Below are 110,937 nucleotides of genomic sequence, written 5' to 3'. Positions count from 1 at the left end.
GGTCGCGGTGGTCATGGCGTGTTCGGTCCTTCCTATGGTCAATGAGCAATGGCGAGTGGGGTTGAAGCGATAGCGAGCGCGGCGAGGCGCCCGGCGCCGCGATGGCGCAATTGCGCCAGCCGACGAGCGGCGAAGAGGTTTGCGCCGCCGCGGCGTGTCAGCCGTTCGCCGAGGATCCGAGCGGCCCGGTCATGCTGGCCCGAACGGATCAGGCTTTCGGCATAGGCCTGCTCGAACAGGTCGCGCTGGGCATGGCTGCCGCCGATCGCGAGCAGGCCGCTGCGAGCCGCGCCGAGCAGGCGGGCCGCTTCGTCATGATCGCCTTCGTGGAAAGCGATCAGCCCGAAGGCCGCAAGCGCCCCGTTGCGGGCAGCGTCCCGCCTTTCGCTGCTGGAATGCAGCTCGGCATCCTCGATCAGGCTGCGCGCGATGGCCTCTGCCCCATCGGTCTGACCGGCGCCGAGCAGCGACAGGGCATAATGCAGGTCGGCGAAGACGAGGCGCCCGTCGTGGATGCGGCCCTCGGCCTTGGCGGCGAGCTCTTCCCAGCGATCGCCGACATCGACGCCGGCATAGCCGAGCCGGGCGAGCAGCGAGGCGCCGTTGGCGATGTCGCGGTAATCGTCTGTCGCATCGGCCCGGATTTCCTCGTCATAGAGCCGCAGCACCTCGCCGGTCTCGCCGCGCTCCAGCCGGAACAGCGCGAGATGCCAGAAGATGTGGAAGCGCAGGTTGTTGGCATGGGCGATCTCACGCCCGTCGCCGAGCCAGGCGATGCCCTCGTCGACCCGTCCGGTCATCTCCAGCACATGGGCGACGGCATGGCGACCCCAGGCGTCCCGCGGGCTCAGGGCCACGGCGCGGCGTCCGGCATGCTCGGCCTGCGCATAGAACCCGCGCTCCTCCAGGGCGAAGGCATGGCAGCCATGGACGAAGCCTGCGAGCGGGTGGCTCTCGCCGAAGCCCGGCGCGAAGCGGTTCAGGGTCGCAAGCATCTGCGCTTGGTCGCCGAGCATGAACCGCAGGCCATGCGAGAGCTTGAGCGCCAGCACGTCGAAGGGATGGGCGAGCAGGATCGCCTCCAGCCGCTCGGCCGCCCGGCGCGGGGCGTCGTCGAGCCAGAGCGCCAGCGCCTCGATCACCATCGCCTCGCGCCGCGTCACCGGCCGCCGGGCAGCGGCGGCCCGCGCCTTACCGAGGCAGTCACGTGCCGCGGCGACGAGCTCGGCCCGCGCCAGCGAGAGCAGCATCAGCCCCTTGGCGGCATGAGCGAGCGCGAAATCCGGGTCGGCAGCGAGCGCCCGGGCGAGATGCTCGGGCGTCGCGGCGGCATGGGCCATCAGCGCCTCCAGCATGTCGTTCCAGGCAAGCCGGGCCGCATCGTTCGCGACGGTGATGCGATCGCCGGAGAGATCGTGATGCATGGCACAAGACATGGGCTGCTCCATTGCCGCGCCGCGAAGGGGCGCTTGTGAGGGAGTTCGCAACGGCGCGATCAACCGGCGTTCAACTCGCTTCACGGACCCGTGTAGTCAGTGCGGGGCCTGCGGATGCGCCCTGACGCTCCGGAGCGGGCTTCTGCGCGTGGCCGGCCCAGGGCGCGCTCTTGAACCAGCCGGCCACGAGCGCGGTGGCGAGGATCAGCGCGAAACCGATGAGGTTGAGCAGCCCGACCAGAAGCTCGCCCCGCCCGGCCATGTCGGCGATTGTGCCGAGCAAACGCGCCAGCACGACGCTCGCCAGGAAACAGGCGAGCGACTGCCGTCCGATCAGGATGAGGAGATGGCCCGCGCCGCGGTCGAGCCGGTCCCGCCATGGCTCCATCAGGCTGAGCACGAGATAGGCGAGCGCGAGGAAATGCAGCACGCGCAGGATGTGCAGGTCGGTCTTCTCGCTGGCCGGGATCAGCAGGTCGCGCACCGTCTGCGCAAAGGGCCAATGCTCAAGGATGCCCCAGAAGGACAGCGGCACCGACAGCAGCAGGAAGACCCCGGTAACGAGCATCAGCCGGGGATCGCCGAGCCGGGGCACCGTCAGCCATCCCATGCCGATGAAGAAGCCGATGAAGAAGATCAATTGCCAGGCAAACGGGTTGAGGAACCAGCCGGCCCCGTTCCAGGGATTGCCGGAGAGATTGAAGCCGGTGGCCCAGACCATCGCGTAAAGCGCCACCGCAATCAGGAAAGGCAAGGCGGCATGGACGCGCCGCGCCAGCATCATCACGGGCACCAGCGCCAGGATGACGAGATATATCGGCAGGATGTCGAGATAGTCCGGCTGCCAGGTCAGCGTGACCAGGCCGAGCAGCGCCTGCTCCGGATCGGACAGCAGGGGTGCGAATTGCCGCGCGATCTCTGCCAGGCCGAAGATGCGATCGAGCGCAGCCGCAAGCGCGATCAGGCCGAGCACGAGCCCGACCTGCGCCCAATAGACCTGCCAGATCCGGTAGGCGATGCGCGCCGTGCCCATGGCGAGCCCGCGCCGGACGAAGACACCGCCGAAGGCGAGCGCGCTGGCGATGCCGGAGCAGAAGACGAAGAGTTCGGCACCGGACGAGAAGCCGAAACGCGCGGGAATCCAGGCATTCCAGCTGTTCTCCGGCAAATGCGCGACGAAGATGATCAACATGGTCAGACCTCGGAAGAGGTCGAGCCGCTCGTCGCGCGGGCGCCTTGCCGGAGCGGAGGCAAGCGCGGCCATCAGAACGCCCCCTCGTAGCTTGCGGCATCGATGCGGCAGGCCAGCAAGGTGAAGCCGTCGCGCCGAAAGGCGGCCTCGGCTTCGCGCGCAAGCGTCTCGCGATCCTGAACCGTCACGCCATGGCCGCCCATGGCGCGCGCGACCGCCGCGAAATCGGTACCGCCGAAATCGACGCCGGCCCGTGCCAGCCCCATCTGCCGCTGCTTCAGCGCGATCAGCCCAAGGCTCTCGTCGACGAGGGTGACGATGACGACGGGCAGCCCGAGATCGCGCAGAGGCGCGAGTTCGCCCAGCACCATCTCCAGCCCGGCATCGCCAACGAAGCAGAGCACCGGCCGGCCCGATCCGAGTGCGGCGCCGGTCGCCAGCGGCAGCGCGCAGCCCATGGTGCAGAGCCCGGTCGATTGCAGCAGCTGCTGCGGCCCATCGCAATTCCACATCTGGCTGAGCAGGATGCGATGCGCGCCGGAATCGGCTGTCGCGACTGTGCCGGCCGGAGCCACCGTGCGCAGGGTCTCGAACACGGCATGCGGCCCCCAGGCGGCCGGCGCGGCGAAAGCCTCGCGGAGGGCCGCCCGGATCACCGCGGGCTCGCCACCCGGCCAGACGGAGGACCGATCCGGCAGGGCGTCGGCGAGCCGCGTCAGGATTTCGCCGACATCGCCTTCGAGCAGGAGCGTCGCGGAATGCATGCCGTGGGGCATCGCCTCGGCGACGATATCGATGACCGGCTTGTCTTCTGGCCAAGGATGGCGCCAGCCCTGACGCATCTCGATCGGGTCGTAGCCGGCGAGCACGATCAGGTCGGCAGCTTCGATCAAGGGCTTTACGAGCGCATCGGCCTTCGGCGAGAGGCCGATGCCGCCGATGACGCGCGGATCGGTTTCAGGCAGCAGTCCCTTGGCCTTGTAGGTGGTCAGGAGCGGCGCGCCGGTGCGGGCAACGAAGCGCTCCAGCGCGGCGCTGCCTCCCTGGTTCACGAGGTCGAGCCCGGCGATGACGAGCGGCCGACGCGCCGCTGCAAGCAGTTTGGCAGCGGGGTCGCGATCAGCCGGTACTGCCGGCACGGGAAGCAGAGGCTGGCCGGTTGATGCCTGCCGCTCTGCCTGCGCCTCGGCCACCGAGATCGGCAGGTCGATATGGACCGGCCCGGGCCGGCCGCGCCGGGCGAGCGCGACCGCCTTGGCGATGACGAGCGCCTCCGTGCCGGGCGACGCCCGAAAGCTCGCCTTCACCAATGGCCGCAGCACGGCCTGATGATCGAAGACCTGATGGGTGTAGCTCTCGGCCACGGCCTGATCGACGCAGCCGGTGATGAACAGCAGCGGCACGCGGTCCTGGCTGGCATGGGCGACGACAGTGACCGCATTGGCGACGCCGGGACCGAGCGTCGCCACCAGAACGGGCTGGGCGCCCGTCATGTGCCACAGCCCCTCGGCCATGAAGCCGGCGGCGTTCTCGTGCTTGGCGAGCAGGAAGCGGATGCCCGCCCGCTCCAGCCCATCGACCAGTGCCAGCACCTCGCCGCCGGGGATGCCGAAGGCATGGGTCGCGCCCGCCGCCATCAGGCCCTCGGCGATGATGTCCGCGCCGGTGAGACGCTGCGCTGGCGCCGCGTTCAAGGGAACGGAATCGGATATCGTCTCGTGGCGCATCAGATCTCTCCGGCAATCCGCGCGGGCGGGTTTGCCGGAGAGATCGCAGCGGAGATGCCGTCGGTTACAGGCTCACGGAGACGTGAGCGCGATGCCGGCCGGAAGCCCCTTCACGCGGCCCCGCGCTTGTGAGGCGAAAGCCGCTATGCGAGGGGATAAGGCGACCCAGACCGATCCGGGATGCGCTCAGGCCTTGTCGCTCGAAGACCTCGAAACACAGCTCAGGCCCGTTTTCCTCGCCGCGCTCGACGGCGATTCCGCAGCCTATCGGCGCTTCCTCGACGCAATCGGCGGGCGGCTGCGCGGCTATCTCCGGCAGATGCTGGCCCGCTCCGGGCGCCACGAGCCGAGCGAGGCCGAGGACGTGCTGCAGGAGGTGCTGCTCGCCCTGCATCTCTCCCGGCACACCTATGATCCCGCAAGCCCGGTCACCGCCTGGGCCCATGCGATCGCGCGCTACAAGCTCGTCGACCATCTGCGCCGCACCGGGCGCCATGCCGGCGGCCTGCCGCTCGACGATGAGGCTTTCGACCTTGCGGAGCCTCCGGCCGCGGCGGCGACCGAGGCCCGGCTCGATCTCGACCGGGCGATGGCGAGCCTGCCCGAGCGCACGCGCGGCCTGATCGACCGGGTCAGGCTGCAAGGCGCCAGCATTGCCGAAGCCGCGAACGATGCCGGCATGACCGAGACCGCCGCCAAGGTCGCGATCCATCGCGGCCTGCAGGCCATGGCGAAATTCCTCTCCCGGCGCGGGGGAAGGCCGCCATGATCCCGTCTCGCTTCAGTTGACCCGTAACCTTTCGCGGCCACGCCACGAATTCCCGTTCAGACACGGCCAGCAAAGATTTCCAATGCAGACCGACGACCTGATCTCCCTGATGACCGCGAGCCACCAGCCGGTGGATACCGGCCGGCTGCGCCGCGCCACCTGGCTCTGCGCCCTCTGCGCGCTCGCGGCGACGGCCGGGCTCGTATTGCTCACGCTCGGGCCCCGGCACGATATCGGCAGCGCCTGGCTGACCATACCGGTCCTTGCCAAGGTCCTGCTCGGCGCCGGCGTCGCCAGCATCGCGCTGCCGCTGTTTCAGCTCAGTCTGAGGCCGGGCCGGAAGCCTGCCCGGCACCTGCCCTGGGTGCTGGGGCCGCTCGTGCTGGTCGCGGGCTGGGCCGCGCTGGCGCTGATCCAGGCCCCTTCCGGGGAATGGAACACGCTGATCTTCGGCCGCTACTGGCAGGCCTGCGTCGTCGCCGTGCCGCTTTATGCGCTGTGCCCGCTCATCGGGTTGCTGCTGCTCGCGCGCCGGGGAGCTGCGGTCGCTGGGCCATTGACCGGCGCCTGCGCCGGCCTCGCCTCGGCAGGGCTGGCGACGGTCGCCTATGCGCTGCACTGCCCCGACGATGCCGCGCCCTTCCTGGCGACCTGGTACACGCTCGCGATCGCCACGGTCACCGCCTTCGGCGCCCTGGTCTTTCCGCGATTCCTGCGCTGGTGATTCAGCCCACGTCCATACCGGTCCCGCGCTTCGGCAAGGCCAGCCTGTTCTCTATCAGTTGATGAGCTGCTTCGATGCGGGGGCTTCCTCCGCAAGGCTGGCTGTGAAGAGCGCGTAGCCCAGAGCCGCGAAGGCAAACAATCCGACCACTGACAGAAACATGAGAACCGCCTCTTCTGATGACGAGGCATTTTTCCGCGAATCTGTGAATCTTGGGTCCGCAGATTGGTTCAAATTGTTCGGATCGCTGCCGTCGAGCAGACGGCGAGTGCAGCGTACGGAACGATCGCAGCCCGAGATCGACGACAGCTACCTTACAGCGGAGGCTCTCGAGGCCCTTGAGGCCGCCTTTCGCCATTCAGCGCTCTGACAGCGGGAGCCGGTCGAACCGGCCTTCGAATCCTTCGAGGGATGACCTGTCTGGCAGAATCGATCTCGTGGCGTCAGGAAGTGGCGGACAGGGAGGGATTTGAACCCCCGATACCCTTGCAGGTATGCCGCATTTCGAGTGCGGTGCATTCAACCACTCTGCCACCTGTCCGCGGTCGCCTTCGGTCGAAGCGAGGCGGTTACTACACAAGCAGCGCCCGGGGGGCAAGCCTCTCCCGCATGAGAATTCCACTCTTCACAGCCGCTTTCGCTTGACCTCTCCCGGCCTTGCGACTATCGAGCACCGTCCGGCGTGGGGAAACCCGCGCCTGATCTCTTTTGGCATGTGCGCTGCGTCGCATGCCGGTAAGAGCAAGCCAGACCACGCAATCGACTGCCAAAAAGCCGTCCCACGGGCCTCCATCCGGAAGCCACGACAGGACGGGGCCGAACATGGAGGACAAAATGTTCGCAGTCATCAAGACCGGCGGGAAGCAGTTCCGCGTTACCGCCAACGACAAGATCACCGCTGCCAAGATCGAGGGCAACGCCGGCGACACCGTCGCGTTCGATTCGGTGCTGATGCTCACCGAGGGCGAGAAGACCACGCTCGACGCCAAGGCCCTTTCCGAGATCACCGTCGTCGGTGAGATCGTCGAGCAGGCCCGTGGCGAGAAGGTCATCGCCTTCAAGAAGCGCCGCCGCCAGAACTCCAAGCGCAAGCGCGGCTTCCGCGCCGAGCTGACCGTCATCCGCATCACCGACATCCTCACCGGCGGCAAGAAGCCGGAGATGAAGAAGGCCGATGCCGCCGCTGCTCCGGTCGCCGCCAAGGCGAAGGCTGCGCCGAAGGCCGCCAAGGCCGAGGCTGGCGAGGAGGCTGAGAAGCCGAAGAAGGCCGCGGCCAAGAAGGCCCCTGCCAAGAAGGCCAAGGACGAGGCGTCCGAGGCCTGAGACCGGGTTTCCCGGCGCAGATAATCCGCGCCGGATCACCATCGCCGAGGCTCATCGTCCCGGTCTGTCGCTCCTGACAGAATGGTGCTCCGGCATTTCGTATCCGAGACGGGTGGCTTTCGCCGCCGATTCGGGTTAGAGAGACACGACAGTTTTTGAGGTAGGGCGTTATGGCTCACAAAAAGGCAGGCGGCTCGTCGCGTAACGGCCGTGATTCTGAAAGCAAGCGCCTCGGCGTGAAGAAGTTCGGCGACCAGGCGGTCGTTTCCGGCAACATCATTATTCGTCAGCGCGGCACCAAGTGGCATGCCGGCGCCAATGTCGGCATGGGCAAAGACCATACCCTCTTTGCGACGACGAATGGCCGAGTCCGATTCACGACGAAACTCGGCCGAGCTTTCGTGAACGTAGTCCCGGCCCAAGAGGCCGCAGAGTAAAAGGCGGATAGGGAATTCTCTCGATCCGCCGGTTCCATCGAACCGAACGGATCAAGGGTTAAAAGGCCCGAATAGGGTCTCCCGAAGGTCAGCGAAGGGGAGATGGGACCAAAGTCCCAGCTCCCTTTTTTCGTTTGCGCCGACGGAGAGACGACATGTTCCCCGAACTGACCCGCGACGATGTCTTCCGGCTCGAGACCCGCCGTCTCTGGCTGCGTTGGCCCCGTATGGCCGATGCCAATGCCATCCTGCGCCTTGCCGGTGAAAAGGCGGTGGCGGAGATGACGGCATCGATTCCCCATCCCTACCCGTCCCAGGCGGTCGAGCCCTTCGTCTTCGGCGCCCGCAAGGGCAATGCCCTGGGCGAGCACCTCGTGCTGGCGATCACGCCCCGTTCGAAGCCGAACGAGCTGATCGGCATGATCGGCGCGCACAAGCAGGCCTCGGGCGTGCCCTTCATCGGCTACTGGCTCGGCACCCCTCACTGGGGCAAGGGCTACGCGACCGAGGCGGTGCAGGGCCTGATCGACAGCCTGTTCTCGCTGATCGACCTGGCCGCGATCGAGGCGGATACCCGCGTCATCAACCCGGCCTCCCGGCGGGTGCTGGAGAAGTCCGGCTTCCGTTCCGAGGGCTCCTTCCTGAAGTCGCTGCCGGCGCGGGGCGGGCTGTTCCCCTGCGAGCAGTTCCGGCTCGACCGCTCGACCTGGGCGGCGCTGAAGAGCTGGAGCGCCAGCGGCTGGGCCCATGCGCCCGAGCAGGAGGCGGGCGAGGAGCCAGCGCGCGGCCAGCCGGCGCTCGGCATCCCCTCGCGTCGCCAGCAGGAACAGGCGGAGGCCTGTTCGGCTTGAGCGGCTCGAATCGTCACGCTTGAAGCACCCGAAGGGTGGCGGCCATGGGCTGCCACCCTTTTCGCTGTGGGCAGGCCCTTGCCCGCTAAAATGCGAGCGAAGCTGGTCACCTTTGTTGAAAGGCCCCGCTGTTAGCCGTTGCGCACTCTGACCGAACCGGAGTGTGCCTTGTGAAATCTAAAACGACGCAGATTCGAGAATTTCTCGGTTCTTCCTTGCTGGCTCAGGCTTTCGCCGGCTGTTTTGTTGCTACTCACGTCCCGATCATTTCCATCGCGGCCTATGTCGCGTCTGGCGCCACGATCAGCGCCCAGGCCATTCTGGTCATCATCCTTCTAGCGACGATCGTCGGGACCGCCTTTGCCTTCATCGTGATGCGGCACCTACTGCTGCCCGTCAGCGAGCTCGCGCGCGGGCTGAAGAGCTATCGGCTCGAAGGCCGCATCCCGCGCCTCGCCAAGCAACGCGACGACGATGTCGGCCGCCTGACCGACGAGGTTCGCGCTCTCATCAACACGCTGGAGGAGAAGCTGAACCGCCTGAAACGACAGGCCTTCTCAGACACGCTCACCGGTCTTGGCAATCGCCGCTGGCTCGCCGAGGTCGTCAGCTCCGAGATTGCGCGCTCACGCCGCGAGCAGAAGCCGCTCTCGGTCATCGTGCTCGATATCGACCACTTCAAGAGCATCAACGACGCCTTCGGCCACGACGCCGGCGACGAGGTTCTCGTCGCCATTGCCGAGATCGCGAAACGCGTGCTGCGCCCCTATGATTTGGTAGCGCGCCTGGGCGGCGAGGAGTTCTGCGCCTTCCTTCCCGGGACGAATCTCAAGGAAGCCGTGCAGATCGCCGAGCGCTTGCGGGAAGCCATCGCGGAGCTGCAAATCGGGACGCTTCGGGGGCGACGCATCACCGCGAGCTTCGGCGTGCATGAAGCGAATATCGGGCGCGAGCAGTTCAGGGACATGCTGCGCATTGCCGATGAATATCTCTATCAGGCCAAGGGCGACGGCCGGAACCGGGTTCAGGCCATCGAGGCGCGCCCGGCGGTGATCCAGACCGCGCCCGCGCCGAGCAACCATCCCGAAACCTGAAGGCCGAGAGGCGTCCCATCTGAAAAGGGCGGCCTCACCGGCCGCCCTTTTTGTTATCTTACTTCACAAACGTGCCGTGCAACTCGTCATCGATATGCACGCGGATGATCTCCTCGAAATTCGCCTCCGCCTTGAAGCCGAGCGCCAGCGCCCGCTGCGGATTGAAGTTGCGCGGCCAGCCGGCGACGATCTTGTCGATCACCGGATCGGTCTCGCGGCGAATACGCTTCACCACGTTCTCGCCCGCGACCTTGCGCAGGGTCTCGATCTGCTCGGCGACGGTGCAGGAATAGCCCGGCATGGTCAGCGCCCGGCGCGGGCCGATCGCGGCCGTATCCATCGTCGCGGCATGGACGAGGAATCCGACGGCCGAGCGCGGGCTCGCATGCCAGTGGCGCACCTGATCCGAGACCGGCAGCACCGCTTCCTCGCCGTTCAGCGGCTCGCGGATGATGTTGGAGAAGAAGCCCGAGGCCGCCTTGTTCGGCTTGCCCGGCCGCACGCAGATCGTCGGCAGGCGGATGCCGACGCCGTCGAAGAAGCCGCGCCGAGAATAGTCGCTGAGCAGAAGCTCGCCGATCGCCTTCTGCGTGCCGTAGCTGGTCAGAGGCGTGGTGAAGAATTCGTCCTCGATCTTGTCGTGGAACGGCGCGCCGAACACCGCGACAGAAGAGGTGAAAACCACGCGCGGCGTATAGCCTTCCGCATGGCGGATCGCCTCGAAGAGATAGCGCGTGCCGTCGAGATTGATCCGGTAGCCCTTGTCGAAATCGGCCTCGGCCTCGCCCGAGACCACCGCCGCGAGATGGATGATCACCTCCGGCCGCGTCGCGACCAGCTTCTCGGATTCGCCGTGGATCGAGAGATCGGAAACTACCGCCTCAAAATCGAAGGGCGCAGCCGGCGGCGGCGAAGCGACGACGACATCCTGCGCCGTCACGCGGGTCACCGGCTTGCCGCCGAGCTGGCCGTCGCGCGCCAGCCGCTCGATGAACTTGCGCCCGACCATGCCGGCGCCGCCGAGAACGAGAATATGCATCGGTTCTGTCCTGAAGGTTTGCTCTGAAGTTTCGTCAGTTCGGGAAGCGGCCGCCGAGATCGTCTTCGATATGGACGCGGATGATCTCGTCGAAATCGCGCTCGGCCGCGAAGCCAAGCGCCAGCGCGCGCTTGGCGTCGAAACGGGTCGGCCAGCCCGCGACGATCGCCGCGGAAGCCGGATCGGGCGCGCGCCGGATCAGCTTCACCGCCCTGTCGCCGGCAATGCGCCGGAGCGCTTCGATCTGCTCGCCGACGGTGACGCAGACGCCCGGCATGGTCAGGTTGACGCGCGGGCCGAGCTGCTCGCGAGACAGGCCTGCGGCATGGATCAGGAAACCAACGGCCGAGCGCGGGCTGGCATGGGTGAAGAGCACCTCGTCGCTGACCGGCAAGAGCGCTTCCACGCCCTGCAACGGCTCGCGGATGATGCCGGAGAAGAAGCCGCCGGCCGAGGCATTGGGCTTGCCCGGCCTGACCACGATCGAGGGGAAGCGGATGCCGACGCCCTCGACGAAGCCGCGCCGGGAATAGTCCGCCAGCAGCAATTCGCCGATCGCCTTCTGCGTGCCATAGCTGGTCAGGGGCGTGACGTGGAACTCGTCGGAGATCGACGGCGGGAACGGCGCGCCGAAAATGCCGCTGGAGCTGGTGAAGACGAGCTTTGGAACGTAACCCGCGCCGCCCTCGTGCCGGATCGCCTCCAGCAGGTTCAGCATGCCGTCGAGATTGACGCGGTAGCCCTTGTCAAAATCGCGCTCGGCCTCGCCCGAGATGATCGCGGCGAGATGGAAGATCAGGTCCGGCCGCAACGCCGCGAGTTCCTTTGCCACGGCCGCATCGCCTGCATCCTCGACGCGGATCGTCGCGCGCCCGGCAAGCTCGGCTGGCAGTGAGGCGGGAACCACATCGGTCAGCGTCAGCCTGTCGATCGCCTTGCCGGCGCATTGGCCTTCGCGGGCCAGACGCTCCGCCAGCCTGCGGCCGACCATGCCGGCCGCGCCCGTGATCAGGACATGCATGACCTCTCCCTGTCCGGTTCGCGTCTCGGGTCGCTCTTGATGGCAACCGCGTCAGGAGAATGGAGAGCGATGGGCGCCCTCCATCCGGAAGTCAGGCTTCAGAGCGCGAAGCCGCCATCCGCCAGATGGATCTGGCCAGTGGTGTAGCTCGACTCGTCCGCCGCGAGGTAGACGGCGAGCGCGGCGATCTCCTCGGCCGTGCCGAGCCGGCCCATCGGCTGGCGGTCGATGAAGGCCTGCCGGGCGGCGGCCTCGGTCGTCTTGGTCGCCTGGGCGAGGTCCTTGATGCGCTGGTCGAGCGAGGGCGACTGGATCGTGCCAGGGCAGATCGCGTTCGCGCGCACGCCCTTCTTGATGTAGTCGGCCGCGACCGCCTTGGTCAGGCCGATCACCGCTGCCTTGGTCGCGCCATAGGCGTAGCGGTTCGGAATGCCACGCACCGAGCCGGCGCCCGAGGCGATGTTGACGATCGAGCCGGAGCCCTTTGCCAGCATGCCGGGCAGGAAGGCCTGGATCGTGCGGTGCATCGACTTGACGTTGAGGTCGAAGGAGAAATCCCAGGCCTTGTCATCGGTGTCGAGCACCGTGCCGTGATGGACGAAGCCGGCGGCGTTCACGAGGATGTCGACGGGGCCGACCTTCTCGGCGAAGGCATTGACCGCCTTGCTGGAGAGCACGTCGAGCTTGCGCTTCTTCGCCTTCGGAATGCCGTCCAGCAGGGCGACGTCCTTGTCGGTCGCCCAGACGGTGGCACCTTCGGCGACGAAGGCCTCGGCGATGGCCCGGCCGATCCCCTGCCCTGCGGCGGTGACGACCGCGACCTTGCCCTTCAAACGTCCTGCCATGCCCGTTTCCTTTTTCAGCCGGCTTTTGCGAAGGTCTTGCGCATATGGGTCAGCCGCCGGTCGGCCATGTCCTCATGATGCGTGATGGAAAAGCCCAGCCGCTCGTACCAGCCGATGCGCTGGGTCAGCTTGGCATGGGTGTAGAGATGCACCGAAGCATAGCCGAGCGCCTGCGCCCGCTCCTCGGCGAAGGCCATCAGCGCCGCTCCGAGCCTGCGTCCGCCGGCCTCCGGTGCGACGGCGACGCTCCAGACGGTGAAGTCTTCCGGCTCGATATCGAGCACCAGCGCGGCTTCCAGCTGGCCATCCTCGCCTTCCGCGAGCCAGACCTCGTGCTCGGCGACGACCTGCGTGTAATCGGCGATGCGGGGCAGCGAGGGCACGCCGATGATGCTCTCGTTGGGCGTATAGGCGGCGTTCTTGAGGGCGAGGATCGCCGGGATATCGGCAAGCCCGGCCCGGCGCAGCGCGACCGCCCCAACATGGCCGCCGGTCTGGTTGAAGGCGCCGAGCGAAAGCTTCTGCTGGCCCTGCTTGTCGAAATTCGACGGCGCAAGCCAACGCCGGAAGGCCTGGGCCCGCACCGGCCATTCGCCATCGAGGATCGAGAACCAGGCGGTGTCGCGATTGGCGCCCTTCACCACCATGTGCTGGCGGAACAGCCCCTCATACAGGAAGCCGAAGCGCAGGGCGGCGCGCTTGGAGGGCTCGTTCCGGTTGTTGCACTTCCACTCGTAGCGGCGATAGCCGAGCGAGAAGCCGTAATCGCCGACGAGATAGATCGCCTCGGTCGCCGCGCGCGTGCGCTGCAGGGCCGGCGAATAGGTGATCCAGCCGACCTCGAACACGCCGTGTTCGGGCCGGATCTCCATGATCCAGAGATGGCCCTTGGCCTTGCCGTCGGCCTTGTCGATCACGGCAAGCGGCACGATCCCGGCCTTGGCCACCATCGTATCGAGCAGCGCGCGATACTCGTCCTTGCTCTTCGGCGGCGCGGCCGGGAGCCAGTCCCAGACATCGTCACGCGCGACATCGCAGGCCCAGATATCGTCGATATGCCCGCTGACATCGAGCGGCTCCAGCCGGCAATACTGGCCTTCCAGAACCTTGGCCGGCGGGAAGGGCGGCGCCTTCCAGCCTCCCGAAAGCGTCGACTGAGCGGGCGGTGCGATCATCGGCATCATGGCTTCGTCATCTCCTGCCAGCCATTGAGATCGGCGGTGACGGTCCAGCTGGCGCCCAGCTCGTCGCGGATCGCCTCGACGATGGCCGCACCCTCCGCTTCCCAGGCCAGTTGCTCGACGGCGTCGGGAAAGCGCGAGCGCGCCTCGTCATCCTCTTCATAGATCGCGTCGAACGCATCCATCCAGGCTTCCAGCCGATCCGCGAGATCGTCCGAAAGTCCGGCATCATCGGCATCGATCGCCTTGCGCCGGCCTTTCGCGTCGATCGTCCAAAGACCGCTATTCCCAAGCCAGGCCGGGGCGATCAGGAGCGTACCGCTCATGAGCGCTCCGCGAGGTCTTTGGTGAAGAACGGGTTCAGCGGCGCCGACGGGCCGTTGCCGGCGAAGCCCTTGAAGCTGCCCTCCTCCGCGATCAGGCGCGTCGCCTCGATGAAGGCAGCCCAGGCCGCCCGCGCCAGCGCGCCGCCGATCGAGATGCGCCGCGTGCCGGTCGCCGCGATATCCGCAACCGACAGTCCGAAATCGCCATAGATCAGCGTGTTGACCGGCTTGCCGCCGGCCGCGGCGACGATGGCTCCAATATCGGCCGGGGTCTTCGGGCCGGGCGCATAGAGCACATCGGCACCCGCAGCCGCATAGGCCTCGATCCGCCGCACCGATTCCTTCAACGCCTCGGGATGACCGGTCAGGAAGCATTCCGCGCGGGCCGTCAGCACGACGCCGGAACCGGTCTCGTCGATCGCCTTGCGCGCCGCCTTGATCCGCTCGACCGCGAGCTCGAACGGATAGAGCGGCTCGTCCTGTCGGCCGGTCGCGTCCTCGATCGAGAGCCCGGCCACGCCGGTCGCGACGCAGAGCTTGACGTTGGCGGCGACGCCATCGGGCGTATCGGCATAGCCGTTCTCGAAATCGGCATTGACCGGAAGATCCGGCACCGCCTTCACGATATCGGCGAGATGGGCAAGCATCATGTCGCGCGGCACGTCCTGGTCGGCGCGCCCCTGCGTGAAGGCATAGCCGGCGCTCGTCGTCGCCAGCGCCTTGAAACCCTGTCCGCGCAGCCAGCGGGCCGAGCCGAAATCCCAAGGATTGGGCATCACGAAGCAGCCTGCCTCGTGGAGCTTGCGGAAGGCTTCGACCTGGGGGCTCTGTGCCATGATTTAAATCGTTTCAAATGGAAGCGGATCGAACAGCTGCCATAGTGTCGAGGGTCGTATCGTTTGTCAGCCCCGTTGAACGCGCGTCGCGCAGCGAACGCCGATGCGCGGGCGGAATGGCGTGGGATGGCGCGGAACAACAGCGCGGGCGAAAGCGCGCCGATGAAGTCTGTCATCCCGCACGCGCCGCGGCGCGAAGTGCCGCTGCGCAGATGCGGGATCGTACGAAGCAAAGGCGCCCATCGCCGCACGCGGAAAGGCGCCCTTTCCGGGTAACGGTCCCGTGTCTGCGCCGCGGCATTGCATGCCGCAGCGCGCACGGGAAGACACCCCCACTCAAAGCCCCTTCGAACGCGGCAACCCCTCAGTGGTTGTCGCGCGGAATGCCGAACTTCTTGTGGATCTTCTGGTACTTGACCGCCGGCTTGAGGACCATGCCCTCGGAGAGCTCGTCGACGATCTTGCGCTGAATCTCCTGCCAGGGCGTCTGGCTCTTCGGGTATTTGTAACCGCCCGACGCCTTGAATGCCGCCTTGCGCTCGGCCAGCTCCGCATCCGAGATCAGAATGTTCGCAGTGCGCTTCTTCAGGTCGATGCGAACCTTGTCGCCCATCTTGAGCAGCGCGAGCCCACCGCCAGTCGCGGCTTCCGGCGAGGCGTTGAGGATCGATGGCGAGCCCGAGGTGCCGGACTGGCGCCCGTCGCCGACGCAGGCGAGCGCCGTGATGCCCTTTTTGATCAGGTAATCCGGCGGCCGCATGTTCACGACCTCGGCCGCGCCCGGATACCCGATCGGACCGACGCCGCGGATGAACAGGATGCAGTGCTCGTCGATGGCGAGCGCGGGATCGTCGATGCGGTGGTGGTAATCCTCCGGCCCGTCGAAGACGATGGCGCGGCCCTCGAAGGCCATCGGGTCTTTCGGGTTTTCCAGATAGCGCTTGCGGAATTCCGGCGTGATCACGCTGGTCTTCATGATCGCGGAATCGAACAGGTTGCCGGAGAGGTTGAGGAAGCCCGACTGCGCCTTCATCGGCTGGTCGTAGCTCTTGATCACCTCGCGCGCGATCGAGAAGGCGCCCTTGCAGTTCTCTTCGAGCGTCCGGCCATTGGCGGTGATCGCGGGCTTGAGCTTGCCCTTCTCGATCAGCTCCGCGATCACGGCGGGCAGGCCGCCGGCGCGGTAATAATCCTCGCCGAGATATTCGCCGGCCGGCTGCAGGTTGACCAGCAGCGGGATCTCGTAGCCGATCTTGGTCCAGTCCTCGTTGTCGAGCTTGACGCCGATATGCTTGGCGATGGCGTTGACATGGACCGGCGCATTGGTCGAGCCGCCGATCGCCGAATTGATGACGATGGTGTTCTCGAACGCCTCGCGCGTCAGGATCTTCGAGGGGATCAGGTTCTCCCAGACCATCTCGACGATGCGCTTGCCGGTGAGATAGGCCATCTCGTAGCGGTCGCGATAGGGCGCGGGGATCGCGGCGGCGCCGGGCAGCGTCATACCCATGGCCTCGGCCAACGAGTTCATCGTCGAAGCGGTGCCCATCGTGTTGCAGTGGCCGGCCGACGGCGCCGACGAAGCGACCAAGTCGACGAAGCCCTTATAGTCGATCTCGCCGGCCGCCATCATCTGGCGGGCCTTCCAGACGATCGTGCCGGAGCCGGTGCGCTCGCCACGGAAGGAGCCGTTCAGCATCGGCCCGCCCGGCAGCGCGATGGCGGGGATGTCGACCGTCGCGGCGGCCATGATCTGCGCCGGCGTGGTCTTGTCGCAGCCCGTCGTCAGCACGACGCCGTCGAGTGGATAGCCGTAGAGAATCTCGACCAGCGAGAGATATTGCAGGTTGCGGTCGAGCGCCGCTGTCGGTCGCTTGCAGGTTTCCTGAATCGGATGGATCGGGAACTCGAAGGGCACGCCGCCCATCTCGCGGATGCCGTCGCGGACGCGCGAGGCCAGCTCGATATGGTGACGGTTGCACGGCGCGATGTCGGAGCCGGTCTGGGCGATGCCGATGATCGGCCGGCCCGACTGAAGCTCTTCGCGCGACAGGCCGAAATTCATGGTGCGCTCGATATAGAGCGCGGTCATGTCGGCATTATCGGGATTGTCGAACCAGGCCTTCGAGCGCAGTTGCTCGGGCTTGATGCGCCGAACCGGCTTCTTGCCGGGGGTCTTGCCGGGTGCCTTGGCCATCCTCGTTTCCTCTCGTTCGGCGCGGCGCTGGCGGCCGCTTGCCGATCTCACATTCAAACGATTTGAGACTAGCCATCATGCCCATCGCCTGCGGCTCGGCAAGGCCCAATCTGGCTGATAGTCATACTATTTAATCATGCTGTATGCAGCATGCAACAATCCTGCGATGCGCCGCCCACGCTTGCCAGCCGTGCCGGTTTGGCGCCAAGAACGCAGGAAGGCTGGTCGGGCCCGGCCCTCGCCAGCGAAGCCTGAGGAAACGCGCCATGACCCTTCACGTCGTCCCCTCCTTCTCCCGCATCGGCGAGGAGAACGCCTTCGCCGTGCTGGCCCGCGCCACCGAATTGCAGCGCCAGGGCAGGGACATCATCAATCTCGGCATCGGCCAGCCGGATTTCTCGACGCCCGACCATATCGTCGAGGCGGCGGTGAAGGCGCTGCGCGACGGCCACCACGGCTACACCCCCGCCAACGGCATCCTGCCGCTGCGCGAGGCGGTCGCGGCCGACCTGCACAAGCGCTTCCAAGTCGAGGTCTCGCCCGAGAGCGTGATGATCGTGCCCGGCGGCAAGGTCACCATGTTCATGGCGATCCTGATGTTCGGCGAGCCCGGCGCCGAGATCCTCTATCCGGACCCGGGCTTTCCGATCTATCGCTCGATGATCGAGTACACCGGCGCGACGCCGATCCCGGTGCCGATCCGCGAGGAGAACGGCTTCGCCTTCTCCGCCGAGGAGACGCTGGCGCTGATCACGCCGAAGACCCGGCTGCTGATCATCAACTCGCCGGCGAACCCGACCGGCGGCGTCACGCCCAAGGCCGAGATCGACAAGCTCGTCGCGGGCCTCGCCAAATTCCCGGATGTCGCCGTGATGTCGGACGAGATCTACGACCAGATGGTCTATGACGGCGAGAAGCATGTCTGCCTTCTCAGCTATCCGGAGATCCGCGACCGGCTGATCCTGCTCAACGGCTGGTCCAAGACCTATGCCATGACCGGCTGGCGGCTGGGCTATTCGATCTGGCCGAAGCCCTTGCTCGACAATGCCCGCAAGCTCGCGGTGAACTCGCATTCCTGCGTCAACGCCCCCGCGCAATGGGCGGGACTGGCGGCTCTCACCGGCCCGCAGGATGCGGTCCATATGATGCTGGCCGAATTCGACCGGCGCCGGAAGGCGGTGGTCAAGGGCCTGAACGGCCTGCCGGGCGTCTCCTGCATCGAGCCCCGGGGCGCATTCTACGCCTTCCCGAACGTCTCCCAGACTGGCTGGAAGGCGAAGAAACTGGCCTCGGCCCTGCTGGAGGAAACCGGAGTCGCCACGATCGGCGGCCCCGATTTCGGCGTCCATGGCGAGGGCTATATCCGGCTCTCCTATGCCAACTCCCTGGAGAATATCGAGAGCGCGCTGGAGCGGATGAAGACTTTCCTCAGCAACGCAAAGGCGGCCTGACCATGGTCACCTGCTACCTGCGCTACATCATCGATCCCCATAAGCTCGAAGCCTTCGAGGCCTATGGCAAGCTCTGGATCCGGCTCGTCGAGAAACTCGGCGGCAAGCATCACGGCTATTTCATGCCGTCCGAAGGCGTGTCGAACGTCGCGCTCGCGATGTTCAGCTTTCCCTCGCTCGCGGACTATGAGGATTACCGCAAGCGATCCTTCGACGATCCCGAATGCCAGGCCGCCTTCGCGATGAACGAGAAGGAGCGCTTCATCATCAGCTACGAGCGCTCGTTCTTCCGGCCGGTCTTCGAGGACGATCAGGGCTACAAGCGCGCGCCCTGAGGCGCTCTTCAGTTCCGCGCGCTGGCGGTCACGCCGGGATCGACCTTGAAGCTGGAGGCCTCGATCACGGCGGTGCCGATCATCGTCTTCACGGAGATGCGCACCGGCACCATCACATCGGTGCCGGCGATCGGCGCGAGCCAGGCCGTGATGTCGCGATTCTCCGCCATGAACTTGGTGCTGGGCCGGAGCGCCCGGTGGCCGGCGATCGGCACGAAGCGCGCCTGGCAGATCGAGACCGGGCCGCTATAGCCTTCGAGCTTGACGTTGCGCGTGCCGGCGCTCGACAGCTTGATGTCGTAGCGCGCCGCGCCGTCGAAGATCGGCAGCGTGCGGTTGCAGGCGCCGTCCTTGCCCTTGCCGTTGACGGGCATCAGGAAGGCGCTGAGCGGATCGACGATATTGCGCTTGTGGCTATCGTTGAGCGGCACGCGGTCGGGCTTCTCGTCGATCGGCGGCTCGATATCGATGCCAGCGACCGCGCCCTCGGCCAGCGCCATCCTGACGGTCCGGCTCTCGCTCGAATTGGCTGAGCTCACCGCGAAGGTCTTCGGCGCGAGCCTGCCGCCGACGAGCGTGCCCGTCGCCGCGCCCGAACCGCGCCCGCCCGTGACGCCCCCGGCTATCCCTGTGAGCTTCGCGGATATGTCGAGCTTGTAGCCGGAATTGTCGATGCCGCCGCTCAGGCTCGCCGTGCCCAGGGTGATTCCCAGGAGCGAGACGTCATAGCGCGCGTCGAGCGAAGCCGCGTTTGCTCCTGCGGCCAAACCGGCGGCGAGGACGAAGCCTGCGAGGGACGATGCGACGGCGGGCTTCATCCATTGTCTCCGGAACGGCGCGATCCTGCGCTGAATGCACTCTGAATCGGCCCGAATCGTGACCGTCTTCCCCGTACGGCGAAGCGACGGCGGGTTGAAGCATCGGACCCCGATCTTTACACTCCGTTAACGCTGAAGGCCATGTGAACGGCGAACCGAGTTTTCCTTGACGCAGGCCGCGCCCTTGGCTATGGAACCCCCGACTTCAAATTGACTTCCGGTGCTCGCCGGCACGTCGCGTGTCGGTTTTTTTGTTTGAGCGCCCCCGGGAACGTAAGGAACGATATCATGGCCCGCCGTTGCGAACTGACCGGGAAAGCCACCCTCACCGGCCACCTCGTCAGCCACTCGAACCGCAAGACGAAGACCGTCTTCCGTCCGAACCTCGTGAACGTCACGCTGCAGTCGGACGCGCTCGGCCGTTCGGTGCGCCTGCGCGTTTCGGCCAACGCTCTGCGTTCGGTCGAGCATCGCGGCGGCCTCGACGCCTTCCTGCTCAAGGCTTCGGCCGGCGACCTCTCGACCGGCGCTGCTACGCTGAAGCGTGACCTCGAGAAGAAGCTCGCCGCCAACTGAGCGGTTAGCCCTCTCGGGTTTGAAGGAAGCGGCCGAAAGGCCGCTTTTTTCGTTTGGGCGTATCAAGGCTAAGGCGGTCGGCCGCCGCCACGCGCACTATCCCCTCTCCCCCTGCGGGAGAGGGTTAGGGTGAGGGGTCTCGCGACGCTGCTCGCAAGCGTTGCGTGGTATTTTCCGAAGCTTTCAAGACCTGCATGACCCCTCATCCGCCCCTTCGGGGCACCTTCTCCCACAAGGGGAGAAGGGAAGGCCTCACAGCAGCTCGAACTCCAGCAGCAGCGTCCGCTGCAGGAACGAGAAGTTGTCGTCCGAGATCAGGGTCAGCACCGTGCGCCCTTCCTCTAGATGGACCGACAGCCCCTCCATATTATCGATCTCGAAGCCGAAATCGGCCTCGATCAGGCGCGGTCCATCCACCAGAGCACCGGGACGGATGTCGCGCCCGGCGATTCGCCTGATCCGCATGCCGACGCCGCGCAGCGGCTGATACCAGCGCTCCAGCGCCAGCATGTCGCCGGAGGGCAGGAAAGCGAGATCGGTGATGTCGTAGCCGTCATGCCGGGCGAGCTTGAACAGTCCAGGCTGCGGGCCGCCTAGGATCGCACCGAGCGTCGGCTCGTCCTCCTTGCCCGAACGCTCGGCAAGCGCGACCAGCGCCCCCTTCAACGGCCCCGCAGGGATGACGCCGAGCGCCTCCAGCCCGCGATTGCGCGGCAGGCGCTTCAGCTCGGGCGGCAGCGAGACAGGCCGCGCGCGGGCCTCGACGCCATCGCGCGCCCAGTCGAAGCGGGCGATCTCATGCTTGCGCTCGATCCCGACATAAGCCACGCCGTCATGGATGCAGAGGCTTTCGGTGTCGTAGAGCCCCGAGCGCGCGAGCGGCCGGCCGGAGCCACCGAGAATCGCCGCCATCTCGGCCTCTTCGAGACCAATGAGCTTGCCGTTGCCGGAAGCGACCTTCGCCGTCAGCCAGTAGCCGCGATCGGTCACCGCGACGAGATCGCGTCCGCCATTCAGGCGCGCGAGACCGGACAACCCGCCGAAACGCGGATGGCCGGAGGAAAGCACCAAGCCGCTGCGGAATTGCAGCCCGCCGAAGCGGCGCTGGTCCGGCCGGCGCGGCTCGAAAGCCGCGATGGGCCGGGCCGAAATTCCCACGGGAAAGCGGGTCTGCTCGATCGCCTGAGCGGCGCCGGGCAGCGCGAGCGCACTGAGGCCTGCCAGCGCAGCGCGGCGCGTGAGACGCATCAGTGTCCGCGGCGCTTGGAGCCGGAACCCGCAGGTCCGTCCTCTTCGAACAGCTCGGCGAGCTTCTCGGTCATCACGCCGCCCAGCTCCTCGGCATCGACGATGGTCACGGCGCGGCGATAATAGCGCGTCACGTCATGGCCGATGCCGATGGCGATGAGCTCGACCGGCGAGCGCGTCTCGATCTCCGCGATGACATGGCGCAGGTGCCGCTCGAGATAATTGCCGGCATTGACCGAGAGGGTGGAATCGTCGACCGGCGCGCCGTCCGAGATCACCATCAGGATCTTGCGCTGCTCGGACCGGCCGAGAATGCGCTTATGCGCCCAGTCCAGCGCCTCGCCGTCGATATTCTCCTTGAGCAGCCCCTCGCGCATCATCAGCCCGAGGTTCTTGCGCGCGCGTCGCCACGGCGCGTCGGCCGCCTTGTAGATGATGTGCCGGAGATCGTTCAGGCGGCCGGGATTGGCCGGCTTGCCCGATTGCAGCCAGGCCTCGCGTGACAGGCCGCCCTTCCAGGCGCGCGTCGTGAAGCCGAGCAATTCAACCTTGACGCCGCAGCGCTCCAGCGTCCGGGCGAGGATATCGGCGCAGGTCGCCGCGACCGTGATCGGCCGGCCGCGCATCGAGCCGGAATTGTCGATCAGCAGCGTGACGACCGTATCGCGGAAATTCGTGTCCGATTCCTGCCGGAAGGAGAGCGGCTGGAACGGGTCGAGGATGATGCGCGGCAGGCGGGCCGGATCGAGCGCACCTTCCTCCAGGTCGAACTCCCAGGTCCGGTTCTGCTGCGCCATCAGGCGCCGCTGCAGCCGGTTGGCGAGCCGCGCGACCACGCCCTGGAGATGGGCGAGCTGCTTGTCGAGATAGGCGCGCAAGCGCGTCAGCTCTTCGGCGTCGCAGAGCTCCTCGGCGGTGACGACCTCGTCGAATTTCTGGGTATAGGCCTTGTAGTCGGTATGCGGCCGCTCGTTGCCGCGGCTCTCGCGCGGACGCGGCGCCTCGCCGGCCTCCTCGGATTCGGAGTTCTCGTCCTCCTCCTCCCAGTCGCCGGCCGGCGCGTCGGTCGCCTCGGAGGCGCCCTCCTGCAATTCCTCGGTCGCGTCCTCGCTGACCTCGACCTCGGAACGGTCGGCGCCGCTCTCCTGCTCGGATTCGCCGTCCTGCTGCTGCTGGTCCTCGGAGGACTGGTCCTGGTTGTCCTCGTCCTCGTCCTGCTCGTCGCCCTGCGCGGTCTGCTCGGCCATGTCGAGCGCGGCCAGCATGTCGCGCACCGTGCGGGCGAAGCCGCGCTGGTCCTCGATCGTCTTGGTGAGCCGGTCGAGATCGCCGCCGGCCTTGGCCTCGATCTGCTCGCGCCAGAGCTCGACGACCTTCTCGGCCGCCTTCGGCGGCTTCAAGCCGGTCAGGCGCTCACGCACCATCAGGGCGAGGGCATCTTCCAGCGGCGCATCGGCCCGGTCGGTGATTTCCTCGTAACGGCCGCCACGGTGATAGCGGTCCTCCAGCATCGCGGAGATGTTGCCGGCCATGCCGGACATCCGCCGTGCGCCGATCGATTCGACGCGCGCCTGCTCGACGGCGTCGAACACGGCGCGGGCCGCATCGCCCTCAGGCGCGGCGCGACGGTGGATAGCCGCGTCGTGACAGGCGAGGCGGAGCGCCATCGAATCGGCATGGCCGCGCAGGATCGCGACATCGCCGGGGCTGAGCTTGCGCGGCGGCTCGGGCAGGCGCGCCCGCTCGCCGACGAGCGACGGCTTGTCGGCCGCGAAGACGATTTCCATCTCCGGCTTGCGCGCGATCGCCTTCATGGCGCCGGAGATCGCCCGCTTCAGCGGCTCGGCCGGAGCCTCTTTCGGCGTTCCTGGCTTGCGGTTCGAGATGGACAAGACTGAGGCCGTCCTCTGGGTTCCGTGACTTTTACCGCGACCGGCCGTCGTACTGGATCGACTGGAGCTCGGTCGGCTCCACACCGGCAAGGCAGCGCACATTGATCGCGACCGTCGGCGTCCCGTCCGGCATCGCGCCGCGCGCGAAGGACTCGACGCCGCAGGTCTCGCAGAAGAGATGCTGGATCTTCTGCGTGTGGAAGCGGTACTCGGTCAGCGCATCCTCACCCTTGGTCAGGGTGAAGGCGCTGGCGGGCGAGAACGCGAGGATCGAGCCGCGGCGCTGGCAGTAGGAGCAGTTGCAGGTGATCGTCTGACCGAGATCGGCTTCGACCTCGTAGGCGACCCGCCCGCAGTGGCAGCTTCCCTGATACTGCGCCATGGCTCGTGTCCTCTCGTTAGCTGAGCACCACGTTCGCGGCGCTTTCCGGCAGTTCCTTGCCGAAGGAGCGCTGGAAGAACTCGGCGACCAGCGTGCGCTCCATCTCGTCGCACTTGTTCAGGAAGGTGACGCGGAAGGCGAAGCCGATATCGCCGAAGATCGCCGCGTTCTCGGCCCAGGTGATGACCGTGCGCGGGCTCATCACGGTCGAGAGATCGCCGTTCATGAAGGCGTTACGGGTGAGATCGGCGACGCGGACCATCTTGTTGATGACGTCCTTGCCGTCCGGCGTGCTCTGGTAGTGCTTCGACTTCGCCAGGACGATGGCGACCTCGTTGTCATGCGGCAGGTAGTTCAGCGTGGTGACGATCGACCAGCGGTCCATCTGGCCCTGGTTGATCTGCTGCGTGCCGTGATAGAGGCCGGACGTGTCGCCGAGGCCGACCGTGTTGGCGGTGGCGAACAGGCGGAAGGCGCCGTGCGGGCGGATGACGCGCTTCTGGTCGAGCAGCGTCAGCTTGCCGGACTGCTCCAGCACGCGCTGGATCACGAACATCACGTCCGGGCGGCCGGCATCGTATTCGTCGAAGACGAGCGCGATGTTGTTCTGCAGTGCCCAGGGCAGGATGCCGTCCTGGAACTCGGTGATCTGCTTGCCTTCCTTCAGCACGATCGCGTCCTTGCCGACGAGGTCGAGGCGCGAGACGTGGCTGTCGAGGTTGACGCGGACGCAGGGCCAGTTGAGGCGGGCGGCGACCTGCTCGATATGGGTCGACTTGCCGGTGCCGTGATAGCCCGAGATCATGACGCGGCGGTTATGCGCGAAGCCGGCGAGGATCGCGATCGTGGTGTCGCGGTCGAAGCGGTAGTCCGGGTCGAAGTCCGGCACATGCGGATCGGCTGCGGAATAGGCCGGCACCTCGAGATCGGAATCGATCCCGAAAGTCTGGCGCACCGACAGCTTGATGTCGGGCAGGCCGGGCGCAGTCGTCGTCGTCATCATCTTGTCTCCAGGCAAAGGGCCATGACCGGAATTCGCCGGGTAACCCAGAGCCGACCGAGGAGGGAGGCGGATCGTCCCTCATTAGAGCGAAAGACCGGAAGCGGCAATTCGCAAAGCTGCACCCCGGCCCTCGCAAAGGGCATGCCGGCTCAGTGTCGGGCGCGGCCGGCGGCCGCGGCGAGAAGCTCGGTCACGATTGCGGCCGAGCGGGCGGCGCCATCGCGATTGATCGGCAAGGTGGGCGGTTTGGAACCGATCGCCTCACCGACGGCATCCGCCAATGCCACTGCATCCCCGACGAAATCCCCCGACAAGCGGAAGCAGCGCGCCAGTCCTGCCTGCTCCATTGCCTCGGCCCGGACCGTCTGCTCGGTCTCGTTGCCGGCATCGAAGGGCACGACGATCGCCGGCCGCCCGGCCGCGACGAGATCGAGCACGGTGTTGTAGCCGGCCTGGCTGATCGACACCGCGCAACCGGCAAGCAGCGCTGGGAAATCCGGCCGCGCCCGCTCGATCACGACCTTATCGGGAGCGCCGGCCGCCAACAGCGCCAGATCGGCATCCGCCATGCCGCGCCCGGCGAGGAGCCGCCAGCGGCGCCCGGATCGGTCGAGCCGCGCCGCCGCGACCGCGCAGGCGAAGAGCGGCAGGGCCGCGGCCGAGCCGCCTCCGGAGACGATGACCTCGTCATTGTCCTGTGCGATGCCAGCCGGACGATCATCGGCGAGATAGCCGGTATAGCGCAGCTTAGCCGCGAGCCCCTCGCCCACCGGCCACGACCGGTCGAGCGGCAGGAAATCCGCATCAGCATGGATTAGGACCGCACCGAATAGCCGGGCGACTCGCTCCTCGGCCTCGGCGATCCGATCCGGTCGTGGTGTCACCAGCACGTCGCGCACAGAGGACAGCACGAGCGCCTCCGGCCGCCTCGTCTTCACCGCCGCGATCAGCGCGAGGAACTCCTTGGCCAATTGCCGCCTGCCGAAGGGGAAATGCTCGACGATCACGACATCGGGCCGCAATCGCGCCGCCAGCTCTTCCAGCATGGCGATGCGGGCGCCCTTGCGCTCCGGAGCGATCGGCTCGCCGGCCTCATCGAGCAGCGTGCGGAAATCGGTGCCTTCGGTCCTGATGACAGGCAATTGCACGAAGGCGAAGGGCTCGCTCTCCATCGCCCGCAACGGCATGCCGCCGCTGGCGAGCGTCACCGAAAACCCGCCCTGCGCCAGGGCCCGCGCCAGATTGGCGGCCCGCACCAGATGGCCGCTGCCGAGCAGATGCGTCACCGCGATCAGGACGGAAGCGCTCATGCGCCCTCGCAGGCAGAACCGCGCAGCATCGCTGCGACACGGTCGAGCCCGGCCTGCGCCGAGAAGGCATCCGTCAGGCGCGCGTAAGCCGCATCTCCCAGCGCGGCGCGCTTGTCAGGCGCTCCGGCGAGTTCACCGAGCGCAGCGGCCAGAGCGGCAACATCGCCCGGGGGCACCAGCAGGCCCTCCACGCCATCGCGCACGAATTCCGGTATCCCCGCGAAATCGGTCGCGAGGATCGGCAAGCCCTGGCTCGCCGCCTCCATCACCACATTGGGCAGGCCGTCGCGGTCGCCGTCTCCAGCCTCCTTCGAGGGCAGCACGAAGAGGTCGGCGGCCCGCAGCGCGGCGATGACCTCATCCTGTGCCTTCGGACCAGCCCATGTGATCCGATCATCGAGGCCGAGCGCCTGCGCTTGCGCTTGCAGGGCCTTCAGCTTCTCGCCGCCGCCGATATGCGTCAGGCGCCAGTTCAGCGTGCAAGGCAGCTTGGCCAGCGCTTCCAGCAGATCGTCGAAGCCCTTCTTCGCCACGGCTCGTCCAATGGTGACGAAGCGCACCGGATCGTTCGCGTCCGAGCCATCCCGCGCCGATCGTCCCCCCGGCGCCGGAAAGCGAGCGAGATCGAGCCCGTGATAGAGCAGCGCAACCTTGTCGGGCCGATCGGAAAGTCGCTCCAGCTCGCGATGCCCGTCGCGGGTGCAGGTCACGCCCCAGGCGGCGGAAGCGATCTTCTCGCGCTTTTCCCAGTCCTCGGTCGTCCAGATGTCCTTGGCATGGGCCGAGAACGACCAGGTCAGGCCGGCGAGCAGGCCGGCATAGCGGATCACGGAAGCCGGCGTGTGCAGGTAATGCACATGCAGGTGCCGGATATCCCGGGGCAGTTCATGCGCCATCACGCAGGCCTGGCCGAAGCGGCGCCAGCGGTTGCGCGTCCGGTCGCGGAAGAGATCACGCAGGAAAACCGGCAGCAACCGCAGCAGGCCCGGTCGCAGCAGGGCCGCGAGCAAGCCGCGCGCCACGCGTCCCGGCTCGTCATGCAGATATTCCGGCAGGTAGCGCACCGGCGCGGTGATCTGATGGTGCATCAGATGCTTCGCGGCGTCGGTCGGATGGCGCAGCGACCAGATTTCGAAAGCCAGGCCGCGCTGCTGCAAGCCCAGCAGTTCCTGCGCGATGAAAGTCTCCGACAGGCGCGGATAACCCTTCATCGCGACCGCGATGCGCGGCGCCGAGCCAGCCGTCATCGCCGCCCGATCAGCATGAAACGCGTATAGTTCTTCGTCGGCCGGGCGCCTTCTAACCAGACCTCGGACAGTCCCGCCTGCTCGCGGAAGGCGTCGAGCGAGGGCACGCAGCTGCGATGATCCGGCTCGCGAAAATAATCGTTGGATTGCAGCACAAGCGGCAAGCCCTTCGGCAAGGTCGCGATCCAGCCCGGCACATCGTCGAGATGCTCACAGCTCGTATTGATGACAAGTCCCGGCTTCGGCGACTGAGCCGCGAAGTCGATCGCCATCATGTCCGCCGTCACCGCCCGGAAGCGCCCCGCCGCGACATGGCGATGGTTCAGGATTTCCGCGATGGATGCACAGGTCGGGTCGATATCGAGGCTGACAATCCCCGGGATCGCGAGCCTGTCATCGTCGAGCAGGAGTGCGCCGAGCACGCCATACCAGGCGCCGAGAACCCAGACCGGTCCCTCAGGCTTCGGATAGGTCTGCGCCAGCGCCTCGACCAGCCATTGCTTCGAGGCGATCTGCTTGTGGTTGCAGGCGATCGAGAGGTCGGGCGGCGCGCCCTTGCCGTAGAGCCGCGCGATATCGGCGACGATGCGATTGCCCGAGAGCGCCGCCATGCCGCGCAGCAGGTCGTGAAAGGCCTCTTGGGGCGGTTCGGGCGTCATGGGTCGGTCATCATCCGGAAAAAGCCGGCGGACCATAGACATGCGCGCCCGCAAAAAACCAGCCGAGCGCGCAAGGGTCAGTGCTTTTCAGGCACTTCACCCGGCTCTGGAGCCGCCTCGGCCGCAACCTCCGCCTCAGCTCCGGAGACGACCGGAGCAGGCATCGCCACGTCCTCGCGCTTGCGGCGGGCGATTTCCGGCGCACTGGCGAAGCCATAGGCCGTCAATGGCTTCTCGCGCCCCTTGATCGCGATCTTCAGCGCCGTCGTGCCGGCATAGCTGCGCCCGCTTGCCCGGATCGTGTCCTCGGAGACGACGACATCGGCCAGCACGCGTCGCGTCGCCGATTCGAGCTGGCTTGCCACCATCACGGTCTCGCCGACCGTGATCTCGCGCCGGCCGAGATTGTCGTTCTCGACCGCGCCGGTAATGGCATCGCCGGTATGGATGCCAATGCCGATCCGGAGCGGCAAAGGCAGCGCCGCGCCATATTCGCGGTTGAGCGCATCGACCGCGCGCACGATGTCGCCGGCAGCCGCGATCGCCGCTTGCGCACCTTTCGACGGCGGACCTTCGAGGCCGAACACAGCCATGAAGCCATCGCCATAGAAGGCGTCGATCCGCCCTTCATGCGCGGTGATCGCCTGCCCCATCTCATCGAAGAAGCGGTTGAGCAGGCCGATCAGTTCGCGCGGCAATTGCCGCTCCGAGAGGGCCGAGAAGGCCCTGAGATCGGCGACCACGACGGTGAGGCCGCGCTTGCCGGCGGCATCGTCGAGCTCAAGCGCACGTCCCGCGCCGGCATTGAGCCGCGAGGCCAGCAGGATCTGCACCTGCAGATCGTCGCGCGGCCGGATCTGGCAGGCGAGCCGGACGCCTTCCGGCGCCGAGATGCGCCGCAAGAGCTTCGCCTCGTTCATGCCCGGCTTCGGCAGCTTGTCGTTGCCATCCATCACCAGCACGCGGCAGGTGGCGCAGCGCGCCCGCCCGCCGCAAAGCGCGGCATGGGGAATGCCGAAGCGCCGGAACATCTCGAGCACGGTCGGCCCCGGTGCCAGCCGGCGCGTGCCGTGCCCGACGAAGCGCACCGTGATCTGGCGCGTCGTGCGGACCCTGATCTCGCGGATGCCGATGAAAAGCAGGAAGCAGGCAACGAGCCCGTAGAACCCGCCCTTGCCCCACATCACGTCGCGGGCGAACATCGCGGACTGCGCATCGCTGACCAGTTCGGCCGGCATCGCCAGCCGCTCCGCCTCGCGCGCGCCGACCGAGAAGCCGATCAGCGCCAGCATCGGGATCAGGATCGCCGCCAGCAAGAACGGATCGCGCCAGTGGCGATAGCTGTCGCGGCCGCGCAGCATGAAATGGATGCCGATGATGCCATGCGTCCAGACCAGCAGCAGCAGCAGCGACTGCGTCAGCGCAAGCCCAGGCCAGAGCCGTCGCAGCACGGAGCGATAGCTTTCGTCGACGCCGAAATAGATGCCCATGATCCGCGTGCTGATGATGTGGTCGATCAGCAGCAGCGGGATGGCGAGGCCGAGCGCGATCTGCAGCATCTCGCGCAGCGGCATCTTGAAGGTGCGCCGTTGCACCACGCGCAAAAGCGCGAAGACCGGGTGGACGATCAGCGAGCCATAGAGCGCGACGGTCCCGGCCCAGGAATGCCAGAGGCCGTAGCGCCAGTCCTGCACCTTCTCCATGGCATCGACGCCGAGGATGCCGACGGCGTGGTTGAGGAAATGGGTCGTCGCGAAGATCAGCAGGATCACTCCGGAGACGAACCGGACGTCCCGGCTCCAGGACGAGACCTGGTCCATGCTCGCACTCATACCGGTGCGGTTCGTGCCTGCGGCTTGCGGCCGGTTCATGCGCTGATCGACCTCGTCAAACGGTTTCGTGCTCCCGCAGCAGGACGGAGGCGAGCCGGTGCACCCGGTCGGCCAGATCGCGGCAGACCGCGAGGCTGAACTCCGGCACGGTCTGCAACAGCTCGAAGAACAGGTCCTTCGGAATCCGGAGCGCCAGCACATGCGACTTCGCGCTGACCGTGGCGATGAAAGGCTTGCCACTGAGCAGGGCCACGTCGCCGGTGATGCTGCCGGTATCCTTGACGAAGCGCCGCTCCTCGCCGCCCTCGCGGGGCTGCGATATCTCGACCTCGCCTTCCATGATGACGTAGACGCCCGCGAGCTTCTCCTGCGGGCTGATCAGAACGGCGCCCGGCTCGAACTGCAGCCGCTCGCCCATCAGCGCGACGAGCTTCAGCCGCGATGCCGGCATGTCCTGAAACAGCGGCATCGAGCGCAGGCAGCCGATATCGGTTTCCAGACTCATGACCGCGCCTCCATTCGTCCAGTGTTCTCGCGCCCGGTGCTTTCGAAGCGCGACGCCCGATCATTAGCCGCGTCAGGCGTACCAAGCGCCTCGACCGTCCCCGTCGCTCCGTGGAACACCACCCGCAGCGGGACCTCTCCCACCAGATTAGCATCTCCGACCAGAAGAAACAGCGTCATGCCCTCGCAATAGCTGCGCAGGCGAGCGACGATCTCCTCCGGCTCGTCCGAAATCGCGAGCAGGGCCGAAATGTCGAGCACCGCGATCTGCGGCGCCTTGATCAGGGCCTCGACCAGCGGGACCGCCTGGCGCAGCCGCGCCGGCAGGTAGCGCCCGCGAATGCCGCTCTCGGTATCGAGGCCGAGCCGATAGAGCGCATCGCCCAGTCCCGAGCGGGAAAGCGCCTGCAGCACGATCTCGCCCACCTTGCGCGCGGCATCGGGCACGCCATAGCCGATCCGGCCGAACATCAGGTTGTCGCGCACGCTGGCGCCGACCATCACCTTGTCGGGATCGTAGAAGTCGACATCCTCGGCCGCATCGGCCGGCAGATGCTTGCGGAAGCTCTCCCGCGCCCGGAGGATGCGCCGCTCCAGGCGGGCGTCGATCAGGTTCAGCCTGTGCTTGGGCTCGATATAGCCGAGCGCCAGCGCGACGAGGTCCCGCTCCGTCTCCTGGTCGAGCGGGTTGCGCATGTCGTGCTTGGCCAAGAGCGCGGCCAGCTCGTTCAGGCGCTCGAACTCGAAATTCGCCCCGAAGGAATAGCGCTCGAACAGCGCATGGCCCTGCGGCAGGCCGGCGAAGATTTCGACGACGGTCGCGACGATCCGCCCGCCCATCTCGGCCAGGGGCTCGACCAGTGTCTCCGCCTTCAGGATCGACTGGGCATAGGGCTCGAACAGCAGGGTCGCGCTGTCGAAGCGCGTCGTCGTGCGGGTGCCGAAGATCAGATTCTCGATGATCGGTGCATTGCGATTGTAGCGGTCGAGCACGAAGGGCTCGATCAGGTCGCTTTGCTTGATCCGCGCGAGCTCGGCCGCGACCACGCGGCGCGCCGTGATGATGCGCTCGATCGCCTGCTCGCTGACAGGGCGCATCACCTTGCCGCCGAGCCCGAGCTCGTAGACCTCCTGCGTACAGCCGAAGACGTCGAGCAGTTCATGGACGCGCGCCGCAAGCTCGGCCGCATCGGCCACCCCGACACCCTCGTAGTCCGTCCAGTCCGCCTCGAACGGGAAGGGCGAGTTGCCCGAACGGATCGCCTCGACGAAGCGGCGATGCTCGGGCTGCGAAACGCCTCCCTCGGTCTTGAGATCGGGCCGGCGGCGCCGGAGCGGCAGCAGGATGTTGTCGCGCATCGAGCCGGCGATGATCTCGGGATCGTCGCCGGAATAGCCGATGAGATGGCTCGCCCGCTCGACCGACATGCCGGCCAGCGGCTCGCCGTCGATCAGGACACGGCCGGTATAGCTCGTCGCTTGCCGGCCGAGGATCCGGCCGAGCACGTCCTTGCCGCCGCCTGGCGGGCCGACCACCGCGACCATGCCCGGCCGCTGAACGCTGAACGACAATGGCGTCAGCAGCGGTTGGCCGCGATTGTCCAGCATCTGCACCGATTCGAGCCGGATATCGCCCTTCGCCGGCAGGGCCGCGACGCCGTTCTCCTCCTCGAGGACGAGCGTCTCGTCGCTGTTGAACTGGGAGATGACCTGCTCGTACTTGATCGTCACGTCGTTGCGCTGCTGGTCCCAGTCGATCAGTTCCTTGATCGGCGAAGGCAGGTCGCGATAGGCGGCGATCACCGCGACGAGCTGGCCGATGTCGAGCCGCCCCTGCAGCGCGAAGAAGCCGCCGATGGCGTAGAAGAAGAAGGGCGTGATCTGGGCGAGCAGGTTGTTCAGGAACTTGACCGCGAATTTCCGCTTGAAGAGCGCGTAGCGGATGTCGAAGAGCCGCCCGAGCCGCCCGGCGATGTCGGACTGGACATAGGCCGTCGCGCCATGGCCCTGGATCATCGGCCCGGCATCGACGATCTCGCCGATGCGGCCCGCAAGCTGGCGCGAGGCGATCTGGCGCTCGCGGCCGAGCCGGAGCTGCTCGCGCCGCAGGATCGGGATGATGATCGCCTGCGCCAGCACGATCAGGAGCGCGATCGAGCCCAGCCAGAAGCTCTGTGCCATGATGAAGACGAGCGCCGTCAACGCCTGGCTGAGCAGGAAGACCGGCTGGATGAAGGCATCGCCGACGAAGCCGCCGACCGGCTCGACCTCGTCCTTGATCATGCTGGCGATCTCGGCCGGCTTGACCGCGCGGATTTCCTCCGGCCGGAAGCGCATGAGCTGGCTGAACAGGTCGTAGCGCATGCGCCGGAGCATCCGCTCGCCCAGAATGCCCTTGCGGACATTGATGACGTATTTGAAGGCGCCGTTGATCAGCACCAGCAGCAGGAAATAGGTGCTCAAGCCGATCAGCAGGCCGTACTGGCCGACCTGGATGCCATCCGAGATCTTGTAGCTCGCCCCGCCGAGCCAGGACGGCAGGTGCAGGGTGAAGTCCAGCAGCGTCGCCGTGGTCTTGCCATCCCTGAAGGCCCCGCCCTGGATTGCATCGTTGACGATGCGCTTGGGCACGTCGAAGGAGGCCCAGTTGAAGGGGATCGAGACAAGGATGATCAGCAGGACGACGATCTGCTCGGCCCGGCTCTTCTGCCAGATGTAACGGAAGAGATTGGACTCCAAGAGGCAACCCTGTACCGAAGCGCTCGCGGCGCAAGCTCGAACGGGTCCGGCGGGCCCGAAGCGACCATATGTGGTGAGGTTGCGGCCGAGTGCAATGCACGCCACGCTGCGGCCATGCCGGCGTTGCAAAGTGGGAACGCTGTTCGTCTGCGGGGGAAGCTTGAACAAGGTCGTCGCGTCGGGATTGCTGGGCTGCGCGGTTGCCTTCGGACTTGTCGCCCCCGGGGCGGCGCCGGTCCGTGCCGAGGCCGGCACGGAAACCACGCAACGCATCCTGCGCGACGGCTTCGAGCAAGGCGGTTTCGCGCCCGAAGGCGGGCTTTTCTACAAAGACAATCCCGAACAGCGCGCCGGGCGCGTGATTTTCGATCGTGCCGCCCCCTATAGCGGTGTCGGCGCCCTGACCCTGATCGCGCCCCCGTCCTGCCTGCCGCATGCTGTGGGATGCAGCGAACGGGCCGAGGTCTGGGAGCGCCCGGATGTGCTGGTCCCGTTCCGCAGCCCGGTCTGGTACGGTTTCGCGCTGCGCCTCAACGATCCGCTTGCCCAGGATGATCGCAGATATGTGATCGCGCAATGGAAGCGCGAGATCCTGCCCGAGGCCGTCGGCGACTATTCGCCGTTCCTCGCGCTGCGTCTCTATCGCGGCCGCCTCGGCATCACCGTCGAGACCGACCTGATCCCCTCCTACCAGATCGGCGGTAGCGAGCGCCCCGAGGGCTGCCTGCCGGGCGAAGCGCTCGTGCTCAACCGCACCGAAGCCCAGCAGACCCGTGCGCTGGTCGCCATCGAGAGCGGCGCGACCAGCACGGATTACCCCAGCTATTTCAATGCCTGCGCACCCGGCATCCGGGTCACGCACCATGCCGACCTGCCCTCGGCGCAGCAGGGCTGGATCGATTTCGTCATCCGCTCGCAACCCGGCCCCGACGGCGACGGCCATATCGAGGTCATCGCCGACGGCGTCCATATCGTCACCGTCCAGGGCCATATCGGGCATGGCGGCCCGGGGCTCGACGACAACCAGTATTTCAAGATGGGGCCTTACCGCGCCCCGGCTCCCCTGCCCTGGAGCATCAGCTACGACGATTTCCGGCGCGGGCCCCGTTGCAGCGATGTCATCCGCATCGGGCAATGCCCGCCGGAGCCGGCGCAAGCGTCGAAAGCGATTGGCAAGCCGCCGCTTTCGACGTCTAGTGACGTGAGGAAAACCAAGGGGCCGTAGACGCCTCGGGAACGTGCCGCTTCAGACCATGGACATCCTGCGCATCAGCGACCTGCGTATCGGCTTCACGATCCACGGCCTCGCCCGTGACGTCGTGAAGGGCGTCAGCCTGCGCGTGCCCGCCGGCAAGACCGTCGCGCTGGTCGGCGAATCCGGTTCCGGCAAATCGGTGATCTCGCAGGCGATCATGGGGCTCCTGCCTCGCGCCGGCGGCGTCACCGGCGGCGAAATCCTGTTCCGCGATCCGCTCGCGCCCGAGACCGTCGTCGACATCGCGACGCTGCCGGCCGAGGGCGAAGGCATCCGGGCGCTGCGCGGCGGGCGCATCGGCATGATCTTCCAGGAGCCGATGTCCTCGCTCTCGCCGGTCCATACGATCGGCAACCAGATCGAGGAAGCCTTGCTCCTGCACCGGCCGATGCCGAAGGCCGAGGCGCGCGAGCTGATCGAAGCGATGCTGAAGCGCGTCGGCTTCAAGAACCCCAAGCGCGCCTTCGATCTCTATTCCTTCGAGCTCTCCGGCGGCCTGCGCCAGCGCGCCATGCTCGCGATGGCGCTGATCTGCCAGCCGGCTCTCCTGATCGCCGATGAGCCGACGACGGCGCTCGACGTCACCATCCAGGCCCAGGTGCTCGACCTGATGCGTGATCTCCAGGCCGAGATGGGCATGGCGATCCTGCTCATCACTCATGATCTCGGCGTCGTCGCCAACATGGCCGACGAGGTCGTGGTGATCTTCCATGGCGAGATCATGGAGCGCGGCCCGGTCGAGGACATCTTCCGCCGACCGCGCCACCCCTATCTCAAGGCCCTGCTCGAAGCCTCCCCGCATTTCGACATGCAGGACGGCGAGCGGCTGGTCGCGCTCCGGGAAGCGCGCCCGCGCCCGATCGTGACCGCGCCCCCGCCGAAGCCGTCGGCGGACGCCGCCCCCTTGCTCAGCGTCCGCGGCCTGCACAAGACCTATGTCACGGGTTCGCGCAGCTTCTTCGGCAAGGGCAGCCAGACCAGCGTCAAGGCCGTCGACAATGTCAGCTTCGACATCCAGCGCGGCGAATGCCTCGGCCTCGTCGGCGAGAGCGGCTGCGGCAAGACTACCGTCAGCAAGATCGTCATGCGCGCGGTCACGCCCGATTCCGGCGAGATCGTCTTCGATGACGGGCGCGAGCGGATCGACGTGCTTGGCCTCGACGGCGAGGACCTCCGCAAGTTCCGCCCGCGCGTCCAGATGATCTTCCAGGACCCGGTCTCATCGCTCTCGCCGCGCATGACGGTGATGAACATCCTGCGCGAGCCATTGGTCATTCATGGCCGCGGCGACCCGGCCGAGCAGGACGAGCGGGTGCGCAACCTGATGCAGGATGTCGGGCTCGATACCCGCTTCCTCAACCGCTATCCGCATTCCTTCTCGGGCGGCCAGCGCCAGCGCATCGGCATTGCCCGCGCGCTCGCGCTCGATCCCGAGCTGATCATCTGCGACGAGCCGGTCTCGGCGCTCGACGTCTCCGTACAGGCGCAGATCCTCAACCTGCTCAAGGATTTGCAGGCCGAGCGCGGCCTGACCTTCCTGTTCATCTCGCATAATCTCGCCGTGGTGAACTACATGGCGGACCGCATCGCGGTGATGGCCAATGGCCGGATCGTCGAGCTCGCGCCGCGCCACGCGCTCTTCACCCGCCCGGCGCATCCCTATACCCGCGCGCTGCTGCGCTCCGTGCCCTTCGCCGATCTCGATCGCCCGCTCGACTTCAAGCTGGCGGCGCCCGGCGGCGCCTCCGACGACAGCCACTGGGACGCCGCCTTCAAGACCGGGCCGGACGAGGCCGCGCTGGCGCCCCTCCCGCTCGGCGACGGCCATTACGTGCTGGCGCGGCCCAATGCCGATATCCGGGAGCTGGTGCCATGACGCAGCGCCGCCACGACCCGACCCGCCGCACCGCGCTGCTGCTCGGCACCGCCGCGCTCGCCGGAGCGAGCCTGCCCCGCGTCGCGCAGGCCGCGCCTGCGCCCTTCTCGGGCAGCGCGATCGACAGCCCGTTCTTCAAGGATCGGATCGCTTCCGGCGCCCTGCCACCGGTCGCCGCGCGCTTGCCGGCCAACCCGCGCATCATCGATCTGGAAGCGCTCGGCCGGCAGCAGGGCCGCCATGGCGGCAATATCCGCATGCTGATGGGCGACCAGCGCGACATCCGCATGATGACGCTCTACGGCTACACGCGCCTGATGGTCTATGATGAGAATCTCGACCTCGTGCCCGATGTGCTCGATAGCTGCGATGTCGAGGACGGCCGCATCTTCACGCTGAGATTGCGCCAGGGCCATCGCTGGTCGGACGGGTCGCCGCTCACCACCGAGGATTTCCGCTACTGGTGGGAGGATATCGCCAACAACAAGCGGCTCTCACCCGGCGGCCCGCCGCAGGCCCTGTTCTCGGCCGGCGAACCGCCCCGCTTCGAAATCCTGAGCGAGACCGAGGTCCGCTACAGCTGGAAGACGCCGAACCCGGTCTTCCTGCCGGCGCTGGCAGGCGCGCAGCCGACCTATATCTTCATGCCCTCCGGCTACCTGAAGCAGTTCCACGAGCGCCATGCGCCCAAGCACGAGCTGGCCCAGCGCGTGAAGGAGCACCGCGTGCGCGACTGGGGCGCGCTGCATGAGCGCCTGTCGCGCATGTACCGGCCAGAGAACCCGAAGCTGCCGACACTGGAGCCCTGGCGCAACACGACGCCGCTCCCGGCCGAGCAGTTCGTCTTCGAGCGCAACCCCTATTTCCACCGCGTCGACAAAAACGGCCGGCAGCTCCCCTATTCCGACCAGGTGACGCTGACCATCGGCACGAGCGCGCTCGTCCCCGCCAAGACGGCGGCCGGCGAGGCCGATCTCCAGGCTCGCTATCTCCGCTTCGACAACTATACCTTCCTGAAGGAAGCCTCGAAGCGGATGAATTTCGACGTCCGTCTCTGGAAACGGGCGGAGGGCGCCTATTTCGCCCTGCTTCCGAACCTCAACGCCATCGATCCGGTCTGGCGCGATCTCAACCGCGACATCCGCTACCGCCGCGCGATCTCGGTCGCGATCAACCGCCAGGACGTCAACAAGGTCATCTTCTTCGGGCTCGCCAAGGAAAGCGGCAACACCGCCCTGCCGGAAAGCCCGCTCTACGATCCCCGCTTCACCTCGCTCTGGACCCAGCACGATCCGGCGCTGGCGAACCGCCTGCTCGACGAGATCGGCCTGACCAAGCGCGACGATGACGGCATCCGCCTGCTACCGGATGGACGCAGGCTGGAATTCACCATCGAGACCGCCGGCGAGAACACCGAGGAGACCGATATCCTCGACCTGCTCAAGCAGGATTTCTTCGATGTCGGCATCAAGATCTACCCGCGCTCGACCCAGCGCGACGTCTTCCGCCGCCGCATCCTCGCCGGCCAGACCGTGATGTCGGCCTGGGCGGGCATGGACAATGCGCTGGTCACCTCGGACATGGAGCCGGACGCGCTGGCGCCGACCTCTTCGGCCCAGTTCCAGTGGCCGCGCTGGGGCCAGTTCGTCGAGAGCAACGGCAAGGAGGGCGAACGTCCGGCCCTGCCCGCGGCCAACAAGCTCGTCCGCCTCTATGAGGAATGGCGCATGAGTTCGACACGCGACCAGCGCCGCGCGATCTGGCGCGAGATGCTGGCGCTCAACGCCGAGGAACTCTTCACCATCGGCGTGATCAACAGCACGCTCCAGCCGATCGTCGTCTCGCGCGACCTGCGCAACGTGCCCGAAAAGGGCCTCTACAGCTTCGAGCCCGGCGCCTTCATCGGCCGCTACATGCCCGATACCTTCTGGTTCGACAGGCCAGAGACCAAGGCCTGACCCGTGCTGCTACGCTACATCCTCAAGCGCATCCTGATCATGATCCCGACGCTGATCGTCACCAGCGCGCTGATCTTCACCGTGATCAACCTGCCCGAAGGCGATTATTTCGAGACGCTCGCGGCCGAGATGCAGGCCCAGGGCGAGAAGGCGGACATGAGCCGCATCGAGTTCCTGAAGCAGGAATACGGTTTCGACCGGCCGCCGGTGGAGCGCTATGTCCGCTGGGTCGCGGGCCTGCTCCAGGGCGACATGGGCTATTCCTTCGAATACCAGCGCCCGGTCCGCGAGATCGTCGGCGACCGCCTGCTGCTGACGATGATGGTCTCCTTCGCCACCATCATCTTCACCTGGGTCGTCGCCTTCCCGATCGGCATCTATTCGGCCACGCACCAGTACAGCTGGGGCGATTACGGCCTCACCTTCCTCGGCCTCGTCGGGCTTGCCGTGCCGCATTTCCTGCTGGCGCTGGTCTTCATGTATTTCGCCAATGTCTGGTTCGGGACCTCGATCGGCGGCCTCGTCGATCCAGCCTATCTCAACCAGCCGATGAGCTGGGCCAAGCTCAAGTCGGTGCTGGAGCACCTCTGGATTCCCGTCATCATCATCGGCGCCGGCGGCACTGCCGGCATGATCCGGGCGCTGCGCGCCAACCTCCTCGACGAATTGCAGAAGCAGTACTACGTCACCGCCCGCGCCAAGGGCTTAGCCCCAGGCAAGGCCCTGCGGAAATACCCGCTGCGGATGTCGCTCAACTTCTTCATCTCGGATATCGGCGACATCCTGCCCTCAATCGTCTCGGGCGCCGAGGTCGTCGCCATCGTGCTCTCGCTGCAAACGACCGGCCCGCTGCTGATCCGCGCGCTGCAGAGCCAGGACATGTATCTCGCCGGCTCCTTCCTGATGTTCCTGTCCTTCCTGACCGTGATCGGCGTGCTGATCTCGGACATCGCGCTCGCCATCCTCGATCCGCGCATCCGCCTGCAGGGAGCCGCGACCAAGTGAAGGCGACCTCGCTCTCCCATCTGCCGCCGGACGGCGCCCCCCTGGCGCACGAGGTCTCGACGGCGCCGTTCGAGCCCTATGCCACCGAGGCGATGACGCCGGAGCAGGAGCGGGTCTATCTCGCTTCGCAATGGCAATTGATGTGGTGGAAGTTCCGCAAGCACCGGCTCGCGGTCATCTCCGCCGTGGTGATCCTCGTGATCTACGCCATGGCGGCCTTTGCCGAGTTCCTCGCGCCCTATCACTACACCACGCGCAACACCGACTTCATCCGAGCGCCCGCGCAGAGCGTCCATCTCTTCCACGAGGGCAGCTTCATCGGCCCCTTCGTCTACCCTTATACGATGCGCCTCAACATGGAGAACCTGAAGCGCGAGTACGAGGTCGACACCACGCGCCCGCAGAAGCTGCGCTTCTTCTGCGAGGGCGACAGCTACATGTTCTGGGGCCTGATCCCCGGCAACCGACGCCTCGTCTGCCCGCCCAAGGACGGCACCTTCTTCTGGCTCGGCTCCGACCGGCTCGGCCGCGACATGCTCTCCCGCATCCTCTATGGCGGGCGCATCTCGCTCTCGATCGGCCTGCTCGGCGTCTCCGTCTCCTTCGTGCTCGGCGTCATCATCGGCGGCATCGCCGGCTATTACGGCGGCCGCATCGACCTCTTCGTCCAGCGCATCATCGAGATCGTGCAGTCGCTGCCTCATATTCCGCTCTGGCTGGCGCTGGCCTCGATCCTGCCGCCGACCTGGAGTCCGCTCCTGGTCTATTTCGGCATCACGGTGATCCTCGGCCTGATGGACTGGACCGGGCTCGCCCGCTCTGTGCGCTCGAAGCTGCTCTCGCTGCGCGAGGAGGATTATGTCGTCGCGGCCCAGCTCATGGGCGCCAAGCCGAAGCGCATCATCGCGCTGCATCTCGTGCCCGGCTTCATGAGCCACCTCATCGCCTCGGCCACGATCACCATCCCCAAGACGATCCTCGGCGAGACCGCGCTCTCCTTCCTGGGGCTCGGCCTGAGACCGCCGATCACCAGCTGGGGCGTGATGCTCAACGAGGCCCAGAACATCAATGTGGTGGCGCTCTATCCCTGGCTGCTCTATCCGGTCGTGCCGGTGATCGTGATCATCCTCGCCTTCAACTTCCTCGGCGACGGCCTGCGCGACGCGGCCGATCCCTATCGCTGACGTCAGACAAACACCGCCACGAAGACCGCCTTGCGCATCGCGTTCCACACACCGCTCAACCCGCTCGGGGACGATGGCGTCTCCGGCGACCGCCGCATGGCGCGCCAGCTCGTGGCGGGGCTCGAAAGCCTCGGCCATGTCGTCGAGCCAATCGGAGCGCCCAGGACTTATTTTCGCGAAGCCGATCCCGCCAGCTTCGCCAGCGCTTCAGCCGATGCCGCCCGACTGCGCGACGCCCTGCTCGCCGGTTATCGGGCGGGCAAGCCGCGGCCCGATCTCTGGTTCACCTATCACAACTACTACCGCTCGCCGGATTTCCTCGGCCCTGGGATCGCGACGGCGCTCGGCATCCCCTATGTCACCGCCGAATCCAGCGATTCGACCCGGCGTGCCAATGGCGAATGGGCCGCGCACTCGGCCGTCACCCGGCAGGCGCTCGCCACTGGCGATGTCCATTTCTACTTCACCGATCGCGACCGGCAGGGGCTCGAACCCTGGCGAAGCGAAGGAACCACCCTGCTCCCCCTCCCTCCCTTCGTCGCGATCGATCCCGAACCTCTCAGGCCAGCCGTTCCATCGCGCACGCCGCGCCTGATTACGGTCGCCATGATGCGCGACGGCGCCAAGCTGAAGAGCTATCTCACCCTTGCCCGCATCCTCGACCGCTGCCGCGGCGAGGACTGGACGCTGAGCATCATCGGCGACGGCCCTTGCCATGCCGAGATCGGCGCCGCCTTCGCGAACCTGCCCGCGGACCGCATCAGCTGGCGCGGCCAGCTCGACCGCGAGGCCACGCAGGCTGCGCTTGCCCGGCACGACATCTTCATCTGGCCGGGCATCGGCGAGGCCTATGGGCTGGTTTATCTCGAAGCCCAAGCTGCCGGCCTGCCGGTCGTCGCCTTCGACAGCGGCGGTGTTTCCGAGACGGTGCGGGCAGGCGAAACCGCCCTGCTCGTCCCGGAGCATGACGAGGCAGCCCTGGCCGCAGCGCTGACCAGCCTGCTACGCGACAGAGCTTTGCGCGACAGCATGGGCGTGGCCGCCCGCCACTTCATCCTCACAGAACGGACACCGGCACGCGCGGCCGAAAGACTGGCGGAAGGCCTCGCTTTGGCCATCCGGAACCGTCGCGCCAAGCTGAAATCCTCTCCCGGGAAAGCCACGCCATGACTGCCCCGCATTGGCAGGCGCTCACCCTCGAACTCGACCGCTGGAGCGCATCCGGCCGAACGGTCGGCCTCTGGCTGCGCGATGACGACGCTGTGGCGCCGAGCCCGGCGCTCGACCGTCTCTCGGATCTGGCCGAACGCTTCGCGGCGCCGGTCCTGCTCGCGGTCATTCCGTTGCTGGCCGAGCCCACACTGGCGACCGCGCTGCACGGCATGCCGCTGCTGCGGCCTTGCCAGCATGGCGCCGTCCATCAGAACCACTCACCTGCCGGGAGCAAGAAATCGGAATTCGGCGCGGAGCGCGTCGCGTCCGATGTCGACGCCGACATCGCGCGCGGCCGTCAGCGCCTGCACGATCTCCTCGGCGACGCCACCCTGCCGATCTTCGTGCCGCCCTGGAACCGCATCGCCCAGAGCCATGCGGCGCGTCTGGAAGCGCTCGGCTTCGCCGGCCTGTCCTGCTTCCGCGGCTATCGCCTTGGGGCCGACGGAGGGCCGCGTCTGCTCAATACCCATGTCGACATCATGGACTGGCATGGCGGCCGCATCGGCCGCTCGACGCCCGACATCCTCGGCGAGATCGTCGCCCTTCTGGCGGAAAGGCGACAAGGCGAGGCCGGCGACATCGAGTTCGGCCTGCTCCTGCACCATCGCGACCATGACGAAACGGCCTGGTCCGCCCTCTCCGATATCCTGGGCGCCGCTGTCGCCCACCCGGCGGTGCGCATGACCGATCCCTGCCGACTTATCGCACCGTCCGAACGCTCCCCGAACGGTGTTGCCGGCTTGCGATGACGTGATCGGCAGCCTGCGGATTATCGCGTCCGACGGTGCTCCGACGGGCTTGGATCGTCCCCGGCGACCAGTTATAATCGCTCCAGAGTTTTCAACTGCGTTCGTCCTCGCCAAGAGGTCGTCTGGCCTTTCCGGGGGGCGACGTTCCGATGCCTTCAAACGTCGTCGACCTTGCCGGCGCCGAGCGTGCGCCGCGTAGCCCGCATGCTCCGCGCGTCCTGATCTACAGCCACGACACGTTCGGGCTCGGCCATATCCGCCGCTGCCGCGCCATCGCCAACGCGCTGATCGCGAGCTTCCCGCATATCTCGGTGATCATCGTCTCCGGCTCGTCGGTGATCTCGAGCTTCCAGTTCGGCGATGGCGTCGACTATGTCCGCATTCCCGGCGTCGAGAAGCAGAGCGACGGCAGCTACGAGCCGCATCATCTCAATCTCGACCTCGACGACACCATTCGCCTGCGGGCCGACATCATCAAGCAGACGGTGCTCTCCTTCGATCCCGACGTCGTCATCGTCGACAAGGAGCCGGTCGGCCTGCGCGGTGAACTCAAGCCCTCGCTCGACATCCTGCGCCGGCGCGGCGCCCGCATCGTGCTTGGCCTGCGCGACGTGCTCGACGAACCCGCCGCGGTTCTGGAGGAATGGAGCCGCAACGGCGCGCTGGAAGCACTCGACACGGTCTATGACGACATCTTCGTCTACGGGCTCGACAACGTCTATCAGCCTCTGACCGGCCTGCCGGACCAGCACCGCTTCGCCGACAAGCTGCGCTACATGGGCTATCTCAAGCGCGCGGTGCCGAGCCCGATGCCGCCGAACCGCTATCCGCGCATCACCAAGCAGCCCTTCATCCTGGTCACGCCGGGCGGCGGCGGCGACGGCGCCGGCGTGATCGACTGGGTGATCTCCGCCTACGAGGCCGACCCGACGATCGAATTGCCCGCACTCATCGTCTTCGGCCCCTTCATGTCGCGCGAGAAGCGCAAGGAATTTGCCGAGCGCATCGCCCGCAATCCCAAGCTCGAAGGCCTCGGCTTCGAGCCGCGCCTCGAATTGCTGATGAACCGGGCCCACTGCGTCGTCGCCATGGGCGGCTACAACACCTTCTGCGAGATCCTCTCCTTCGACAAACCGGCGCTGATCGTGCCGCGCGTTCGGCCGCGCCTCGAACAGGCGATCCGCGCCGGCCGCGCCGACGAGCTCAAGCTGGTCGATGTCCTCTACGATCCCTCCCAGACCGGCGAGGGCGAGCGCGATCCGCGCGTGATGTCCGCAGCGCTCCACGCCCTGCCGCGCCGCCCGCCCCCGTCGCAGGCCTTCGTGCCCGACCTGCTCGACGGCCTGCCCTCGATCAGCCGCGCGCTCGCCGGCGATCTCTCGATGCCCGTCCGCGGCCGCGCGCTGGCGCAGACGGCTGCGACGAGCTGACCCACGGTTCAGGCCACGCCGGCCGCATCACGGCGCTGGCCAAGTCCCTCGCACCAGCCTAAGCGTTTCGCCATGACGTTTTCGAACACCCTCGTGTCCGTCGCGGTCGGCGCCGTCGCCGTCGTCCTGCTGCTCGGGCTGATCAACATGCTGCGCGGCGGCAGCGCCAATACCTCGCAGCGCCTGATGCGGCTGCGCGTCATCCTGCAGTTCGTCGCGATCGTGCTGATCGTCATCGTCTTGTGGTGGCGCAACGGCTGAGCCTGCGACACTGCGCACAAGCCTTTGAAATCAAAGCAACACGCGACTTGCGCGGCTGTGGACGGAAGCCCCGATTGCCGGGCTTTGCCACATTCCGGACACGAGTATGTGTGCTTCACTAACGCCTCTTCACCCGCTCACCCTCGAAGGCCCATGGTTCGCGTCGCGTTGCCGCTTCTTGCCGTTTGCCTGGCCGCCTCTGCCGCTACCGCGCAGACCCGGTCCCTCTCCGGCAGTGTCTCCAGCTACGCTCCCGCCACCGAACCGCCCGCCCCTGCCTGGGAAGCCCGCGTCGGCGCCGGCCTCGCCAATCCCGGCGGCCGGGAGAGCGGCCTGCCGAACCTGAGCGCCGACCTGCTGTCGCCGCGCCTCATTCCCCTGAGCGACCGCATCGCCGCAGCCTTCATCCCGCGTTTCAACATGGGCGCGAGCGTCAATCTCAACGGCACGCGCTATGCCTATGCCGGCGCAACCTGGACCTTCGACGTGACGCGCGACGTCTTCGTCGAGGCGAGCTTCGGCGCCGCGCTGAACGACGGCAAGACCGGCCTTGTCATCCCGGAGAATCGCCTCGCGGTCGGCTGCAACACCGGCACGCGCGAGGCCGCCGCGCTCGGCTTCCGGCTCTCGGACCGCTGGAGCCTCGTCACCACGCTCGAGCATTTCAGCACTGTCGGTTGCTCCGACAAGCCCGGCACGGGCAATCGCGGCCCCGCCAATATCGGCGCGCGGCTCGGCTATACTTTCTGACGCCCAGCCTCGCCGGAAACGCGCTTCCGTCCGGCCCGGGCCGCGCTATAAGCGTGGCATGGTCAAGCTCAACCGCATCTACACGCGCACCGGCGACAACGGCACGACCGGGCTGACGAGCGGCCCGCGCCGTCCGAAATTCGACCTCCGCGTCGCCGCCTACGGCACCGTCGATGAGACCAATGCCTGCGTCGGCCTTTCTCGCCTCCATGCGGCAACGGAAGATGCTCTGATCGATGCCATGCTCGGCCGCATCAGCAACGACCTCTTCGATCTTGGCGCCGATCTCTCGACGCCCGAGACCGACAAGCCTCTCGCCTTCGAGCCCTTGCGCATCGTCCAGGCCCAGGTCGACCGGATCGAGGCCGAGATCGATGAGCTGAATGCCGATCTCGCCCCCTTGCGCTCCTTCGTGCTGCCCGGCGGCACGCCGGCCGCGACCCATCTCCATCTCGCCCGCACCGTCAGCCGCCGCGCCGAGCGCCTGATGACCGAGCTCGCGGCGACAGAGGGCGAAACGGTCGCCCCGCCAGCCCTCAAATACATCAACCGCCTCTCGGACTTCCTGTTCGTCGCCTCCCGCTACCTCAATGCCAAGGCAGCCGGCGACGTGCTCTGGGTGCCCGGCGGGAATCGCTGAGTTCAGCCATGTTCGTCCCCCTGCATGACGGCGTGCCGCTGCGCTTCATGCGAACGCCCTACATCACCTATGGGCTGATCGGCGCCAGCCTCGCCTTGCAGCTCGTGTTGCAGCTCTGGCCCGGCCAGGACGCGGAGCTGGCGATCATGGCCGGCTTCGGCATGATTCCCTCCGTGCTGTTCGGGACGGCGCAATTGCCGGAAGGCCTCGCCCATGTCCCGGCCTGGGCAACGCTGTTCAGCAATATCCTGCTGCACGCCAATGTCGCGCATCTCGTCGGGAACATGCTGTTCCTCTGGGTCTTCGGCGACAATGTCGAGGATGCGATGGGCCATGCCCGCTTCCTCGCCTTCTTCTTCCTCTGCGGCCTCGGCGGCTCGCTCTTCCATGCCGGGCTGTACCCGGATTCGCAGCAGCCGCTGATCGGCGCGTCGGGTGCCATCTCCGGCGTTATCGCCTCCTATCTGATGATCTATCCGCAGGTCCGGATCTGGGGCCTCGCCTTCAACTGGATTCCGATCCACATCCCGGCACTCTATGCGCTCGGCGGCTGGATCCTGCTGCAGGCGGCTTCCGCGCTGCTCGGCGCCGACGGCAATGTCGGCTGGTGGGCCCATCTCGGCGGGCTGGCGACGGGCGCCGCGCTGACCCCGCTCTTCGTGCACCGCAGCATCGCCCTGTTCGGGCGCAAGCCCGCCCGTGGCTGAAGCCGCGCTGTTTTGCCCCCGAGTCGGGCCCGGACGGACGTTGACAAGCGCAAACGGGCGTCGCTACGGTCCCAGCGCATTCCAGCCGAGGGCCGCGATGCCGCTGTCCTGCCGTCAGGCACGGTGCGGCGCGAGGCTCATCTCTTCTGAACGGTGATCTGGCGATGAAGATCTTGGTGCCCGTCAAGCGGGTGGTTGATTACAACGTGAAGATCCGCGTGAAGGCGGACGGTTCCGGCGTCGAGCTCGCCAATGTGAAGATGTCGATGAATCCGTTCGACGAGATCGCGGTCGAAGAGGCGCTGCGCCTCAAGGAAGCCGGCAAGGCGACCGAGGTGGTCGTGGTCTCGATCGGCCCGGCTCAGGCGGCCGAGACGATCCGCACCGGCCTCGCCATGGGCGCCGATCGCGGCATCCTCGTGAAGGTCGACGGTATCGTCGAGCCGCTCGCCGTCGCCAAGCTCCTCAAGAAGGTCGTCGAGCAGGAAGGCCCCGGCCTCGTCATCCTCGGCAAGCAGGCGATCGACGACGATTGCAACCAGACCGGCCAGATGCTCGCCGCCCTGCTCGGCTGGGGCCAGGGCACGTTTGCTTCGAAGGTGGAGCTTGGCGCGGACAGCGTCGACGTCACCCGCGAGGTCGATGGCGGCCTGCAGACGGTTTCGCTCAAGCTCCCGGCGATCGTCACCACCGATCTGCGTCTCAACGAGCCGCGCTATGCCTCGCTGCCGAACATCATGAAGGCGAAGAAGAAGCCGCTTGACGAGACCTCGACCGAGACGCTCGGCGTCGATGTCGCCCCGCGCCTCAAGGTTCTGAAGACGGTCGAGCCCGCCGGCCGTTCCGCCGGCGTCAAGGTGGCCAACGCCGCCGAACTCGTCTCCAAGCTCAAGACCGCCGGGGTGATCTGATGACCACGCTGCTGATCGCCGAACACGACAACGCTTCCGTCAAGGACGCCACCGCCAAGGCGCTGACCGCCGCCGCCAAGCTCGGCGGCCCGGTCCACATCCTCGTCGCCGGCCAGGGTTCGAAGGCCGCGGCCGATGCCGCCGCCAAACTCGCCGGCGTCGAGAAGGTGCTGCTCGCCGATGACGCGGCTTACGGCCATGCCCTGGCCGAGCCGCTGGCGGCGCTGATCGTCAAGCTCGCGGGCAATTACGACGCCATCGTCGCGCCCTCGACCACCACCGGCAAGAACGTGCTGCCGCGCGTCGCAGCCCTCCTCGACGTGATGCAGGTCTCCGATGTCAGCGCGATCGTCTCGCCCGACACCTTCGAGCGCCCGGTCTATGCCGGCAACGCCATCCAGACCGTGCAGTCGACCGACGCCAAGAAGCTCCTGACCATCCGCACCGCCTCCTTCGCGGCGGCGGGCGAAGGCGGCTCGGCCGCGGTCGAGAGCGTCTCGGCGGCCGAGAACCCCGGCAACTCGTCCTTCAAGGGCGAGGAGGTCGCGAAGTCGGACCGTCCGGAGCTGGCTTCGGCCAAGATCATCATCTCGGGCGGCCGCGCGCTGGCGTCCGCCGAGAATTTCGGCAAGGTGATCGAGCCCGTCGCCGACAAGCTCGGCGCCGCCATGGGCGCCTCGCGCGCCGCGGTCGATGCCGGCTATGCCCCGAACGACTGGCAGGTCGGCCAGACCGGCAAGGTCGTCGCCCCCGAGCTCTACATCGCCGTCGGCATCTCCGGCGCGATCCAGCATCTCGCCGGCATGAAGGACTCGAAGGTCATCGTCGCCATCAACAAGGACGAGGAAGCGCCGATCTTCCAGATCGCCGATTACGGCCTCGTCGGCGACCTCTTCACCATCCTGCCCGAGCTCGACGCCGAACTCGCCAAAGCCGGCAAGTAAGGCCGGCGCTACCGCTTCCGGGCCGCCTCAGGGCGGCCCGTTCCGCTCCTGCGGGAGCCTGAAAAGTTCATCCGGGATCAAACCATGTCGGACCACGCGATCAAGACGATCGGCATCATCGGGGCAGGCCAGATGGGCAACGGCATCGCCCATGTCGCGGCCGCCGCCGGCTTCGACATCCGGCTGCACGACATCGCCGAGGAGCGGATCAACGCCGCGCTCGCCACGATCGACGGCAACATGGCCCGCCAGGTCTCGAAGGGCGCGCTCGCGGACGAGGAACGCCGCGCCGCGATCGCCCGCATCCAGCCCGCCGTCGGCCTTGCTGATCTCGGTGCTTGCGATCTCGTCATCGAGGCCGCCACCGAGAACGAGGAGGTCAAGCGCAAGATCTTCACGGCGGTCTGTCCGCATCTGCGTCCGGACGCGATCCTCGCCTCCAACACCTCCTCGATCTCGATCACGCGCCTTGCGGCCGCGACCGATCGTCCCGAGCATTTCATCGGCATCCATTTCATGAACCCGGTCCCGCTGATGCAGCTCGTCGAGCTGATCCGCGGCATCGCCACCGATGACGGCACCTTTGAGCGCGCCAAGAACCTCGTCGGCAGCCTGCACAAGACCGTCTCGGTCTCCGAGGATTTCCCCGCCTTCATCGTCAACCGCATCCTGCTGCCGATGATCAACGAGGCCGTCTACACGCTCTATGAAGGTGTCGGCTCGGTCGAGGCGATCGACACCGCCATGCGGCTCGGCGCCAACCATCCGATGGGCCCGCTCCAGCTCGCCGACTTCATCGGCCTCGATACCTGCCTCTCGGTGATGCAGGTGCTCCATGACGGCCTGGCCGATTCGAAGTACCGCCCCTGCCCGCTGCTGGTGAAATATGTCGAGGCCGGCTGGCTCGGCCGCAAGACCAAGCGTGGCTTCTACGACTATCGCGGCGAGAAGCCCGTCCCGACCCGCTGACGCAACCGGCTGGTCGCTCGCAAGCTGCGAAAACCCGGCCGGGTTTCACCACAACCCACCGTTTCACCGCCGCGGACGAGGATGATCCTCGTCCGCGCGCAGATGCTTGCCGCAGTCGCAATAAGTTCCTTCACATTCCTGTCGTCTCGCGCTTACATTGATCCTTGAGCGGGATTCGTCCCGCTCGACGAAGCGGAGGTGCGACGGGTTTGACGGCGCATGTGATGCATCCAATGGCATCGCCGGACGGTTGTCCGGCTTTGGTGCTGAACGCCGATTTCCGGCCGCTCAGCTACTATCCCCTATCGCTGTGGAGCTGGCAGGACGCGATCAAGGCGGTCTTCATGGACCGCGTCAACATCGTCTCCGAATACGACACCGTCGTCCGCAGCCCGAGCTTCGACATGCGGCTGCCCTCGGTGGTCTCGCTCAAGAGCTATATCAAGCCCTCGCGCACACCGGCCTTCACCCGCTTCAACGTCTTCCTGCGCGACCGCTTCGCCTGCCAGTACTGCAATACGCGCGAGGAACTGACCTTCGACCACGTCATCCCGCGCTCCAAGGGCGGCCTGACCACCTGGGAGAACGTCGTCGCCGCCTGCTCGCCCTGCAACCTGCGCAAGGGCGACAAGATGCCGGCCGCGGTCGAGATGTTCCCGGCCCAGAAGCCCTATGCGCCGACGGTCAACGACCTCCACCGCAACGGCAAGCTCTTCCCGCCGAACTATCTCCACGAGAGCTGGCTGGACTATCTCTACTGGGATTCCGAGCTGGAGCCGTAAGGCTTACGCCGCCGCTTTTGTTGCGCACCCCATAAGAGCGCCATTCTCCCTATAAGAGCGTTCTATTCCACCCCAAAAGTTCGTAACCCGCTGGGTGTCCGTAAACGTCTTGGCGACGCGGCATTGCTTTGCTCGAACGGAACGCTGCGCGCTGGCTGGGAACCGCGAGGATCATGTGCGCCGGTCGGACGGCTTGCGATGCGTCAGCAACATCCAGGCGCGAAGATCGAAAAGGGCGATCGCCGTGGCGCCGATGGCGAGCGCGCAGAGCACTAGCTTGGAGACGCTTCCCATCGTCCCTTCGATCAGCAGCGCGTGAACGACCCCGCCGAGCACGACCAACACGACGAGCCCGGTATGGCCGAGACGCCAGAGCCGCGGCTTGATGCGCAGGGGTCGGCGCAGCGCGGCGAGCAGCGCCGCGGCGAAGGCGGCCCACATGGCAACCACTCCCCAAGCCGAAAAGGGGGTCGGGGAGTCGAAGAGCAGCGCGTCGATGACGTCGGGCGGGCTAGTCAGCCACAGCCCGGCGACGTGGATGATGATCGCCCCGACAAGCGCAGCTCCGACCCAGCGATGCATTTGACGACCGCGCGGGACCGTGAGCCCCGGCAGGTATCCGGCCGCGAGTAGGGGTTGCAGCAGAACGAGCGCCAGGGCCAAGAGCCCGGCGAAACCGGCCATGACATAGGTCGGCCCTCGCCAGGCGAGCAGCGGACTCTGTGCAGCGACGGCGAACGAAACAACAATCGCGCCCGCGACCACGGCCCAGATCAGGGCCGCTCTCATCCGTGCCATCCGTTTCACGCCGGCTGGAGCACGAAGTCGGCCTTCAGGCTCTTGTCTCGGGAACTCGGCATCACCGGGCGCAGGAACACGGTCTTGAAAGCGGCATCGTCATAGGCGAGATGGCCGTGCGCCTGCCCGAAGGCCGGGATTATCTGCGGCATATCGAGCCGGAAGACGCCATTGGCGTCGGTCAGCGTCGCGCCGTGGCTTCGCGCATCAGTCTCGTAGCCCTCCGTGGTATGGGCCCAGATCTGGATGCGGATCCCCGGCAGCGGCGAGCCGTCTCCGGCACGGCGCACCGTCCCGGACATCCAGAAGCCGCCATTGCCGATGCGCTGGACGATCGGCGCCCCCGGACGGTAATTGTTCTCACCGCCCCGCATCGAGCCCGTCGGCGCCAATCCCTGCGCGCGAGCGGGCTGAATGATCGCCGGCGCTCCCTCGGTCAGCGCCGCCGCGCCGAAGACGGCCCCGGTGGCGAGGAGGCCGCGACGGGTCATTGAAATGGGCAGCATCGCTTGCTCCATGGGACTAGATGCCCGTCGGCCAGACGCCGCGAGCCTCAGATCATACGCAACCATACTAAGCTATCCGACGAAATTTCGTCGGCGAGCGCACTACACGGCATCGTGACGACTTCGCCAACGGAGGCCCTTACCTCCGGCGCTTAGCACGGCATGGCCGCGCCATGTGATGCGCATCCACCTCGGCGTCACCGAGGCAGCGGCCATGGGCCGGGCCGTCGCCTCGGCGCCAAGTGCGGACATCGGCAAGCGACCTAGAACCGGACATTCGAAGTTGAGCGAAATGGGGAAGCGCCTAACGGAATTGCCTGACCGCACGGCCACGCGTTCGTTCGCTTCGCCGCTCAATCTTCGCCGAAGCTTCGCGTCATGAGCCGGTTCAGCCTTTCGGCAAATGCGCTTGCATCTATCGGGCGATCGCCGTCAAGGACGCGCGCGGTATCCAGGAGCAGATGGGCGACGTCGCTACGCAACGCATCATCTTCGACAGATGCGAGGGCTGAGACCATCGCATGGCGCGGGTTGACCTCGAGGATCGGCTTGGCAGCACTTTCCACGCGCCCCGCGGCGCTGAGCAGACGTTCGAACTGCCGATCCGGCCCTTTGTCTGATGCAACAAGGCAGACCGCGCTCTCGGTCAGCCGATCTGAGGATCGGACATCCGCAACCTCTTCGGCCAGAATCTCCTTCATCGATACAAGTAGAGCGCCGACCTTCTCGCTCGCTTCCACCGACGGAGGCGCCTCGCCATCAAGCAGCGGGATGAGACCGAGATCGGCCGCCCCTTGCGTCACCGACTTGAACGGCTTGCCTTCGAAATCCGGGGCTGCCGATGCCCAGAAGCTGTCGATCGGATCCGACAGCAGCAGCACCTCGATGCCGCGCGCCCGAAAACCTTCGAGCTGCGGGGAGTTGGCGATCCGGGAGGCATCGTCGCCGGCGATGTAGTAGATCGCGGTCTGGTTGTCCTTGAGCGCGCCGATATAGTCCTTGAGGCTGCGCCACCCATCGCTGGAGGCCGTGGTTCGGAAGCGAGCGAGGCCGAGCAGTTGCTCCCGGCGCGCGAAATCCTCGTACAGCCCTTCCTTGATGACGACGCCGAAATTTTCCCAGATCATCCGGAACGTGTCCGGATCCTGTTCGGCCAGTTTCGCGAGATCGGAAAGGATGCGGTTGGTGACGCCCTTCTTGATCGCCCCGAGCAGCGGGCTGTCCTGGATCATCTCGCGAGAGACGTTGAGCGGCAGGTCGGCGGTGTCGACGATGCCGCGGACGAAGCGCAGGTAACGCGGGAGGAGCTCAGCCTCGTCCGTGATGAAGACGCGCTTCACATAAAGCTTGATCCGCCCCTTGCGATCGGCGTCGAAGAGATCGAACGGACGCGCGCCCGGGACGAAGGCGAGCGCGGTATATTCGTGCAGGCCTTCGGCGCGAAAATGGATCGTGGACGTCGGCTCGTCATATTGTCCCGCAACGCTGCGGTAGAAATCGGCGTATTCGTCCTTCGTGATCTCGCTCTTCGGCCTCGTCCAGAGCGCGGCTCCGTCGGAGAGGGCGACCGCATCGGCGCCCGGCTCCGTGATCAGAGAGATCGGGACCGGTACATGGCCGGACTGTTCCTTGACGATGCGCTCCAGCGTCCAGCGCTCGGCATAGGACCTGGCCTCCTCCATCAGGTGCAACGTCACGCGCGTGCCGCGTGCCGGCGCTTCGTCCAGCGCTGCAGGCGCCACCGTGAACTCGCCTTTGCCGTCCGACGACCAGGTCCAGGCTTCCGGGTTACCGGCGCGACGGCTGACGACTTCGACCTTTTCAGCGACCATGAAGGCGGAGTAGAAGCCGACGCCGAACTGGCCGATGAGTTGCGCGCCGTCCTTGCCATCGGCGCCTGCTACCCGCTCCATGAAGCTGCGCGTGCCGGAGCGGGCGATCGTGCCGAGAGCCTCTATCATCTCGTCATGGCTCATACCGATGCCGTTGTCGGCAATGGTCAGCCTGCCGGCCTCCGGATCGGCCGAGATGGTGATCGCGAGCTTCGGGTCATCCCCCAGGAGTTCGGGGGTGCCGATTGCTTCGTAGCGCAGCTTCTCGCACGCGTCGGCCGCGTTCGAAATCAGCTCGCGCAGGAAAACGTCCCTGTCCGAGTAAACTGAATGCACCATCATGTGCAGAAGGCGGGAGACGTCGGCTTCGAAGCTGCGATGCTCGGCTGTGGCGGTCGTTGTCATTCGGATTTCTCGAATAGATTGGCGGCGGGGAGACGCTGGCAGAGTGCGATATCGCGCGGGCCCGCGGCGAGCCAGCCTGTTTGCTGACGGCCGGGGACTATAGAGAGCCGCGCTCACCCGCTCCCGGACGTTTGTCGGTTGGATAGCGTCCTGATTAGAGCAAGTATGGCGTTCAGGCGCGCGGTCGCGAACTCGCCGGCGCCGGGCAACTGAGCCTCGATGTGAGCGGCGACGGTCTGCCACGTTGCCGATCCATCCCGCGTCATGACGGCCAGAAGATTATCCTTGAGCCCGTATGTTGCGCTCTCGGCGTTCGTAATGAGGGCCTTGAAGCGGTCGGACGGTGAGATGTCCTTAGGTTCCTGTGTGCCGTCGGTCATGTCGGTCTGACGCGATTGAGAGAATGCAGGGGCTTTCACGGAGCCTTTCGCCTAGGCCTTCTCGCGAAACCGGTCGATCGCACGCTGTGCGAGATCATCCTCGTCGAGCGCCAGCGGAACCAGCGAAGCCACGATATAGGCGAGGTTGTTTCGCTCCAGTTCGTCGGATTCAGACGGAAACGACGGCTTGAGTTCCGCCCATGCCCTTTCAAGAGCAGCTTCGGCACGGGCCAAATCGATGGGATCGGTCAATGATGAGAAGGGCATTGTTTCCCCTCGGTATGCCTAGGAGGTCACCGCGTTGAGAGGGGGCGCCGCGGCAATCGCGGCGCCCCCGGTGCTCAATAGTCCATGCCGCCGGCGGACATGGCCGGCGCCGGGTCCTTCTTCGGCGCCTCGGCGATCATCGCCTCGGTGGTGATCAGCAGGCCCGCGACCGACGCCGCGTCCTGGATTGCCGTGCGCACGACCTTGGTCGGGTCGATGATGCCGGCCTTGACCAGATCGCCGTACTCGCCGGTCTGGGCATCGTAGCCCCAGGCGTAGTCCTGCGACTCCAGCAGCTTGCCGACCACGACCGCGCCGTCGCCGCCCGCGTTCTCGACGATCTGGCGGGCAGGCGCGGTGATCGCCTTGCGGACGATCTCGACGCCGGTCTTCTGGTCGTCATTGCCGGGCACCAGCCCTTCGAGCGCCTTGACCGCGCGCAGCAGGGCGACGCCGCCGCCCGGCAGGATGCCTTCCTCGACCGCTGCGCGGGTGGCGTTCAGGGCATCGTCGACGCGGTCCTTCTTCTCCTTGACCTCGACCTCCGTCGCCCCACCGACGCGGATCACCGCGACGCCGCCAGCGAGCTTGGCCAGACGCTCCTGCAGCTTCTCGCGGTCGTAATCCGAGGTGGTTTCCTCGATCTGCGCCTTGATCTGCGCGACCCGGGCGTCGATCTCGGCCTTCGCGCCAGCGCCGTCGACGATGGTGGTGTTCTCCTTCTCGATCCGGACCTTCTTGGCGCGGCCGAGCATGTCGAGCGTGACGGTTTCCAGCTTGATGCCGAGATCCTCGCTGATCGCGGTGCCGCCGGTCAGGATCGCGATGTCCTCCAGCATGGCCTTGCGGCGGTCGCCGAAGCCCGGAGCCTTGACGGCCGCGATCTTCAGGCCGCCACGGAGCTTGTTGACGACGAGCGTGGCGAGAGCCTCGCCCTCGACATCTTCCGCCACGATCAGCAGCGGCTTGCCAGTCTGGACAACCGCTTCAAGCAGCGGCAGCATCGCCTGGAGACCCGAGAGCTTCTTCTCGTGGATCAGGATGTAGGGATCTTCGAGCTCCGCGACCATCTTCTCGGTGTTGGTCACGAAATAGGGCGAGAGGTAGCCGCGATCGAACTGCATGCCCTCCACGACATCGAGCTCCGTCTCGGCCGTCTTGGCTTCCTCGACGGTGATGACGCCCTCGTTGCCGACCTTCTTCATCGCCTCGGCGATCATTTCGCCGATGGTGAGGTCGCCATTGGCCGAGATGGTGCCGACCTGCGCGACCTCCTCCGAGCCGGTGATCGTCTTGGAATGCTCGCCGAGCGACTTCGTCACCGCTTCGACGGCGAGATCGATGCCGCGCTTCAGGTCCATCGGATTGATGCCGGCGGCCACCGCCTTGGCGCCCTCGCGGACGATTGCCTGGGCGAGCACCGTCGCGGTCGTGGTGCCGTCACCGGCCGCATCGTTCTGCTTCGAGGCCACCTCGCGGACCATCTGGGCGCCCATGTTCTCGAACTTGTCGGAAAGCTCGATCTCCTTGGCGACGGTGACGCCATCCTTGGTGATGCGGGGCGCACCGAACGACTTCTCGATCACGACGTTGCGGCCCTTCGGACCCAGCGTGACCTTCACGGCATTGGCAAGCGTGTCGACGCCGCGCAGCATCCGCTCGCGCGCGTCCTGCGAAAACTTCACGTCCTTCGCAGCCATGATTCCTCACTCCTTCAGACTTGAGGTTTCAGGTTGATGATGTGGGATGAAGGCCCCGTTAGGCGGCCTTCTTGAGGGCGGCCGTCGTCTCGACGACGCCCATGATGTCGGTCTCCTTCATGATCAGGAGATCCTGGCCGTCGATCTTGACCTCGGTGCCGCTCCATTTGCCGAAGAGCACGCGGTCGCCGACCTTGACGTCGGGTGGCACGAGCTTTCCGGTCTCGTCGCGCGCGCCGGCGCCGACGGCGACGACCTCGCCCTCCTGCGGCTTTTCCTTGGCGGTGTCGGGAATGATGATCCCGCCCTTGGTCTTCTCCTCGGCGTCGATGCGCTTCACGACGACGCGGTCATGCAGTGGCCGAAACTTCATGAGTTCCTCCAGTTTCCATGTCGGTCACATGTCAAAGCGGGCCGGCCCTGTTCAGGTCTCGCGGCGAGGTTCCGCGCGCCCTGAGGCGCCGTGCCCGCGCGAAGATTTGGGTTGCCCCATTTTTGCCTTCAAGAGGTCGGCAGCACTTTTTTTGATCGAGTGCTAACAGGCTGAAAAGGCAGCACAATCGAACCTTCGGCTTGCCAAAGCGTTGGGAATCCGCTGCCATCGCCGCAGTGAAACCAGGGAGCTGAAAGGAATGGCTTCGACAGACTTCGCTCGCCAGATCGCCGGCTATGGATTGACCACCGCCGGCATCCTCTACCGCCTGCCCGATCACCCTTCGATCCTTCAGGAATATATCTGGCAGGATTACGATCTCGCTCCGCGCTTTCCCGAGCTCAACAAGTTCCTCGCCTTCTGGCAGGCCAAGCTCGACGGCAGGCTGTTCCGCATCACCGTTGCCCACAAGGACCTGATCGGGCCTGCTGACCTCAGCGCGGTCAGCGGCGAGTTCCGGCTCCAGTGACGTTGATGCTTCGGAGGGCTTGATCCGAGGAGAACACATCCCAAAATCATCGCAGCCGCCGACAGCTACAGCGCGCTCGACGCGGCGATCAACCAACCCGGATCCATGTTGCTTCCAGGAGGATATGGCTATGGCAACGTTGGCAATCGCTCCCCGCCGCGGGAGGACTGCATGATGACATCAGACGACTTCGAGAGGCCGGTCGTGATCCTGACCGGTCTTGGGCATCCGGCGGCGATCGCGTCTGCCATGGAGGCCTATATGTTCCTGGCCGACTGGCCGGCGAGCAGGCGCGATGCGGTCCACGGCTTCGCGCTGAAGGCCTGCCTGGCGGCGATCCGCGGCGAGATCGAAGCGGATACGGCGCGCGGCTTGTTCGCGTCCTGGGCGGAGAAGCATGATCTCCTTGCTCCCGACGTGGCCGCGTTCGCCCGCGGCCGCAAGGAAGGCTCGCGCGGCCACGCCTGACAAGGAGCCCGGCACCGCGGCGGCGGGGCCGGGCGACTTTTGAGGCGAAGGTGCCATTCAAAGGATAGGAATGTTTCGGAGCGAGAAAGTGCCGTCGTTTCGCTTGCCTCGCATCCGCCTGGACGTCAGCAAATGCGAGAAGAGATCCGTGGAGGCGCTCGCACAGAACGCTCCGAGCGGGACCGGTCGAGCCGCCAAGGCCCTCGGATGGGCCTGTGATGCGCGGACGTTATTGAGCACGGGAGCGATCTGGTGGCTGGTCTCGCCCCCGGGGAAGCGACAAACCTCTCTGCGCTATCTCGCCGTTTTCGCCACGACGACGATTCTCCACCACGCAATCAAAAGGTTTGTCGATCAGCAGCGTCCCGATCGCGTCATTCGGACCCCTGTAAGGCATCAATTGATCGGTAGGACGAGCGATGCGTTTCCCTCCGGGCACGCGATGCATGCCGGCGCCTTGGCATCGTTTCTGGCCGGTTCCGGGACCGGTTCGCCGCCATGGCTGTGGAGTGCCTTCGGCGCGTTGGCGCTGTCGCGTGTCCCTGCCCTGCCTCATTGGCCTTCAGGAGTCGCGGCTGGGTTTGCGGCCGGGGTCGTCGTCGAAAGACTATCGCGGCGTATTCATGCTCTGCGATGACCTCCGTCCCGAGCCGGTCCCGAAAAGGAACGGTCTATGGAAAATAAAATCGCACTGATTTCCTGTTCCGTGATTGCTGTGAAAGAATTTCCTTGCGTTTTTGAAAGTCATCCTATAAATATAAGTACATCGAGATTGCTTGGTTGGTTTTTGTTTTGCCGCGCTCCGAGCGTGGGTTCGATGATCCCCCCTTTCAAAATCGTTCTGAACTCTCCCGACATCCTGTCGGGGAGCGACAGAGTTTGCCAGAAGGAGGGTTATTCATGACCACCGGCACCGTGAAATGGTTCAATTCCACCAAGGGCTTCGGCTTCATCCAGCCCGACGATGGCGGTCAGGACGTGTTCGTTCATGTCTCCGCCGTCGAGCGGGCTGGCATGCGGGATCTCCGCGAAGGCCAGAAGATCGGGTTTGAGGTCGCTCGCGACAACAAGTCCGGGAAGATGGCGGCGGAGCAGCTCCAGGCTGCGTAATCAGGCGATGTGTCAACGGCGACCACGGATGTACTGGCGCCTTGACCATAGCCATCGGAAAGGCCGGGCTCATGCTCGGCCTTTTTTGCTTTCAGCCTACTTGCGCTGAACATCCAGTGCTCGACGAGAACGCAAGGAGAAGCGGCATGCTTCAACAATCCAAGCAGCGCATGACGGCGGACAATCAATTCCTCAAGCTTCAGATCAAGTCCCTGGCGAGAGGTCGGATGACATCGGAGATGGACAGCATCATCCAACAGCGCGCCGAGAACACAGCCCGTCTGCGGGGCCTTCGGCTTGCGAAGGAGGCACAAGACCAGGCCATGGCTCTCGCGTTGCCGCCGGTCAAAGCCAAGGGCGCGAAGGTGTCTAAAATCTCCGCATAGTCGCCCGGAACTCGGCTCGCCGGCCGTGTGTTGCGGTCTCACCGGTTCAGGTGAGAGGACATCCATGGACATTCGCGTCGGCTACCGGATCGAGATCGGTACGATCCAGCTACTCCGGGCATCTTGCTGCTCGACCCGCATCTGAGCCGACAGCCGGATTTCGTGACTGGACCCAACGCGCGGGCCGCCTCCGTCGTCGACGGAAGCGATGTGCCCATGGAGGAGTACACGGACGGCTTCGGCAATCTCTGTCGCAGGCTCGTCATTCCCGCAGGCGGGGTCATCCTCACCAACGACATGGTCGTGCGCGACTCCGGCATGCCCGATCAGTTCGATCAGGCGGCGGTTGAAATATGGCCCGCCGATCTGCCTTCTGAAGTGATAGAATACATGCTGCCAAGCCGCTATTGCGAGGTCGACGAGCTGTCGACCACGGCCTGGAATCTGTTCGGGAGTTTCGCGCCGGGCTGGAACAGGGTTCAGCAGATCTGCAATTACGTGAATGCACAGATCCGCTTCGACTATCAGTGCGCCCGCAGCACGAGAACAGCCGCCCAGGCCATCAGCGAGCGCGTCGGCGTCTGCCGCGACTTCACGCATCTGGCCATCGCATTGTGCCGGGCGATGAACATTCCGGCGCGCTACTGCAACGGCTTCCTCGGCGATATCGGGGTTCCCCCCGATCCGGCGCCCATGGATTACAACGCCTGGTTCGAGGCTTATCTCGGCGGGTCGTGGTGGACTTTCGACGCCCGCCACAACGTGCCACGCATCGGTCGCATCCTCGTGGCGCGAGGGCGCGACGCAGCCGACATCCCGATGGTCCATACCTTCGGCCCGCATGTGCTGAACCGCTTCGAGGTGATCACTCAAGAGGTGCCTGTGGACTGATCGGATTGCGCGACCCAGAGGGCCGTTCCAGTCACGCGGATGCCGAATGAGAAACTGTTGACACGAGCAAACTGGCAGCCGATGCCAGCCCCATGATGACCGGTCAAATTCGCGACGTTTCCCTCACGCCCGAGCTCGACGATTTCATATCCGAGCAAGTGGCCTCTGGCGGCTATGCCGACGCAAGCGCGGTCGTCCGCGCAGCCTTGAAAGCCCTCCGGGATAAGCCTCACCCTTGGACGCCGAAGGAACGAGCGGCGTGGCCGGTGGCCGGGGGGGAATGCGGTGCGTTGATCCGCGAGCGTGACTGGGCCGCGACCAGCCTCGGCGCAGTCGACACCTGGCCTGTCGAAATGCGCGCGACGATAGCCAATATCGTGAATTCCCCCGTTGCCAAGGTGCTGATGTGGGGGCCCGATCACATCATGCTCTACAACGATGCCTACAGGACGATTGCCGGGGAGCGTCATCCTTCGGCTCTCGGCAGCCCGGTCGCGACGGCCTTTCCGGAAGTCTGGGACTGGAATCGTCCCATTCTGGAAGCCGGCCTGCGCGGCGAAACCGTCTCCTATCGCGACCAACCCATCGAATTCGACAGGCCAGACGGCAGGAAAACGCTTTATCTCGACCTGTTCTATACGCCGGTCTACGAAGCCGATGGCGGCGTCGGCGGCGTCATGTGTACGATCGTCGACAACAGCGCACGTGTCGAGGCAGAACGGCGCGTCGCCGTCAGCGAAACCGAACTGCTCAGGGTTACGGACGCCCTGCCGATGCTGGTCTCCTATGTCGACCGGGAGCATGTCTATCGCTTCGCGAACATCGCCTATGAAACCTGGTTCGGGATGTCACCGACGAGCATGATCGGGCGACACGTCAGGGACATCATCGGCGATGCCCCTTATCAGGATCGCCGAGCCGATCTCGACCGTGGCCTTGCGGGTGAGCGCTTCACCGCCGAAACGACGATGCCGCACCGCGATGGCGTAACCCGGAGGCTCGAGGTTCGATATGTGCCGCGCGTCGAGCCGGACGGTTCGATTCCTGGCGTATACGTCCTAGGAATCGATGTGCAGGAGCGCGCCCTGCGCGAAGCTGCGCTGGCCCGGAGCAACAGCCGGTTTCGGACGGCGATGGACGCCGTGCACGGGGTATTGTGGACCAACAGTCCCGATGGCCGAATGGAGGGCGAGCAGCCGGGCTGGGCCGCGCTCACCGGTCAGGCCTATGAGGAGTACCAGGGCTTCGGTTGGGCGGAGGCGCTGCACCCAGATGACCGGTCCGGATCCGTCGAAAGCTGGAACGCGGCGGTCGCGGCGAAGAGCATGTACGTTCACGAGCACCGCGTGCGCCACAGAAATGGCAGCTGGCGCAACTTCGCAATCCGGGCCTTGCCCATGCTCGATACGACCGGCGAGATCGTCGAATGGGTCGGCGTCCATACCGACATCACGCACCAGCGGGCCGCCGAAGCAGCACTTCGCGCGCAGGCCGAGGATCTCTCCCGGCAGGTCCGGCATCGCGAGCGGGCTGAGGCGCAGCTGCGACAGCTCAACGATAATCTGGAGGCGCGCGTCATCGCAGAGATCGACGAGCGGCGCCAGGCTGAGGCCAAGCTCGCGCAAGCTCAGAAGATGGAGACGGTCGGCAAACTGACAGGTGGCGTCGCGCACGATTTCAACAACTTGCTTCAGGTCGTGGCTGGCAACCTGCAGCTTCTCGCCAAGGACATCGCCGGCAACGAGCGCGCCGAGCGACGCGTCACCAACGCGATGGCCGGCGTCTCCCGCGGGTCCAAGCTTGCCGCTCAGCTTCTCGCCTTCGGACGCCGTCAGGCGCTCGAACCGAAGGTCGTCAACGTCAGCCGCTTCGTTCGCGGCATGGACGATATGCTGCGCCGCGCGCTGGGCGAAGCGATCGAGATCGAGACCGTGGTCGGCGGCGGCTTGTGGAACACGTTCATCGACCCCGCCCAGATCGAGAACGCCTTGCTCAATCTCGCAATCAATGCCCGTGACGCGATGGAGGGCCAGGGCAAGCTCACCATCGAACTCGCCAACACCATGCTGGACGATGCCTATGTCCGCGCCCATGACGAGGTCACGGCAGGGCAGTATGTTATGCTCGCGGTCTCCGACACGGGCAGCGGCATGGCGCCCGAGATCATCGACAAGGTGTTCGAGCCGTTCTTCTCGACGAAGGGCGAGGGCAAGGGTTCGGGTCTCGGCCTCTCCATGGTCTATGGCTTCGTCAAGCAGTCGGGCGGCCATGTGAAAATCTATTCCGAAGTCGGCCATGGCACGACGATCAAACTCTATCTACCCCGCGCGTTGGAGAGCGAGGATGTAGAGGTCGCGGTCGATACCGGTCCCGTGGCGGGCGGAACCGAGACGGTGCTGGTGGTCGAGGACGACGAGGAGGTCCGCGCGACTGTCGTCGAGCTGCTCGCCGATCTGGGCTACCGCGTCCTCAAGGCCGTCGATGCCGCGAGCGCGCTGAATGTGATCGAGAGCGGCATTCCCATCGACATGCTCTTCACGGATGTGGTGATGCCCGGCACGTTGAAGAGCCCGGAGCTGGCGCGAAAGGCGCGCGAGCGCCTTCCGAACATCGCTGTGCTGTTCACCTCCGGCTACACCGAGAACTCGATCGTCCATGGGGGAAAGCTCGATACGGGCGTCGAGCTGCTTTCGAAGCCGTATACGCGCGAAGCGCTGGCGCGGAAGTTCCGGCATGTGCTTGCAAACCAGCAGCAACGTAACGCCGCCGCGGCGCACCAACGCCCTCAGGAGAGCGCTGCGGTTCCGGCGTCGACCCTTGCCGACGCACGACGTACCGTGCTGCTGGTCGAGGACGACGCGCTGATCCGGATGAACACCGCCGAAATCCTGGAGGATGGTGGGTATATCGTCGTCGATGCTGGGAGCGCGGAAGAAGCGATGGCGGCGCTGCAGACCGCTCCCGTCGACATTCTCGTGACCGACATCAACCTCCCGGGAGCATCGGGGACCGAGCTTGCCGCTCGTGCACGGGAGCTTCGGCCGCAGGTCGTCGTTGTCTTCGCGACCGGTGACGCCTCGACGGTCGGCAAGGATGATCAGGCGTCAATTCTCGTCAAGCCTTATGCCGAGCACACGTTGCTGTCGCTGCTGGGTACAGCTTCGTCCTCAGCACCTGCCCCGCGGGTCAACAAGACGGACGCCGATCAAGCGTAGCGGCCATCGGCCGCCTGTCGTGCGCAGTGGCGACACAAAAAAGCGAGCTACCTTTCGGTAGCTCGCTTTTTTGTGTCCAGTCGGTGGTGATCAAGCCTTATCGACGACCTTCTTCACCGCTTCCTTACCTTTGCCGAGCGCTTGCTGTGCCTCGCCCTTGCGCTCCTGAGCAATGCCCTCGGCCTGAAGGCCCGGCTTGTCCAGCGCCTTGCCAGCAGCCTGCTTGACATTGCCGGCGGCCTCATTGGCCAAACCCTTGCTCTTGTCCACGGTGCTGCCCATCGGAATATTCCCTGTAGACTGAGCTAGCCGCTCGATGACGGCTTCGACGGGCATAACAACTAGGTTTGGAACAGGTTCCGTTGCCTTGTTGGTCATCGAGGCAGCGTTGTCTCGTCGTATGAGCGCCTGCGGAACGTACCCTATGCTTCTTGCTCGGCGATACGAACGTCATTCAGGGCCGTAGCCTATGTCGAGGCAGCAGCGGGAAGCGCATGATCAGGCTCATGAATTCCTGCTCCAAAAGCCGCGCTGCCGTTTCGCCGGTTTGAGATGAAGAGAGAAATTCACTGCGCGGCAGCCAGCAGGTCTTACTTTTCAAAAAAGAAAGTCATGGTCTGGGAACAGTCAACCTCTCCTCCCGTTCGGCTTCAGGGGATCGGAGAGTAACGCGATGCCTACCTATAATGTACGCATGGATGTCGGCGAAGGGCCCGACGGGGGAGAGCCGATGGAATTCTCCGACGCATCGGCCGCCCGCCGTGATGCACAGATCGCAATGACGGAGATGGCCCGTGATCATATCCCTGGAAAGCGCAAGGCCCATTTGGCCGTCGAGATAGACGACGACAAAGGCGCCGCGATCTATCGGGCGAAACTCGAATTCAGCTGTTACGACGGCCAAGAGCCGGAGGCAGCCCCAGAGCAGCAGATTTCGAACGGACCACGTGAGTGAGCAAACCAATCGCGTTGATCGTAGAAGACGAGCCTTTGCTGATGATCCACGCGGTGGATATCGTCGAAAGCGCAGGGTTCGAGGTTCTGGAGGCGGCCAACGCGGACGAGGCGGTCGCCATCCTGGAAGGCCGCGACGATATCCGGGTCGTCATCACCGACGTCCAGATGCCCGGCAGCATGGATGGGGTCAAGCTGGCCAATGCCGTGCGCGATCGATGGCCGCCGATCCTGATCATCGTCGTGTCGGGTCACCACAAGTTGCAACCGGGTGAGTTGCCACGCGATGTAACTTTCCTGACCAAGCCATATTCCGAGCGCCAGATGCACCAGGCGCTGTCGCGCATCGGTTAGTCGAAGGATGTGCTGATATTGCGCCGGAAGAGCTCCTCGTCGTCCGGCGTGCCGCTGATCTTGTCCTGATCAGGGAGCGGCGCTTCGAGAGTGAATACGACGCCTGAAGGCAGGTAGCGTAGCGCGCCCTTGCCCTTAAGTTCAGCAGTCAGCACCTTCTCGATGAGCCGGGTGCCGAAGCCGCGGCGGCTGGGCTTGCCGGCGACCACAGGCCCGCCGACCTCTTGCCAGCGGAACTCGATCACCTTCGCGCCGGCGTGATCAGCGACGTGCCAATCGATGACGACATGTCCATCTGGCACCGACAATGCGCCGTACTTCGCCGCGTTGGTCGACAGTTCGTGCAAGGCCAGCACCATCGCCATGGCGGCGCGCGGCGGGAGGCTGATAGCTGGACCGGCGACGCGAAAGGGCTTGGCGCCAGCGACGTCGAAGGATTCCGTGGCACTCGCGACGACCTCTGCGATGGTTGCGCTCTGCCATTCCTCACGGGTGAGCAGATCGTGAGCCGATGCCAGCGACTGCATGCGGGCTGTGAGGACCTCCGTCGCCTCCTTGAGCGAGCCCGCGTTACGCAGGGTCTGCGTCGCGATGGACTGTATGGTCGCCATCGAGTTCTTGACGCGATGTTTCAACTCGGCGGTGAGCAGCAGCCGTTGCTCCTCGTTGCGGCGACTTTCGGTCACGTCAAGGGTGACCCCGGCCATGCTGAGCGGCTTGCCTTCCGCGGAATAGTAGGGCCGTGCGCGTGCCATAATCCAGCGGGTCTCGCCGGAGGGCGTCTCGATCCTGTACTCGTGCTCGTAGTCGTGATGGTTCTCGATCGCATCCTTGACCGATTGCTGCATCCGCGGCCGCTCGTCCGGCAGGATCGTCGCAATGAGGTCCTGGTAGGTGAAAGGATCGCTAGGCTCGCGCCCGAAATTGCGCTTGCAGATGTCCGAGCAGGTCAGTCGCATATCGGTGAGGTCGAGCGTCCATGAGCCAAGGCGGGCGGCCTGGATCGTGAACTTCAGGCGTTCCTCGGAAAGCCTGAGCTCCCGGGTGCGGCGCTCGACCTCCTTCTCCAGCTTGTCATGCTCGCGCTGAAGCCGCACCAAGCGGTCGCGCTCCAGCGTGACGTCGAACTGCGACGCGAAGAAATAGGTCAGGTGACCGTCGCCGTCGAAGACTGGCGAGATCAGCACGCGATTGTAGAAGCGCGAGCCATCCTTCCGGTGATTGATAATGTCCATCTCAATCTGCGAACGGCGTGCGATGGCGTCCCGCAGCTTGGCGACGTCCTTTGGATCAGTCTCTGGTCCTTGGAGGAACCGACAGTTCCGGCCTAAAACTTCCTCGCGCGTGTAGCCGGTCAAACGCGTGAACGAATCGTTGGCGAATACGATCGGATTGTCGGGCTGGTTAGGGTCGGTGATCAACATCGGCATCCGCGTCGCGCGAACGGCAGATGCAAAGGGGTCCGACGACTTGCCGACCTTCTCGATCTCACTCTCGATCCGGTCGTGCTCAGTCTCGGCGGTCATGTGTCGTTGATCTCCTGACGTGCCTCATAGCTCAAGGCAAATGCGGTCATGTCATTTGCTGCGTGACGCGACGGCATATTGCTGTAGCGAGATGGAAACGCCCTCGGCCTCGCCGAGTTCAATCGCTGATTCGTCAAACAGGCCGTGCATCCTTATGGATGCGACGCTAACTCAGATTACAGAGCAGAATGAACTCCGCCGAACGCGAAGCCCGTTTCATGCGCAGCCTCCTTGCTGCGTCCGACGATTGCATCAAGGTCCTCGATCTCGACGGCAAGCTGACCTTCATGAGCGAGGGCGGCCAGCGTGTGATGGAGGTCAGCGACTTCAACGCGCTCGCGGGTTGCCCGTGGCCGGACTTCTGGGCCGATGCCGGGAACACCGAAGCCAAGCACGCGATCGCAGAGGCTCAGGCCGGTCGCAGCTATCGCTTCCAGGGTGCAGCGAACACCGCGGCCGGCAATCCCCGCTATTGGGATGTGAAGGTCTCTCCGATCATCGGGCCGGATGGCAAGCCTGAGCGGATACTCTCCGTGTCTCGCGACATTACCGAGTTGAAGGCCGCCGAAGATCGCTCGCTGCTGCTCGCGCAGGAACTCAAACACCGGATGAAGAACACGATCGCCATGATCCAGGCGATCGCGGGCCAGACACTGCGCGGTGATGACATCCCTTTAGCTGCCCGCGAGGCCTTCAACGACCGGATCCGCGTCCTCGCCGACGCCCAGGATCTGCTGATGCCGTCAGCCTGGGCGCGCGGTCCGATTCGCGGCGTCGTCGAACGCGCAGTCGCGCCGCATGGGCTGGACAGGTTTGATATCGTCGGGCCGCAACGCGACATCTCCTCGAAATGCGCTGTCGCCTTGGCCCTGGCCCTGCATGAGATGGCGACGAATTCGGTCAAGTACGGCGCGCTCCGCGCAGACGGCCGCGTCCGCGTAGAATGGTCGGTCGACGACGAATTTCGCTTCACCTGGACGGAAGCCGGCGGCCCGAAGGTCCAAGAGCCGACCCGTAAAGGCTTCGGCTCACGCATGATCGAGCGAGTGCTGGCGAGCTATTTCCGTGGCACGGGCGGCGTTGAGTATAGGCCGGAAGGCCTGGTGTTCACACTCGTTGCTCCACTCGACGCGCTCGACGACGAGAGCTGATTACGAGAACGCCCTAGCAACGAGGAAATACGCGCTTATAGCGATACCACGAGGCCGGGGAGGCTTGGAACACGATGGACGACGCGGCGCTTACCCGTCTGCGCGGCTCATCTCCAAACTTAAGTGCTTTAAACCAAAAGCTCCGGACGTTCGTTCTTGGCCGGCCTTTTTCTTTGCGGCGCGGCGCACATTGAATTGCCCGTAAGCAGAAGTTCTAGACGTCGGCTATGGGGCCAATCCCTGACGCTGCGTCGTATCTCGGTGTCGAACAAGAGGTCCGCTGGAGCGAGGATCTGGTTTTCGTGGATCGTTATCGACGAGTCCGAACGAGCAAGCGAGCAAAACTCGCTCGTTCGAGCCGCTGGGCGAACCTCGTGGTTGGTGAAAGTCAAGGATGCTTACACCCGGCGTGTTCGCTCCCTTGGCGCCGAGCCTCAGAACAGGTCGCCTTGGGCGGGCGCTTCCCGCGGCTGGGATTCCCATTCTTCGGCTGGAGCGGCCGTCGCAGGATCGTCATCACCGGCGCCCGATTTGTTCATCCGGCGATCGACGACCCATTCCTGAAGCTCCGGCGGCGGGCGCATCAGAACCTCCTTGCCGGCCGAACCATCCAGCCATGCTTCAAAGTCGTCAGGATGCAGCATCGCCGGCATGCGGGTGTGGATGTGCGACATCCAGTCATTCGCATCCCGCGTGATGATGCTCGCGCTGACGATCTCCTCACCGCTTTCGTCACGCCAGCGTTCCCAGATGCCTGCGAACGCGAGAATGGCCCCGTCCTTGGCGCTGATGAAATGGGGCGTCTTGTTTTTCTCGTCGCCGGTCCATTCGTAAAAGCCGCTTGCCGGGATGATGCAGCGGTTCTTAACGTAGGCTCGCTTGAATAAGCCGTTGGTGTCCACGCCCTCGATCCGCGCGTTGATGTGTGGCACGGCCTGCTTGATCGTGCCCTTATGCCAAGGCGGGATGAGGCCCCAGCGAACCTTCCAGATTTCCCGGCCGACCGGCGCTTTCACGATGATGTCGATCGTCGTCGTCGCGGCGATATTGTACCTGGCCTGCAGATTGCGGGCAGGCGATGCCGGCTCGGTGAGAGGCTGGCTGAAGGCGTAGATCTCGCCCCAGGTGTAAGCTTGGCTGAACCGTCCGCACATGCGCTCCGCTCCTATTGGATCGGTGAGACCTGAGCTTGCGCCTCATTCGCCTTGGCCATCATGGCCTCGAGCTTCGCAAATATCTCCGGCGAGAATACGAGGTTCATCCTCTGACCACTGGCCATCTCGAAACTGATCATCGTCTCGCCTTGCGGATCGGTCGTCAGCGCAATCCGCTTCACGTCAGCCACGTCGAGATCGATTTCGGGCAGCTCCGTCGGCTCGGCCATCAATCTCGGCCCTCGACAGGGCGCCAAAGTTCGTCGGGCCTGGCTCGCGCAATGGCCGTGTCGTCGATGATGTGTTGTTCCTGCAGCTTGGCTTCGATCAGGGCGGTATCAAGGAAATAGGCCAGCGTCCCGAAGCCGCGGGTGGTCGCTTCGTTCTTCATCGCCTCGATCCGCTCGACCAAGTCGTCGGCTCGACGGATCGGAATGCGCGGCACGCCTGATCCAATCCTAATCGCATCAGCCATGGCGATGGCCCTCCCTAATCAGGGTATTCGCCCGCAAGCCGATCATACAAGTCGACTTCCGCGGCATCTGCCGCCAGAGCCATGTCGAGCTCCCCGGCCCGCAAAGCTATGACGCCGCCGAAATGAGCGTGGAAAGCGCGCGCAAACCGCGCCTCTTCGAAAGCCACCCGGATCACCCCGTCGGTCATCGTGCCGAGTACGCGGAAGCCGATCAGCCAATCGGTGCACCATGCTTCAATCCGGCGCAGGCGTTCGGCAGCGGACGCCTTATCAAGCTTGATCTCGACCTGGTGCAGCCAATGAGCGGTCATCGCCACATGCCCCGCATCTTGGCCCTGACATCGACCTTCGGGCCACCAGACGGCACCCGCGAGGTCTCCGCCACCGCGATGGGCCAGGCCGTCCGTTCGAACTGGCCGAGCAGCGCATTCGGGATGAAGCGGGTGCGGTTGGCATAGACGTGACGATCGCCCGTCGCGGACTGGCCGTGCGTGAAGAAGCGCTGCGGCACCACGAGGTGCAGATCATCCTTCGCCCGCGTCATCGCGACATAGAGCAGTCGCCGCTCCTCCTCGATCTCGTCGCGCGCGCCGGCGCCAAGGTCGATAGGGATACAGCCGTCGACCGTGTTCATGACGAAGACCGACTTCCATTCCTGCCCCTTGGCGGAATGGATCGTCGACAGGATCAGATAGTCCTCGTCCAGATGTGGCACGCCGGCCTGATCGCTGGTCGCGTCCGGCGGGTCGAGCGTTAATTCGGTCAGGAAACGCTCACGCGAGGGATAGCCGCCGGCGATCTGTTCGAGCTGCACGAGATCGGCCTGCCTGGTGCTGGCGTCCTCGTGGATGCGCTCCAGATGAGGCTCATACCAGCGACGGGCGCGCTCGATCTCTGCAGGCCAACCAGCAGTGCCGGCGCGCAGCTCACAGACCGCGGCAACAAACGAGGACCAGTCGTCGCCGGCCCGCGGCGGAGCCGGAGTGTTCCCAAGAGCCTCGAGCGGCGTCGATGCCTGCGCCACATGCTCAAGCACACGCTGCGCCGATGTCGGGCCCACACCGGGCAGAAGCTGTAAGACCCGGAAACCGGCCACCTTATCGCGCGGGTTCTCGACGAAGCGGAGCAGAGCCAGCAGATCCTTGATATGGGCGCTGTCCAGGAACTTCAGCCCTCCGAACTTGACGAACGGAATGTTCCGGCGCGTGAGCTCGATTTCGAGCGGGCCGCTGTGGTGGGAAGCGCGAAACAACACTGCCTGCTGCTTCAGCGTCGAGCCGCCTTCACGGTTCTCCAGCACCTTCTCAGCTATGAAGCGAGCCTGATCGGCTTCGTCCCGAACATGGACAAGCTGCGGTGCCGATCCGGTCGCGCGATCGGTCCAGAGATTCTTGGTGAAGCGCTCGGCCGCCAGGTCAATGACAGCGTTCGCAGCTGAAAGGATGGCACTCGTCGAGCGGTAGTTCTGATCGAGCGTGATGACCTCGGCCGGCGGCACGAAGGCGGCCGGGAAATCGAGGATGTTGCGGACGGTCGCCGCCCGGAACGAATAGATCGACTGGGCATCATCCCCCACGACCGTCAGGCCACGGCCGTCGGGCTTGAGCGCGAGCAGGATTGAGGACTGGAGGCGGTTCGTGTCCTGGTACTCGTCGACCATGACATGGTCGAAGCGGCCACCGATGTCCGCAGCAATATCGGGATCAGTCACGGACTGGGCCCAGTAGAGCAGCAGGTCGTCGTAATCTAGGACGTTTTGGCTCTGCTTGGCTTCGACATAGGCCGAGAAAAGCTCTTTCAGCTCAGCCGCCCAGGTGGCGCACCAAGGGTAGGACAGGCGCAGAACGTCTTCGATCGGCAGCTCGGCATTCACGCAGCGCGAATAGATCGCCAGGCAGGTGCCCTTCGTCGGAAACCGCGACTCTGTCTTAGAGAAGCCGAGCTCGTGCCGGACCAGATTCATCTGATCGGCGGAGTCCTCTCGATCATGGATCGTGAAGGAGGGATCGAGACCGAGCTGCTCGGCATAGTCGCGCAGCAGCCGCGCGCCGATGCCATGAAAGGTGCCTGCCCAGGTCAGGGCATCGGCGAGGACGCCGGCACCATCGCCGAGCACCTTCCGGGCGATCCGCTCGACGCGCTTTGCCATCTCGGAAGCCGCGCGCCGCGAGAAGGTCATCAGCAGGATCCGCCGCGGATCCGCGCCGCTGACCATGAGATGGGCGACCCGGTGCGCAAGCGTGTTGGTTTTGCCTGAGCCGGCGCCTGCGATGACGAGCAGGGGCGAGGACGCCACCGCGCCAACGCCATGGATCACCGCACGCCGCTGGGCTGGGTTAAGCGCGTCGAGGTAGCTGATCGGGGCGATGGCGTTCATGCCTTCAATTCCCGTACTGGCCGCGCTCCTTCCGAGAACCGACCGCGAAGGAAGCCCAGAGAGGCTGCCCGATCGGCATCTCGCAAGAGCTCATCACGGTTTTGAAGTAAGGCCCCGATGGCAGCCCGGGCATCGCCGTGGAACTCCGCCAGCACGGAATTGATCTGTTGCTCCATAGGATTCGGAGCAGGCGCCTGTTTCAGCACGACTGGCGGCATGGTTGCGTCCTCAAGAATGAGAACATTATGAGAACGATCGCCTTCAAGGAGTCAAGCTTCGTGGCAAAATGCACACCGTTGCGCTGGCCTAAATGAGTGCCATTAAGCTCCATATCGATCGAGCGGCGTGAGCCGCTGGATCACTGATTCGGCGTCCTCCCACCTATAAATTTCGTCTTCAGCGTAGAGTAGTCATTTTTGAGGAGGCCTCGGCGCCTGCAGATCCGTGGAGCTCTTCGGAGCATCTCTTGGATCGACCCGGCCGGATAGCAGCTCACGCTGCGTTTGAGCATGGTTCAGGTTGAAGCCAATGAATATCGCCACGATGATAAAGGCGACCACGGCAACGACGCCGATAGCTGCCTTTTTTGCTTTGGGTGGAGGCGGTCTGTCTATCGGCATTTGCCTGACCTACCCGTTAACGACCGTGCCGCCGTTCGGGTGAAGCACCTGTCCGGACATGTAGCTGGAATCGTCGCAAGCCAGGAACAGGAAGCTGGGCGCGACCTCATTCGGCTGTCCCGGCCGTTTCATCGGCGTACTTTCGCCAAAATGTTTCAGCTTCTCGGGACTTGCTCCGCCCATCGGGTTGAGAGGCGTCCAGATCGGCCCGGGAGCCACTGCATTCACGCGTATTCCCTTCCCAACCAGGTTCTCTGAAAGGGCTCGCGTGAACGCGGTGATCGCGCCTTTCGTCGAACTGTAATCGAGCAGCTCGCTGGACCCCTGATAGCTCGTCACCGACGTACAGTTGACGATAACGGCGCCACTTTGGAGGTGCGGTCGCGCGGCTTGCGTCATGAAAAACATGCCGAAGATGTTAGTCTGGAACGTCCGGCGAAGCTGCTCCTCGGTGATGTCAGTGATATCCTTGTCCGGATGCTGTTCGCCGGCGTTATTGACAAGGATATCAATCTTGCCGAACTGCTCGATTGTCCGGGACACAGCGGCGCTGCAGAACGCCTTCTCGCCAATATCGCCAGCGATCGCGATGGCTCGCCGACCCTCCTGCTCAACAATGCGCACCGTCTCTTTGGCATCGTCATGTTCGCTCAGGTAGACGATGGCGACGTCCGCCCCTTCACGAGCGTAAAGCGCGGCAACCGCTCGGCCGATGCCGCTGTCCGCTCCCGTGATGAGCGCGACCTTTCCATTGAGGCGACCGCTTCCCGGATAACGCGGCTCCCAGACGGGCTTCGGTGTCAGGGCGGATTCATGCCCCGGAAGACCGTCTTCGTGGATCATGGCATCTTTGACGGACATTCGACATTCCTTGGGTCGGGCCGCGGCGCTGCCGCCAGCCAATCGCCCCCCAGCGCTTTGTCGTCGAACCGTCTCGGCCAAGACTAGTTCCCTCGGACGCTTTGCGGCCGAGAATGGGCGTCAGGACACGACCTTGGCGAGGTCGGCTTGAGGATCTTCACCCGCTTCGACAGGCATTGCGGCATCCATGATCCGCGTTGCCAGCGCGACGTCGGGCTCTTCTACACGCACGGAGACCACAGACCGACCCAGCGCGTATTCGCTGGCGTGACGTTCGGCGTCATTCGCCGGTACACCGGCATCGACCAGCGCGCCCAGAACGCCTCCTGCCAATGCGCCGGTCAGCTGCAAATAGCTTTCCAGGCGCACGCGCCTACCGACGAGCATGACCCAAAACAGTCCGGATCTTATCTTGGCGTTGAACAAGCTATCCAGAGATCGGCTTCGTCGCGGAGTTCCGCGCCTCATGTGCTGGATCAAAACGGATCCTCGGTAATAGCCGCATCAACTCCATTGTCACCGACGCCCTGCCAACGGAAAGGCCCCGGCATCACCGGGGCCATCAATCATACGCGGGCGGTTCGCTCAGATGACCGCTGGCGGCACGCGCCCGGCCGCCGTGGCGTCGCGGACATACGGATCGGCGTTCTCATCGAAGCGCGACCAGCCGCCGGCACGGTAGTCGGCCTCACGGGTCGAGCGGTCGATCGGCGTAGCCCCGTCGAGGATTGCCTGCACGGTGGCCTCGTGCTCCGGCTCGGTCCGGACGGAGACCACCGAGCCGCCGCGGCGAACCGTCTCGGCGTAGTAGTTGGCCTCGTCCTCGTCGTGGCCTTCCTTCACGAAGGATCCGACCAGCCCGCCGGCGGCAGCACCGGCGACGGCGCCCGCCGCCGTGGATGCGAGCCAGCCGGCTGCGACGACGGGACCAACGCCCGGGATCGCAAGAAGTCCGAGACCAGTCAGCAGGCCAGCGGCGCCGCCGACGCCAGCGCCGATGCCGGCGCCTTCTGCGGCATTGTTCTCACCGGTGTCGCCATCTCGGCCCACGAGGCTGATGGCGCTGCTCGAAACGCCGGCTGCCTCCAGCTGCTCGACGACCGAGCGGGCGGTGGCGTGGTTATCGTAGGATCGGGTCAGGGTTCGGGTCATGTCGTTCTCCAAAGTTCGGGGTGCGAGCGGCACGGATCAGTTGCGGGTGATGTTGCCGCGATAGTCGACGGTCACATTGACCTGCGCACCGGAATGAGTGGCCGTTCCCTTCCACACGCCGTTGTCGTCCTTCTTGAGGGCGCCGACGTTGGAATAGCCATTCGACTCCAGGCGGCTCTTGGCTTGGCCCTCGGTGAAGCTGTTGGCACCGGGCAGCGGGGCGTTCTTGTCGGCATCGGCCTTGGGCGCCGGCATGGGTGATGTCGTCGACGTCTGGGCCATGGCGGCGAAGGACGTCGCGGAGGCGATCAACGTTGCGATAAGCAGCTTCTTCATGATGGTCTCCATCAGGATGCCGGCGGCGTTTGCCGCGATGCACAACCAAACGGCAAGTTGCCCACCAAAGTTCCAACGCCCAGCCCTCAAAGGGGAAGGAACACGAGGGCTTGGCGCCCGTTTGGCCTCAACCACCCACCCATCGCCGGAGAATGACCATGGCCACGACCCCGAAGCCGCTCGACGACCTGTTCCACGACATGCTCAAGGACGTCTATTACGCCGAGAAGCAGATCCTGAAGACCCTGCCCAAGATGGCGAAAGCGGCGCAGTCCGCAGAGCTCAAGAAGGCCTTCGAAACCCATCGCGAGGAAACCGAGGGCCATGTCGAGCGCCTCGCGGAGGTCTTCGAACTGATCGGCAAGGCCCCGCGCGGCAAGACCTGCGACGCAATTCTCGGGATCATCGAGGAAGGCAAGGCGGTCATCGAGGATTACGGCGACAGCCCCGCGATCGACGCCGGCCTGGTAGCGTCCGCGCAGGCTGTCGAGCACTACGAGATGGCCCGCTACGGCACGCTTAAAGCGTGGGCGCAGCAGCTTGGCCACAAGGATGCAGTGAAGCTCCTGGACGCAACCCTCGCCGAGGAAACGAAGACTGACAAGACGCTGACGCAGCTCGGCGGTCCGGCCAACAGCGCCGCCGTGGCGAAGGCCGCTTGATGCTGCGAAGCCTCGGCGATGCCCTCGCCGAGGCTTCAAAAGAAAAAGGGCGGGCGCTTTTCGGCGACCGCCCATTTGTGAAGTCGTAGCCGCTCAGGCTTTGTCGACGACGTTCTTCACAGCTTCCTTGCCCTTGCCGAGCGCCTGCTGGGCCTCGCCCTTGCGCTCCTGCGCCACGCCTTCGGCATGCAGCCCGGGCTTGTCCATCGCCTTGCCCGCGGCTTGTTTGACGTTACCGGCGGCCTCGTTGGCCATGCCCTTGATCTTGTCGGTCGTGCTACCCATGGGGGCATCTCCTATAACGTTGCCGCCTGCGCGGCGTCGTGGGATTCAACTCCACCTTGATTGGGATGTTCCGGATCACGCCGCGGCGGTGACGACCTCCTCGGTTACGATCTCGAAGCGCTGGAGCACGTGAGGCCCGAAGGTGTGGATCATGGGGATGTCGGCAGCGTCCCGCCCTCGCGCCACCAGTATGCGACCGATCCGCGGCATGTTGTGGCGCGCGTCGAAAACGTACCACTTGCCGCCGAGATACGCCTCGAACCAGGCGTTGTAGTCCATCGGCGCGGGGTCGGGGGGAACGCCGATATCGCCGAGGAATCCGTTGCAGTAGCGGGCGGGAATATTCATGGCCCGGCATAGCGCGATGGCGAGGTGTGTGAAGTCACGGCAGACGCCGACGCGCTCATTCATCGCCTGCGCGGCGGTGCGAGTGTTCCTGGCGAACTGGTAGTCGAACCTAATCTGCGCGTTGACGTAATTGCAGATCTGCTGGACGCGGTTCCAGCCAGGAGCGAAGTTGCCGAACAGGCTCCATGCCGTGGCCGACAACTCGTCGACCTCGCAGTACCGACTGGACAGCATGTATTCGATGACCTCGGACGGGAGGTCGTCCGGTGGGACCTCTGGCGCGTCCTTGTCCCACTGGTCGGGGACGCCGGCATCACGAACGATCATGTCGTTTGTGAAGAGTGCGCCGCCCGTGGGCACCATGAGCCGCCGGCACCTGTTCCCGAACCCGTCGGTGTATTCGCGGACCGGCACGTCCGTGCCGTCGACAAGCGACGTGACTCGGGGCGTCGGGGCGCCGACCAGATCGCCCCCGCGGCTGGGGTGTGGGTCGAGCAGCGTCATGCACGACAGAGGCTGCGTCGTGGTGATCTCAATGCGGTAGCCGACGCGGATTTCCATGCTGCGATCCCGATGGTGACGGTGAGATCGCAACACCTCGGGGATGCCCGCTGTTCCTCACGCCCTTGGCGAGATTTCAGGCATCTGAGCGGGTCCAGTTTCTTGCCTTGCCGCAACTGTCTGACGTTTCGCCCGATCCCCAGGGCGAGACGCTGATCGGTCTTGAAATGGCGGAGGCACGCGATGCCCCGATCTTGCCGCCGAAAGAGTTCACGAGGCACGAAGCCGTCCTAGGCCTCCTGCTTCTCGCGGAACCAAACAAAGCGTCCGCAATTCTTCGCTCATACCACGCGGAGGAAGCGCAATGTCCAAGCCCAAGGACGACACAGTCGGCCAACCCCGGCGAGCGATGGACAGCAGGCCTCGGCCCGGCTCGGGCACACCTGCGGCTGGGCAGCCCAAACCGGCTGAACAGACTCCTCCCGCGGCGGAGGACGGCGATCGGAAGCCATCCGCCTCGTGGAGCCCGATCGACCCGGGCCGGCCGGTCGTGAAGAAGTAGCGCCGATGGCGGTGGTAAGGAGCGGCGGCTGTAATTGCGGCGCGGTGCGCTACCGGGCGGCCGGTAAGCCGACCAGGACTGGCCTCTGTCACTGCCAGACTTGCCGGCGCGAGACGGGGTCGGCTTTTATGACCTTCGCGGTATGGCCAAGCGACGCGGTTCGAGTGACGGGCCAGACCAGTCAGTGGACTAGTTCGACCGATCACCGGACGTTTTGCCCAAGTTGCGGGTCGACGCTCTTCGCGTCCAGCGATGGCAGCAACGAGATCGAGATCCGCATCGGTTCCCTCGACGAAGCTCCGAGCACGCTTACCCCCCAGTACGAGTTGTGGGTGCCGCGACGGGAGCACTGGCTGTCGGCCCTGCAGGGCACGGACCAATTCGAGGGCAACCGCGACAGCGCGAAAGTCTAGAAGACCGGAGAGACGCTTTCGTCTCCGAGTTGGTGTAAGGCGAACGCGAGGGCGGCAGCGACCGCCAACTGATTGAGCGCGGACGGATTCAGTCGTCCGAACTCGCAGTGGATTGTCTGTGTCCCTGCCGCGGTCGCGCAACCTACAATCACGCGACCGATTGGGTTGCCATCCTTGTCTGGCGCGTCGCCGGTAATCCCGGTAACCGACAGAGAGACCGTGCCGGGACTCCGAGCGAGCGCACCCTCGGCCATTGAGACCGCCACGCGGCGGTGAACCGCGGTGCAGCCCCTAAGCAAATCCCTCGGTACACCCAGCATCTGCGACTTGGCTTCCTTGGTGTAAGTCAGGAAACCGCCCTCGAATGCAGTCGCAGCGCCGAAACAGCATGCGAGCGTCTGGCCGAGCAAGCCGGCGGTGCACGATTCCGCCACCACAACGCGCTCCTTTCTCGCAAGGCAGAGGGAGATGAGGCGCTCCGCCAGTAGCCCGGCGCTTTCAAGCCTGTCTACGCGTAGTTCGCTGACGCCCGCCTCGTCAGAGGTATGGTTTGGCCTGGGGGGATACGGGGGGTCTGGCGATGGCATTGCGGCTACGGCGAGTTCGCTGGCTTCTGACAGTAGGCTGACAAGCGATCGAGCGTGCACCGCGATCGGGTGTTTTGAGCCGCCAGTCCGGCCGCGACTCTATCTTCGAAGCTCCTGAGGCGGGCGGACACATTCCGCAGCTCGCTTGCCGCGGGAGACCCTTCGGCGGCTCCGAACAGCTCCTCGAACCGCTTCAAGGCCAGCGCGAGTTCCTCGAAGGTCCGAATTGGATGCGTTGTCATGTGAGATGGCCGTTCGCTCGTGCTACGTCGACCTGATGTTTCCGCTCGGGCGATTGGCGGGCGCAGCCGACTCCTGGTGATCTGAGGCCCCCGCGGCGTGCTTTTCCGCTGCCGCGCCCTCCTGATCGTTGACGTCGTATGGCGGATGGGGACCGCTGGAGTGGGCTGAGCGGGGATTGGGGCCTTGCCTCTCTTCACGCTCATTGCCTGGCTGGCCCGGCCGCGCGGGCGTCTTGTAGTTTCCGGGGGCTGACGTTGCCCCAGCGCCCTGCCAGCGCTCCTCCCAATCCTTCACCGCCTCGACCAAAGCAGCCAACTCAGCCGCCTCCGGCGACCCTTCTATGGCATCGGCAAGCTGGTGGATTTTGGCCGCCGCCGCTTCGTAGGCCGCGATCGATTCAATATTCACAGGCTTCGTCTCCTCTGCGTTCCAGTCGGCCACGATGCGCTCCACCACGCCGCTGCCGGGCGAGACAATGCGGGTGCGCGAGCCGGGCTCGCAAATGAGCCAGTCGTCACCCAGTCTGCGGATCGTGAGAGTCTCGTTCACGGACCGGCCGCCAGGGTCTTCCTGCGAAGTTCGGTTTCCACGGCTTCCGCCGTGGGGCCGACCTTTCGGACTGCTTCCTCAAGCTGCGATTTGGACACGCCGAGCCTGTCGGTCCAGTAGCGGACTTCACAGTCTTCACTCACATCGATGCGGGAGCGGTCCCGGTAGCCGCGGTTGGTCCTGTCATCTGCCATTCGATCCTCCCTTGAGCGGATCAATGGATCGCGAGGCTACTAGTTCCGATGTGCCATTTCTGCGGGCAGCGGGGCCTGGATGGTGTCCCCAATCGTATCGCGAGGGTCTCCGGCTGACCTTACGCACAGGTCGCCGCGTTCGGGGAACAACAGTGTCGAGTCCGATACTAATGCAGCGACGGCGCCAGGTTCAGCTAGCGCTGAGGCGTGCCGCTGGGGGAAGGACCTTGAACTCCCGATGCTCGCTCCTCGACGTACTTCAAGCGTGAGGCGGCCGTATTCGGAAGTCCCTGCGCGTCGAGCCACGAGAGGAACTCGTCCGGCTTTACCGTGACGATCTCAAGCGCCCTTCCACGAGCCAACCATTCGTTGATGACCCTCGTTGCAGCGGCGTGCCAGTCGTCATAATCCTTCGGCATCTCGGCCTTGTCATGCGCGAGATCCCATAGCCGCCCGAAGTCCTCGCGCTCGTACCAAGGCAGAGCGACCGTGTATGCGTCGACTGTCGGTTTCACTTTCTCCGCCGCGCTTGTCCAAGGCGCGCCCATAGCGATCCGAAACGAGGACGAGATTTTTTCTCGGCGGCCCCTCCGGAGTCAACCGCCTTGGAACATGTAGAGGAGCGAAGCGCCTCGTCTGCCTCTGCGCTGAGGACGACATGGCTACCCGCCCGCGCAGCCATGTGCTGCGCGAATTCCATGGTGGAATGCAGTTCAGAGGAATGCCCGTAGAACGCTCCGGTCACATCGCGGAATGCCCACTGCGTGCCCACCCGGCACACGACCAGCGTTTGCGCCATTTTGCAGAAAGCCCTGTCCAGACGGCAGACAACCCAGCCGCTTCTCTTTGGTTCCACCGAGGGGGAAAGAGGTTCAGTGCATGGTTCGCTGGCTCACGCGGGGCTCCGCGTCGCAATGCAGCTTTCACCTGCGGCAAGCAGCCGACTCTTGGAAGGCCTCTTCGAGAGAACCGAGTGTCGCGTCGCAAGAAAACGGTGGCAAAGGGCAGCTGCGGCGGTTACCGAGGCGAATGTGAGTTTAAGCAGGGGGGCCAATTTGCCGCTAGAAGAGGCCCTCAGGAAATTGCGCTCGCGCGAGGCCGAGCTCGCGCGCGTTCAGCGCATCGGCCAGATCGGGGGCCTCGAGGTCGACCTCCGCGAGGGGGCGTTTCGCAATAAGCGCTCGCCGGAATATCTCGCGGTTCACGGCCTGCCGCCGGAAGCGGCGGACGAAACCCACGAGGCGTGGGTCGCGCGGATTCACCCGGAGGACCGTGAGCGCATCGTCAGCCACTTCCATCGCAGCGTTTTCGGTTCCGACTGCGAGTACGAGGCCGAATACAGGATCATTCGGCCCGCGGACGGGGAGTTGCGATGGATCTTGGCCAAGGCAGAGATCCATCGCGACGATGCCGGGAAGCCAATCAAGCTCATTGGAGCCCATATCGATATCACCGCGCGCCGCATTGCGGAGGAGCAGCGCGAATTGATTGCCCGCGAGCTCCAGCATCGCATCGGCAACATCTTTACCGTGATCGGCAGCCTGATATCGATGGCTGCGCGGGAGGAGCCGGCAGCGGCTGGCTTCGCCGAGGAAATCGTCGGAAGAATCTCGGCCCTCAGCCGGGCACACAGCATCGTCCTCGACAAAGTCGGCGACCATTCACCCGACATACTCTCGGACCTGATCGGCCGTCTGGTCGCGCCGTACAACGGCGGCGCGAAGAGCCGCATCGAGGTCCACGGGGACAATGTCGAAGTGGGCCAGTCCTCGTCGACCGCCATCGCCCTCGTTTTCCACGAACTCGCCACGAACGCCGTCAAGCACGGAGCTCTTTCTACCGATGCCGGCAAGGTGCGGGTGACCGTTCAGGCTGCCGGCGAGCGCGTCCTGCTGCGATGGGAGGAGCAAGGCGGGCCTGTAATCGTGGGCAATCCCGAACGGCAGGGCTTCGGGAGCCTGCTCGTCGACCGCGCGGCCAAATCCCAGCTCGGGGCCCGCATGGAGTTCGACTGGCGCGCTTCCGGCCTCGTCGCAGAAATCGAAATGGCCACCGGGAAGCTGGCCACCTAACCGGGAACGGGTGCGTCGACGCATCGCGCTCGCGGCGCTCGGGCCGCGTCGACGGTGCCCTCGAATTCCCGGCGCTCTCCGGCTGGATAAAGGAAAGGCGGCGAGCTTCGATCGCGCGGGATCGATCCGACGGGCCGCAGGTTTGATTACCATGCAATTCAAGCCTGACCTCGCTCCCGACCCCTATATCCTCGTCTTAACGGGTGTGGGGGTGCTCGTCGCACTCGTCGTTTGGCTGCCATTGGCCCTGCGGCGGCTGCCTTTCTCTCTCCCTATCGTTTGCCTCGGCTTGGGCGCGGCAATCTTCTCTCTTCCTTGGGTCTCACTGGACCCACTGCCTATGCGCTACCCGCGGATCACAGAGCGCCTCTCGGAGATCGTGGTCATCATCGCGCTCATGGGCGCGGGCCTGAAGCTGGATCGGGTGTTCAACTTCAGGACCTGGGGGATTACGTGGCGGCTGATCGCGATCACCATGCCGCTCAGCATCGCCGCGATTACCCTCTTGTCAGGCTGGTGGCTCAGCCTGTCGTGGACAATGGCGTTGCTACTGGGCTCCGCGCTGGCGCCGACCGATCCTGTGCTAGCTGCCGATGTCCAAGTCGGGCCGCCGGGGTCTGGTGAAGAGGACGAGGTACGCTTCGGCCTGACCTCGGAAGCGGGCTTGAACGACGGCTTTGCCTTTCCGTTCGTTCACCTCGCCATCGCCCTCTCGTTAGCGACATCGACCGGAAAACCGTGGCTGATCGAATGGCTAACCTACAATGTTCTCTGGGAAATCGGCGTAGGGGGCGTGGGAGGCTACGTCGTGGGGAAAGCCTTCGGGTGGTTGACCTTTCACGCCCCTGCAAAGGCGAAATTCGCTCGGACGGGCGACGGGCTGATCGCGATCTCGGCCACCTTCGTTTCATATGGGCTGACCGAGCTGCTTCACTGTTACGGTTTTCTCGCCGTCTTCGTGACAGCCCTGACATTCCGCCATGCCGACAGGGATCACGATTTCCAGCTCAATATGCACGAGCTCACCGAACAGGTTGAGCGCCTAGCCATGATGGCGCTTCTTCTGCTCCTGGGAGGCGCGTTGGTGAGCGGGCTGCTGGCCCCTCTCGGATGGCTGGAAGTCGCGACCTCGCTCGTGATCCTGCTCGTGATCCGCCCGGTCGCTGGGTTGATCGGGCTTTGGGGCCACAACGCGAGCAAGGCCGAGAAAGCGACCATCGCCTTCTTCGGTATCCGAGGTGTCGGCTCCGTCTACTATCTCGCCTACGGCCTCAACCACATCGGCGAGGTCGACAGCGAGGCTCGCCTGTGGTCGATCGTCGGACTGACGATTTTCATGTCGGTGGTGATGCACGGAATAACGGTCACGCCGCTTATGCGAGTGCTGGACAGGCGCCATGGCAGGAACCCAGACGCCGAATAGCGCTGGAGGAATGCGCTCGCCGCTCGCCTAAGCGCGGCCGAGTCAATAGTGTGTGTAACGCAGAGCTTGGTCCAGCGAATGGGCGAAAGCCGATTTCAACTGCCGCGACTTCGTCATGGTGCCCGTTCCGATGGATCCGCGGCTCGCTCCTGCAGCCTACGGCCGATCAGTGCTACGAGTTGCCGAACCGTCGTGCAGGCCTGCATCTCCTCGTCCGGTAGCATGTCGCAGTCGAACTCGCGTTCGATCGCGTTCCCGATGAGGGTCAGATCATCCAGTTCAAGCCCGATGTCCTCGACCTCTGCGCTAAGGTCCAGTTTGTCGCGGCTCACCAATCCTTCGCTCGCGATGATTTCGAGGAGGCGCGCAACGAGCGCGGCGTCGTTTTCGGTAAGGTCCCCCATTCACCCCTCTTCGGAAAAGCGCTGCTTGAACGCGATCATCACAACAACGCGCACCCCAACCTTTTTGAACGGTCTTTGGAGAAGTGTCTTGCCGATCGGCATGCGGACAGCTCCGCTACAGCTTCTGGTAGGTCACGACAGCCGTGAGAAACGGCAGGCCTAGTCGGCCGGCTGTGTCCTTCACCATCGTCCCGCTCTCATCTATTCGGAAGAACCAGTCTTCGAAGTTCAGCTTCGTGGTCTCGCCGTTCAGGCCGGGAACGTTGCGGGTGAAGACCCAGTGGAAAGCGCAGCTGGACGCGCACCCCTCTGCCGTGCCGTCTAAGGATGGCTCCGAGCCTTCGAGTTTGCCGCCGCCGACCGGCTTTATCAGCCACCGCAGCTCATCGACCTGGCCATCGTCGAACGTCCACATTTCCGAGAACGCGAATGCCCCGTCGGGCAGCTCCCGACCGGCTGCCCTCAGTGAGGCTCGTCGCTTCAAAGCACCCACGGGGCCTTCGAGCATCGCCCAGCCGACCATCCGACCGGTGAAGAAATCCCGTGGTTGGAAAGCGGGCAGCATCCCCGAAAAGTCGTCGGCCTTCATCCGCGTAGTCCTCCGTGTGAACGCAACCCGCTCGCGCGTCGATGGTTCGGTCGATCAGCGGCCGATGATGGGAAGTGGGGAGTGAACGGGGATGAGAGTACCGCCAAGAAGGTTGCTCCATTCCGAAAACAGGGTGTTAGGGCGGTATCCTCTGAGGGGAAGGCGCGCAGAGCAGGCCCTCGAGGTTGTCCGAGGGGAAGCCAGCCTCCGGGAGCTTTCATCCGACCGCGGTGCGAGAGCAACGACCGGCAGGGACACCCCCTATGCGGGCGCGCTCCGATATTGACCCGCGGCCACTCTTCACGGCTGGATGTGGCGTTCCGCTAACGTCGGCCAGTGGCGTCGTAAAAGCATGCAGAGTTCTTGGATCTTCTCACCCCGTACCCGCGCCGTCTGGCTGAGAACGCTTGTCGTCATCGTAATCGCCGCCGGGTTGGTCACGCCGGCCCTCCTTTTCCGTTGATCGCCTGCGCCTCGGCGTGTTGTCCGGCGACGGAGGCCAAGCGGCCGCGACTTAGAGCAGCTTCGCCTGCGCCGGGACAGCAGGTTCGGAAAAATCTGCCTCGCGCCGTCGGAGCTCAGTCAGGGCGGTGAAGCGGAGATCGGCGTCGCGACTGGCGGCCAGCTCCCGCAGCGAGACCGCGCTCACCAGATTCCAGCTCTTCCCGCGGTCCGGACCAGCCGGCACGCGGGGCAGAAGGCCGGGCTCGCTGCTCCAGGCGAGTAACTGGGCAAGCGAGGCCTCGTTCAGCATGTCGCGCAAATGGTGCGCCGTGACGTAGGCATCAGGCATGGCTCGGTGCGCGGGCAGCCCGACCTCGTGAACGAGCCCAGCGGGCCTGCGCAAGTACCGAAGCATCTGGTTCGAGAAGCGCGGCAGGTCAGGCCAGAGCCGCAAGGCGCATTTCCAGGTGCAGATCCACTGCGCGCCCCCGGATAGACCGGGCCGGCAGAAGCGTTGTTCAAAGGCCGCGCGGTGCGCCGCCAGCGCGGCGAGGCCGCCAGCCGGGCGTAGGACGGAGGGTGCGATCTCCTTCCAGAACGGCGCTCCAGCCACGTCCCCGTCGCGAATGTGGTGCACCGCCATCGTGTCTGGGGAGATCGGCCTGCCGGGGCTCACCAGATGAGCACCGCGCTCTTCGGTGAGCTCCCACCGGCCGTCCGCGCCGATAGCGACATCCTGCCAGCCGACCTCGCAGACATCGTGCGGCCCCTCGCCGGCCGTCTCCAGGTCGATCACTCTGATGCGCTCCATGAGCCTGAGATCAGCACTGTAGCTGGCCAACGCAAGTCAGCATCAGCTCAGCCTTCCGCGTTGTCTGGCTGGATCGTCTGGGCGCCAGGGCCGTGGAACAGGCGACAGCCACTCAAGTTGTCTCGGTAGTCGGGGGGCTTACAAGGAGACGAACCCATGAAGAAGTACCTTGTGATCGCGGCGGTTCTGATGGCTCCCGCTCTGGCTCATGCACAGAACCCGGAAGGTGCGCGCGGTGGCGCGGCGGCGGGTGCCGCGACGGGGGCAGTGGGAGGCGCGATTGTCGGGGGCCCGGTCGGCGCGGTTGTGGGCGGTGTGGGCGGCGCGGTCGTTGGCGGGATCGCCGGCGACGCAACGCCGCGCTTCAAGACCTACGTGCGCGCCAACGAAGTGCCGTCCTACACCTACCGCGAAGACGTTCGGGTTGGAGCGGTATTGCCCGAGAGCGGCGTGACCTATCGCGAAGTGCCGTCCGAGTTCGGCACCAAGGGCTATCGGTATACGGTCGTCAACGACCGGACGGTGATCGTCGAGCCGCAGTCCCGAAGGATCATTCAGGTCATTGAATGACGGATCACTTCCCAGGCTCAAACACTGGTGATCTATGCCAAGGTCCGGCCCCGCTTCGCGAGGCCGGACTTTTTCGTGGATGACTTGGCCGGCGAGACTGGGCCATTGCGTCGAGTGTTCGTTGCCGCAATGTCCAAGCGGAGGTCACAGTTTGTCGAACAGTTCAAGGCCAGCGCTTGCTGGGCTCCGAGGGAGGGTGTGTTGGATCCGTCGATGCCCCGAGCGGCCAACTCATAAAGCTCAAGGCGAATGACACGGAATCCGGCGGCGCCCACCACAATATCGATCTGGGTCTCGTGATCAGAGTCGAAGGCGATCTCATCAAGCTGACCGCTCCGGCTGCGGAGGCAAGGAAGGGTGGTCCGGGGCTGCGGAATAATGGATCGGCGTTGCTTTGTTGCCGGAGCCGGCGCGGCGATGGTGGGCTGCAAAATGCGCCCTGCCGTCAAGGAACTCCGAGGCTAAACATCACGTTGCCGCATCATGGATCGAGCAACGGTGATGTCTGTGTCGTCTGTGTCGTCTGTGTCGCGAGCCGCTTTCGAGTCGCTGAAGAAACTAATGGCCACCCTGGTTTGTGGGAGCGTCTTGCTGGCGCCTGCAGCCGCACAAGCTCTGACCGCCGAGGAGGTAAACCGTTCCGGTCGCCCTGCTGCCACGAAAGGCAAGGTTACGCGCGCCAACGCCGCGATCGTCAAGGCTCAGGTCCTATTGGCTCGCCAGGGCGTTTCTCCCGGGGAGATCGACGGGCTCGACGGCGACAATTATCGGAAGGCCATCGACCAGTTCCGCCGCCGCGAAAATCTCGGAACCGGCGAGATAATCGATGCACCGACCTGGCAGGCGCTCAAAGGCGATGTCAGCGCGGACATCGTCTCAGACTACGATGTGAAAAAGGCGGATATCAAAACCCCGTTTGTGAGGCGCATTCCTCACGACTACGCCCGTCAGGCCCGAATGAAGCGGCTCGGGTACAAAAATGTGCAGGAGATGTTCGCCGAGCGTTTTCACATGAGCGAAGGACTCCTCAGGGCGCTCAACCCGCGAATCCACTATCGGAAGCGCGGTGAGGCAATTCACGTCCTCTCGGTCACGCGAGCCTTACCCTCGGGAGAAGTTGTGACGGTCGAGGCAGACAAGGCGAGGGGCATGGTTCGCGCGATGGACGCGGCGGGAAAGGTGATCGCCCTCTATCCCGCGACCATCGGCAGCGAACACACTCCTTCGCCTGAGGGCGAGTTGCAGGTCATTCGGGTCGTGAAGAATCCGACCTATCACTACGACCCGGTCAAGAATTTTCAGCAGGGCAAAAACCAGCGCCGCTTGGTGCTTCCCAGAGGGCCCAACAACCCGGTCGGAACGGTCTGGATCGAGCTATCGAAGCCGACCTTTGGCATTCATGGTACGCCGGAGCCTTCGAAGATCAGCAAGGCCTCATCGCATGGCTGTGTCCGGCTTACGAATTGGGATGCAGAAGAACTGGCGCAGCTCGTCAGGCCCGGCACAACCGTGCGGTTCATTGAGTAGCACAGGCTTTACCGAGCCGGCCATCGTTGCGAGACCGGAGGACCATGGCTACGCGCGAGCACAACGACATCGCAATCCGGGACGACGACGAAGGCCCGGGCGCGATCGTCTCTTTCCCGTTCGATGCCGCAGTCGCTGAGCGTTTCCGGGAAGCTTTTCCACGAGCCCGTTGGAGCGATCAGTTATCTGCATGGAGGTTGCCGGGAACGACAGCGATGCTCCGCGCAGCACGATGGCTCGTCCGCGAGCTGCCGAGTGCATTCGACGTGGCCGACGAGCGCGGTCGCGATTCCTTCTCGTTCGAGCCGATCATCAGTCCTTATCTGGAAGCAGAGGGGGAGCTGATCGTGCGCACACCGTACTCGCGAACCGTTGTTGACGAGTTGCGCGCTGTCCCCTGGGCCTGGTGGAATGGCGAGGACAAGGCTTGGCACGTTCCATACCGATCGGTTGATGAACTGCGCAAAAATTGGCCGGTGATCGAAGCTGCCGCCGAACGCAGCGAGCCGGAAGCTCGAAGGCAACGGCGCGAGGCAGCGAAGTCCGCTCCTGAATACGAGGACACCAAGGCGACGGCCTCCGAGCGCCGGCGGCGGCGCTATCCCGTCCCGGCGAGCGAGCTGCCGCCGCTCGACAGAGTGCTCATGTCCCACGAAGGGCCACTCGTCATCCTAGAGGTGACAGGAGAGCTGGTGCCTAAGGAAACCGGTATCCGGCATTACCCCTGGAGCTCAGAACTATTCGACGATCTGGTCTGGGCCTCGTGGCGGCGTCCGACGCATGAAGAGCTCGTCAGGGCCTGGCCTGCGCGACGTCCGACCACACCGGATGCCTTCCAGCGCGGATGGTGGCAGGCGACGATCGAAGAATTGCGTGCCGCACGGAGGGCGGCAAAATCCGTAGAGCGCGCCCAGGAAACCAGGCAAACCAGCCTCGCTGCTAATGATTGATCGTTGATTGATCGCCCGTTCGGATCCCCGTTGATCAGACCGTGCACCATTTGAAGCGAGAAGGAGCCGAAGCATTCAATGATAGTCTGCTTCGTCGAATGACGTGCTACTGATCAATCGGATATGACATCGTTTGGCCCGCCCGGCGCTGAGGTTGGTTGGGGGAATACGGTTGAACAGTAAAGCTGGCACAGGCACGAATGCCCGTTCCACCGAGATCGAACGTTTGCGCATGTTCAGCCGCATCGCGCGTGCCGTGGCTGGAGAATTCGATCTTGCGCAATTGGTCAGCATCGTAACGGATGCCGCAACCTAATGGTCCGGCGGAAAATTCGGCGCCTTCTTTTACAATCAGGTTGACGACAAAGGCGAAATCTACAGCCTCTACACGCTGTCGGGCGTGCCCAGATCGGCCTTTGCCGACTTCGAGATGCCCCGTAAGACCGCGGTTTTCGCCCCGACTTTCGACGGAACTGGCGTGGTTCGATCGGACGATATCCGCAAGGATCCTCGATACGGGCTGAGCGGACCACATTTCGGAATGCCCCCCGGCCATTTGCCCGTCGTCAGTTATCTGGCGGTCCCGGTCATATCGCGAACGGGAACCGTGCATGGCGGCATCTTCATCGCGCACGACGAGCCCGGGCAGTTCGACGAAGAGGCGGAAGAGATCGTCATGGCTATCGCCGCTCACGCCGCCATTGCCATCGACAATGCTGCTCTTCTCGTCGAAGCGCGGCGGGAGTCCGAGGTCCGCCGGATCGCGCATGAGGCAAGCGCGAAGCTCGCGGCGATCGTGGCCCATTCCGACGACGCCATCGTGAGCAAGTCACTCGACGGTACGATTACGAGCTGGAACGCCAGCGCCGAACGCCTGTTCGGATATACCGCCGGCGAAGCGATCGGGCGCCCGATCATCATGCTGATCCCCGACGATCGCCTGCATGAAGAGGACATGATCATCGGTGGGGTTCGCGAAGGTCGTCGCACTGACCACTTCGAGACCCAGCGCCGGCGCAAGGACGGGTCGCTCATTCATGTGGCGCTGACCGTCTCGCCTATCCGCGACGAGGATGGCGTGATCGTGGGCGCATCCAAAATTGCGCGCGATATTAGCGACCGCGTTCAGGCCCAGGAGCAACAAGCTCTCCTGATGCGCGAGATGAACCACCGCATCAAAAATCTCTTCGCACTGACCGGAGGACTGATTTCACTGAGCGCGCGCTCCGCGACTTCCGTGGAAGAACTTACCCAAAAACTCCGCGAGCGGCTCACAGCTTTGGCGCGGGCTCATGCCCTTACCATCTCGGGTGAGGCAGATGGCGAGAGCGCATCGACCGACCTCGTTAGCCTGGTGAGAGCGATCCTGTCGCCGTATGAGGCGGAGCATCACCAGGCTCTCGAGGTCACCGGTTCAAACATCTCCATCCGGGGTTCAGCCTTGACCGCGCTTGCCCTAGTCTTGCTCGAACTTGCAACTAACGCCGCCAAATACGGCGCTTTGTCCTCTCCAGATGGGCGCCTGTCTGTAAATCTCGCTTGCGAAGGCGACATGCTGGCGCTTGTCTGGATCGAACGCGGTGGGCCGGGGATTGACAGTGCGCCCACCCAATCGGGCTTTGGAAGCAAGCTGGAAAAAGCGACACTGGGCGGTCTCGGGGCAACGATTGATCGGCAATGGGAAGCCGAGGGATTGACGCTCTGTCTGAAGGTCCCCTTCGATCGGCTAACACGATAGACACCGATCGAAAGTCTCGCTCGCTCACCGAAGTAAAGGGGCGGGCTGCCGGATCGCGAGGTGCGGTCGGCCGAGCACTACGCCAACATTCGAACATTCGGCTCCCGAAGCCATTGCCGCGTGCGGGCCGGGCGCAGGAACGCTTCGGCGGTCTCGCCGAGCGCGACGATGCCGTCATCCGGTTGGACTCCGGCCTTGTCGAGCAGCGGCTTGGCTTCGGCACTGTAGCCGATCGCCTTGAGATGCCCGAAGGCGTCCTTGGCGAAATCGATTGCCGCGCCTTCCTTCATCAATACGTCGCAGCCAGCTTCGGACAGAATGATGGCGACCGCGTCGAAGAGCACGGACGGTGTGCCCGCGAGTTGGCCGTCGGCCTTGAGCGTCTTCCCATCCTTGAGTTTCACACCGCCGATCTTCGGCGCGACGATTTTGACCGCTCCGCCGTCGCCTTCGGCGGCGGCCTTGACGGAGGCGATCATGGCACCGTCCGCCCCATCAGAGACAAGTATACCGACAGTCCGGCCCTTCAGGGTCTCGGGGTACTTGCCGACGATGCGGAGTGCGGGCGACGGCTCCATGTCCATCGGGATCGCTGCGGGCTTCGAACCCTTCGGGAGAGGCATGGCGAGCCCGTCTGCAACGCGCTGCGCCAACGTCTCGTCGACATTGACGAGGTTCGACATCACGCGGTTGCGGACATGCTCCAGCGTGACCTTCGACAGCTCGAAGACGAGTGCGCTCGCGAGGTGGGCCTGCTCGATCTCACTCTGCGAGCGGAAGAACAGCCGAGCATGGCTGTAGTGGTCAGCGAAACTCTCCGCGCGCAGCCGAACCTTATGCTGCTCGACCGGTATCGCCGCCGTCCGGAAGCCGCCGACAGGGTCCTCGCGCGGGCCGCCCTCCTCGCCAGCCTCGGCAAGGCTGTTCGGTTCGTAGTTCGCGCGGCCGGTGAAGACTTGCGTCTGCATATGTCCGTCACGCTGCAAGTTCTGGAAGGGGCAGCCCTTGGCTCTGTTGATCGGGATTTGGTGGAAGTTCACGGTCCCGAGCCGCGAGAGTTGCGTGTCCTGGTAGGAGAACAGCCGGCCTTGCAGGAGCGGGTCTTCTGAGACATCGACGCCAGGCGGCATATTGGTTGGCAGGAATGCGGCCTGCTCGGTCTCGGCGAAGAAATTGTTCGGGTTGCGGTTCAGCACCATGCGTCCGATCATGCGGATCGGCACCAGCTCCTCCGGGATCACCTTGGTCGCGTCGAGGATGTCGAAGGGAAGCGCGTCGGCTTCGCTCTGGCTGAGCAGTTGCACGCCGAATTCCCATTCCGGGAAGTCGCCCTTGGCGATTGCCTCATGCAGATCGCGGCGATGGTAGTCAGGATCGGCGCCAGCGAGCTTCACCGCCTCGTCCCAGCAGGTCGACTGCGTGCCGAGCTTCGGCCGCCAATGGAATTTGACGAAGGTCGGCTCGTCCTTGTCGTTCAGCAGGCGGAAGGTGTTGACGCCGAAACCCTCGATCATCCGAAGCGAACGTGGGATGGTCCGGTCCGACATCGCCCACATGATCATATGGGTCGATTCCGGCATCAGCCCGATGAAGTCCCAGAAGGTATCATGGGCGCTGGCGGCCTGCGGGTAGCCGCGATCGGCCTCCATCTTCACGGCATGGATCAGGTCGGGAAACTTGATCGCGTCCTGGATGAAGAAGACCGGGATATTGTTGCCGACGAGGTCCCAGTTCCCTTCCTTCGTGTAGAACTTCACCGCGAAGCCGCGCACGTCGCGGGGCGTATCGACCGAGCCTGCTCCGCCGGCGACCGTCGAGAAGCGGGTGAAGACCTCGGTCTTGACTCCGACCTCGGTCAGCACCTTCGCGCGGGTGAAATCGCCGAGCGACTCCGTCAGTTCGAAGAAGCCATGAGCGGCCGAACCGCGAGCGTGGACGATACGTTCAGGAATTCGTTCGTGATCGAAATGCTGGATTTTCTCACGCAGGACGAAGTCTTCGAGCAGCGTGGGACCGCGACCACCTGCCTTCAGCGAGTTCTGGTTGTCACTGACCGGGACACCGTGATTGGTGGTGATCCGGGCATCGGGCGCAGAGGCTGTCTGGTGCAACTCGCCGCCATTGCCGATTGTGGCTTGGGTCTTGGAGCTGTCGTCGCGGGAAGAACGAGCCATAGGTCTATCCTTCATTGCTTAGGCGTGAGGCGGCGACCCCTCGGGCCGGCAAAATCTTTTTTGAGCTGAGGGATTAAGGCGCAGCGGGGATTATCGGCCGAAGCGGAAACGGCTTGAATCGAGCAAGACTGCTCCGTCCAGCTTGGAGGAGTTGTCACGAAACAACGCGGTCGTTCCTAAGTTCCAACGCCTGCACCGCGTTTCAACCTAATCGTATCCGGCACGCGATATTCCCTGATAGCGCCGCTCACCATCAAACCGGAGCGGTCGCGAACGACCAGGCGCTGCTGGCGGATTGCCATCGATGCTATCAGCATTCAGTTCCTATTTTGTTCCGATGAACGATACTGGCAGATCGGGCAGTGCAGGACTTCCTCTGCGTTACGGCAGAGTTCCGCCATGACTCGGTGAGCGCTTGTCAGACTGGGCCATTGTCGTTGAAGGTCACGATCATCATCGGTACCGGGTTCTCCATTCTCCTGCTCGGCCAGCACCCCAGATGACCGAAGCTCGCGAGCCGCATCGGCCTAGGGATTCCTCAATCCAGGCGTGGAACTCGTGAGTGCTCGGGCGGTTCAGGGCTTTTACCGGATCAACGGCGAGTCCGGGATCGAGGTGCGTCATGTCGAGCTACGATCATATTATTCACAAGGGCAACAAGGCGTCCTTGTTCACGCGTGTTGCCCAGTCGGTCGCCTCATGGACCGGGAAACCAGTCACCTTTTTTGGCGCTGTGACTCTGATTGTGATTTGGGCTGCGTCAGGTCCGATTTTCGGCTTCAACGATACTTGGCAGCTCGTGATCAACACATCGACGACGATCATCACTTTCCTGATGGTCTTCATCATTCAGAACAGTCAAAACCGCGACACCGCCGCAATGCAGATCAAACTCGATGAGCTCATTCTGCGGCTCGAAGGTGCCCGCGAGGAATTGCTCGACCTCGAGGAGCTCGACGAGAAGGACCTCGTCCTTATCCGCAAGGACTTCTGCAAGCGGGCTTCAGCCGCTCGCCGCAACGGTGACGGCGCGCCTACCGACTAGCGCGCTCGTAGGCTGGGAGACGGCCGCGTCGGGGGCACCCGGAACCACGTTAGGCATGGATCGTTGCGCGCAGGGGAGAGAGCCCATGGCGGCGCAAGCCGGATCACGAACAGTTATTTATGCGGCGCTGACAGGAAACCTTCTGATCGCGGCGACCAAATTCATCGCCGCGGCCTGGACGGGCAGCTCGGCGATGCTGTCAGAGGGCGTTCACTCGCTGGTCGACACAGGTAATAGCGCGCTTCTCCTCTATGGCTTGAACCGGGCCGCCCGGCCACCCGATCTCACGCATCCCTTCGGGCATGGCCGTGAACTCTACTTTTGGAGCTTCATTGTCGCCCTGCTGGTTTTCGCGGTTGGGGCCGGCGTGTCCCTGTATGAGGGGGTGTCCCATGTCATCACGCCGCATCCAGCGACGAACCTCACCGCGAACTATGTCGTGCTCGGCCTCTCGGCTATGTTCGAGGGCTATTCCTGGCGGATTGCGTTGAAGGAGTTCAGGGTGGCCAAGGGCTCGCTGGGGTATTTCGCCGCCGTGCGCCAGAGCAAGGACCCGAGCGTCTTCACGGTGTTGTTCGAAGACACCGCAGCACTGCTCGGCTTGATCGTCGCTTTTGCCGGCATCACCGCAGCGGCCTACTTTGAGCGGCCCGAGCTCGATGGCGTGGCCTCGATCCTGATCGGCGTCATTCTTGCGGCCACCGCGGTGCTTCTCGCACGGGAAAGCAAGGCCCTGCTCATCGGGGAAGCCGCTCTGCCCCATGTCCAGGTAGAGATCAGGGCGGCGGTCGAGGGCGACCCGGATGTCGAGCGTGTCAACGGCCTAACCACGGTCCATCTGGGGCCGGACCAGATCGTCGTGGCTCTCAGCCTCGAATTCAAAGACGACAGATCTACCGGTGATATCGAGGATTGCGTGGAGCGCATCGAAGCGAGGCTGAGGAAACGCCGCTCGGACATCGTCTCGGTCTTTGTGAAACCGCAGACTTCTGCCGCTTGGCGGGAAAGGCGGGCCAAGCTGGTCCAGTAGGGTTCGAGTTCGCCGGGGGCAGCCCGCTATCGGCGTTCTTTCTCTCAGTATCCCGGATAGGGATGCCGCTTCAGCAACCCGGCTAGATGTGCCGCATTGCGCGCGAGCATGCGGTTCGCCTTGGCGGTCGTTTCAGGAATTTCGTCGAGATCGATGAAGTTCACGCTGCCCATCGCCTCGCCGACCCAATATGTCGGCCCGCCCGCCGCAATCGTGAAACCGACATCGAACAAGGCCTGGGCGATTTCGGCTGAGACGTGGTGGGCTCCGTCCTCGTTGCCCACGACGGCAATGGCAGCGACCTTGCCATAGGCAGGCGTTCGGTTCTGATCGTCCGCTTCGTCGAGGAAGGCATCCATGCGCTCCAAAACGCGCTTGGCGACGCTCGATGGCTGGCCTAGCCAGATCGGGGTGCCAACGAGCAGGATGTCGCAAGCATCGATCTTGCGCCTGAGCGCCGGCCAGTCGTCGCCTTTCCCTTCGTCGGAAGAGACACCCGGCTTGATGTTGAGCGCAGCGACTCGAACGATCTCCCGCTTACAGTTGTCTGGGAACTCATCCAGAGCCAATTCCAGGATGCGCTGGGTTGAAGACTGACCTTCGGATTTCAGCGTACAATTGAGAGCCAGGATTTTGAGCGTCATCTGGAAATCCAATCGATTTTTTAACGGCTGAAGGCCGCTCTGGCGTCCCACGTGAGGCGGATCGCAATCAGCGATCCTTTCGCGACGGCAGAAGCGTCCCGAGCAGCGAACGCGCGGTGTTGGTGACCACGTTGCCGGTTTCGGGATCGCCGCTTATCAGGGCACCCGCCAATCCACGCGCCTGAGCGAAGGTGATGTGAGGCGGTAATGGCGGAACGTTTGAATCGGTGATCATGTCGAGAACGAAGGGCCGGTCGGCCGCGAGAGCCTCGTCCCATGCCGGCCCAACCTGCTCGGGGTCGTCGACACGACGCCCGCCCAGACCCATGAGCTTCGCGATATCGGCGTACGGGATGTCTGGGAGGTCCTGGCTGGTCGGCCACTTGGGGTCGCCGGCCTGGATGCGCTCTTCCCAGCTCACATAGGCCAGCTCGCGATTGTTCAGCACCATGACGATCAAGCGGGGATCAGTCCACCGCTTCCAGTACTTCGCGATCGTAACGAGCTCGGACATTCCGTTCATCTGCATCGCGCCGTCTCCCGCCAGCGCGATCGCGGGCCGGTCGGGGTGGGCAAATTTCGCGGCGATGGCGTAGGGAACGGCACAGCCCATCGTGGCAAGGGTGCCGGAAACGGACCCCATCATCCCGCGCCGAAACCGAAGATGTCGGGCATACCAGACGGTGGTCGTTCCGCTGTCCGCCGTTACGATGCACTGGTCGGGCAGGCGATCCGACAATTCCGACACGACGCGCTGGGGGTAGATCGGTGAGGCGTCGACCATCGCGCTGTCACGGGCTTCCTGCCATCCTTCACTGACGCTGGCCTCGATCGTCGCTCGCCAATTATCATCCGCCTTCGGCTTCAGCAGCGGCAGGAGAGCTTCCAGCGTTGCCGTGGCGTCGCCGATGAGATTGACCTCCATCGGGTAGCGTAAACCCAGCATGCCTGCATCGATGTCGATCTGGACGCCGCGCGCCTGTCCCGGCTTCGGCAAGAACTCGGTGTAAGGAAAGCCCGAGCCGACCATCAGCAGCGTGTCGCAGCCCTGCATCATATCCCAACTGGCCTTTGTACCAAGCAATCCGATCGACCCGGTGCAGTACGACACGTCGTCCGGGACAGCGGCTTTGCCCAGCAACGCTTTAGCGATGCCTGCCTTCAGTTTCTCCGCCGTGGCGAGCACGGCATCGGTCGCGCCAAGCGCGCCCGCGCCAACCAGGATCGCGACCTTCTTACCTGCGTTGAGCACATCAGCCGCGCGCTGCAGAGGCGGCGCGGCGGGCACCACCGGCGAGAGTTCGATCCCGACACCGGAATGGGTCATACCGTGCTCGCGCGTCGGCTCCTCCATGGTTTCGAGCTGAAGGTCGTTCGGTAGAATGACGCAGGTTACGCGACGTTCCGCCTCGGCGATCCGGAAGGCGCGATCAATGAGATGGGGCACCTGGGTGGCGACAGAAGCTGTCTCGACGTAGGCGCCGGCAACATCCTTGAAGAGCGACTGAAGATCGAGATCCTGCTGATAGTGGGAGCCAATCGCCGAGCGAGCCTGCTGCCCGACTAACGCCACGACCGGACGGTGATCAAGCCGCGCGTCGTAGAGGCCGTTCAGGAGGTGCACTGCGCCCGGGCCCGAAGTCGCGATGCACACCCCGACTTTCCCGGTGAAGCGGCTCTCGCCCGATGCCATCAGGCTCGCCATCTCCTCGTGCCGGGCCTGGACAAATTCGATGTCTTTCTCTCGCCGCTGCAGGGCCGCGATCAGTCCGCCAATGCCATCACCGGGGTAGCCGTACACACGCCTGACCCCCCATTCGTACAGTCGGCTCCAGATGAAATCCGAGACGGTGTGGGCCATTAGGCTCTCCAAAGGATTGGGCAGCAGACGCGGGACATGGGTCCGTCGTCCACATGCGCAGCTCCCCCAGCGCTTTGACTCTGAGCAGAACAGCAGGATTCGAGGGAGGTTCCCCCTTTACAGCGGCGGCAATGAGACGATGCGCGGATTTGAAGGACCACATCAGGCCGCAGCTCGATACGGGCGCGCATCGGCGCTCAAAGTCGATGGTCTGGAACTGGTCGAGCTCGAATCGTGTTTGGCAAGGGTTCTCCAGGAGCCCCCAATGTCCCATCAAAGCGAGCTAGCGACCCCGCCTCTGGTCTATCGCCCAGACTTCGAACAACCCGAGCCGCAGGAGCGCGCGACGGAGGATGGGCTCGTTTCGACGCTACGTAGCATCAGCGAAACGACACTCAAGGAGGAGGGCCGCGCGCTGCGCAGCGTCCATGCCAAGAGCCATGCGCTGCTCCAAGGGGAACTGACCGTAGCCCCGGACCTTCCGCCCGAACTCGCCCAGGGGCTGTTTTCCGCGCCCGGCCGCTACCCTGTCATCATGCGGCTCTCGACGATCCCCGGCGACGTCCTCGACGACGACGTCTCGGTGCCCCGCGGCCTGGCCTTGAAGGTGATCGGGGTCGAGGGCGAAAGGCTGCCGGGCTCCGAGACCGAGACCGTTCAGGATTTCGTGCTGGTCAATGGACCAGTCTTCGCCGCCCCCAATGGCAAGGCCTTCCTCGGAAACCTCAAGCTCCTGGCGGCGACCACCGACAAGGTCCAGTTCTTGAAGAAGGCCCTGAGCTACACGTTACGGGGCATCGAGACCGCGGTCGAAAGTGTCGGCGGCAAAAGCGCGACTCTGAAGCAGCTCGGCGGGCATCCCGCTACGCATCCTCTCGGCGAGACCTATTTCAGCGCCGCCCCGATCCTGTTTGGCGAGTACATGGCCAAGGTCCAGCTCGTCCCCGTCCTCCCTGAATTGACCAGCCTCACCGATCAGCCGGTCAAGGTCTTTGGGCACCCGGACGGGCTGCGCGAGGCCTGCAACGCCTTCTTCGCCCATCATGGCGGCCGCTGGGAACTTCGTATCCAGCTCTGCACCGACCTTGAGACGATGCCGATCGAGGATGCGAGCGTCGAGTGGCCGGAGGAACAGAGCCCCTATCGGAAGGTCGCGACGATCAGTGCCCCCACGCAGATCGCCTGGGACGAGGCGAAGTCGCGCGCGATCGATGACGGTCAGTTCTTCAGTCCCTGGCATGGGCTCGCGGCGCATCGTCCGCTCGGTTCGATCATGCGGCTGCGCAAGGCTGCCTATCGCAGCTCGGCGCGCTTCCGATCCGATCACAGCGGTTGCCCGATGCACCAGCCCCGGAGGCTGGAAGACGTCGATCTGCCCGCCTGACCGGCCACGACTCGCGAGATGCGCGAGCTATTCCAATTCCAGGGAACTTCATTCGAGGCGCCCTGTTTGAACCTCATCAGCGGCCGGGGGGTCATCATCATCGGATTGGAGCGTTCCGGATGTCCCAGCCTCAACCCGGCCCGTCCGGTATTCCAATCCAGGTCACGATCAATGGCGAGCCGCGCCGCATCGCGGTCCAACCCTCGACCACGCTCCTTGACCTGCTCAGGCACGATCTGGCGCTGACGGGCACGAAAAAGGGGTGCGATCACGGCCAATGCGGCGCTTGTACCGTCCTCATCGACGGCCGTCGCATCAATTCGTGCCTTCAGCTTGCCGTCATGCAGGATGGCAAGGAGATCACCACGATCGAGGGCGTCGGGCAGGCCAGACAACTGCACCCGTTGCAGCAGGCCTTCATCGAGCGCGACGCCTTCCAGTGCGGCTACTGTACGCCTGGACAAATCTGCTCCGGCATCGCGCTGATCGAGGAAGGGCATGCCGCCACGCGAGACGAGATCCGCGAGTTGATGAGCGGCAATATCTGTCGCTGCGGCGCCTATCCCAACATTGTCGACGCGATCGAGGACGTGCTGGTCCGGCGCTCGGGCGTCAGTCGGGAGGCCGCTGAATGAACCGCTTTTCCTATCATCGCGCAGAAACCCTTGCGGACGCGATCTCACATCTCCGGGGCAACCCGGCCGCAGCGATCATCGCAGGAGGGACGAACCTCGTCGACCTGATGAAATACGAGGTAGAGCGCCCGGCTGAACTGGTCGATGTGACCCGTCTCGACGAACTGCGCGGCATCTCCGAGACCCCGGATGGCGGGCTGCGCATCGGCGCGCTCGTGCCCAACAGCGACGTTGCCTATGACGAGCGCATCAACGCGCGCTATCCGCTCCTGGCCCATGCCGTGCTCGCAGGTGCGACGCCGCAATTGCGGAACGCCGCCACGACGGGCGGCAATCTCAACCAACGCACCCGCTGCTACTACTTCAACGACGTCGCCACGCCCTGCAACAAGCGCGAACCGGATTCGGGCTGCAGCGCGATCGGTGGCGTCAACCGCATCCATGCCATCCTTGGTGCAAGCGACTACTGCATCGCGACGCATCCCTCGGACATGTGCGTCGCATTGGCAGCGCTCGATGCTGAGGTCGAGGTTGTCGGGCCGGATGGCAAGCGGCGGATCGCCTTCGCCGACTACCATCGCCTTCCCGGAGACGAACCCCAGCGCGATAATACCCTGCGCCAGGGCGAGATCGTGGTTGCGGTGACGCTACCGCCAGAAGCGTCGGACTTCGCGGGCAACTACACCTACCTGAAACTGCGCGACCGCCTATCCTATGCCTTCGCGCTGGTCTCGGTGGCGGCGGCACTGAGGGTCGACGGCAGGCGGATCGCTGCGGCGCGGCTGGCGCTGGGCGGCGTCGCGCACAAGCCGTGGCGGAAGCTGGAAGCCGAGGAGGTTCTCGTTGGCATGTCCGCTGACGACGCATCCTTCTCCCGCGCCGCCGATATCCTACTCGCAGGCGCCCAGCCGCACGAACACAACGCCTTCAAGATCGATCTCGCGCGCCGCGCGATCGTTCGCGCGCTGTCTCAGGCGGCGGCCGGCACACCGCAGTCCTTGACCGACAAGCGGATCGCGTGAGGAGAACGCCATGCTGAGAAACGATCCGCATATCGGCTCTCCCCGCAACCGCGTGGACGGGCCGGCCAAGGTAACCGGCGCCGCGACCTACGCGGCCGAGTTCGCCGCCGAACATCTCGGTTACGGCTACATCGTCGAGAGTTCGACCGCCCGCGGGCGCATCCGCTCGATTGATGTCAGCGCGGCGGAAGCGGCACCCGGCGTGATCAAGATCTTCACGCACGAAAATCGGCCTCAGACCGCCTGGTTCACCTACAAGTACCGCGACCAGGTCGGACCTCCCGGCTCGCCCTTCCGCCCCCTCTACAGCGACGAGATCCAGTATAGCGGGCAGCCCATCGCGTTGGTCGTGGCGACCAGCTTCGACGCCGCCCGCGAAGCTGCCGCTCTCGTCTCGGTCTCCTACGAGGAGGAGCCGCATATGACGGATCTGAGCATCGCCCGCAGCGATGCCTACGAGCCCCCCAAAAAGCGCATGGGCATCGCCCCTCCGCCCGATCCGCGCGGGGATGCCGTCAAAGCGTTCAGCGAGGCTGCGGTCCGCGTCAGTGCGGAGTACTCCATCGCGGCCGAGCACCACAATCCGATGGAGCCGCACGCGACGACTGTGATCTGGGAGGGGAAGGGCAAGATTACGGTCCACGACAAGACTCAGGGCGTGCAGAACAGCCAGGCCTATGTCGCCAGCGTCTTCGGGCTTTCGAGCGACGACGTCCGCGTTGTCGCGCCTTACGTCGGTGGAGGCTTCGGCTCCGGCCTGCGCCCACAGCACCAGCTCTTCCTCGCCGTGATGGCGTCACTGGCGCTCGAACGCTCGGTGCGCGTCGAGCTGACGCGTCAGCAGATGTTCAGCCACGTCCACCGGCCGGAGACGATAAATGCCGTGTCGCTCGGCGCCGATGCCGGCGGCAAGCTGGTGTCGATCCAGCACCACGCGGTGGCCGCGACCTCGCAGTTCGAGGACCACCAGGAGAATGTCGTCAACTGGTCAGGAATGCTCTACCACGCGCCTAATGTCGACCTGCGCTACGAACTGGCCAAGCTCGACATCTACTCTCCCGGAGACATGCGGGCGCCGGGCGCGCCGCTCGGTCTGTTCGCGCTCGAAAGCGCGATGGACGAATTGGCGATCGCCGCGAATATCGACCCGATCGATCTGCGCCTGCGGAACTACACTGACCATGATGAGAACAATGGCAAGGCCTTCACCTCGAAGGAGCTCCGGGCCTGCTATCGCGAGGGCGCAGCACGGTTCGGCTGGAGCAAGCGCAACGCACAGCCGGGCTCGATGCGCGACGGCCGCGAGCTGATCGGCTGGGGCATCGCAAGCGGCGTTTGGGAGGCAGGCATGATGAAGACAGCCGCGCGCGCGGTCTTCACGGCCGATGGCCGCCTGGAACTCTCCTGCGCGACCTCCGACATCGGCACCGGAACCTACACCATCCTGAGCCAGATCGGCGCCGAGACGCTCGGCCTGGAGATGGAGCAGGTCACCGTGAGGCTGGCAGACTCGACCCTTCCGGCTTCACCGGTGCAGGGCGGGTCGTGGACGGCGGCCTCAGCTGGCAGCGCTGTGATGGCAGCGTGCCAAGAGTTGCAGGCGCAGCTCTTCAAGCTGGCGCGGAAAGTCGATGGCTCGCCGCTGGCGGATGCCAGCTTGGACGACATCGCCTTCGCGAATGGCAGCATCCTCCTGCGAACCAACCCCGCGAAATCCGTTTCCCTGGCCCAGGCCATTGCCGCGTCCGGCGAAACGAAACTGGAGGCGGAGAAGAGCGCCAGCCCCGGCTTGATCGGGGCGATGCGCTACGCCTCCTACACTCATTCAGCCGTGTTCGCGGAGGTTCGGATCGACGAGGAACTCGGGCAGATACGTGTCACGCGCATCGTCAATGCGGTCGCAGCCGGCCGCATTCTCAATCCCAAGACCGCCCGCAGCCAGATCATAGGCGGTGTGGTCTGGGGCATCGGCATGGCGCTGCATGAGGAGACCCTGACCGATCATCGCCTCGGTCGCATCGTGAACCACTCGCTGGCCGAATATCATGTCCCCGCAAACGCCGACATCTACGACATCGACGTGGTCTTCGTCGAAGAGCACGACGACAAGGCGAGCCCGATCGGCGTCAAGGGACTCGGCGAGATTGGCATCGTTGGCACTGCGGCCGCCATTGCGAATGCGATCCACCACGCGACAGGCAAGCGCCTGCGCAGCCTTCCCATGACCATCGACAAGCTGTTGGCTGCATGACGGGAAAGGAGAATAGCGTGAAAATCTCGAACCACGACGAGTACGAGGCGGCGGTCGCGCGGGCGAGCTCGCTGTCAGACGCGCGAGATGGCTCTCCTTCCGCGGCCGAGCATGCCGAACTGGTCGCAGCTATCCGATCTTGGGATGAGCAGCACAAAGGCGAAAACAGTCATGGTCCCGAGCCTTCGGAGGGTTTGAACCGGCCGGACGACCTTCGGATATCGGGTCTTCCAGGGAACCTCGGCAAATTGCGCAAGACCTGAGCAGCTCACAGCAGAATGCCGCGTCGAAGGCAACTGGAGAGCCGCTGCCGCGTTCTTGGCCAGGTAGTAGATGGCGAGGCATCAATGTCCGAAAGAGCCGTGGCGTTTGTCGAAGCGTGGATCGCGGAGAAAGTGGCCACTGAGGCGTTCCTGGAAGATGGGAACGATGCTCGGTTGGAGCAGCTGGCAGGAGTGGCGATTAGTGCAGCTGAGGCTCTGGGAATTTCGGAAAGCGAAATCCTAGAGGAATTCCCAGACCTTCCGTCGCGTATGGCTGAGGCGGTCAATGGCGCGGCCGACATCGAACTCCGCCGTCAGATCGACAGTGATGACTGAGGCCACGCGGCGCCGCGGATGTCGCGCATGCTACCGCGCGCTTCCATTCGCCCTTGGAGTTGTGGGCATCGTCGGCGCCGTAGCACTCGCCGTGGGCAGTCCCCGCGCAGACCGTCGCGAACGGAAATACGCAGCCAAGGCGGAGGGCCGTTCCGCGGCCGGAGTCGGGGCATCAGCACCCACGCAGATTCCGGCACGGGGTTGGCACGAGATCCTCGCCCGCACCTACTCGGAGGTCAATCGCGACCGCGTGCAGGCGGTGGCAGCAGGGGTCACGTTTTACAGCCTGCTCGCTCTCTTCCCGGCTCTGACAGCTTTCGTTTCGCTTTATACCCTCTTCAACGATCCAAGCGCGATCGCCGGCCATCTTCGTGGGCTAGACGCCTTCCTTCCGGCAGGGGCGGCCGACTTTCTCACCGACCAGGTCACCCGTATCGGCAGCGGCAACGGCGCGACCCTCGGGCTCGCATTCTTCTTCAGCCTAGCAATGGCGTTGTGGAGCGCCAACGCCGGCGTAAAGGCCTTGTTCGATGCATTGAACGTCGCTTACGGCGAGGACGAAAAAAGGGGATTCCTGAGGCTCAATGCGGTTTCTCTCGCCTTCACCGCAGGCATCTTAGCGTTCCTTCTGATCTCATTGGGCGCGATCGCGGCAATTCCGATCATCCTCGACTACGTGTACCTGGGGTCCGCGAGCGAAGGGCTCATATCGGTAGGGCGTTGGCCTCTGCTGTTCATCGCGCTCGTCGTCGGCCTCGGAATTCTGTATCGCTTCGGACCTAGCCGTGATGACGCGCAGTGGAAGTGGGTGAGCCCCGGCGCCTTGGTTGCTGCGGTTGCCTGGGTCATCGGGTCGATCCTGTTTTCTTGGTACGTGGCTAATTTCGAGGATTACAACAAGGCTTACGGGGCGGTCGGCGCGGTCATAGGATTGATGACTTGGATGTGGCTGTCTGCCACGATCCTGCTGGTTGGGGCCGAGCTGAATGCGGAGGCCGAGCGGCAGACTGACCGGGATACCACAGAGGGTTTTCCGATGCCGATTGGAGCGCGCGGCGCTGACGCGGCGGATCGCAAACCATAGCTAAGCCCGCGCCCAGAACGATGGAGATCCGATCCGCTACAGCATCCTTCGTTTCCCGTGGCAGGGGCGTCATCAAGAGGATGAAGGCGGAGAGAACGAAGCAAATGCTGTTCGATGAGTGGCCAGTCGCCAAGGCCCAAACCGTAAGCTATCCAGAGGGCAAAGCGGGTGACAGTGAAACTGTAAGTCACCGGCGAGATCGCCTGCGTATCGCGCGTCCTAACGATCCGCCAAGCCGGGGGACGAAGCTGATGGTAGAGCACAGTGCAGCGCATGTTCCGATGACTGCGATCCAATTCATCGCGGGCGCCTAAAGAGATAGGCGTCGGGTGTCTACCCGAGCCTTGCGCGGATGGGCCTAAACATCCGCCCGATTTTTCGAAGTCTGGCGGTCGCTCGACGCAGATCGCGCGCATGGGCATCAGGCCGCCGATCGGCATTTGACGTCGGATGAGTCTTGATGTGGTCACGGCATTCCGCGAACGTGAGAACACCATTTCAGATCGGGGACCGTTATTTTGCCAACCGCCTTTCCTGAAGTCTCCATCCACTATGAGCCCGACGAGCAGGTTGAGCGCATCAAGGCGGAGGTGATACGCAAGCTCTCCTATTCGCTTGGAAAGGACCCGGCCGTCGCGCAGGCGCATGACTGGCTGACGGCAGCGATTCTCGCCGCGCGCGACCAAGTTATCGACGTTTGGCAGAAATCGACCCGCGAGAGCTATGCGACCGGCAGGAAGCGGGTCTACTACCTCTCCCTGGAATTCCTTATCGGCCGCTCGCTCGCCGACACGCTGAACAATCTCGGCCTGACCGGGGCGATGGCCCAGGCGCTGCGGGAACTCGGCGTCGACCTCGCCGATATCGAGAACCTCGAACCTGACGCCGCGCTCGGCAATGGCGGCCTCGGGCGCCTCGCAGCCTGCTACATGGAGGCCATGGCCTCGACCGGCGTCCCGGCGCTCGGCTACGGCATCCGCTACGATCACGGACTGTTCAAGCAGCGCATTGACGGCGGCCGGCAGATCGAGGTTCCCGAAGACTGGCTGTCCTTCCGCAACCCCTGGGAGTTCGAGCGGCGCGAGAGCGCCTACAAGATCGGCTTCGGCGGATCCTTGGCCGCGACCGAAAAGCCCGGCCAGGTGTTCTGGGCCCCGGAGGAAACGGTCTTCGCGGTCGCCTACGATACGCCCGTCGTCGGCTGGCGGGGGCGCGGCGCCAATACCTTGCGCCTGTGGCGCGCGCGGGCGATGCATCCGCTGTCTCTCGACGCCTTCAACCAGGGCGATCTGTTGGGAGCCGTGGCTGAACGCAATCGCGCGGAAGCGATCTCGAAGGTGCTCTATCCCAACGACTCGACCCCGGTCGGGCAGGAATTGCGCTTGCGGCAGGAATTCTTCTTCACCTCCGCCTCGTTGCAGGACTTGATCCGCCGGCACTATCGCCAGTTCGGCACGCTCCAAAACCTGGCCGACAAGGCATCGATCCAGCTCAACGACACCCACCCTTCGCTCGCGGTGGCAGAGCTGATGCGCCTGCTGATCGACGAGCACGGGTTCGAATGGGAGCGCGCCTGGGAGATCACGACGGCGACGATCTCCTATACCAATCACACGCTCCTGCCCGAAGCGCTGGAAACCTGGCCGGTCGCGCTGATGGAGCGGCTCCTGCCGCGCCATATGCAGATCGTCTTCGGCATCAATGCCCGCTTCCTCGACGGGGTCCGCCGCGACGCGCCCGATTCCGACCTCTCCTCCCTCTCGCTGATCGACGAGTATCACGGTCGGCGTGTGCGGATGGCGCATCTCGCCTTCGTCGGCTCGCACAAGGTCAACGGCGTCTCGGCCCTGCACTCGAACCTGATGAAGGAAACGGTGTTTGCGCCGCTGCATCGGGTCTTCCCCGACCGGATCACCAATGTCACCAACGGGATCACGCCGCGCCGCTGGCTTCTCAACGCCAATCCAGGTCTGACGAACCTGCTCAAGGAAACCTGCGGGGAAAAGGTCTCGGACGATATCGGATTGATCCGCCAGTTCGCGAAACATGCCGACGACCCCTCGGTCCACGACCGGCTGGCCACGATCCGACGCGAGAACAAGCTCAGCCTCGCGAAGATCATCCGCCAGGATTGCGGCGTCACGGTCGACCCCACCGCTCTCTTCGACGTGCAGATCAAGCGCATCCACGAATACAAGCGCCAGCTGCTCAACATCCTCGAGACGATCGCCCTCTACGACGCCATCCGGTCCGAGCCCTATCGCGACTGGGCGCCGCGCGTGAAGATCTTCGCCGGCAAGGCCGCCTCGAACTACGCAACCGCCAAGTCCATCATCAACCTGATCAACGACGTCGCCACCGTGGTGAACAACGACATCAGCACGCGCGACCGGCTCAAGGTGGTGTTCCTGCCGAATTACAATGTCAGCCTCGCCGAGACCATCATCCCGGCTGCGGACCTTTCGGAGCAGATCTCGACGGCCGGCATGGAGGCATCCGGCACCGGTAACATGAAGTTCGCGCTGAACGGAGCCATCACGATCGGGACGCTCGACGGCGCCAATATCGAAATCGGCGAGCGCGTCGGCGCTGACAATATCGCGATCTTCGGTATGACGGCGGAAGAGGTCGAGGCGACGCGGCGCAATCCACGGCCGAGCACCGAGATCATCCGCGCCTCGGCTCATCTGGAGGGCGTTCTCGATGCGGTCTCCGGCGGCGCCTATTCCCCGCGCGATCGCGACCGGTATACCGGCTTGGTGGACAGCCTCCTCGCGAATGACTGGTTCATGGTTCTCAATGATTTCGAGAGCTATCGCCTGACGCAGCGGCGGATCGACAGCCTCTGGGCCGACCAAGCAAAATGGTGGCGCATGTCGGTGAACAACACCGCGCATTGCGCATGGTTCAGCGCCGACCGCGCTATCGGGGAGTATGCCCAGCGCATCTGGAACCTGCCGGCCTCGGTTCCGGGGCAAGGCTGATGCCTCGGCGTCGCCGGTGAGGATCAGGCCCTGCCCGCGGCCGGTGCGCATGGGCCCTTCCATCGTAGATGGTGGGGTCTGCCTCGCCGTCTACTCGCACCATGGCAGCCGCGTCCTCGTTTCCGTCTTCGACGAGTCCGGCGAGACGGAGCTGGCATCGCTCGCGCTGCCTTGCCGGGGCGGGGACATCCATCACGGCCTGCTCGAAGGCGCCGGAGCGGGGCTGCGCTACGGCCTGCGCGTCGAGGGACCGTGGCAGCCCGAGCACGGCCACCGGTTCGATCCGGCGAAGCTGCTCGTCGACCCCTACGCGACACGGATCGACCGCCCGTTCCGCTGGGATCCAGAACTCGCCCGTCATGGCGCGGAGACATCGGCGCTGGTGCCGCGCTGCATCGTCCAGCCCCTGCCCGCACCCCTGCCGGCGCTGGGCGACGCGCAGAATGCCGCGGCCCCTCCCAGTTTCATCTATGAGCTCGCCGTCCGATCGTTCAGCATGCGCCATCCGGACGTGCCGCAGACGCTCCGCGGAACGCTCGCTGCCCTGCGCGAGCCCGCCATCATCGCCCATCTCCAGGGATTGGGCGTCAGCCATGTCGAGCTGATGCCGGTCGCGGCCTGGATGAATGAGCGCCATCTGCCGCCGCTCGGGCTCGCCAATGCCTGGGGCTACAACCCCGTCAACTTCTTCGCGCTCGATCCACGTCTCGCCGCCGGCGGGCGGGCCGAGCTGGCAGCGCTCTGCTCTGCCTATGCCGGCGCCGGTATCGGCGTGATCCTCGACATCGTCCTGAACCATACCGCCGAAAGCGACGAGTTCGGCGCCACGATCAGCCTGCGCGGCCTCGACAATGCCGTCTATTACCGCCATGCGGCCGACGATCCCGGCCGCCTCGTCAACGATACCGGCTGCGGCCATACGCTGGCGCTCGACCGGGCACCCGTGGTGCGTCTGGCGATGGATTGCCTGCGTTACTGGCTGCGCCTCGGCGTCAGCGGCTTCCGCTTCGATCTCGGAACGGTGATGGGGCGGACGGAAGCTGGCTTCACGCCCGACGCGCCGCTTTTCGCGGCCATCCTGCAGGATCCGGAGCTTTCGCGCGCCATCCTGATCGCCGAGCCCTGGGACATCGGCCTAGGCGGCTACCGCCTCGGCGAGTTCCCTGCACCCTTCGCCGAATGGAACGGGCGCTATCGCGATGATGTCCGTCGCTTCTGGCGCGGCGACGGCGGCGCGGCGGGCGCGCTTGCGACACGGCTTACCGGTTCCTCCGATCTCTTCGCTCGCGACCATCGCGGGCCGCGCGCCAGCATCAACTTCATCGCCGCCCATGACGGCTTCACGCTTCGCGACCTCGTCTCCTACGAGCGCAAGCACAACCAGGCGAATGGCGAGGACAATCGCGACGGCGACAATGACAGCCATAGCTGGAACACAGGCATCGAAGGTCCGACACGCGACGCGCGTCTCGAAGCCGCACGCGGTCGCGACATCAGTGCCCTGCTCGCAACGCTCTTCCTCTCGCGCGGCATCCCGATGCTGACGGCCGGCGATGAGTTTGGGCGCACGCAGAACGGCAACAACAACGCCTATGCGCAGGACAATCCAACATCCTGGCTGGACTGGGAGCGCGCCGACGACGAGCGCATAGCCATCGTCGCGTCGCTTGCAGCGCTGCGTCGCCGCCACCCGCTTCTGGCAGGCGAGACCTTCCTGACCGGCAGGGGCGAGCCACCGGACGCCGCCTGGCTGAAACCTGACGCAACACCGATCGCCGATCAGGAATGGGTGAGCCTCGATGCGTTCTGCCTGCTCCTCGCCGGCAGCGACGAGAGCCTCCTCATCGCCGTCAACCGGAGCCGCGAAACAGTGCCCCTGACGCTTCCGGCGGGGCGATGGGAGCGGCTGTTCATCTCCGATGATGCTTCGGAGACCGTGCTTTCCGCCCGCAGCGTCGCGCTGTGGCGGAAGGCCTGATCACATCAGCACGATCAGGGAGCGGGGCGAGAGCGAGATTTCCTGATCCGCCTTCAGCCCTTTCCTGCCTTCATCCGAGTTCGGGCCGGTCTCCGTATCCAGCACCACCGACCACGAGCCCGCCTTTACCCGCGGCGGGACCTTGAAGACGACCTCGCCGTCGAAGGCGTTGAACAGGATCAGCGCCTCGTCGCCGCCCGCCTCGACATCCGGCATATGCATCAGCAGGCCGATCGCGAGCACGCCGGGATCATCCCAGTGCTCCTCCAGTTGCTCGCCACCAGCCGGATTGACCCAGCGCAGCAGGCAGCCGTCGCGAAAGGACGCCCGGCGGAAAATCGGATGCTCGGCGCGCAAGGCGATCACCCGCTTGACGAAGCCGGCGAGCGCGTCGTCACGCCCTGTGATCTCGTCCCAGCGCATCCAGGCGGTCTCGTTGTCCTGCGCATAGACGTTGTTGTTGCCGCGGTTGGAATGGCCGTGCTCGTCGCCGGAGAGCAGCATCGGAGTTCCGTGGGACAGGAGCAGCGTCGCCAGGAGGTTGCGCTTCTGGCGCTCGCGCACCGCGATGATGCCTTCGTCGTCGGTCGGCCCTTCCACACCGTGGTTGAACGAGAGGTTATGGCCGTGGCCGTCCTTGTTGTCCTCGCCGTTCGCCTCGTTGTGCTTGTCGTTGTAGGAGACGAGATCAGCCAGCGTGAAGCCATCATGGGCGGTGATGAAGTTCACACTCGCCCAGGGCCGCCGGCCCCGCTGGTCATAGACGTCCCCTGATCCGGTAATGCGAGCTGCAAGATCGCGGATGATCCCCTCCTCGCCTTTCCAGTAGGCGCGGATCGTGTCGCGGTACTTGTCGTTCCACTCCGCCCAGCCCGGCGGAAAGCCGCCAACTTGATAGCCGCCTGGGCCGATGTCCCAGGGCTCGCCAACGAGCTTGACCTTGCGCAGGACCGGGTCCTGCCCCATCGCGTCGAAGAACCCGCCGCGCGGATCGAACCCGTGCGGCTCGCGGCCGAGGATGGTGCCGAGATCGAAGCGGAAGCCGTCGACTTCCATGACCTCGACCCAGTAGCGCAGCGAATCCATCACCATCTGGAGGACGCGCGGGTGCGAGGTATTGACCGTGTTCCCGGTGCCGGTGTCGTTGATATAGTAGCGCGGCTCGCCCGGCATCGTGCGGTAATAGGAGAAGTTGTCGATGCCCTTGAAGGAGAGCGTCGGTCCAAGCTCGTTACCTTCGGCCGTGTGGTTGTAGACCACGTCCAGGACGACCTCGAGCCCGGCATCATGAAAGCGGCGGACCATGTCGCGGAACGAGGACAGGCCGGCTCGCCCGAGATAGCGCGGCATCGGCGCGAAAAAGCCGATCGTGTTGTAGCCCCAGTAGTTGGACAGGCCCTTGGCGACGAGGTGATGGTCGTCGAGATAGGCATGCACCGGCAGGAGCTCGACCGCGGTGACGCCGAGACTCTTGATGTAGTCGATCACGGCCGGCTCGGCGAGACCGTCGAAGGTGCCGCGGCGTGCTTCGGGCACGGCGGGGTGCAATTGCGTGAAGCCGCGCACATGCGTCTCGTAGAAGATGGTCCGGTCCCACCCGATACCGGGCGCGGCGGGACGCTGCGGATCTGCATTCCAGTCGACCACCACGCATTTCGGCATGTAGGGCGCGCTGTCGAATTCGCTGAAGCTGAGGTCGCGGTCGTCCCCGGCGCCTATCTCGTAGCCGTAATGCGCGTCATTCCAGTCGACGGCGCCGGAAAACTCCCGCGCATAAGGATCGAGCAGCAGCTTGTTCGGGTTGAAGCGATGCCCCTCCTCCGGGGCAAAACGACCATGGACGCGATAGCCGTAGCGTTGCCCGGGCCCGACGCCCGGCAGGTAGCCATGGAAGATCTCGTCGGTGTATTCCGGCAGCGTGATGCGCGCGGTTTCCGTCTGCCCCGCCTCGTCGAACAGGCAGAGCTCGACGCGCTCGGCATGGGCCGAGAACAAAGCGAAATTCGTCCCCTCGCCATCGACCACGGCGCCGAGTTCCGAAGCCCGGCCGGGCCTGATCTCAAAACCCGTCATGTCGCACTCCCGCCATGTCACAGCACCTTCGCGTCGAGCGTGCAGAAGGGAGGATCATCGCCGCAGGGCGCTCCATCTTCGCCGTGATGGCAGCAACGTGGTGGTGCTAAAGCGGTTCCGGATCGCTGGCCCCGTTCTTGCCTAAATATTTCGCCGCGCTGCCGGAACCTGGTTCGCGGCGGCCTGTTGTGCTTCGCGGATGCCGAGGGCGTGACGATGACAGATGTGCTTAAGCTGGCCGAGATCGGAGGCGCGCCTGCGACGTCCGGCCACGCGTTGCATTACGCGCCCGCTGTCAAGGACGACATTGCCGACCGCCCCTCTCCGATCGCAGCCACCACGAAATTGCTCTTCGTCACCTCCGAGATGGGCGACTTCATCAAGGCCGGCGGTCTCGGCGAGGTCTCGACCGCTTTGCCCCGGCAATTGCGGAAGTTCTGCGAGGTGCGCGTCCTGCTGCCCGGCTTCCGGCAGGTCCGTAAGGCGAGACCGGCGATGGATGTCGTCCGGCAGATGCCGCGCGTAGCCGGCCTGCCGCCATGGTCGCTCGGCCGCTTCACCACAAGTGACGGCCTGATCGTCTATACCGTCCTCTGCGATGAGCTCTATGACCGTGACGGCTCGCCCTATGGCCCGTTCGGCGGGGGCGATTTCGGCGACAACGACATCCGCTTCGGACGGCTATCGCTCGCCGCCGCGGAGATCGCCGCCGGCGAGGCCGACCCGAACTGGAAGCCCGACGTCGTCCATGTGAATGACTGGCCTTCCGCCCTTGCACCCGGTTACATGCGCTGGAAGGGCCTCGCGACCCCGTCGATCCTGACGATCCACAACCTAGCCTATCAGGGGCTATACCACCCGCAGCGCATGCGACTTCTGGGCATCCCGGACCTCGCCTTCAACATCAACGGCGCCGAATTTCATGGCAAGATCTCGTTCCTGAAGAGCGGCATCTATTACGGCTCTCACGTCACCACAGTGAGCGAAACCTATGCCAATGAGATCACCACCGCCGAGCATGGCTGCGGGCTCGACGGCCTTCTCAAGACACGGATGCACGAAGGCCGGCTGACCGGAATCGTCAACGGCATCGACGACAGCTGGAATGCGCTGATCGATGGCGGGCGCACCGGCGACCAGATTATCCGGCAATGGAAGCGGCGCAACGCCGCCGACATCCGCCGAACGTTCGACCTGCCGGATTCACGCGGCCCGCTCTTCTCGATCATCTCCCGCCTCGTCCACCAGAAGGGCATCGATCTCTCTCTGGAGGCTGCCGAGACGATCGTTGCCCAGGGCGGGCAGCTCGTCGTGACCGGACGCGGTGAGCCGCGCATCGAGGAAGCCGTCGAGAAACTGGCGCGGCGATATCCGCGCGCCGTCGCCGCCCGCATCGGCTTCGACGACAACGAGGCAAGGCGGCTGTTCGCCGCGAGCGATTTCCTGCTGATGCCCTCGCGCTTCGAGCCCTGCGGGCTGAGCCAGATGTATGCGCAGCGCTCGGGCGCCTTGCCGATCGCCTATCGGACGGGCGGGCTCGTCGACACCATCGAAGACGGATTGTCCGGCTTCCTGTTTTCCAGCCTCACCGGGGCGGGGCTGACCGGGGCCGTGGCCCGGGCACTCGAAGCCTTCCGCTCCAAGCGGTCGTTCAGGCAAATGCGGGATCACGCCATGGCCAAGCGCTTCGACTGGCGCCGGCCGAGCTTCCGCTATGCGGATGTCTATGCCCGCGCGCTCGCCGCCTGATTATGGCGATCAGGCGGTGCCGTTCAGTATTTCCGAGCGAATCCAACTCAGGCTTTTGCCTTCGGGGCGGATTTGCTCGCCCCCTTGTTTCCGGTAGCCGCC

109 protein-coding genes, 1 tRNA gene and 2 pseudogenes (2 of these 112 running past the window's edge) are annotated in these 110,937 nt (G+C 64.9%); 57 read left to right on the top strand and 55 right to left on the bottom strand.

Going from position 1 to position 110,937, the window contains the following annotated elements; all coding sequences use genetic code 11:
• From AC07NY_RS04660 to AC07NY_RS04645, 4 genes are all read right to left on the bottom strand, one after another.
• Positions 1 to 15: the 5' end (the start) of a hypothetical protein gene (locus AC07NY_RS04660; RefSeq protein ID WP_494582151.1), read on the bottom strand. The gene continues 471 nt to the left of window position 1, outside the view; only the first 15 of its 486 coding nucleotides appear in the window; the start codon lies at positions 13 to 15; its stop codon lies off the left edge, out of view.
• 23 nt (positions 16 to 38) lie between these two features.
• Complete coding sequence (locus AC07NY_RS04655; RefSeq protein ID WP_494582149.1) at positions 39 to 1,436, bottom strand: tetratricopeptide repeat protein; 1,398 nt, start codon at positions 1,434 to 1,436, stop codon at positions 39 to 41.
• A gap of 70 nt (positions 1,437 to 1,506) precedes the next feature.
• The gene (locus tag AC07NY_RS04650; RefSeq protein ID WP_494582148.1) at positions 1,507 to 2,700 is read right to left on the bottom strand and encodes an OpgC family protein; all 1,194 of its coding nucleotides are present in this window, start codon (positions 2,698 to 2,700) and stop codon (positions 1,507 to 1,509) included.
• Positions 2,700 to 4,355 (bottom strand): thiamine pyrophosphate-binding protein, encoded by a 1,656-nt coding sequence (locus AC07NY_RS04645; protein WP_494582146.1) that lies wholly within the window; start codon positions 4,353 to 4,355, stop codon positions 2,700 to 2,702. Before AC07NY_RS04645 ends, AC07NY_RS04650 begins: the two co-directional genes overlap by 1 nt.
• Before the next feature lie 193 nt (positions 4,356 to 4,548).
• Here AC07NY_RS04645 and AC07NY_RS04640 point away from each other — a divergent pair, with 193 nt between their 5' ends.
• Positions 4,549 to 5,124 carry a sigma-70 family RNA polymerase sigma factor gene (locus AC07NY_RS04640; protein ID WP_494582145.1) on the top strand — a complete coding sequence of 192 codons (576 nt, stop codon included), beginning with the start codon at positions 4,549 to 4,551 and terminating at the stop codon, positions 5,122 to 5,124.
• 82 nt (positions 5,125 to 5,206) lie between these two features.
• On the top strand, positions 5,207 to 5,848 hold the full coding sequence (locus tag AC07NY_RS04635; RefSeq protein ID WP_494582143.1) for an NrsF family protein: 642 nt from the start codon (positions 5,207 to 5,209) through the stop codon (positions 5,846 to 5,848).
• Positions 5,849 to 6,299: 451 nt separating this feature from the next.
• Here AC07NY_RS04635 and AC07NY_RS04630 read toward each other — a convergent pair.
• Positions 6,300 to 6,389: transfer RNA gene (locus AC07NY_RS04630), tRNA-Ser, on the bottom strand.
• Between the two features lie 293 nt (positions 6,390 to 6,682).
• Between AC07NY_RS04630 and rplU the strand changes: the two genes are divergently transcribed.
• From rplU to AC07NY_RS04610, 4 genes are all read left to right on the top strand, one after another.
• Positions 6,683 to 7,171: a 50S ribosomal protein L21 gene (gene rplU / locus AC07NY_RS04625; protein WP_336810888.1), complete on the top strand. Its 489-nt coding sequence runs from the start codon at positions 6,683 to 6,685 to the stop codon at positions 7,169 to 7,171.
• Between the two features lie 170 nt (positions 7,172 to 7,341).
• Positions 7,342 to 7,608 (top strand): 50S ribosomal protein L27, encoded by a 267-nt coding sequence (gene rpmA / locus AC07NY_RS04620; protein WP_199085184.1) that lies wholly within the window; start codon positions 7,342 to 7,344, stop codon positions 7,606 to 7,608.
• 155 nt (positions 7,609 to 7,763) lie between these two features.
• Positions 7,764 to 8,459: a GNAT family N-acetyltransferase gene (locus AC07NY_RS04615; protein WP_494582141.1), complete on the top strand. Its 696-nt coding sequence runs from the start codon at positions 7,764 to 7,766 to the stop codon at positions 8,457 to 8,459.
• Between the two features lie 215 nt (positions 8,460 to 8,674).
• Positions 8,675 to 9,553 carry a GGDEF domain-containing protein gene (locus AC07NY_RS04610; protein WP_494582139.1) on the top strand — a complete coding sequence of 293 codons (879 nt, stop codon included), beginning with the start codon at positions 8,675 to 8,677 and terminating at the stop codon, positions 9,551 to 9,553.
• Positions 9,554 to 9,611: 58 nt separating this feature from the next.
• Here AC07NY_RS04610 and denD (AC07NY_RS04605) read toward each other — a convergent pair whose 3' ends face one another.
• The 7 genes from denD (AC07NY_RS04605) to AC07NY_RS04575 all read right to left on the bottom strand — a co-directional run bounded on the left by denD (AC07NY_RS04605) (position 9,612) and on the right by AC07NY_RS04575 (position 16,998).
• Positions 9,612 to 10,592 carry a D-erythronate dehydrogenase gene (denD, locus tag AC07NY_RS04605; protein ID WP_494582137.1) on the bottom strand — a complete coding sequence of 327 codons (981 nt, stop codon included), beginning with the start codon at positions 10,590 to 10,592 and terminating at the stop codon, positions 9,612 to 9,614.
• Positions 10,593 to 10,626: 34 nt separating this feature from the next.
• Positions 10,627 to 11,613 carry a D-erythronate dehydrogenase gene (gene denD, locus AC07NY_RS04600; RefSeq protein WP_494582135.1) on the bottom strand — a complete coding sequence of 329 codons (987 nt, stop codon included), beginning with the start codon at positions 11,611 to 11,613 and terminating at the stop codon, positions 10,627 to 10,629.
• A 98-nt stretch (positions 11,614 to 11,711) separates the two neighbouring features.
• On the bottom strand, positions 11,712 to 12,458 hold the full coding sequence (locus AC07NY_RS04595; RefSeq protein WP_494582134.1) for an SDR family oxidoreductase: 747 nt from the start codon (positions 12,456 to 12,458) through the stop codon (positions 11,712 to 11,714).
• 14 nt (positions 12,459 to 12,472) lie between these two features.
• A complete protein-coding gene (locus AC07NY_RS04590; protein WP_494582132.1) occupies positions 12,473 to 13,642 on the bottom strand; it encodes a GNAT family N-acetyltransferase in 1,170 nt (389 codons plus the stop codon).
• Positions 13,639 to 13,965 carry an immunity protein CdiI family protein gene (locus AC07NY_RS04585; protein WP_494582130.1) on the bottom strand — a complete coding sequence of 109 codons (327 nt, stop codon included), beginning with the start codon at positions 13,963 to 13,965 and terminating at the stop codon, positions 13,639 to 13,641. The genes AC07NY_RS04590 and AC07NY_RS04585 overlap by 4 nt, the downstream gene beginning before the upstream one ends.
• Entirely contained in the window at positions 13,962 to 14,801 is an 840-nt protein-coding gene (locus tag AC07NY_RS04580) for an isocitrate lyase/PEP mutase family protein (protein ID WP_494582129.1), read from the bottom strand. The genes AC07NY_RS04585 and AC07NY_RS04580 overlap by 4 nt, the downstream gene beginning before the upstream one ends.
• A gap of 364 nt (positions 14,802 to 15,165) precedes the next feature.
• On the bottom strand, positions 15,166 to 16,998 hold the full coding sequence (locus AC07NY_RS04575) for an IlvD/Edd family dehydratase (RefSeq protein ID WP_494582127.1): 1,833 nt from the start codon (positions 16,996 to 16,998) through the stop codon (positions 15,166 to 15,168).
• A 266-nt stretch (positions 16,999 to 17,264) separates the two neighbouring features.
• On the opposite strand from AC07NY_RS04575, the gene AC07NY_RS04570 reads away from it, so the two are divergent.
• Both AC07NY_RS04570 and AC07NY_RS04565 read left to right on the top strand, forming a co-directional pair.
• Entirely contained in the window at positions 17,265 to 18,449 is a 1,185-nt protein-coding gene (locus AC07NY_RS04570) for a pyridoxal phosphate-dependent aminotransferase (protein WP_494582125.1), read from the top strand.
• A gap of 2 nt (positions 18,450 to 18,451) precedes the next feature.
• A complete protein-coding gene (locus AC07NY_RS04565; protein ID WP_492285242.1) occupies positions 18,452 to 18,784 on the top strand; it encodes an NIPSNAP family protein in 333 nt (110 codons plus the stop codon).
• An 8-nt stretch (positions 18,785 to 18,792) separates the two neighbouring features.
• Here AC07NY_RS04565 and AC07NY_RS04560 read toward each other — a convergent pair whose 3' ends face one another.
• Positions 18,793 to 19,602: a DUF3108 domain-containing protein gene (locus tag AC07NY_RS04560; RefSeq protein WP_494582123.1), complete on the bottom strand. Its 810-nt coding sequence runs from the start codon at positions 19,600 to 19,602 to the stop codon at positions 18,793 to 18,795.
• Positions 19,603 to 19,890: 288 nt separating this feature from the next.
• Between AC07NY_RS04560 and rpmB the strand changes: the two genes are divergently transcribed.
• Positions 19,891 to 20,178, top strand: coding sequence for a 50S ribosomal protein L28 (rpmB, locus tag AC07NY_RS04555; protein ID WP_492285244.1), 288 nt, complete (start codon positions 19,891 to 19,893; stop codon positions 20,176 to 20,178).
• Positions 20,179 to 20,430: 252 nt separating this feature from the next.
• Here rpmB and AC07NY_RS04550 read toward each other — a convergent pair whose 3' ends face one another.
• The 10 genes from AC07NY_RS04550 to AC07NY_RS04505 form a co-directional block, all read right to left on the bottom strand.
• Positions 20,431 to 21,426 (bottom strand): esterase-like activity of phytase family protein, encoded by a 996-nt coding sequence (locus AC07NY_RS04550; protein WP_494582121.1) that lies wholly within the window; start codon positions 21,424 to 21,426, stop codon positions 20,431 to 20,433.
• Complete coding sequence (gene cobT, locus AC07NY_RS04545) at positions 21,426 to 23,318, bottom strand: cobaltochelatase subunit CobT (protein WP_494582120.1); 1,893 nt, start codon at positions 23,316 to 23,318, stop codon at positions 21,426 to 21,428. The genes AC07NY_RS04550 and cobT overlap by 1 nt, the downstream gene beginning before the upstream one ends.
• 31 nt (positions 23,319 to 23,349) lie before the next feature.
• Positions 23,350 to 23,700, bottom strand: a complete 351-nt coding sequence (locus AC07NY_RS04540) for a GFA family protein (protein WP_494582118.1) — start codon at positions 23,698 to 23,700, stop codon at positions 23,350 to 23,352.
• 16 nt (positions 23,701 to 23,716) lie between these two features.
• Positions 23,717 to 24,703 carry a cobaltochelatase subunit CobS gene (gene cobS, locus AC07NY_RS04535; protein ID WP_494582116.1) on the bottom strand — a complete coding sequence of 329 codons (987 nt, stop codon included), beginning with the start codon at positions 24,701 to 24,703 and terminating at the stop codon, positions 23,717 to 23,719.
• 149 nt (positions 24,704 to 24,852) lie between these two features.
• A complete protein-coding gene (locus AC07NY_RS04530) occupies positions 24,853 to 26,013 on the bottom strand; it encodes a glycosyltransferase family protein (RefSeq protein WP_494582115.1) in 1,161 nt (386 codons plus the stop codon).
• On the bottom strand, positions 26,010 to 27,260 hold the full coding sequence (locus AC07NY_RS04525) for a glycosyltransferase (protein ID WP_494582113.1): 1,251 nt from the start codon (positions 27,258 to 27,260) through the stop codon (positions 26,010 to 26,012). The genes AC07NY_RS04530 and AC07NY_RS04525 overlap by 4 nt, the downstream gene beginning before the upstream one ends.
• Positions 27,257 to 27,919 (bottom strand): class I SAM-dependent methyltransferase, encoded by a 663-nt coding sequence (locus AC07NY_RS04520; protein WP_494582111.1) that lies wholly within the window; start codon positions 27,917 to 27,919, stop codon positions 27,257 to 27,259. The genes AC07NY_RS04525 and AC07NY_RS04520 overlap by 4 nt, the downstream gene beginning before the upstream one ends.
• A gap of 77 nt (positions 27,920 to 27,996) precedes the next feature.
• Positions 27,997 to 29,739 carry an adenylate/guanylate cyclase domain-containing protein gene (locus tag AC07NY_RS04515; protein WP_494582109.1) on the bottom strand — a complete coding sequence of 581 codons (1,743 nt, stop codon included), beginning with the start codon at positions 29,737 to 29,739 and terminating at the stop codon, positions 27,997 to 27,999.
• 67 nt (positions 29,740 to 29,806) lie between these two features.
• Complete coding sequence (locus tag AC07NY_RS04510) at positions 29,807 to 30,256, bottom strand: Crp/Fnr family transcriptional regulator (RefSeq protein ID WP_492285253.1); 450 nt, start codon at positions 30,254 to 30,256, stop codon at positions 29,807 to 29,809.
• The gene (locus AC07NY_RS04505; protein WP_494582107.1) at positions 30,253 to 32,994 is read right to left on the bottom strand and encodes an ABC transporter transmembrane domain-containing protein; all 2,742 of its coding nucleotides are present in this window, start codon (positions 32,992 to 32,994) and stop codon (positions 30,253 to 30,255) included. Before AC07NY_RS04505 ends, AC07NY_RS04510 begins: the two co-directional genes overlap by 4 nt.
• A gap of 160 nt (positions 32,995 to 33,154) precedes the next feature.
• Here AC07NY_RS04505 and AC07NY_RS04500 point away from each other — a divergent pair, with 160 nt between their 5' ends.
• From AC07NY_RS04500 to AC07NY_RS04425, 16 genes are all read left to right on the top strand, one after another.
• Positions 33,155 to 34,219 (top strand): heparin lyase I family protein, encoded by a 1,065-nt coding sequence (locus tag AC07NY_RS04500; RefSeq protein ID WP_494582106.1) that lies wholly within the window; start codon positions 33,155 to 33,157, stop codon positions 34,217 to 34,219.
• A 28-nt stretch (positions 34,220 to 34,247) separates the two neighbouring features.
• The gene (locus tag AC07NY_RS04495; protein WP_494583685.1) at positions 34,248 to 36,125 is read left to right on the top strand and encodes an ABC transporter ATP-binding protein; all 1,878 of its coding nucleotides are present in this window, start codon (positions 34,248 to 34,250) and stop codon (positions 36,123 to 36,125) included.
• Positions 36,122 to 38,083 carry an ABC transporter substrate-binding protein gene (locus AC07NY_RS04490; RefSeq protein WP_494582104.1) on the top strand — a complete coding sequence of 654 codons (1,962 nt, stop codon included), beginning with the start codon at positions 36,122 to 36,124 and terminating at the stop codon, positions 38,081 to 38,083. Before AC07NY_RS04495 ends, AC07NY_RS04490 begins: the two co-directional genes overlap by 4 nt.
• Positions 38,084 to 38,089: 6 nt before the next feature.
• Positions 38,090 to 39,088, top strand: coding sequence for an ABC transporter permease (locus AC07NY_RS04485; protein ID WP_494583684.1), 999 nt, complete (start codon positions 38,090 to 38,092; stop codon positions 39,086 to 39,088).
• A complete protein-coding gene (locus tag AC07NY_RS04480; protein ID WP_492285257.1) occupies positions 39,085 to 40,272 on the top strand; it encodes an ABC transporter permease in 1,188 nt (395 codons plus the stop codon). Before AC07NY_RS04485 ends, AC07NY_RS04480 begins: the two co-directional genes overlap by 4 nt.
• 30 nt (positions 40,273 to 40,302) lie before the next feature.
• Positions 40,303 to 41,442, top strand: a complete 1,140-nt coding sequence (locus tag AC07NY_RS04475; protein ID WP_494582102.1) for a glycosyltransferase family 4 protein — start codon at positions 40,303 to 40,305, stop codon at positions 41,440 to 41,442.
• On the top strand, positions 41,439 to 42,236 hold the full coding sequence (locus tag AC07NY_RS04470; protein WP_494582101.1) for a polysaccharide deacetylase family protein: 798 nt from the start codon (positions 41,439 to 41,441) through the stop codon (positions 42,234 to 42,236). Before AC07NY_RS04475 ends, AC07NY_RS04470 begins: the two co-directional genes overlap by 4 nt.
• A gap of 149 nt (positions 42,237 to 42,385) precedes the next feature.
• Positions 42,386 to 43,666, top strand: a complete 1,281-nt coding sequence (locus tag AC07NY_RS04465) for a glycosyltransferase family protein (protein WP_494582099.1) — start codon at positions 42,386 to 42,388, stop codon at positions 43,664 to 43,666.
• A gap of 72 nt (positions 43,667 to 43,738) precedes the next feature.
• The gene (locus AC07NY_RS04460; protein ID WP_047578113.1) at positions 43,739 to 43,927 is read left to right on the top strand and encodes a twin transmembrane helix small protein; all 189 of its coding nucleotides are present in this window, start codon (positions 43,739 to 43,741) and stop codon (positions 43,925 to 43,927) included.
• A 153-nt stretch (positions 43,928 to 44,080) separates the two neighbouring features.
• Positions 44,081 to 44,677: an acyloxyacyl hydrolase gene (locus AC07NY_RS04455; RefSeq protein WP_492285261.1), complete on the top strand. Its 597-nt coding sequence runs from the start codon at positions 44,081 to 44,083 to the stop codon at positions 44,675 to 44,677.
• A gap of 58 nt (positions 44,678 to 44,735) precedes the next feature.
• A complete protein-coding gene (locus AC07NY_RS04450) occupies positions 44,736 to 45,317 on the top strand; it encodes a cob(I)yrinic acid a,c-diamide adenosyltransferase (RefSeq protein ID WP_494582098.1) in 582 nt (193 codons plus the stop codon).
• Between the two features lie 8 nt (positions 45,318 to 45,325).
• Complete coding sequence (locus AC07NY_RS04445; protein ID WP_494582096.1) at positions 45,326 to 46,024, top strand: rhomboid family intramembrane serine protease; 699 nt, start codon at positions 45,326 to 45,328, stop codon at positions 46,022 to 46,024.
• A gap of 164 nt (positions 46,025 to 46,188) precedes the next feature.
• Positions 46,189 to 46,935, top strand: a complete 747-nt coding sequence (locus AC07NY_RS04440) for an electron transfer flavoprotein subunit beta/FixA family protein (RefSeq protein ID WP_494582094.1) — start codon at positions 46,189 to 46,191, stop codon at positions 46,933 to 46,935.
• A complete protein-coding gene (locus AC07NY_RS04435) occupies positions 46,935 to 47,879 on the top strand; it encodes an electron transfer flavoprotein subunit alpha/FixB family protein (protein WP_494582092.1) in 945 nt (314 codons plus the stop codon). Before AC07NY_RS04440 ends, AC07NY_RS04435 begins: the two co-directional genes overlap by 1 nt.
• 84 nt (positions 47,880 to 47,963) lie before the next feature.
• Positions 47,964 to 48,848, top strand: a complete 885-nt coding sequence (locus AC07NY_RS04430; RefSeq protein ID WP_492285266.1) for a 3-hydroxybutyryl-CoA dehydrogenase — start codon at positions 47,964 to 47,966, stop codon at positions 48,846 to 48,848.
• Positions 48,849 to 49,072: 224 nt separating this feature from the next.
• Complete coding sequence (locus AC07NY_RS04425) at positions 49,073 to 49,630, top strand: HNH endonuclease (RefSeq protein WP_173044100.1); 558 nt, start codon at positions 49,073 to 49,075, stop codon at positions 49,628 to 49,630.
• Positions 49,631 to 49,801: 171 nt separating this feature from the next.
• On the opposite strand, the gene AC07NY_RS04420 is transcribed toward AC07NY_RS04425, so the two are convergent.
• From AC07NY_RS04420 to groES, 7 genes are all read right to left on the bottom strand, one after another.
• Positions 49,802 to 50,428 (bottom strand): ferric reductase-like transmembrane domain-containing protein, encoded by a 627-nt coding sequence (locus AC07NY_RS04420; protein WP_494583682.1) that lies wholly within the window; start codon positions 50,426 to 50,428, stop codon positions 49,802 to 49,804.
• A 5-nt stretch (positions 50,429 to 50,433) separates the two neighbouring features.
• Entirely contained in the window at positions 50,434 to 50,934 is a 501-nt protein-coding gene (locus AC07NY_RS04415; RefSeq protein WP_494582090.1) for a twin-arginine translocation pathway signal, read from the bottom strand.
• A 353-nt stretch (positions 50,935 to 51,287) separates the two neighbouring features.
• Complete coding sequence (gene htpG, locus AC07NY_RS04410) at positions 51,288 to 53,171, bottom strand: molecular chaperone HtpG (RefSeq protein ID WP_494583680.1); 1,884 nt, start codon at positions 53,169 to 53,171, stop codon at positions 51,288 to 51,290.
• A 113-nt stretch (positions 53,172 to 53,284) separates the two neighbouring features.
• Positions 53,285 to 53,551, bottom strand: coding sequence for a hypothetical protein (locus AC07NY_RS04405; RefSeq protein ID WP_494582089.1), 267 nt, complete (start codon positions 53,549 to 53,551; stop codon positions 53,285 to 53,287).
• Positions 53,552 to 53,602: 51 nt separating this feature from the next.
• Positions 53,603 to 53,818: a hypothetical protein gene (locus AC07NY_RS04400; protein ID WP_494582088.1), complete on the bottom strand. Its 216-nt coding sequence runs from the start codon at positions 53,816 to 53,818 to the stop codon at positions 53,603 to 53,605.
• Positions 53,819 to 53,892: 74 nt separating this feature from the next.
• Positions 53,893 to 55,518: a chaperonin GroEL gene (groL, locus tag AC07NY_RS04395; RefSeq protein WP_494582087.1), complete on the bottom strand. Its 1,626-nt coding sequence runs from the start codon at positions 55,516 to 55,518 to the stop codon at positions 53,893 to 53,895.
• 58 nt (positions 55,519 to 55,576) lie between these two features.
• Entirely contained in the window at positions 55,577 to 55,891 is a 315-nt protein-coding gene (groES, locus tag AC07NY_RS04390) for a co-chaperone GroES (protein ID WP_306224585.1), read from the bottom strand.
• Positions 55,892 to 56,150: 259 nt separating this feature from the next.
• Here groES and AC07NY_RS04385 point away from each other — a divergent pair, with 259 nt between their 5' ends.
• From AC07NY_RS04385 to AC07NY_RS04355, 7 genes are all read left to right on the top strand, one after another.
• A complete protein-coding gene (locus AC07NY_RS04385) occupies positions 56,151 to 56,420 on the top strand; it encodes an usg protein (protein ID WP_492285952.1) in 270 nt (89 codons plus the stop codon).
• 174 nt (positions 56,421 to 56,594) lie between these two features.
• Positions 56,595 to 56,888 (top strand): DUF982 domain-containing protein, encoded by a 294-nt coding sequence (locus AC07NY_RS04380; RefSeq protein WP_494583678.1) that lies wholly within the window; start codon positions 56,595 to 56,597, stop codon positions 56,886 to 56,888.
• 70 nt (positions 56,889 to 56,958) lie between these two features.
• A complete protein-coding gene (locus AC07NY_RS04375) occupies positions 56,959 to 57,525 on the top strand; it encodes a phosphatase PAP2 family protein (protein WP_494582085.1) in 567 nt (188 codons plus the stop codon).
• A gap of 263 nt (positions 57,526 to 57,788) precedes the next feature.
• On the top strand, positions 57,789 to 57,998 hold the full coding sequence (locus AC07NY_RS04370; protein ID WP_047576572.1) for a cold-shock protein: 210 nt from the start codon (positions 57,789 to 57,791) through the stop codon (positions 57,996 to 57,998).
• A 41-nt stretch (positions 57,999 to 58,039) separates the two neighbouring features.
• Entirely contained in the window at positions 58,040 to 58,384 is a 345-nt protein-coding gene (locus AC07NY_RS04365; RefSeq protein WP_494582084.1) for a hypothetical protein, read from the top strand.
• Between the two features lie 123 nt (positions 58,385 to 58,507).
• Positions 58,508 to 59,275 (top strand): transglutaminase-like domain-containing protein, encoded by a 768-nt coding sequence (locus AC07NY_RS04360; RefSeq protein ID WP_494582082.1) that lies wholly within the window; start codon positions 58,508 to 58,510, stop codon positions 59,273 to 59,275.
• Positions 59,276 to 59,367: 92 nt separating this feature from the next.
• On the top strand, positions 59,368 to 62,490 hold the full coding sequence (locus AC07NY_RS04355; protein WP_494582080.1) for a hybrid sensor histidine kinase/response regulator: 3,123 nt from the start codon (positions 59,368 to 59,370) through the stop codon (positions 62,488 to 62,490).
• Positions 62,491 to 62,580: 90 nt separating this feature from the next.
• On the opposite strand, the gene AC07NY_RS04350 is transcribed toward AC07NY_RS04355, so the two are convergent.
• The gene (locus tag AC07NY_RS04350) at positions 62,581 to 62,868 is read right to left on the bottom strand and encodes a CsbD family protein (protein WP_494582078.1); all 288 of its coding nucleotides are present in this window, start codon (positions 62,866 to 62,868) and stop codon (positions 62,581 to 62,583) included.
• Between the two features lie 295 nt (positions 62,869 to 63,163).
• Between AC07NY_RS04350 and AC07NY_RS04345 the strand changes: the two genes are divergently transcribed.
• Together AC07NY_RS04345 and AC07NY_RS04340 are read left to right on the top strand one after the other, a co-directional pair.
• Positions 63,164 to 63,445: a DUF6894 family protein gene (locus AC07NY_RS04345; protein ID WP_494582077.1), complete on the top strand. Its 282-nt coding sequence runs from the start codon at positions 63,164 to 63,166 to the stop codon at positions 63,443 to 63,445.
• Entirely contained in the window at positions 63,442 to 63,798 is a 357-nt protein-coding gene (locus AC07NY_RS04340; RefSeq protein WP_494582075.1) for a response regulator, read from the top strand. The genes AC07NY_RS04345 and AC07NY_RS04340 overlap by 4 nt, the downstream gene beginning before the upstream one ends.
• Here AC07NY_RS04340 and AC07NY_RS04335 read toward each other — a convergent pair.
• Positions 63,795 to 65,324 (bottom strand): PAS domain-containing protein, encoded by a 1,530-nt coding sequence (locus tag AC07NY_RS04335; protein ID WP_494582073.1) that lies wholly within the window; start codon positions 65,322 to 65,324, stop codon positions 63,795 to 63,797. The two genes, AC07NY_RS04340 and AC07NY_RS04335, sit on opposite strands and share 4 nt — an antisense overlap.
• Before the next feature lie 188 nt (positions 65,325 to 65,512).
• Between AC07NY_RS04335 and AC07NY_RS04330 the strand changes: the two genes are divergently transcribed.
• Positions 65,513 to 66,475 carry a sensor histidine kinase gene (locus AC07NY_RS04330; protein WP_494582071.1) on the top strand — a complete coding sequence of 321 codons (963 nt, stop codon included), beginning with the start codon at positions 65,513 to 65,515 and terminating at the stop codon, positions 66,473 to 66,475.
• A gap of 434 nt (positions 66,476 to 66,909) precedes the next feature.
• Here the strand turns inward: AC07NY_RS04330 and AC07NY_RS04325 are convergent, their stop codons facing one another.
• The 9 genes from AC07NY_RS04325 to AC07NY_RS04285 form a co-directional block, all read right to left on the bottom strand.
• Entirely contained in the window at positions 66,910 to 67,629 is a 720-nt protein-coding gene (locus AC07NY_RS04325; protein WP_494582070.1) for an SOS response-associated peptidase, read from the bottom strand.
• An 11-nt stretch (positions 67,630 to 67,640) separates the two neighbouring features.
• Positions 67,641 to 67,859, bottom strand: a complete 219-nt coding sequence (locus AC07NY_RS04320; protein ID WP_494582068.1) for a hypothetical protein — start codon at positions 67,857 to 67,859, stop codon at positions 67,641 to 67,643.
• Positions 67,859 to 68,104, bottom strand: coding sequence for a hypothetical protein (locus tag AC07NY_RS04315; protein ID WP_494582066.1), 246 nt, complete (start codon positions 68,102 to 68,104; stop codon positions 67,859 to 67,861). Before AC07NY_RS04315 ends, AC07NY_RS04320 begins: the two co-directional genes overlap by 1 nt.
• Positions 68,105 to 68,118: 14 nt before the next feature.
• The gene (locus tag AC07NY_RS04310; RefSeq protein WP_494582064.1) at positions 68,119 to 68,415 is read right to left on the bottom strand and encodes a hypothetical protein; all 297 of its coding nucleotides are present in this window, start codon (positions 68,413 to 68,415) and stop codon (positions 68,119 to 68,121) included.
• On the bottom strand, positions 68,412 to 70,481 hold the full coding sequence (locus AC07NY_RS04305; RefSeq protein WP_494582062.1) for an ATP-dependent helicase: 2,070 nt from the start codon (positions 70,479 to 70,481) through the stop codon (positions 68,412 to 68,414). Before AC07NY_RS04305 ends, AC07NY_RS04310 begins: the two co-directional genes overlap by 4 nt.
• Before the next feature lie 629 nt (positions 70,482 to 71,110).
• Complete coding sequence (locus AC07NY_RS04300; RefSeq protein WP_494582060.1) at positions 71,111 to 71,962, bottom strand: glucose 1-dehydrogenase; 852 nt, start codon at positions 71,960 to 71,962, stop codon at positions 71,111 to 71,113.
• 120 nt (positions 71,963 to 72,082) lie between these two features.
• The gene (locus AC07NY_RS04295) at positions 72,083 to 72,388 is read right to left on the bottom strand and encodes a hypothetical protein (protein ID WP_494582058.1); all 306 of its coding nucleotides are present in this window, start codon (positions 72,386 to 72,388) and stop codon (positions 72,083 to 72,085) included.
• Positions 72,389 to 72,547: 159 nt separating this feature from the next.
• Positions 72,548 to 73,114: a hypothetical protein gene (locus AC07NY_RS04290; RefSeq protein ID WP_494582056.1), complete on the bottom strand. Its 567-nt coding sequence runs from the start codon at positions 73,112 to 73,114 to the stop codon at positions 72,548 to 72,550.
• A 36-nt stretch (positions 73,115 to 73,150) separates the two neighbouring features.
• A complete protein-coding gene (locus tag AC07NY_RS04285) occupies positions 73,151 to 73,450 on the bottom strand; it encodes a PepSY domain-containing protein (protein WP_494582054.1) in 300 nt (99 codons plus the stop codon).
• A 158-nt stretch (positions 73,451 to 73,608) separates the two neighbouring features.
• Between AC07NY_RS04285 and AC07NY_RS04280 the strand changes: the two genes are divergently transcribed.
• A complete protein-coding gene (locus tag AC07NY_RS04280; protein ID WP_492798006.1) occupies positions 73,609 to 74,112 on the top strand; it encodes a YciE/YciF ferroxidase family protein in 504 nt (167 codons plus the stop codon).
• Positions 74,113 to 74,205: 93 nt separating this feature from the next.
• Here AC07NY_RS04280 and AC07NY_RS04275 read toward each other — a convergent pair whose 3' ends face one another.
• Positions 74,206 to 74,397 carry a CsbD family protein gene (locus AC07NY_RS04275; RefSeq protein ID WP_310094194.1) on the bottom strand — a complete coding sequence of 64 codons (192 nt, stop codon included), beginning with the start codon at positions 74,395 to 74,397 and terminating at the stop codon, positions 74,206 to 74,208.
• A 75-nt stretch (positions 74,398 to 74,472) separates the two neighbouring features.
• The gene (locus AC07NY_RS04270) at positions 74,473 to 75,306 is read right to left on the bottom strand and encodes a transglutaminase-like domain-containing protein (protein ID WP_494582052.1); all 834 of its coding nucleotides are present in this window, start codon (positions 75,304 to 75,306) and stop codon (positions 74,473 to 74,475) included.
• Positions 75,307 to 75,813: 507 nt separating this feature from the next.
• Here AC07NY_RS04270 and AC07NY_RS04265 point away from each other — a divergent pair.
• Positions 75,814 to 76,221, top strand: coding sequence for a GFA family protein (locus AC07NY_RS04265; protein ID WP_494583676.1), 408 nt, complete (start codon positions 75,814 to 75,816; stop codon positions 76,219 to 76,221).
• Here the strand turns inward: AC07NY_RS04265 and AC07NY_RS04260 are convergent.
• The 4 genes from AC07NY_RS04260 to AC07NY_RS04245 all read right to left on the bottom strand — a co-directional run bounded on the left by AC07NY_RS04260 (position 76,218) and on the right by AC07NY_RS04245 (position 78,309).
• Positions 76,218 to 76,808 (bottom strand): CinA family protein, encoded by a 591-nt coding sequence (locus AC07NY_RS04260; protein WP_494582050.1) that lies wholly within the window; start codon positions 76,806 to 76,808, stop codon positions 76,218 to 76,220. The two genes, AC07NY_RS04265 and AC07NY_RS04260, sit on opposite strands and share 4 nt — an antisense overlap.
• 264 nt (positions 76,809 to 77,072) lie before the next feature.
• Positions 77,073 to 77,600, bottom strand: a complete 528-nt coding sequence (locus tag AC07NY_RS04255; protein WP_494582048.1) for a hypothetical protein — start codon at positions 77,598 to 77,600, stop codon at positions 77,073 to 77,075.
• Complete coding sequence (locus AC07NY_RS04250) at positions 77,597 to 77,794, bottom strand: DUF3606 domain-containing protein (protein ID WP_494582046.1); 198 nt, start codon at positions 77,792 to 77,794, stop codon at positions 77,597 to 77,599. Before AC07NY_RS04250 ends, AC07NY_RS04255 begins: the two co-directional genes overlap by 4 nt.
• A gap of 194 nt (positions 77,795 to 77,988) precedes the next feature.
• On the bottom strand, positions 77,989 to 78,309 hold the full coding sequence (locus AC07NY_RS04245; RefSeq protein ID WP_494582045.1) for a hypothetical protein: 321 nt from the start codon (positions 78,307 to 78,309) through the stop codon (positions 77,989 to 77,991).
• A 567-nt stretch (positions 78,310 to 78,876) separates the two neighbouring features.
• Here AC07NY_RS04245 and AC07NY_RS04240 point away from each other — a divergent pair.
• Positions 78,877 to 79,866 (top strand): PAS domain-containing protein, encoded by a 990-nt coding sequence (locus tag AC07NY_RS04240; protein WP_494582044.1) that lies wholly within the window; start codon positions 78,877 to 78,879, stop codon positions 79,864 to 79,866.
• 151 nt (positions 79,867 to 80,017) lie between these two features.
• Positions 80,018 to 81,289: a cation:proton antiporter gene (locus tag AC07NY_RS04235; RefSeq protein WP_494582043.1), complete on the top strand. Its 1,272-nt coding sequence runs from the start codon at positions 80,018 to 80,020 to the stop codon at positions 81,287 to 81,289.
• A gap of 113 nt (positions 81,290 to 81,402) precedes the next feature.
• On the opposite strand, the gene AC07NY_RS04230 is transcribed toward AC07NY_RS04235, so the two are convergent.
• The 3 genes from AC07NY_RS04230 to AC07NY_RS04220 all read right to left on the bottom strand — a co-directional run bounded on the left by AC07NY_RS04230 (position 81,403) and on the right by AC07NY_RS04220 (position 83,522).
• The gene (locus AC07NY_RS04230) at positions 81,403 to 81,693 is read right to left on the bottom strand and encodes a phosphopantetheine-binding protein (protein WP_494582042.1); all 291 of its coding nucleotides are present in this window, start codon (positions 81,691 to 81,693) and stop codon (positions 81,403 to 81,405) included.
• Between the two features lie 115 nt (positions 81,694 to 81,808).
• Complete coding sequence (locus AC07NY_RS04225; protein ID WP_494582040.1) at positions 81,809 to 82,282, bottom strand: DUF3833 family protein; 474 nt, start codon at positions 82,280 to 82,282, stop codon at positions 81,809 to 81,811.
• Positions 82,283 to 82,796: 514 nt separating this feature from the next.
• Positions 82,797 to 83,522, bottom strand: coding sequence for a DNA polymerase III subunit epsilon (locus AC07NY_RS04220; protein WP_494582038.1), 726 nt, complete (start codon positions 83,520 to 83,522; stop codon positions 82,797 to 82,799).
• Between the two features lie 171 nt (positions 83,523 to 83,693).
• On the opposite strand from AC07NY_RS04220, the gene AC07NY_RS04215 reads away from it, so the two are divergent.
• From AC07NY_RS04215 to AC07NY_RS04190, 6 genes and pseudogenes are all read left to right on the top strand, one after another.
• Positions 83,694 to 84,107 (top strand): DUF1236 domain-containing protein, encoded by a 414-nt coding sequence (locus AC07NY_RS04215; RefSeq protein ID WP_310094163.1) that lies wholly within the window; start codon positions 83,694 to 83,696, stop codon positions 84,105 to 84,107.
• Positions 84,108 to 84,283: 176 nt separating this feature from the next.
• Positions 84,284 to 84,445, top strand: a pseudogene (locus AC07NY_RS04210) (DUF2171 domain-containing protein); the annotation flags it as partial.
• 223 nt (positions 84,446 to 84,668) lie between these two features.
• A complete protein-coding gene (locus AC07NY_RS04205; RefSeq protein WP_494582036.1) occupies positions 84,669 to 85,634 on the top strand; it encodes a L,D-transpeptidase in 966 nt (321 codons plus the stop codon).
• A 44-nt stretch (positions 85,635 to 85,678) separates the two neighbouring features.
• Positions 85,679 to 86,584, top strand: coding sequence for a hypothetical protein (locus AC07NY_RS04200; RefSeq protein WP_494582034.1), 906 nt, complete (start codon positions 85,679 to 85,681; stop codon positions 86,582 to 86,584).
• 430 nt (positions 86,585 to 87,014) lie between these two features.
• Positions 87,015 to 87,236: pseudogene (locus AC07NY_RS04195) on the top strand (GAF domain-containing protein); the annotation flags it as partial.
• 24 nt (positions 87,237 to 87,260) lie between these two features.
• A complete protein-coding gene (locus AC07NY_RS04190; protein WP_494583674.1) occupies positions 87,261 to 88,322 on the top strand; it encodes a PAS domain S-box protein in 1,062 nt (353 codons plus the stop codon).
• Positions 88,323 to 88,399: 77 nt separating this feature from the next.
• On the opposite strand, the gene AC07NY_RS04185 is transcribed toward AC07NY_RS04190, so the two are convergent.
• Positions 88,400 to 90,496: a catalase gene (locus AC07NY_RS04185; protein ID WP_494582033.1), complete on the bottom strand. Its 2,097-nt coding sequence runs from the start codon at positions 90,494 to 90,496 to the stop codon at positions 88,400 to 88,402.
• Between the two features lie 622 nt (positions 90,497 to 91,118).
• On the opposite strand from AC07NY_RS04185, the gene AC07NY_RS04180 reads away from it, so the two are divergent.
• Together AC07NY_RS04180 and AC07NY_RS04175 are read left to right on the top strand one after the other, a co-directional pair.
• Positions 91,119 to 91,541 (top strand): low affinity iron permease family protein, encoded by a 423-nt coding sequence (locus tag AC07NY_RS04180; protein ID WP_310094149.1) that lies wholly within the window; start codon positions 91,119 to 91,121, stop codon positions 91,539 to 91,541.
• 85 nt (positions 91,542 to 91,626) lie between these two features.
• Complete coding sequence (locus AC07NY_RS04175; RefSeq protein ID WP_310094147.1) at positions 91,627 to 92,571, top strand: cation diffusion facilitator family transporter; 945 nt, start codon at positions 91,627 to 91,629, stop codon at positions 92,569 to 92,571.
• Positions 92,572 to 92,615: 44 nt separating this feature from the next.
• On the opposite strand, the gene AC07NY_RS04170 is transcribed toward AC07NY_RS04175, so the two are convergent.
• Entirely contained in the window at positions 92,616 to 93,215 is a 600-nt protein-coding gene (locus AC07NY_RS04170) for a flavodoxin family protein (RefSeq protein ID WP_310094146.1), read from the bottom strand.
• A gap of 67 nt (positions 93,216 to 93,282) precedes the next feature.
• Entirely contained in the window at positions 93,283 to 95,076 is a 1,794-nt protein-coding gene (locus AC07NY_RS04165; protein ID WP_494582031.1) for a thiamine pyrophosphate-requiring protein, read from the bottom strand.
• Positions 95,077 to 95,341: 265 nt separating this feature from the next.
• Between AC07NY_RS04165 and AC07NY_RS04160 the strand changes: the two genes are divergently transcribed.
• The 9 genes from AC07NY_RS04160 to glgX (AC07NY_RS04120) all read left to right on the top strand — a co-directional run bounded on the left by AC07NY_RS04160 (position 95,342) and on the right by glgX (AC07NY_RS04120) (position 107,013).
• On the top strand, positions 95,342 to 96,460 hold the full coding sequence (locus AC07NY_RS04160; RefSeq protein ID WP_494583672.1) for a catalase family protein: 1,119 nt from the start codon (positions 95,342 to 95,344) through the stop codon (positions 96,458 to 96,460).
• Positions 96,461 to 96,579: 119 nt separating this feature from the next.
• A complete protein-coding gene (locus tag AC07NY_RS04155; protein WP_494582029.1) occupies positions 96,580 to 97,095 on the top strand; it encodes a (2Fe-2S)-binding protein in 516 nt (171 codons plus the stop codon).
• Positions 97,092 to 98,117, top strand: a complete 1,026-nt coding sequence (locus AC07NY_RS04150; RefSeq protein ID WP_494582028.1) for an FAD binding domain-containing protein — start codon at positions 97,092 to 97,094, stop codon at positions 98,115 to 98,117. The genes AC07NY_RS04155 and AC07NY_RS04150 overlap by 4 nt, the downstream gene beginning before the upstream one ends.
• 10 nt (positions 98,118 to 98,127) lie before the next feature.
• On the top strand, positions 98,128 to 100,368 hold the full coding sequence (locus AC07NY_RS04145; protein WP_494582026.1) for a xanthine dehydrogenase family protein molybdopterin-binding subunit: 2,241 nt from the start codon (positions 98,128 to 98,130) through the stop codon (positions 100,366 to 100,368).
• 17 nt (positions 100,369 to 100,385) lie between these two features.
• Positions 100,386 to 100,631 (top strand): hypothetical protein, encoded by a 246-nt coding sequence (locus tag AC07NY_RS04140; RefSeq protein WP_310094134.1) that lies wholly within the window; start codon positions 100,386 to 100,388, stop codon positions 100,629 to 100,631.
• Between the two features lie 84 nt (positions 100,632 to 100,715).
• On the top strand, positions 100,716 to 100,967 hold the full coding sequence (locus AC07NY_RS04135; RefSeq protein WP_310094132.1) for a hypothetical protein: 252 nt from the start codon (positions 100,716 to 100,718) through the stop codon (positions 100,965 to 100,967).
• 61 nt (positions 100,968 to 101,028) lie between these two features.
• Entirely contained in the window at positions 101,029 to 102,051 is a 1,023-nt protein-coding gene (locus AC07NY_RS04130; protein ID WP_494582025.1) for a YihY/virulence factor BrkB family protein, read from the top strand.
• Between the two features lie 518 nt (positions 102,052 to 102,569).
• Positions 102,570 to 105,035 (top strand): glycogen/starch/alpha-glucan phosphorylase, encoded by a 2,466-nt coding sequence (locus AC07NY_RS04125; protein ID WP_494582023.1) that lies wholly within the window; start codon positions 102,570 to 102,572, stop codon positions 105,033 to 105,035.
• Between the two features lie 49 nt (positions 105,036 to 105,084).
• On the top strand, positions 105,085 to 107,013 hold the full coding sequence (gene glgX, locus AC07NY_RS04120) for a glycogen debranching protein GlgX (protein ID WP_494582021.1): 1,929 nt from the start codon (positions 105,085 to 105,087) through the stop codon (positions 107,011 to 107,013).
• Here the strand turns inward: glgX (AC07NY_RS04120) and glgX (AC07NY_RS04115) are convergent, their stop codons facing one another.
• A complete protein-coding gene (glgX, locus tag AC07NY_RS04115; protein ID WP_494582019.1) occupies positions 107,014 to 109,086 on the bottom strand; it encodes a glycogen debranching protein GlgX in 2,073 nt (690 codons plus the stop codon).
• A 216-nt stretch (positions 109,087 to 109,302) separates the two neighbouring features.
• On the opposite strand from glgX (AC07NY_RS04115), the gene glgA reads away from it, so the two are divergent.
• Positions 109,303 to 110,835: a glycogen synthase GlgA gene (gene glgA / locus AC07NY_RS04110; protein WP_494583670.1), complete on the top strand. Its 1,533-nt coding sequence runs from the start codon at positions 109,303 to 109,305 to the stop codon at positions 110,833 to 110,835.
• Positions 110,836 to 110,882: 47 nt separating this feature from the next.
• On the opposite strand, the gene AC07NY_RS04105 is transcribed toward glgA, so the two are convergent.
• Positions 110,883 to 110,937: the 3' portion of a DUF2934 domain-containing protein gene (locus AC07NY_RS04105; RefSeq protein ID WP_310094102.1), read on the bottom strand. The gene runs 209 nt beyond the window's last position; the window shows 55 of its 264 coding nt (coding positions 210-264); its start codon lies off the right edge, out of view; it ends in the stop codon at positions 110,883 to 110,885.

The organism is Allobosea sp. GW821-FHT09G06, assembly GCF_059416005.1.
The sequence above is the reverse complement of the archived record's forward strand: the minus strand, read 5'-3'. Positions and strand labels throughout refer to the sequence as shown.

Excerpts from the sequence above, each read along its gene's own strand:
- AC07NY_RS04655 (WP_494582149.1), bottom strand. The coding sequence starts at position 1,436 with ATGTCTTGTGCCATGCATCACGATCTCTCCGGCGATCGCATCACCGTC.
- AC07NY_RS04650 (WP_494582148.1), bottom strand. The coding sequence starts at position 2,700 with ATGGCCGCGCTTGCCTCCGCTCCGGCAAGGCGCCCGCGCGACGAGCGG.
- AC07NY_RS04645 (WP_494582146.1), bottom strand. The coding sequence starts at position 4,355 with ATGCGCCACGAGACGATATCCGATTCCGTTCCCTTGAACGCGGCGCCA.
- AC07NY_RS04635 (WP_494582143.1), top strand. The coding sequence starts at position 5,207 with ATGCAGACCGACGACCTGATCTCCCTGATGACCGCGAGCCACCAGCCG.
- rplU (WP_336810888.1), top strand. The coding sequence starts at position 6,683 with ATGTTCGCAGTCATCAAGACCGGCGGGAAGCAGTTCCGCGTTACCGCC.
- rpmA (WP_199085184.1), top strand. The coding sequence starts at position 7,342 with ATGGCTCACAAAAAGGCAGGCGGCTCGTCGCGTAACGGCCGTGATTCT.
- AC07NY_RS04615 (WP_494582141.1), top strand. The coding sequence starts at position 7,764 with ATGTTCCCCGAACTGACCCGCGACGATGTCTTCCGGCTCGAGACCCGC.
- denD (WP_494582137.1), bottom strand. The coding sequence starts at position 10,592 with ATGCATATTCTCGTTCTCGGCGGCGCCGGCATGGTCGGGCGCAAGTTC.
- denD (WP_494582135.1), bottom strand. The coding sequence starts at position 11,613 with ATGCATGTCCTGATCACGGGCGCGGCCGGCATGGTCGGCCGCAGGCTG.
- AC07NY_RS04595 (WP_494582134.1), bottom strand. The coding sequence starts at position 12,458 with ATGGCAGGACGTTTGAAGGGCAAGGTCGCGGTCGTCACCGCCGCAGGG.
- AC07NY_RS04590 (WP_494582132.1), bottom strand. The coding sequence starts at position 13,642 with ATGATGCCGATGATCGCACCGCCCGCTCAGTCGACGCTTTCGGGAGGC.
- AC07NY_RS04585 (WP_494582130.1), bottom strand. The coding sequence starts at position 13,965 with ATGAGCGGTACGCTCCTGATCGCCCCGGCCTGGCTTGGGAATAGCGGT.
- AC07NY_RS04580 (WP_494582129.1), bottom strand. The coding sequence starts at position 14,801 with ATGGCACAGAGCCCCCAGGTCGAAGCCTTCCGCAAGCTCCACGAGGCA.
- AC07NY_RS04575 (WP_494582127.1), bottom strand. The coding sequence starts at position 16,998 with ATGGCCAAGGCACCCGGCAAGACCCCCGGCAAGAAGCCGGTTCGGCGC.
- AC07NY_RS04570 (WP_494582125.1), top strand. The coding sequence starts at position 17,265 with ATGACCCTTCACGTCGTCCCCTCCTTCTCCCGCATCGGCGAGGAGAAC.
- AC07NY_RS04565 (WP_492285242.1), top strand. The coding sequence starts at position 18,452 with ATGGTCACCTGCTACCTGCGCTACATCATCGATCCCCATAAGCTCGAA.
- AC07NY_RS04560 (WP_494582123.1), bottom strand. The coding sequence starts at position 19,602 with ATGAAGCCCGCCGTCGCATCGTCCCTCGCAGGCTTCGTCCTCGCCGCC.
- rpmB (WP_492285244.1), top strand. The coding sequence starts at position 19,891 with ATGGCCCGCCGTTGCGAACTGACCGGGAAAGCCACCCTCACCGGCCAC.
- AC07NY_RS04550 (WP_494582121.1), bottom strand. The coding sequence starts at position 21,426 with ATGCGTCTCACGCGCCGCGCTGCGCTGGCAGGCCTCAGTGCGCTCGCG.
- AC07NY_RS04540 (WP_494582118.1), bottom strand. The coding sequence starts at position 23,700 with ATGGCGCAGTATCAGGGAAGCTGCCACTGCGGGCGGGTCGCCTACGAG.
- cobS (WP_494582116.1), bottom strand. The coding sequence starts at position 24,703 with ATGATGACGACGACGACTGCGCCCGGCCTGCCCGACATCAAGCTGTCG.
- AC07NY_RS04530 (WP_494582115.1), bottom strand. The coding sequence starts at position 26,013 with ATGAGCGCTTCCGTCCTGATCGCGGTGACGCATCTGCTCGGCAGCGGC.
- AC07NY_RS04525 (WP_494582113.1), bottom strand. The coding sequence starts at position 27,260 with ATGACGGCTGGCTCGGCGCCGCGCATCGCGGTCGCGATGAAGGGTTAT.
- AC07NY_RS04520 (WP_494582111.1), bottom strand. The coding sequence starts at position 27,919 with ATGACGCCCGAACCGCCCCAAGAGGCCTTTCACGACCTGCTGCGCGGC.
- AC07NY_RS04515 (WP_494582109.1), bottom strand. The coding sequence starts at position 29,739 with ATGGACCAGGTCTCGTCCTGGAGCCGGGACGTCCGGTTCGTCTCCGGA.
- AC07NY_RS04510 (WP_492285253.1), bottom strand. The coding sequence starts at position 30,256 with ATGAGTCTGGAAACCGATATCGGCTGCCTGCGCTCGATGCCGCTGTTT.
- AC07NY_RS04495 (WP_494583685.1), top strand. The coding sequence starts at position 34,248 with ATGGACATCCTGCGCATCAGCGACCTGCGTATCGGCTTCACGATCCAC.
- AC07NY_RS04490 (WP_494582104.1), top strand. The coding sequence starts at position 36,122 with ATGACGCAGCGCCGCCACGACCCGACCCGCCGCACCGCGCTGCTGCTC.
- AC07NY_RS04470 (WP_494582101.1), top strand. The coding sequence starts at position 41,439 with ATGACTGCCCCGCATTGGCAGGCGCTCACCCTCGAACTCGACCGCTGG.
- AC07NY_RS04465 (WP_494582099.1), top strand. The coding sequence starts at position 42,386 with ATGCCTTCAAACGTCGTCGACCTTGCCGGCGCCGAGCGTGCGCCGCGT.
- AC07NY_RS04460 (WP_047578113.1), top strand. The coding sequence starts at position 43,739 with ATGACGTTTTCGAACACCCTCGTGTCCGTCGCGGTCGGCGCCGTCGCC.
- AC07NY_RS04455 (WP_492285261.1), top strand. The coding sequence starts at position 44,081 with ATGGTTCGCGTCGCGTTGCCGCTTCTTGCCGTTTGCCTGGCCGCCTCT.
- AC07NY_RS04450 (WP_494582098.1), top strand. The coding sequence starts at position 44,736 with ATGGTCAAGCTCAACCGCATCTACACGCGCACCGGCGACAACGGCACG.
- AC07NY_RS04445 (WP_494582096.1), top strand. The coding sequence starts at position 45,326 with ATGTTCGTCCCCCTGCATGACGGCGTGCCGCTGCGCTTCATGCGAACG.
- AC07NY_RS04440 (WP_494582094.1), top strand. The coding sequence starts at position 46,189 with ATGAAGATCTTGGTGCCCGTCAAGCGGGTGGTTGATTACAACGTGAAG.
- AC07NY_RS04435 (WP_494582092.1), top strand. The coding sequence starts at position 46,935 with ATGACCACGCTGCTGATCGCCGAACACGACAACGCTTCCGTCAAGGAC.
- AC07NY_RS04430 (WP_492285266.1), top strand. The coding sequence starts at position 47,964 with ATGTCGGACCACGCGATCAAGACGATCGGCATCATCGGGGCAGGCCAG.
- AC07NY_RS04425 (WP_173044100.1), top strand. The coding sequence starts at position 49,073 with ATGCATCCAATGGCATCGCCGGACGGTTGTCCGGCTTTGGTGCTGAAC.
- AC07NY_RS04420 (WP_494583682.1), bottom strand. The coding sequence starts at position 50,428 with ATGGCACGGATGAGAGCGGCCCTGATCTGGGCCGTGGTCGCGGGCGCG.
- AC07NY_RS04415 (WP_494582090.1), bottom strand. The coding sequence starts at position 50,934 with ATGCTGCCCATTTCAATGACCCGTCGCGGCCTCCTCGCCACCGGGGCC.
- htpG (WP_494583680.1), bottom strand. The coding sequence starts at position 53,171 with ATGACAACGACCGCCACAGCCGAGCATCGCAGCTTCGAAGCCGACGTC.
- AC07NY_RS04405 (WP_494582089.1), bottom strand. The coding sequence starts at position 53,551 with ATGACCGACGGCACACAGGAACCTAAGGACATCTCACCGTCCGACCGC.
- AC07NY_RS04400 (WP_494582088.1), bottom strand. The coding sequence starts at position 53,818 with ATGCCCTTCTCATCATTGACCGATCCCATCGATTTGGCCCGTGCCGAA.
- groL (WP_494582087.1), bottom strand. The coding sequence starts at position 55,518 with ATGGCTGCGAAGGACGTGAAGTTTTCGCAGGACGCGCGCGAGCGGATG.
- groES (WP_306224585.1), bottom strand. The coding sequence starts at position 55,891 with ATGAAGTTTCGGCCACTGCATGACCGCGTCGTCGTGAAGCGCATCGAC.
- AC07NY_RS04385 (WP_492285952.1), top strand. The coding sequence starts at position 56,151 with ATGGCTTCGACAGACTTCGCTCGCCAGATCGCCGGCTATGGATTGACC.
- AC07NY_RS04380 (WP_494583678.1), top strand. The coding sequence starts at position 56,595 with ATGACATCAGACGACTTCGAGAGGCCGGTCGTGATCCTGACCGGTCTT.
- AC07NY_RS04375 (WP_494582085.1), top strand. The coding sequence starts at position 56,959 with ATGTTTCGGAGCGAGAAAGTGCCGTCGTTTCGCTTGCCTCGCATCCGC.
- AC07NY_RS04370 (WP_047576572.1), top strand. The coding sequence starts at position 57,789 with ATGACCACCGGCACCGTGAAATGGTTCAATTCCACCAAGGGCTTCGGC.
- AC07NY_RS04355 (WP_494582080.1), top strand. The coding sequence starts at position 59,368 with ATGATGACCGGTCAAATTCGCGACGTTTCCCTCACGCCCGAGCTCGAC.
- AC07NY_RS04350 (WP_494582078.1), bottom strand. The coding sequence starts at position 62,868 with ATGACCAACAAGGCAACGGAACCTGTTCCAAACCTAGTTGTTATGCCC.
- AC07NY_RS04345 (WP_494582077.1), top strand. The coding sequence starts at position 63,164 with ATGCCTACCTATAATGTACGCATGGATGTCGGCGAAGGGCCCGACGGG.
- AC07NY_RS04335 (WP_494582073.1), bottom strand. The coding sequence starts at position 65,324 with ATGACCGCCGAGACTGAGCACGACCGGATCGAGAGTGAGATCGAGAAG.
- AC07NY_RS04330 (WP_494582071.1), top strand. The coding sequence starts at position 65,513 with ATGAACTCCGCCGAACGCGAAGCCCGTTTCATGCGCAGCCTCCTTGCT.
- AC07NY_RS04325 (WP_494582070.1), bottom strand. The coding sequence starts at position 67,629 with ATGTGCGGACGGTTCAGCCAAGCTTACACCTGGGGCGAGATCTACGCC.
- AC07NY_RS04320 (WP_494582068.1), bottom strand. The coding sequence starts at position 67,859 with ATGGCCGAGCCGACGGAGCTGCCCGAAATCGATCTCGACGTGGCTGAC.
- AC07NY_RS04315 (WP_494582066.1), bottom strand. The coding sequence starts at position 68,104 with ATGGCTGATGCGATTAGGATTGGATCAGGCGTGCCGCGCATTCCGATC.
- AC07NY_RS04310 (WP_494582064.1), bottom strand. The coding sequence starts at position 68,415 with ATGACCGCTCATTGGCTGCACCAGGTCGAGATCAAGCTTGATAAGGCG.
- AC07NY_RS04305 (WP_494582062.1), bottom strand. The coding sequence starts at position 70,481 with ATGAACGCCATCGCCCCGATCAGCTACCTCGACGCGCTTAACCCAGCC.
- AC07NY_RS04300 (WP_494582060.1), bottom strand. The coding sequence starts at position 71,962 with ATGTCCGTCAAAGATGCCATGATCCACGAAGACGGTCTTCCGGGGCAT.
- AC07NY_RS04290 (WP_494582056.1), bottom strand. The coding sequence starts at position 73,114 with ATGACCCGAACCCTGACCCGATCCTACGATAACCACGCCACCGCCCGC.
- AC07NY_RS04285 (WP_494582054.1), bottom strand. The coding sequence starts at position 73,450 with ATGAAGAAGCTGCTTATCGCAACGTTGATCGCCTCCGCGACGTCCTTC.
- AC07NY_RS04280 (WP_492798006.1), top strand. The coding sequence starts at position 73,609 with ATGGCCACGACCCCGAAGCCGCTCGACGACCTGTTCCACGACATGCTC.
- AC07NY_RS04275 (WP_310094194.1), bottom strand. The coding sequence starts at position 74,397 with ATGGGTAGCACGACCGACAAGATCAAGGGCATGGCCAACGAGGCCGCC.
- AC07NY_RS04270 (WP_494582052.1), bottom strand. The coding sequence starts at position 75,306 with ATGGAAATCCGCGTCGGCTACCGCATTGAGATCACCACGACGCAGCCT.
- AC07NY_RS04265 (WP_494583676.1), top strand. The coding sequence starts at position 75,814 with ATGGCGGTGGTAAGGAGCGGCGGCTGTAATTGCGGCGCGGTGCGCTAC.
- AC07NY_RS04260 (WP_494582050.1), bottom strand. The coding sequence starts at position 76,808 with ATGCCATCGCCAGACCCCCCGTATCCCCCCAGGCCAAACCATACCTCT.
- AC07NY_RS04250 (WP_494582046.1), bottom strand. The coding sequence starts at position 77,794 with ATGGCAGATGACAGGACCAACCGCGGCTACCGGGACCGCTCCCGCATC.
- AC07NY_RS04235 (WP_494582043.1), top strand. The coding sequence starts at position 80,018 with ATGCAATTCAAGCCTGACCTCGCTCCCGACCCCTATATCCTCGTCTTA.
- AC07NY_RS04230 (WP_494582042.1), bottom strand. The coding sequence starts at position 81,693 with ATGGGGGACCTTACCGAAAACGACGCCGCGCTCGTTGCGCGCCTCCTC.
- AC07NY_RS04225 (WP_494582040.1), bottom strand. The coding sequence starts at position 82,282 with ATGAAGGCCGACGACTTTTCGGGGATGCTGCCCGCTTTCCAACCACGG.
- AC07NY_RS04215 (WP_310094163.1), top strand. The coding sequence starts at position 83,694 with ATGAAGAAGTACCTTGTGATCGCGGCGGTTCTGATGGCTCCCGCTCTG.
- AC07NY_RS04205 (WP_494582036.1), top strand. The coding sequence starts at position 84,669 with ATGGCCACCCTGGTTTGTGGGAGCGTCTTGCTGGCGCCTGCAGCCGCA.
- AC07NY_RS04200 (WP_494582034.1), top strand. The coding sequence starts at position 85,679 with ATGGCTACGCGCGAGCACAACGACATCGCAATCCGGGACGACGACGAA.
- AC07NY_RS04190 (WP_494583674.1), top strand. The coding sequence starts at position 87,261 with ATGGCTATCGCCGCTCACGCCGCCATTGCCATCGACAATGCTGCTCTT.
- AC07NY_RS04185 (WP_494582033.1), bottom strand. The coding sequence starts at position 90,496 with ATGGCTCGTTCTTCCCGCGACGACAGCTCCAAGACCCAAGCCACAATC.
- AC07NY_RS04180 (WP_310094149.1), top strand. The coding sequence starts at position 91,119 with ATGTCGAGCTACGATCATATTATTCACAAGGGCAACAAGGCGTCCTTG.
- AC07NY_RS04175 (WP_310094147.1), top strand. The coding sequence starts at position 91,627 with ATGGCGGCGCAAGCCGGATCACGAACAGTTATTTATGCGGCGCTGACA.
- AC07NY_RS04170 (WP_310094146.1), bottom strand. The coding sequence starts at position 93,215 with ATGACGCTCAAAATCCTGGCTCTCAATTGTACGCTGAAATCCGAAGGT.
- AC07NY_RS04165 (WP_494582031.1), bottom strand. The coding sequence starts at position 95,076 with ATGGCCCACACCGTCTCGGATTTCATCTGGAGCCGACTGTACGAATGG.
- AC07NY_RS04160 (WP_494583672.1), top strand. The coding sequence starts at position 95,342 with ATGTCCCATCAAAGCGAGCTAGCGACCCCGCCTCTGGTCTATCGCCCA.
- AC07NY_RS04155 (WP_494582029.1), top strand. The coding sequence starts at position 96,580 with ATGTCCCAGCCTCAACCCGGCCCGTCCGGTATTCCAATCCAGGTCACG.
- AC07NY_RS04150 (WP_494582028.1), top strand. The coding sequence starts at position 97,092 with ATGAACCGCTTTTCCTATCATCGCGCAGAAACCCTTGCGGACGCGATC.
- AC07NY_RS04145 (WP_494582026.1), top strand. The coding sequence starts at position 98,128 with ATGCTGAGAAACGATCCGCATATCGGCTCTCCCCGCAACCGCGTGGAC.
- AC07NY_RS04135 (WP_310094132.1), top strand. The coding sequence starts at position 100,716 with ATGTCCGAAAGAGCCGTGGCGTTTGTCGAAGCGTGGATCGCGGAGAAA.
- glgX (WP_494582021.1), top strand. The coding sequence starts at position 105,085 with ATGGGCCCTTCCATCGTAGATGGTGGGGTCTGCCTCGCCGTCTACTCG.
- glgX (WP_494582019.1), bottom strand. The coding sequence starts at position 109,086 with ATGACGGGTTTTGAGATCAGGCCCGGCCGGGCTTCGGAACTCGGCGCC.
- glgA (WP_494583670.1), top strand. The coding sequence starts at position 109,303 with ATGACAGATGTGCTTAAGCTGGCCGAGATCGGAGGCGCGCCTGCGACG.